The organism is Streptomyces sp. TLI_185 (genome assembly GCF_003814765.1).
In the GTDB taxonomy this organism is placed as follows: Bacteria; Actinomycetota; Actinomycetes; order Streptomycetales; family Streptomycetaceae; genus Streptomyces.
Genome location: NZ_RKRB01000001.1, coordinates 3,428,277 through 3,541,450, shown reverse-complemented (window position 1 = coordinate 3,541,450; position 113,174 = coordinate 3,428,277). Strand labels below are relative to the sequence as shown.

Genomic DNA, 113,174 nt, shown 5'->3' with positions numbered 1-113,174 from the left:
ACATCGCGTCCGTCGAACGTGTCCGCGGAACCGACGTCGAGAACGTCTCCGAGCTCCTCGAGCGCCCTGACGTCTCGGTGCACTTCGAGGAACTCGGCGCGGCCGTCGTCGAGGTACGGCCCGAGCAGCGTCATGCGCTGGTGACCACGGCGGAGAGGGAGTCGTCGATCATCGCGGCGGAGCCGGAGCGCAAGGTGTACGCCTTCCCGGTCACCGCCCCGACGCAGGCGCCGACCGAGTTCTATCCGGCCTACCGCAGTGACGAGGACGTGGTCGGCCGCCACTCCAGGGCCGAGATGGCCGCCGCCCAGGGCCCGGCCTGGGACGAGCAGAGCTGCACCTGGGGCCTGCAGGCGATCCGGGCCCACCTGTCCCAGCTGACCGGGCGCGACGTGAAGATCGCCGTGCTGGACACCGGCATGGACACCGACCATCCGGACTTCGCCGGCCGCATCGAGGCCACGGCCTCGTTCGTCCCCGGCGAGCCCGTCAAGGACGGCCACGGCCACGGCACGCACTGCATCGGCACCGCCGCAGGCCCTGCCCACCCCCAGCAGGGACCCCGCTACGGCGTGGCCTGCGAGGCCCGCATCCTCGCGGGGAAGGTGCTCAACAACCAGGGCACCGGCACCGACGGCCAGATCCTGGCGGGCATGGCCTGGGCCGTGGCCCACGGCGCGAAGGTGATCTCCATGTCGCTGGGCGCGCCGGTCCAGCCGGGTGAGCTCTTCCCGCAGACCTACGAGAAGCTGGCCCAGCGTGCGCTGGAACGCGGGACGGTGATCGTCGCCGCCGCGGGCAACGACAGCCACCGGCCCACGGAGGTCAGGCCCGTCGGCCGGCCGGCCAACTGTCCCTCCATCCTCGCGGTGGGCGCGCTGGACAAGGCGATCAGGACGCCGTTCTTCTCCAACGGCGCCATCAACGGGCAGGGCGGGGAGGTCAACATCGCCGCACCCGGCTGGCAGGTGTTCTCGGCCAAGCCCGGCGGCGGGCAGCAGGAGATGAGCGGTACCAGCATGGCCACCCCGCACGTGGCGGGTGTCCTGGCACTGCTCGCCCAGGCGAACCCCAACGCCTCCGCGAAGGAGCTGTGGAACGCCCTGCAGGCCGGGGCCTACCCGCTGATGCAGCCGAGCAAGGACATCGGCGCGGGCCTCCTCCAGGCCCCGTGACCGAGTCGTCCCACTCCGCTCCGGTCGGGGTCGTCCTCGCGGTCGACCCCGACCGGTTCGCGGAGGTCGTCGCGGCCCTGCGGCGGGCCGGTCTCACGGTCACGGGCGAGCAGCCGATCCTCGGCACACTCTCCGGAACCGTCGCGGAGGACCGGATCCCCGCCCTGGAAGCGGTCGACGGCGTGGACGCCGTCGACCGGGAACTCACCATCCAGCTCCCGCCTCCTGACGAGCCGATCCAGTGATCCCCCGGATCAGGCCGTCGCCCCGCTGTCCACCACCAGGTCCGTGCCCACCACCGAGGCCGCGTCGTCCGAGGCCAGGTACAGGACGGCGGCGGCCACCTCCCCAGTCGCCGAGAGGCGGCCGAGGGGGAGGGCGGCCCGCACCCGTTCGGCGCGGTCCGCCTCCGTCTCGCCGGGGCGCAGTGACATGGGTGTGTCGGTCGCGCCGGGGCTGACCACGTTGATGCGGACGCCGTCACGGATGTGGTCCAGGGCGGCGCCCCTGCTGAGCGCGGCGACGGCGGCCTTGGAGGCGGCGTACGCGGCGGCCCCCGGGATGCGGGTGTGCGCACCGAGGTTGGAGGCGACGTTCACGATCGCGCCGCCGGACGGCTGGCTGCGCATCTGGCGGATCTGGGCCCTGAGGGCCAGGAACGTGCCGGTGACGTTGATGTCGAGCTGGGTGTGCCAGTCGGCCTCCGGCAGTTCGGCCAGCGGGCCGCCGCCCCGGAGCACGCCCGCGTTGTTGACCGCCACGTCGAGCGAGCCGAAGGCTTCGACGGCCGCCTCCACCAGCGCCTGGTTGTCGGCGGCTGCGGACACGTCGGCGGTGACCGCCAGTGCCTTGCCGCCCCGGTCCTCGATCAGGCGGACCGTCTCGTCGAGCGGTTCCCTTCGGCGTCCTGCCACGACGACCCGGGCACCCTCCGCCGCGAACGCGAGCGCGATCGCCCGTCCTATGCCGGAGCCCGCGCCCGTGACCAGGGCGGTCCGGTCCGAGAAGCGGCTGCCGGTGGTGTGAGTGGTGGTGGTCATGATCTCCCCTGTTCTTGACCGATCGGTTCAGTATGTGGGCGTGGAAAACGCCCCTCGGAGGGAGGGGCGTTCCCGGAGTCTCAGTCGAGCAGGGCCAGCGCCTGCTCCGCCGCGTCCCGGACCCTGGCCGGGTCGGCGGACGCCTTGCCGACCACCCGCAGGCCCTGCAGCAGCACCAGCAGCATGCGGGCGAGGGTGAGCGGATCGCGGCCGGCGGGCAGTTCGCCCTGGGCCTGCGCGCGGACCAGGGCCGAGTGCAGCACGGTTTCGAGATGGTCCCAGTTGCGCTCCACGCGCCGGGCGGCCGCCGGGTCGTGCGGGGCGAGTTCGCTCGCCGTGTTGGTGACCAGGCAGCCGTTCAGGCGCAGTTGCTCGTCGGCCGCCTCGGTGGCGTAGCGCCGTACGAGTGCTCGTACGGCGGGCAGGGCCGGTCCCGGCTGGGACAGCTCCCGCACGATCGGCGGGAGCCCGGCCCGGTCATAGCGCTCCAGCGCTTTCAGATACAGCTCGTGCTTGCTGCCGAAGGTCGCGTAGATGCTGGCGCGGCCGATGCCCAGGTGGTCCACCAGCTCGGACATCGACGTCGCCTCGTAGCCGCGCCGCCAGAACAGCTCCAGGGCCGACTGCAGCGCGGCGTCGGGATCGAACTCCTTGGTCCTGGCCACGTGGTGCAGCCTAGATCCAACGAGAACGGTCGGTCAAGAAATCCCGGGCGGGAGCCTACGCCGCCCGCACCTCGTAGGTCGCGATCCGCACCGACTCGTCGTCCAGGCACTGCCCCGACAGCAGGTCGAACCGCTGCTTCAGCAGGGGCGAGGCGACGAACGGGCGGCCCTGGTGGGTACCGGTCAGGCCGCGGGAGAGGACCGCCGCGCCGCCGAAGGGGTCACGGTTGTCGACGGCGTACAGCTCGCCGTTGCGGTCGCGGAACAGGGCGGCCTGGCGGCCGTCGGGCAGGAGCGCGGCCACTCCGCGGCCGGGGACCAACTGGTTCAGTTCGCAGACCGCGAACCAGTCGTTCCCCAGCTGCAGTTCGACCTTCAGGTCGGTGGTCTCGGGTGCCAGGGTCATCGCTGGGCGCTTCCTTCCAGGAGGTCTTCAGAGGGGCGCATGCCGATGGACAGCAACGGCAGGTCGGGCTTGATCTGGTCGCGTTCCGGGACGAAGCCGACGACCGGGTCGGGGGTGTCGGGCGCGTTCACGAAGGACACGAACCGGGCGAGCTTCTCCGGGTTGTTGATGGTGGTCGCCCACTCGTCGGCGTAGTTCGCCACGTGGTCCGCCATCAGGGACTCCAGCTCCTCGCAGATGCCGAGGGAGTCCTCCACCACCACCTCGCGTACGTGGTCCAGGCCGCCGGGGATGCGCTCCAGCCAGGTCGAGGTGCGCTCCAGGCGGTCGGCGGTGCGGATGTAGAACATCAGGAACCGGTCGATCAGGCGGACCAGTTCGGCGTCGGAAAGGTCCTGCGCGAGCAGGTCCGCGTGGCGCGGGGTGGCGCCGCCGTTGCCGCCGACGTACAGGTTCCAGCCGCCCGCGGTGGCGATCACGCCGAAGTCCTTCGACTGGGCCTCGGCGCACTCGCGGGCGCACCCGGAGACCGCCGACTTGAGCTTGTGCGGCGACCTCAGGCCCCGGTAGCGCAGCTCCAGGTCGATCGCCATGCGGACGGAGTCCTGGACGCCGTAGCGGCACCAGGTCTGGCCCACGCAGGACTTGACGGTGCGCAGGGCCTTTCCGTAGGCGTGGCCGGACTCGAAGCCCGCGTCCACCAACCGGGCCCAGATCAGCGGGAGTTGCTCGACGCGCGCGCCGAACATGTCGATCCGCTGGCCACCGGTGATCTTCGTGTAGAGGCCGAAGTCGCGGGCGATCTCGCCGATCACGATGAGGCCCTCGGGGGTGATCTCACCGCCGGGGATCCGCGGGACGACCGAGTACGAGCCGTTCTTCTGCAGGTTGGCGAGGAAGTGGTCGTTGCTGTCCTGCAGGGAGGCCTGCTCGCCGTCCAGGACGTAGCCGCTCGCGCCGATCGTCGGGGCGAGGGAGGCGATGATCGAGGCGACCGCCGGCTTGCAGATCTCGCAGCCGTCGCCGCCCTTGGCCCCGTCGCGGCCGTAGCGGTCCAGCAGGTCCTGGTAGGTGTTGATGCGCAGGGCGAGGACGATCTCGTAGAGCTCCTCGCGGGTCTGCGAGAAGCAGCCGCACAGGCCCTTGTCGACCTCGACGCCGGACGCCTCCAGCTCGGCCGTGACCAGCTGGCCCAGCACCTTGACGCAACTGCCGCAGGTCGTACCGGCCTTGGTGCACTTCTTCACCTCGGGCACGGTGGTGCAGTTGTGCTCGGTGACGGCGCCGCGGATCGTGCCCTTGCGGACGTTGTTGCAGGAGCAGATGATCGCGTCGTCCGGCAGCGCGGTCGGGCCGAGCTGGACCGACTCCCCGGCGCCGGCGGGCAGCACCAGCGACTCGGGCGAGACCGGCGGGACGGAGCCGGTGAAGGCCTTCAGCGTGCCGTACGCCTCCGCGTCGCCGACCAGGATGCCGCCGAGCAGCGTGCCGTCGCGGCCGATGACCAGCTTCTTGTACAGGCCCGCGCGGGAGTCGGAGTAGACGACGTCGAGACAGTCCTCGGTGGCGCCGTGCGCGTCGCCGAAGGACGCCACGTCCACGCCGAGCAGCTTCAGCTTGGTGGAGAGGTCGGCGCCGGTGAACTCCGCCTCGTCCTGGGCGATCGTCGCGGCGGCCGTCTCGGCCTGCTCGTAACCGGGGGCGACCAGGCCGTACACCCGGCCGTCGGAGGCCAGCGCGCACTCGCCGATCGCGAAGACGTGGGGGTCGGAGACGGTACGGCACTGCTCGTCGACGGTGATGCCGCCGCGCTCGCCGACCGTGAGGCCGCAGTCGCGGGCCAGCTGGTCGCGGGGGCGGACACCGGCGCTGAACACCACCAGGTCGGTGGCGAGTTCGGAGCCGTCGGAGAGCTTCATGCCGGTGACGGCACCGTCCTCGCCGACGACGATCTCCTGGGTGCCGACGCCCGTGTGGACGGTCAGGCCCATCTCCTCGATGGTGCGCAGGAGGGCCGCGCCGCCGCCCTCGTCGACCTGGACGGGCATCAGACGCGGCGCGAACTCCACGATGTGGGAGGTGAGCCCGAGGCCCTTCAGCGCGCCCGCGGCCTCAAGTCCGAGCAGACCGCCGCCGACCACCGCACCGGTCGTCGCCTTCGTCTTCGCGTACTCCTCGATCGCGAGGAGGTCCTCGATCGTGCGGTAGACGAAGCAGCCCTCGGCGTCCTTGTTCGGGACCGGCGGCACGAAGGGGAAGGAACCGGTGGCCAGGACGAGGGTGTCGTACTCGAAGACCTTGCCGGACTTCGCCGTGACCTTCTTCGCCTCGCGGTCGACGGTCTCCGCCGGGTCGCCGACGTACAGCTCGATGCCGTGGTCGTTGATGAACTCCATGTCGGTCATGGAGAGCTCCTCGGGCGTCTTGCCCGAGAAGTACGAGGTGAGCGCTACGCGATCGTACGCGGGACGCGGCTCCTCGCACAGCACGACCACGCGGTGCGTGGCGGTCAGGCCGCGCTCGGCGAGCGCTTCGAGGAAGCGCTGGCCGACCATGCCGTGGCCGACGAGCACGATCGTGGGGGTGCCGGTGGACATCAGGAGCCTCCATCGTTGGTGAGCAGGTGGAGCAGAGGGGCACCGTCGGCGGGGAGCGGCTCTGCCCCCTCCCAGGCGCGGGCGAGTGCGCCGACGGTGCCCAGTTCGCCGACGAGGACCCCGCCGACCAGGCGGTCGTCGCGGACGACGACCTTGCGGTAGGTGCCACGGGTGGCGTCGGCCAGCTGGACGACGTCGTCGCCGGGCCGGGCCTCCGTCTCACCGAACGCGGCGAGGTCGAAGGGGGAGTCGTGCCCGGCGAGCGTGAGCCGGGTCAGCGCACGGGTGCCGGTGTAGCGGGCGCTCGTGCGGCCGGACAGCAACTCGGCCAGGACTTCCGCCTGTTCGAGCGCCGGGGTGGCGAGCCCGTAGACCTCGCCGTCGTGCTGGACGCAGTCGCCGATGGCCCGGATGTGCGGGTCGGAGGTGCGGAGCTCGTCGTCGACGACGATCCCCTTGCGCACGTCGAGACCGGCGATCTGGGCGAGGCCGACGCGCGGGTGCACCCCGCAGGCCAGCACCACCAGGTCCGCGTCGAGGGCGTACCCGTCGTGCATCTCCACCGAGCGGACCGCACCGCCCACGCAGCGCACGTCGCGCACCCGGCACTCCGTGTGGATCTCGACGCCGAGGTCCTTCAGGTGCCGGTGTACGAGCTTCGAGGCGCTCGGGTCGAGCTGGCGCTCCATGAGCCGCTCGCCCTGCTGGGCGAGGACTACCTGCGCGCCGCGCCGGGCGAGCGCGCGGGCCGCGGAGACCCCGAGGAGCCCGCCGCCGATGACGACCGCCTTCACGCCCGGCCGTACGGCCTTCGACAGCCCCAGGCAGTCGTCCATGGTCCGGAACGCGTGCACGCCCTCGGGCAGCACGTGGTCCGGGGTTCTGTGGCTTCCCGGGGGACGACCCCCGGACCCCCGGCCGGAAGACCGGGTCGGCTGCTCAGCCCGGTGGGCAGAGGCGAGGTATGCGTCCCTGAACAGGCCGCGCAGGGGCGGGAGCACCGGGTTCGAGCCGGTGGCCAGGACCAGCGTGTCGTATGCGATCTTCGAGCCGTCCGCGCACTCGACGGTCCGCTCGGCGCGGTCGATGCCGGTGACCCGGGCGCGGGTCAGCTCCGCGGGCGCGGGCAGCGCGATCACCTCGGGGCTGTACCGTCCGGCCAGCACTTCGGCGAGAAGCACCCTGTTGTACGGGCGGTGCTCCTCCTCGCCGATCAGTGTCACGGGCGTGCCGAGCTCACCGAGCCGCCGGGCGAGACGGACGCCCGCGAGGCCGGCGCCGATCACCACCACACGCGTATTCGAGGTCATGCCTAGGAGCGTGCGATGCCGGTGTTACCCGGCAGCATCACATCTGTTTCCCGCGGGGAACGCTGCCCTCAGCAGCGGCCCGCCGAGGGTGTGAGGGTTCGGAGTGCACGTGGGGGGTGTGGTGTGAGGTGGGGGCGGGAGAGGGGCGTGCGGGGGGCATCGCACCCCCGGAATTACGTGGACGGCGCATGTATCCGGTCCATAGGGTCGCGATCATGCTCGACATATCGCTGACCATGCTCGCCGTGCTGTGCCTCGCCGCCCTGGCGGCCGGCTGGATCGACGCGGTGGTCGGCGGCGGCGGGCTGCTTCTCCTCCCGGTGCTCCTGCTGGGCCTGCCGGCGAGCACCCCGGCCGCCTGTGCCCTCGGCACCAACAAGGCGGTCGCCATCGTCGGCACGTCGGGCGCGGCCGTGACCTACGCCCGTAAGGCCCCCGTGGATGTCCGCCTGGCCGTACGCGTCGGTCTTGCGGCCCTCGCCGGCTCCTCCGCCGGTGCCTTCTTCGCGGCCGGCATGAGCACGGACGTACTCAAGCCGCTGATCATGGTCGTCCTTCTCGCGGTCGCCGCCTTCGTCATCCTGCGCCCCGCCTTCGGCACGGCCCCCGCAACCGGCCCCGCCACCCACCGCCAGATCCTCGCCGCGATCGGCCTCGCGGGCCTCGGCATCGGCTTCTACGACGGCCTCATCGGCCCCGGCACCGGCACGTTTCTCGTCCTCGCCCTCACCGCCGTCCTCCACCTCGACCTGGTGACCGCCTCCGCCACCGCGAAGATCGTCAACTGCTGCACCAACGCGGGCGCCCTCGCGACGTTCGCCTGGCAGGGCACGGTGCTGTGGCAACTGGCGGCTCTGATGGCCGTGTTCAACCTGGCGGGCGGCACGCTGGGCGCGCGGACGGCACTGAAACAGGGCAGCGGGTTCGTGCGGGTCGTGCTGCTGACGGTGGTGTTCGGGCTGGTGGCGAATCTTGCATACGAGCAGTGGCTCGCCTGAAAACCACTGGGGACCGCTCGGCGGGTTCCTCTACGGTGACCCGATGGCGACCCAGGTGATCGTGCTCAACGGCGGCTCCAGCTCCGGCAAGTCGGGGATCGTGCGGTGTCTGCAGGCGGTGCTGCCGGAGCCGTGGCTGGTCTTTGCGATCGACGGGCTGGTCGAGTCGATGCCCGCGTCGATGCAGGCCGCGCTCGTCTCACCGGACGGCGGGGTGACCGTGGGGCCGGAGTTCCGGAAGCTGCAGGACGCCTGGAGGGAGGGCGTCGCGGCAACCGTGCGCGCGGGCGCCCCGGTCATCGTCGACGACGTGTTCCTCGGCGGCGGGGAATCGCAGGAGGGGTGGCGGAAGACCCTGGTCGGCCTGGACGTCCTGTGGGTCGGCGTGCGCTGCGAGGCCGCGGTCGCCGCGGGCCGGGAGATCGCGCGGGGCGACCGGGTGCGCGGGATGGCGCAGCAGCAGGCGGAGCTGGTCCACCGGGGTGTGGAGTACGACGTGGAGGTGGACACCACGCACATGGAGTCGTTGCAGTGCGCGCGGACCATCGCGGGGGCGGTCATCGGCGGAACCCGGCAGCCGTACTGAGCGCTCCGTGGCTGTGCAGGTTTGGGGCTGTGCCCGTTTGGGGCGCCGCCGCGGCCTGTAGCGCTGACGTCGATACAGCCCCGCCCCTCTCAGTGGCTTTCGACGAGGTGCGCGAACACGACCACGTTCCCCTCATAGCCGGTCGACCGCGAATACCCCCCGCCGCAAGTGATCACCCGCAGCTCGGGCCGGTCCGCCGCGCCGTACACCTTCTCGTCGGGGAAGTGCTCGGCGTCGTACACCTCGACCGCGTCCGCCGAGAAGAGCGCCGTGCTGCCGTCCCGCCGGTCCACCTCGATGCGGCTTCCCTTCTTCAGGGCGCCGAGGTCGTAGAAGACGGCGGGACCGTCGGCGTTGTCGACATGGCCCGCGACGACGGCGGTCCCCTTCTCCCCGGGGGTGGTGCCTGCCTCGTACCAGCCCGCGAGGTTCCTCTTCGCGGCGGGCGGCACGTCGAGGCTGCCGGACGGGGTGAGCGCGAGGCCCATGAGGGGGGCGTCCACATGGATCGACGGGATGCGGATGCGGTCCGGCGGGGAGGGCGGCAGCGCGGGCGCGCCGCGCGGTTCGCCGCCGTGGCCGGTGTGGGCCGCCTGCGCGGCGGACGGCTGCGGCGGGGCATGCGTCCCGGCGCCGCCACCGAGCAGCCACGCGCCGGAACACAGCGCGACCACGGTGACGGTCCCTATCGCGCCGTTGCTGACTCTGCGCACGCGAGCCTCCTACCTGACTCGAGCGGTCGTACCCGGCCCCCTCCGAGCCGCGAGGGGCGTCGGACCCGGAGGGGGAGGGACATGCGGTACCGGCGGACGGACAGCGGAGGGTGCCCGTCAGATCCCGTCGCCTCTCGCCCGGCGATGCAGGAGCCAGGTACCGCCCGCGGCGGCAACGGCGAGAGCCGCCACGCCGGCCGCGGTCTGCACGGGATCGGGGCCCAGGGCGCCGCCGACCCCCGTCTTCACACTTCCGCGGGGCTCCTGTCCGCGGGGCGCGGTCAGGGTCACCACCAGGTCGCCCGTGACCTGGCGGTCGCCCTCGGCGCACTTCGCGACGATCTCGTACGTCCCCGGCTGCGCGCTCGGCGGTACCCGGAACTGCCCCACCGCCTCGCCGTCGTGCGCGCTCGGCGCCAGGGTGAAGACACCGGCCCCCACCGCTCCGGCGTCGCCCGTCGCCGTACCCTCCGTGCCGCACTCCGCGGTGTTCACGGTGATCTGGGTGCCCGGGACGGCCTGGGAGGGGAACACCTCCAGGCCGCCGCCGTCGTCGTCATCGGCATACGCGGGCGCGGCCACGAAGCCCGCGGCTGCGACGGCGAGGGCGGTACCGGTCAGCAGACGGGCGGTACGTCGCATCGATGCTCCTCCGAGCTCTCTTCGGTGTCCCCTGCCCTTCCGAGGTAAGTGGCAGCTGCGCGAGCCCGCTTCCTGAAGGTCTGTCAGAAATGCGGTGAATGGGTGTCAGATCCCTGCGCGGCGCGGTCGCTCGGGCGGACTTTCAGCAGGTCACCGGCGTATGACGGAGGCGTGGCGGAACAGCACCCGATGGGCGCAGGGCGCGCGTGTGAACGGGTGACCCCGGTGATCGCGGCGCGCACGCGACCTCAAAGAAGGCTGTGCTTGACCTCAAGAAAGGTTGAGGTACGAGGCTGGGGCGCATGCAGATCACAGATGCGCCCCTCGAAGCAGAAGCCCCTCTCGCCGTGACCCTCGTCGTCGGCAGCAACCGCCACGGCCGTTTCGGCCCTGTCGTCGCCGACTGGCTCCTGGACCGTATGCGCGACCGCGACGACCTGCTCCCCGAGGTCGTCGACGTGGCCGACGCGGACCTGCCCACGACCTTCGCCCCGACCTCCGAGGCGATGGCGGCACGCTCCTCGGTCACGCCGAAACTCGCGGCCGCGGACGCCTTCGTCGTCCTCACCCCCGAGTACAACCACTCCTACCCGGCCGGCCTCAAGAACCTCATCGACTGGCACTTCACCGAATGGCAGGCCAAGCCCGTCGCCCTCGCCTCCTACGGCGGCGTCTCGGGCGGCCTGCGCGCGGTCGAACACCTCCGCCAGGTCTTCGCCGAACTCCACGCGGTCACACTCCGCGACACGGTGTCCTTCCACAACGCGGGCGCGTCCTTCGACGAGGGACGACTCAAGGATCCGTCGGGCCCGGAGGCGGCGGCGAAGGTGATGCTGGATCAGCTGGTGTGGTGGGGGAGGGGGTTGCGGGAGGCACGGGAGAAGCGGCCGTACGGGCGGTAGGCGTGCCTGGGGCGGCCGGCCGCCCCAGGCACGCCTACCGCCCGTACGGCCGCCCCGATCCGATGACCGAGGCGGCCGCCCGTGCGCACACCATCACCATCAGTTCACGTTGACGGCACTCCAGGCCGCCGCCACCGCGTTGTACTCCGTACTCCCCGCCCCGTACAGATCCTTCGCCGCGTTCAAGGCCGCCGTACGCGCCCCGGCGTAGTTCGTCGAGGACGTCATGTAGACCGTCAGCGCCCGGTACCAGATCTGCCCCAGCTTCTCCCGCCCGATCCCCGTCACCGTTTTCCCGTTGGACGTCGGGGAGTTGTAGCTGACGCCGTTGATCGTCTTCGCGCCGCTGCCCTCCGCCAGGAGGTAGGCGAAGTGGTTGGCGACGCCCGAGGAGTAGTGGACGTCGAGATTGCCCACCGACGAGCTCCAGTAGTCGGCCGACTTGCCGTCCTTGGAGGGCTTGTCCATGTAGCGCAGGGCGGCTTGGCCGAATCCCGGCCGGACGATCTTCTCGCCGATCAGGTAGTCCCCGGGATCCGACGGGTTGTTGGCGTACCACTCCACCAGCGTGCCGAGGATGTCGGACGTCGCCTCGTTGAGGCCGCCGGACTCGCCCGAGTACGTCAGGGCCGCGGTCTTGGAGGTGACGCCGTGCGTCATCTCGTGGCCGGCCACGTCCAGGCCGACCAGCGGGCCGAGGTTCGTGCCGTCACCGTCGCCGTACGTCATGCAGAAGCAACTGTCGTCCCAGAAGGCGTTGTTGTACTTGTTGCCGTAGTGGACGCGGTTGTACGAGCCCTTGCCGTCGTTCGCGATGCCGTTGCGGCCGAAGGATTTCTTGTAGAAGTCCCAGGTCATGTTGGTGCCGTACTGGGCGTCCACGGCGGCGGAGGCGCGGTCGGCGTCCGTCCCCGTCCCCCAGTGGTTGTCCGTGTCCGTGAACACGGTCGACGGGGCGCGGCTGACGCAGATGCTGGTCAGGAAGCACAGGTCCGTCTGGTTCGACGCGTCACCCGTGTACGTGCCGCCGCGCGTCGCGTCCTTGAGCTGGTAGGCCGATCCCGACAGCGTCGTCTCCAGCGGGACCGTGCCGCTGTACAGCGACTTGCCGTCGCCCGTCGCCGTCTCGATGTCGTCCCATGCGTCGATCTGCGAGCCGGTCCTGGCGTCCGTGAGGACGGTGCGGGAGACCGGGTTGCCCAGGGAGTCCTTGGCCGCGACGTTCGTCCGCCACGCCAGTTTCGGCGTTCCGTGCAGGGCGTCGACGACCAGCTCCGGCCTGGCGGTCAGCTTCTTCAGTGTCTCGCCGAGATTGACCGCGCGCAGGGCGTTCGCCGCGAGGTCGGCGGCCTTTGGGGCCGATATGGAGGGGACGATCGAGGCGAGGGATATCTTGCTCCGCGTCGCCCGGTTCGCGCTGCGGTACGTTCCGTCCGAGGCCAGATGGACCACGAAGTCTCCGCCGAGCACCGGGAGTTGACGGTACGTCCGGTCGTAGCGCACATGCTGCGTGCCGTCGTTGTCGACGATCACGTCCCGCACCTTCGTGCCCTCGTCGGAGGTGAGCCCGAGGCTCGCGGCGTGCGCCAGGAGCGCCGATGCCGCGTTCGCGATCGCGCCCGCCCTGGTCGGTTGTTCGTCGGCCACGGCGGCGGGGGAGAGGGCCGCAGCCAGCAGGCTGGCGGTGGTGGCGGCCACGCCGAGAGCGGCGAGACGACGGGAACCTCGGACGTCGATACGTATCCGGCTCATCGATCTCCTCGAGAAGGCGCCAACGGGCGCGTGGGGGCGCGCCAAGAGACGCGTGGGGGCGGCGCAGGTGTTGACGAAGATTTAAGGGGCCTTGACACAGGAGGTCCATAGCGCGTACCGGGAGGTATGGGAGGGGGTGTGTGAGGAGAGAGAATCGTTTTTGTGAGACTCCCGTTTTTCGTCTACGGCACCCTCCTCCGCGGCGAGGTCAATCACGACCTGTTCCTGCGCGGTTGCAGAGGGGCTGAGGAGCCGGCGCGGCTGAACGGCGCGGTCCTGTACGACGGGCCCGGCTATCCCTACGCCGTCGAGGAGCGCGGCGGGGTGGTGTACGGCGAGCTCGTGACCGCACCGCCCGAGGAGTACGAGGAGTTGCTCGTCAGCCTCGACCGGCTGGAGGAGTACGCCCCGGGCGATCCGCGCAACCTCTACGAGCGCGTCGAGCGCGAGGTCATCCGCGACGGCGGGGACACGGCCGTACGCGCCTGGGTGTATGTGGCGGCTCCTGCCGTCGCCGCACGCCTGCGTGCCCGCGGGAAGCTGATCGAGAGCGGGGACTGGCGGGTCAGGTGAGCATCTCCAGCCGCACCGCACACGCCTTGAACTCCGGCATCCGTGAAGTCGGGTCGAGGGCAGGGTTGGTGAGGGTGTTGGCGCGGCCCTCGCCAGGCCAGTGGAAGGGCATGAAGACCGTGTCCGGGCGGATCGAGGTGGTGATGCGGGCCGGTGCGACGGCCCGTCCCCGGCGGGACACAACCGCCACCGGGTCGCCCTCCGCCGCCCCGAGCCGCGCCGCCAGCCGCGGGTGCAGCTCCACGAACGGCCCCGGCGCCGCGGCGTTCAGCTCGTCCACGCGGCGGGTCTGGGCGCCGGACTGGTACTGGGCGACGACCCGGCCGGTGGTCAGCAGCACCGGGTACTCGTCGTCCGGTTCCTCGGCGGACGCCCGGTGCGAGACGGGGACGAAGCGGGCCCGGCCGTCCGGGGTGGCGAAACGGTCGAGGAACAGGCGGGGGGTGCCGGGGTGGGCGCCCGCGGAGACGCCCTGGGCTGCGGTGTCCTCGCCGGGTGCGTCCAGGGAGGCGTCCTCGCCGTCCTCCACGTCCGCCGGGCACGGCCAGAACACCCCGTTCTCCTCCGCCAGCCTGCGGTAGGTGATCCCCGAGTAGTCGGCCGGCCCGCCCGCGCTGGCCCGCCGCAGTTCCTCGAAGACCTCCTCCGCGTCCGTCGGGAAGCCCTTCTCCACGCCGAGCCGGTCGGCCAGTTCGTGCATGACCTCCAGGTCGCTGCGGACACCGTCGGGAGCAGTGATCGCGCGCCTCCGCAGCAGCACCCTGCCCTCCAGGTTGGTCGTCGTACCGGTCTCCTCCGCCCACTGGGTGACGGGCAGCACGACGTCCGCCAGTGCCGCCGTCTCCGACAGCACGACATCGCAGACGGCCAGGAAGTCGAGCGACTTGATGCGTTCCTCGATGTGCGCGGCACGCGGCGCCGAGACGACCGGGTTGGACCCCATCAGCAGCAGGGACTTGATGTCCCCTCCCAGGGCGTCCAGCAGCTCGTACGCACTGCGCCCGGGCCCGGGAAGCGAGTCCGGGTCCACGCCCCAGACCTCGGCCACATGCCGCCGCGCCGCCGGGTCGTCCAGCTTGCGGTAGCCGGGCAACTGGTCGGCCTTCTGGCCGTGTTCGCGCCCGCCCTGTCCGTTGCCCTGCCCGGTCAGACAGCCGTACCCGGACAGCGGGCGGCCCGCACGGCCGGTCGCCAGGCACAGGTTGATCCATGCGCCGACCGTGTCGGTGCCCTTGGACTGCTGCTCGGGGCCACGCGCGGTCAGCACCATCGCGTTCTCCGGCTCGCAGAACAGCCGCACAGTTTCGCGCAGTTGGGGAACGGACACCCCCGTGATCCGTTCCACGTACTCCGGCCAGTGCGCCATCGCCGCCGCCCGGGCGTCCTCCCAGCCGGCCGTGCGCTCCTGGACGTACGCCTCGTCGACCCGCCCCTCGGCCACCACCAGGTGCAGCAGACCGAGCGCCAGTGCGAGATCCGTACCGGGCCTCGGTGCCAGATGCAGGTCGGCCTGCTCGGCGGTCTTCGTGCGGCGCGGGTCGACGACGATCAGTGTGCCGCCGTTCTCCTTCAGCTCGTTGAAGAACCGCAGCGACGGCGGCATGGTCTCCGCGAGGTTCGACCCGACCAGGATCACGCAGCCCGTCCTCGGGATGTCCTCCAGCGGGAACGGCAGCCCCCGGTCCAGGCCGAACGCCTTGGTGCCGGCCGCCGCGGCCGACGACATGCAGAACCGCCCGTTGTAGTCGATCTGCGAAGTGCCGAGCACCACCCGGGCGAACTTGCCGAGCGTGTACGCCTTCTCGTTCGTCAGGCCGCCGCCGCCGAAGACGCCGACCGCGTCCGGGCCATGTTCCGTACGCGTCCGGCGCAGTTCCTCGGCGATCCGGTCCAGCGCCTCGTCCCAGGTGGCGGGCACCAGAGTGCCCTCGGAGCGCACCAACGGGGAGGTCAGGCGCACCCGTGACGAGAGCACCGCGGGCGCCGTACGCCCCTTGCCGCACAGCGCACCCCGGTTCACCGGGAAGTCCGCGCGCTCGCTCACCTCGACCGTGCCGTCCGGCGCGGGCGTCAGGTTCATCCCGCACTGCAGGGCGCAGTACGGGCAGTGCGTGGGCGTGGCGGAGATCTGCATGCCACTCAGCGTGCTTCGGCTGTGTTACATGCGGGACGGCTCCTTGTTACGCGGGCGGCACGGCGACCTCCCGGCCGGGCAGGGATGGCGGTGAGGCGCCCTTCACCGGGCGTCGGCCAGCGCCTTCGCGACCCCCTCCTCCTTCGGCCCGAGGAACCGCGGGTCCGGGTGGAACACGGCATCCAGGGCCGCCTTGCCGGCCGCGAAGATCTCGCGGGTACCCCCGTAGTACCAGGTCACGTCATGCTTGGCGTCGACCCCGATGCCGTACGAGTCGACACCCGCCGCCTCGCACAGGGCGACCGCCCGCCGGATGTGGAAGCCCTGGCTGATGAGCACGGCCCTGTCGACGCCGAAGATCTTCTTGGCGCGGACGCAGGAGTCCCAGGTGTCGAAGCCCGCGTAGTCGCTGACGACCCGCCCGTCCGGGACGCCGTGCTTCTTCAGATACGTGCGCATGGCGTCGGGCTCGTCGTAGTCCTTGCGGCTGTTGTCGCCGGTGACGAGGACGACCTCGACACGGCCCTCGCGGTACAGCTCGGCGGCCGTTTTCAGACGGTTCGCGAGGTACGGGGAGGGCTCGCCGTTCCACAGGCCTGCACCAAAGACGACGGCGACCTCGGTGCGGGGTGCGTCGGCGGTCGTACGCAGCCGGTCGCCCGTCGTGACGTACAACCAGGTCACCGGCAGCAGCGCCAGCACACACCCGGCCATCACGGCCTGCACCAGCCTCCGCTGCCCGGCACGCGTGCGTGGCAGGCGCGGTCTGCGCAGCTCGGGTCGGCGCATCGGACGGTCCCCTCCCAGGTCGGCTGTTCGACATTCAGGGACGCGATGTCGGGCCTCCCGGTTCACCGACAATACGTGACCAGTTTCACTTCGGGCGATGAAGCTGCAGGTCACGCGGCCTCACACACCCCCTGCACCCCACCGTGAACCGCCGGAAAACACCCGTCATTCCTGTGCAATGGGGCGGCAACGTCCCGCCGCCACCATCGGTCCATGACGCCGTCGAACCCTCCTCGCGACGAGTCCTTGACCGCCCACCTCGACAGTACGGCGCACCTCATGAACCGGATCAGCAGCCAGCTCGCCAGCCAGCTCAGCCTCGTCTCCCTGAACGGCAGACGGCGCCCCGGCCCTCCCGCGCTCGTCGTCGTCGCGCACGGCAGCCGCGACCCGCGCGCCCTGAGCACCGTCCGTACGCTCCTGGACCGCGTCCGCGAGCAGCGCCCGGGCCTGCCGGTCCACCTGGGCCACATCGAGCTGAACGACCCGCTGCTCCCCGACACCCTCGCCACTCTCGGCACCCGCGAGGCCGTCCTCGTCCCCCTCCTCCTCAGCCGCGGCTACCACATCAAGCGGGACATCCCCGAGATGGCCGCCGAGTCGCAGGTACGCGCGCGCGTGGCCGGCGCCCTCGGCCCGCACCCCCTCCTGGTGGAGACCCTGCACGCCCGCCTCGTCGAGGCCGGCTGGCACACCCGCATGGACGAGGCCACCCGCCGTACCAGCGCGGTCGTCCTCGCCGCGGCAGGCTCCCGCGACCCGGAGTCGAAGATCGACACCAACCGCACGGCCCAGCTGCTCGCGGAACGCCTCGGCGTCCCCGTGGTCCCCGCCTACGCCACCACAGCCGCCCCCACGGTCCCGGACGCCATCCGCGCCCTGACGGCGAGCGGCCGACACCGGGTCGCAGTGGCTTCGTACTTCACAGCCCCGGGCCGCTTCGCCACGGAGTCCGCAGAGGCGGCACCTTGGATCGCCTCTGCCCCCCTGGGTACACACCCCGCGATGGCACAACTGATCCTTCACCGCTACGACCAGGCACTGGCGACCCCGGTCACGACGGAACCGGCGTTGGCTTCGGCTTAGGACCGCAGGGCGACTGCAGGTCTTCAGGGGGCGCGGGGCTGTATCGATGTGCGGCTCCGCCGCGTGGGCGCGACAAGCCACGACGAACCCGCACCCGCAAGACATCAGAACCCGGCAGACGAGTAGGCACACCCCAATTGTCACTGCCTGCGCTTACTGTCGAGACATGTCGTACGACGCGCAGTCAACAGAACGCTGGGCCCCCGAACCCGACAAACGCCCCGGCCGCACAGCCTTCCAACGCGACCGCGCCCGCATCCTGCACAGCTCAGCGCTCCGCCGCCTGGCAGGCAAAACCCAGGTCGTCACCCCAGGAACCCGCAGCCAAGTATGGGACGCCAGTCCCAGAACCCGCCTCACCCACTCCCTGGAGTGCGCCCAGGTCGGCCGCGAACTGGGCGCTGCCCTCGGCTGCGACCCCGACCTCGTGGAAGCAGCCTGCCTCTCCCACGACCTCGGCCACCCCCCGTTCGGCCACAACGGCGAACAGGCCCTGAACGAATTCGCCGAGGACTGCGGCGGCTTCGAGGGCAACGCACAGTCCCTGAGACTCCTCACCCGCATCGAGCCCAAACGCTTCACCCCGGAGGGCTCCGTGGGCCTCAACCTCACCCGGGCCGCCCTGGACGCCGCGACCAAATACCCCTGGCCCCGAGGCGCCCACCCCACCGACCCGGCCTCCCCCAAGTTCGGCGTCTACGAGGACGACCGCCCCGTCTTCGACTGGGTCCGCAAGGACGCCCCGGGCACCCGCACCACCTTCGAGGCCCAGGTCATGGACTGGTCCGACGACGTGGCGTACTCGGTGCACGACGTCGAGGACGGCCTGCACGCCGGCCACATCGACCCCAACTGCCTGCACGCGGAGCCCGAACGCCAGGCGGTCTTCGCGGTCGCCGTCGGACGCTACGTCCCTGCCGGCACCGACCCGGCCGAACTCGCCGCCGCCCTGGACCGCCTCCAGGACCAGGAGTGGTGGCCGCACGGCTACGACGGCTCCGCGGTCGCCCAGGCCCGCCTCAAGGACGCCACCAGCCAGCTCATCGGCCGCTTCTGCCTCGCTGCCGAGACCGCCACACGCGCGGCGTACGGCACCGGCCGCCTCACCCGCTACGACGCCGAACTCGTCGTACCGCACGAGACGCGGCTGGAATGCGCGGTCCTCAAGGCCGTCGCCGACCGATACGTCATGCAGCGCGCCGAGCAGGAGCTGCTGAGGGCCGACCAGCGGATCGTGGTCGCCGAGCTCGCCGAGGCGCTCACCGCCCGCGCCCCGGACGGCCTGGACCCCCAGTTCCGTGCCCTGTTCGACCAGGCAGGCGACGACCGCGCCCGCAAGCGGGTGATCGTCGACCAGATCGCCTCCCTCACCGACGCCTCGGCCCGTTCGCTTCACGCGCGTCTGACGGGGCATCTGTGAGACTGACGGGACGCCGGGGGCGCCGAACGAGCCCGAATGTGACCCTCCGTGGCCTGATCGGGCCACTCCCTCTTCCCCCATCACGCTCCGTGCGGGACGCTCGCATGTGGCGGTGCTGCATTTTCCCGGAGGCTGTGACATGAGCGGCTTCGCCGCGGGCCCCCGGACCCCCAGCAGAAGGGCAGGTCTGCCGGGATGACCGGCGCGGACATCGCGAGGCAAACCCGAGTAAGTGTTTTCTGGGGAGCCCCCCAGACCCCCTGGTAGGAGGCATCAAGTGGTCGACGCGGATCAGACATTCGTCATCGTCGGAGGCGGTCTCGCCGGCGCGAAAGCGGCCGAGACGCTCCGAGCGGAGGGCTTCACCGGCCGCGTGATACTGATCTGCGACGAGCGCGACCACCCGTACGAGCGCCCTCCCCTCTCCAAGGGCTATCTGCTCGGCAAGGAGGAGCGCGACAGCGTCTTCGTCCACGAGCCGGCCTGGTATGCGCAGAACGACATCGAGCTGCACCTCGGCGAGACCGTCGACGCCATCGACCGCGAGGCGAAGACGGTCCGCTTCGGCGAGGACGGCACGCTTGTCCGTTACGACAAGCTCCTGCTGGCGACGGGCGCGGAACCGCGCCGCCTCGACATCCCGGGGACCGACCTGGCCGGCGTCCACCACCTGCGCCGCCTCGCGCACGCCGAGCGGCTCAAGCACGTACTGACCGCCCTCGGCCGGGACAACGGGCACATCGTGATCGCCGGCGCCGGCTGGATCGGTCTGGAGGTCGCGGCGGCGGCCCGCGAGTACGGCGCCGAGGTCACCGTCGTCGAGCATGGCCAGACCCCGCTGCACGCGGTCCTCGGCCCCGAGCTCGGCAACCTCTTCGCCGAGCTGCACCGCGAGCACGGCGTCCGCTTCCACTTCGGCGCGCAGCTGACGGAGATCGTCGGCCAGGACGGCATGGTCCTCGCGGCCCGCACCGACGACGGCGAGGAGCACCCCGCGCACGACGTCCTCGCGGCGATCGGCGCGGCCCCCCGCATCGGCCTCGCGGAAGCGGCCGGCCTGGAGATCGCCGACCGTGCACACGGCGCCGGCGTCGTGGTCGACGAGCACCTGCGCACCTCCGACCCCGACATCTACGCGGCCGGCGATGTGGCGTCCTTCCCGCATGCCCTCTTCGGCACCCACCTCCGCGTCGAACACTGGGCCAATGCCCTCAACGGCGGCCCGGCTGCGGCGCGCGCGATGCTCGGCCGGGACGTCACCTACGACCGTGTGCCCTATTTCTTCTCCGACCAGTACGACTTGGGGATGGAGTACAGCGGGTGGGCGCCCGCGGGCTCCTACGACGAAGTGGTGATCCGAGGAGACGCGGGCAAGCGTCAGTTCATCTCCTTCTGGATCAAGGAGGGCCGGGTGCTGGCAGGGATGAACGTGAACGTGTGGGACGTCACAGACCCCATCCAGAAACTGATCCGCTCGAAGACACAGGTGAACACGGAGGCCCTGGCGGACCCGCACGTCGCTCTTGAGAGCCTGATCGCCTAGTCATCTGCCTGGTTCAGCCGTCTCGCGTGGGCGACCAGCCGCCCCAGAGGTGTCAGTCCGGCACCGTAGAATTCACGCGTGGCAGGACGGATCAACGACGAGGACGTGAAGGCGGTACGGGACGCGGTCCCGATCGACGCCGTGGTGTCCGAGTACCTCCAGCTGCGCAACGCGGGCGGGGGCAACCTCAAGGGCCTCTGTCCGTTCCATGACGAGAAGTCGCCGTCCTTCCAGGTCAGCCCGAGCAAGGGACTCTTCCACTGCTTCGGCTGCCAGGAGGGCGGCGACACCATCACATTCGTGATGAAGGTCGACCACCTCTCCTTCTCCGAGGCGGTCGAGCGCCTGGCCGGCCAGGCCGGCATCACCCTCCGCTACGAGGAGGGCGGCTACAACCCCACCCACCAGCGCGGCGAGCGCATCCGTCTGGTCGAGGCCCACAAGATCGCCGCGCAGTGGTACGCCGAACAGCTCGCGACCGGCCCGGAGGCCGACACCGGCCGCAAGTTCCTCGCCGAGCGCGGCTTCGACCAGTCCGCCGCCGAGCACTTCTCCGTCGGCTACAGCCCCCAGGGCTGGGACCACCTCACCCGTTACCTCCGCGGCAAGGGCTTCACCGACAAGGAGCTCCTGCTCTCCGGCCTCTCTCAGGAGGGCCGCCGCGGCCCCATCGACCGCTTCCGCGGCCGCCTGATGTGGCCGATCCGCGACATCGGCGGAGACGTCGTCGGCTTCGGCGCCCGCAAGCTGTACGAGGCGGACAACGGCCCCAAGTACCTCAACACCCCCGACACGCCGATCTACAAGAAGTCCCAGGTCCTGTACGGCATCGACCTGGCGAAGAAGGACATCGCCAAGGCCAGTCGCGCGGTCGTCGTCGAGGGCTACACCGACGTGATGGCCTGCCACCTGGCCGGCGTCACGACCGCGATCGCGACCTGCGGCACGGCCTTCGGCGGCGACCACATCAAGATCCTCCGTCGGCTGCTGATGGACAACGGCTCGGCCCGTGTGATCTTCACCTTCGACGGCGACGCGGCCGGCCAGAAGGCGGCCCTGCGTGCCTTCGAGGACGACCAGAAGTTCGCCGCCGAGACGTACATCGCCATCGCCCCGGACGGCATGGACCCCTGCGAACTGCGCCTGGCGAAGGGCGACGAGGCGGTCGCGGACCTGGTCGAACCCCGTACGCCACTCTTCGAGTTCGCTCTCCGCCAGATCGTCGTCCGCTACGACCTCGACACCCCGGCGGGCCGGGCCGCCGCCCTGGACGAGGCGGCCCCCATCGTCGCCCGCATCAAGAACAGCGGCGCCCAGCACGAGGTCGCCGTCCAGCTCGCCGGCATGCTCGGCATCCTCGACACCCAGTTCGTGGTCAAGCGGGTGGCCCAGCTGGCTCGTTGGGCCCGCGACCGCGGCGGCAAGGGCCCCGCCCCGGCGCGCGGCCCCCAGTCGTACGAGGCCGCGCCCCGCTCCTCGGGCCCGTCCGGCCCGGCCCTCAACCTCCGCAACCCCGTCTACGCCACCGAACGCGAACTCCTCAAACTCGCCCTGCAGCGCCCCGAGTTGGTCTCCCCGGCCTTCGACGCCTACGGCATCGACGAGTTCACCGCCGCGCCCTACGCCGCCGTACGCCAGGCGATCATGGAGGCGGGCGGCGCGGAGTACGGGGTACAGGACGCGCAGGACTACCTCGTCCGCGTCCGCGAGGCCGCCCCGGACGACACGGTCCGCGCGATGGTCACGGAGCTGGCCGTCGAGGCGATCATGCGCCGCACGGTCGACGAGAACTACGCGGGCGAGCAGCTCGTGACCGTCCGCCGCCGGGCCGTGGAGCGCCGCGTCCGCGACATCCAGATCACCGTCAGGCGCTTGGAAGCAGGCGGCGACCCAGCTCAGTTGGCTGCGGTGAAGAACGAACTCTGGGTGCTCCAACAGTACGACCAGGCACTGAAGGTGCAGGGCCCTGCTGCTCTCTGAGCACATTCGTACGGCGCGGTAACCGCGCGGTCACGGCCCGATTGCAAAAAGTCACCGCACGCCCCTCGTGGCGGCGATGTGTCGTACTCCACACTGGGTCCGGTGCCTGAGTCCTCGGAGCGCGGCCGACCCGTCCCACACGGGTCGCACAACCCCGCGGTTCCGCTCATCGCGTACGGGACGGACAGCGGCGAGGCCGTCGACTCCGCTCCCGAAGCAGCGCTGCCGCACACCTCAGCAGCGATCATCCTGGAGGTCGCCCCCGTGCAGACCCAGACCCTCGCACAGACCGACAACAGCACGGACGGCACGGAGCCGGACGCCGCGACCGACGTTCTCGTCGCGGTCCCCCCGCAGACCCGTGTCGCGCACCACCCCGAGGCGGACCCGGAGGGCCCGCCCGAGCCGGCCGAACCGCCCGCAGAGGCGCTGGACGCCGCGGAGGACCCCGAGCCCGTGGAACCGCCGCGTGCCCGCGCCGCAGACACCGGAGCCCCGTCCTCGGACCTGTTCCGCCAGTACCTGCGCGAGATCGGCCGTATCCCCCTGCTGACCGCGGCCGAGGAGGTCGAACTCGCCCGCCGCGTCGAGGCAGGCCTGTTCGCCGAGGAGAGGCTCAGCACCGCGCCCGACCTGGACAGCCAGCTCGCCCTCGACCTGGACCGCCTCGTCGTGATGGGCCGAATGGCCAAGCGCCGCCTCATCGAGGCGAATCTGCGGCTCGTGGTGTCCGTGGCCAAAAGGTACGTCGGCCGCGGGCTGACCATGCTCGACCTGGTCCAGGAGGGAAACCTGGGCCTGATCAGGGCAGTTGAGAAGTTCGACTACGCCCGCGGGTACAAGTTCTCGACGTACGCGACCTGGTGGATCCGCCAGGCCATGTCCCGGGCCCTCGCCGACCAGGCCCGGACCATACGGGTCCCGGTCCACGTCGTCGAGCTGATCAACCGGGTCGTCCGCGTCCAGCGCCGCATGCTGCAGGAACGCGGCTACGAGCCCACACCGGAAGAGGTCGCCGACCACCTCGACCTGCCCCCCGAGCGGGTCAGCGAGGTCCTCCGCCTGGCCCAGGAACCCGTCTCCCTGCACGCCCCGGTGGGCGAGGAGGACGACGTGGCCCTCGGCGACCTCATCGAGGACGGCGACGCCACCTCGCCGGTGGAGTCGGCGGCGTTCCTGCTCTTGCGCGAACACCTCGAGGCGGTGCTGTCGACGCTCGGCGAGCGCGAGCGCAAGGTGGTCCAGCTCCGCTACGGCCTGGCGGACGGCCGCCCCCGCACGCTGGAGGAGATAGGCCGCATCTTCGGCGTGACCCGGGAACGCATCCGCCAGATCGAGTCGAAGACCCTGAACAAGCTGAGGGACCACGCCTTCGCGGACCAACTGAGGGGCTATCTGGACTGACGCCCGGGGCGCGTGGCCTGCGGGCATGCGTGCCGCCTGGGGTGGCGCCCGTCCCAAAGAGAGCGCCACCCCGCAAGCGCGGGCAAGCACACCCACCCGTCCCCAGGCCCCAGCGCCGGTCACCCGCTCAGTCCACCTCAGCCACCGCCTGCGCGAACTGCGCCTTGTACAACCGCGCATAAGCCCCGTCCGCGGCCAGCAGCTCCGCATGCGCGCCCTGCTCCACGATCGCCCCGTTCTCCATCACCAGAATCGTGTCCGCGTCCCGGATCGTCGACAGCCGGTGCGCGATCACGAACGACGTACGCCCGTCCGCCAGCTTCGCCATCGCCTTCTGGATCAGCACCTCGGTCCGGGTGTCCACCGACGAGGTCGCCTCGTCCAGCACGAGAATCGTCGGGTCGGACAGGAACGCCCGCGCGATGGTGATGAGCTGCTTCTCTCCGGCGCTGACCCCCGTGCCCTCGTCGTCGATCACGGTGTCGTACCCGTCGGGCAGCGTCCGCACGAACCGGTCGGCGTGTGCGGCCCGCGCCGCCTCCTCGATCTCGCCCCGGGTGACGTCCCGGGACGCCCCGTACGCGATGTTCTCCGCGATCGTGCCGCCGAACAGCCAGGTGTCCTGCAGCACCATGCCGATCCCGGCCCGCAGTTCGTCCCGGGACATCGTCGCGATGTCGACGCCGTCGAGAGTGATCCGCCCGCCGGAGACCTCGTAGAACCGCATGAGCAGGTTGACCAGCGTGGTCTTTCCCGCTCCCGTCGGTCCGACGATCGCGACCGTGTGCCCGGGTTCCGCCTTCAGGGACAGGTCCTCGATCAGCGGCTTCTCGGGGTCGTAGCGGAAGGAGATGCTCTCCAGCTCCACCCGCCCCCGCAGCTCCTCGGGCCGCTCGCCGCGCACCGGATCCGCCTCCTGCTCCTCCGCGTCCAGGAGTTCGAAGATCCGCTCCGCCGAGGCGACGCCCGACTGCACCAGGTTCGCCATCGACGCGACCTGCGTCAGCGGCATCGAGAACTGCCGCGAGTACTGGATGAAGGCCTGCACGTCACCGATCGACAGCGCACCGGACGCGACCCGCAGACCGCCGACCACCGCCACCAGCACATAGTTGAGGTTCGACACGAACATCATCAGCGGCTGCATGACCCCGCTGTTGAACTGCGCCCTGAACCCGGCCTCGTACAGCGCGTCGTTCTGCTCGGCGAACTGCTTCGCCGACTCCTCCTGCCGCCCGAACACCTTCACCAGCGTGTGGCCGGTGTACATCTCCTCGATGTGGGCGTTGAGCTTGCCGGTGGAGCGCCACTGCTGCACGAAGTGCGGCTGCGACCGCTTGCCGACGCGCGTGGCGACCACGAACGACAACGGCACGGTCACCAGCGCCACCAGCGCGAGCAGCCACGACACCCAGAACATCATCGCCAGCACACCGATGATCGTCAGCACCGAGTTGATGAGCTGGCCCATCGACTGCTGCAGCGTCTGCCCGATGTTGTCGATGTCGTTGGTCGCCCGGGACAGCACCTCACCGCGCTGCCGCTTGTCGAAGTACGACAGCGGCAGCCGCGACAGCTTCGCCTGCACGTCCTCGCGCAGCCGGTACATGGTCCGGTTCACGGCCCGGTTCACCAGCCGTGTCGCCACCGCCATCAGCAGACCGGCGACGAAGAACGTGCCCAGCGCGAGCAGCAGTACGTCGCCCACCGCGCCGAAGTCGATGCCCTTGCCCGGGGTGAAGTCGGTGCTGCGGAGCATGTCGGCGACCTGGCCCTGCCCCCGCTCCCGCATGGACGCGAGGACCTCGTCCTTCGTGGCCCCGGACGGCATCTGACGCCCGATGATGCCGGCGAACACCAGGTCGGTGGCCTTGCCGAGGATCTTCGGCCCGACCACGTTCAGACCGACGCTCACGACCACGCAGAGCAGCAGCACGCAGATCGTCAGCCGTTCCGGCTTGAACTGGGAGATCAGGCGTTTGCCCGACCCCTTGAAGTCCATCGAACGGCTGTCGGGACCGCCGCCCTGGCCCATCATCCGCGCCATCGGCCCGGCCATCAGGCAGCCTCCGCTTCCGTCAGCTGGGAGAGCACGATCTCCCGGTAGGTCTCGTTGTCCGCCATCAGCTCGTGATGGCGGCCGGTCCCGACGACACGTCCTTCGTCGAGTACGACGATCCGGTCCGCGTCCCGGATGGTCGCCACCCGCTGGGCGACGATCACGACGGTCGCCTCCGCGGTCTCCTGCGCGAGCGCCGCCCGCAGCGCCGCGTCGGTCGCGTAGTCCAGGGCGGAGAAGGAGTCGTCGAAGAGGTAGATCTCGGGGCGTTGCACCAGCGTCCGCGCGATCGCGAGCCGCTGCCGCTGACCCCCCGAGACGTTGGTGCCGCCCTGCGCGATGGGGGAGTCGAGGCCGTTCTCCAGCTGCTCGACGAAGTCCTTGGCCTGCGCCACGTCCAGCGCGTGCCACAGCTCCTCGTCCGTGGCGTCCGGATTGCCGTAGCGCAGATTGGTCGCGACCGTCCCCGCGAACAGGTACGGCTTCTGGGGCACCAGGCCGACCGTCCTGGCGAGCAGCTTCGGGTCGAGCGTCGCGACGTCCGTGCCGTCGACGAGCACCTCGCCGTCGGTCGCGTCGAACAGCCGCGGGACCAGCCCGAGCAGCGTGGACTTGCCGCTGCCGGTCGAGCCGATGACGGCGGTCACCTCGCCGGGCCGCGCCACCATGTCGATGCCCTTGAGCACGGGCTCCTCGGCGCCCGGATAGCGGAACCCGGCACCCCGGATCTCCAGATGCCCGTGCCGGCGCAGCTCCGTGACCGGCGCGACGGGCGGCACCACGCTCGACGAGGTCCCGAGGACCTCCTCGATCCGCTCGGCGCACACCTCCGCACGCGGCACCATCATGAACATGAAGGTGGCCATCATCACGGACATGACGATCTGCATCAGATAGGCGAGGAACGCGGTCAGGTCACCGATCGCCATCCCACCGCTGTCGATGCGATGCGCGCCGAACCACACCACCGCGATCGACGACAGGTTCACCACCGTCATCACGATCGGGAACATCAGCGCGAGCATGTTGCCGGTGGCCAACTGCATCTCGGTGAGATCGGTGTTCGCCTTACGGAAACGATCCTTCTCGTAGTCGTCCCGCACGAACGCCCGGATCACACGGTTGCCGGTGATCTGCTCGCGCAGCACCCGGTTCACCGTGTCGAGCCGCACCTGCATGGCCCGGAACAGCGGCCGCAGCCGCCGTACGATCAGCGTCACGCAGATGCCCAGCGTCGGCACCACGGCGACCAGCACCCCGGACAGCGGCACGTCCAGGCCCAGCGCCAGCACGATCCCGCCCACGCACATGATCGGCGCCGACACCATCAGCGTGAACGTCATCAGGGCCAGCATCTGGACCTGCTGTACGTCGTTGGTCGTACGGGTGATCAGCGAGGGCGCCCCGAAGTGCCCGACCTCCCGCGCCGAGAAGGACTGCACCCGGTCGAACACTGCCGCCCGGACGTCCCGGCCGACCGCGGACGCGGTCTTGGCGCCGTAGTACACGGCACCCGTGTTGCACACGACCTGCGCCAGCGAGATGCCGATCATCAGGGCGCCGAAGGAGAGGATGTAGCCGGTGTCACCCTTCACGACGCCGTTGTCGATGATGTGCGCGTTCAGCGTGGGCAGGTAGAGGGTGGCGCAGGTCTGCAGGAACTGCAGCAGCACCAGCAGGACTATGGGTTTCTTGTAGGGCCTGAGGTAGGTCCGCAGAAGTCGTATGAGCACGCTACGTCTCTCGGAGTCGGCGGCGGGGCGGGCTTGATGCCCCAGGCTCCTATCGTCGGACACTCCACCCGTGTTACCTCAACCGATTAAGCCGACAGCAGTGCTCCTTACCGCCTTATGGGCGGAAAGCGCCGGGGTGTGTCTGTTCCCGGACCGAAACGAACTGCTGCCGTACCGCCTGGCCCACCGCCAGCTCGTCGCCCGGTTCCAGTACGTGTCCGGTCGCGCCCTGCCAGACCGGCGGGTTGCGCGGATCGAGCTGGCCCTGCGAGACCCCGAGCGCCCAGGCGGCCTGCCGGGCGGCACCGATCGCCGCATAGTCCGCGGGCTGCGGCACGACGACCTGCGCCCCGAAGAGCATGGGCGCCGCCGCCTGCACGGCGGGCAGCTCGGCGGCCGCCCCCAGCAGGAAGATCCGCCGCACCTCGACACCCCGTCCGCGCAGCACGTCCAGCGCGTCCGCGAGCCCGCAGAGCATGCCCTCGAACGCGGCCCGCGCCAGATGCTCGGCCTTCATCGACTCCCGCCGCAGCCCCGCCAGTGACCCGGCCGTGTGCGGCAGGTTCGGCGTCCGCTCACCCTCCAGATAGGGCAGGAGTACGAGCCCGTGGGCGCCCGGAGTCGACTTCATCGCCAGCTCGGACAGGCTCTCCAGATCGGGCAGCCCGAGCAGCTCGGCGGTCCCGCGCAGGGTCCGTACGGCGTTCAGCGTGGTGACGACCGGCAGATGCATGCCCGTCGCGTCTGCCAGCGACGTGATCATCCCGGTGCTGTCGACGAGTGCCTCGGGGTGTACGGCCATGACGGACCCGGACGCACCGAGCGACACCACTGCGTCACCGAGCCCGATGCCCAGCCCGAAGGCGGCGGACATGGTCTCCCCGGTCCCGGCGGAGATCAGCAGCCCCTCGGGGGTCGTACCGGCGGCGTCCGCCGGCCCGATCACCTCCGGCAGCATCGCCTGGTGGCCGAGCGCCAGCTCGACGAGATCGGAACGGTAGCTGCCGGTCGCCGCCGACCAGTAGCCGGTGCCGGAGGCGCCGCCCCGGTCGGTGGTCCTCCTGACCGGTCTGCCCAGCAGCTGCCACACCAGCCAGTCGTGGGCCTGCATCAGCATCGCGGTGCGCAGGGCGGCATCGGGTTCGTTCTTGGCGAGCCACCGCAGCTTGGTCACCGGCTGCGCGGCCTGCGGCACACAGCCCACCGCCTGCGCCCAGGCCTCCCGCCCGCCGAGCGCGTCGATCAGATCGGCCGCCGCGACCTGCGCACGCTTGTCGCCGCCGACCATCGCCGGGCGCACGGTGCCGCCCTGTGCGTCCAGTGGCACGACCGCGTTCTGCTGCGCCGACACGCCGATGGCCTGCACGCCTTCGAGGAGCCCGCCGCCGGCCGCTTCGCCGAGGGACAGCAGCCAGGCCTGCGGGTCGACGTCGGCGGGCCGGTCGCCGTCCACCGGATGCGGGGCATACCCCTGCCTGAGCACGGTGCCCGTGTCCGTGTCACAGACGACGATGCGAGTGAAATCGGGTGCACTGTCCAACCCGGCGACTATCCCCATGGCGAAAATTCTATGGGCCCCGCGCCGCAGGGGTGTGTGCGCTTCACCGGGGGCGGGCGCGTCGTGGCAGGTGAGCTGCTACGAGTTGCTCGTGCCCCAGTCGTCCTCCGCTGCGCCGTTGGTGTTGCGCTCCCGCAGGGAGCGGACCCGCTGGGCCACCGAGGCGGGAACGTGGTCCCCGACCTTGTCGCTCACCGCGTGGTACGCCTTGCCGGCGAACTCGCGGCTCTGCTGTGCGGCCGACTCCGCGGTGTTGCGGACGGCCGGGTTCTCCGCGACCTGACGCGCGGACTTCTTCAGCTGCTCGTAGCGCTCGCGACCGGCACGTGTGCCGAGGACGTAACCCAGAGCCAGTCCGACGACGAACGTGAGCTTGTAGCGCATGGCGGAGCCACCCTTCCGTCCTGGGGGAGTACCGATTGGCGGAGCACCCCCCTGCTTGCGCTAATGTATGTGTCGCAGCGAGCGCCCGCCCCCTGGCGAATACCCAGGAAGGCACGTTCGATGCAACGAGGCATTCCTCCGTAGCTCAATTGGCAGAGCAGCCGGCTGTTAACCGGCAGGTTACTGGTTCGAGTCCAGTCGGGGGAGCTCGGTCCTCCGTAGCTCAATTGGCAGAGCAGCCGGCTGTTAACCGGCAGGTTACTGGTTCGAGTCCAGTCGGGGGAGCACAAGAAGAGGACCCCCTTGGGGTCCTTTTTCATGTGGGCGGGAACCGCGCAGGCGGCGGTGCAGTCTCCATGGGCGTGCGAAGTCGACCATCCGAAGCAGGAGATCGTATGAGCGGCTATGCTGCGGCAGACGGCGCGTACAAATGTGCGCGACACGCCGCTATGGGGCGGTAGCTCAGCCGGTTAGAGCAGCGGACTCATAATCCGTCGGCCGTGGGTTCGAGTCCCACCCGCCCCACCTTGCAGGTCTGTGCCCTGCGGAAACGTCTCATCAGGGTTGCGGATTCGGGACTTTGGGTCCCGGGGCTGAATCCGCTGCTCGTGACTTCAAGTCTGTGGTTGGGGGCGTCAGTTCGAATCGCTCTGACCTGTGCTGATGTGATGGCTTGGGCGTTGAGCGCGCCTCCATGGCCGACGTTTTCCAGGGGTTGGACGCCCGATTCTGGACGCTGGCTGGACACGAGGAATCGCAAGTGCCGTGCGTTGGCTCAGGTGATTGCGGGGAAAACGGCCCAGCGCGCCCTTGTCTCATGCCGGGGTGCGTGCGCCGCTGTGAGACGGCGAGGCAGCCGACGAGTCCCATGATCATGGCCGTTCAGTGCAGTGGGGCACCCGGTCAGCGAGGGAGGTCTCGAGGTGACGGGTGAGGACATGGGCGGCCCGGAAGGCGGTCACCGCGCAGGGGTGTCGCAGCGTGGGTCGGGAGGAGAAACCCCTTCGCCTCCCTTGTGCTGGCCCCTGAAGGGCTGCTGCAGTGCCCTGCGGTGATGCCGTAGCGGGGGATGCGGTGAGTGGGGCGAAAACGCGTCTTGTCGGGTATCAGATTCTCTGAGAAAATCAGGTCATGAAGACGATGACCGCTACCGAAGCATCACGGAACTTCGCTTCCGTGCTGGACAGTGCGGAACGCGGGGAAACCATTGTGATCACCCGTGGAGGCAAGCGTCTGGCCGTGCTGACTCCCGCGCCCAAGGCCACGGGACGGGCGGTGAAGGACGCTCTCCTGCGTCATGTCGGCACCCTTGATGACGCCTTCGAGGACGACGTGACGGCCACCCGTGATCTGCTGACGCTGGACGATCCGTGGAGCGACTGATCCTGGACACCGGCGTGCTGATCGCGATCGAGCGCCGGCAGGTCTCCCTCGATCAGGCGCTGGCCGACGACGACGATCCGGCGATCGCCGCCATCACAGCGGCGGAACTGCTCCAGGGGGTGGAACTGGCGGACGACACTAATCGGGTTGCCCGCCAGTCCTTCGTCGACACCGTCCTCGCCACCATCCCGGTCGAGGAGTACACCGTGGAGGTGGCCCGCGCGCACGCGCGGCTGCTCGCGCATGTCCGCAGGGCTGGCCAGCCCCGAGGTGCCCACGACCTGATCATCGCGGCCACCGCGCTGACCACCGCGCGTACCGTGGTCACCTACGACAAGCGAGCCCGCTTCGACGACCTTCCCGGAGTTCGGGTACGTCAGGTGTGACAGGCCGTTGGCAGACGGCCGAGGGTTTCGAGGCCGTTCCGGGCAGCCTCGCGAGGGCCCCCGCGCCGGTGGATCGCCGGTAGCCCGTCCACTCTCCGCGTTCCCGACCCTCGGGCCGGGCCGGTGTCTCCTCCTCCGCCGACGTCCTCGTTGACCGTCTCTGACTTCGTGGGGAAAACGGCTTTGTCGGAGACCGATGGGAGAAGGCCACCGGTCTCCGGCGCGGTGCTCTACGGAACCTGTCGCGCCGACCCGGCGCTGCTCGCGGACCGGGCGGCCGAAGCGGTCGCCGACGCTTACCGGCGACTGGCCGCCGAGCCCGTCATCCGTGACGAGGTCGACCGCCGCCTGCGCCTGCTGTACGCCGCGCCGTCGGCGAGCAGTGCCGCTCGAAGAACTCCGGCAGGTTCATGCCGAGTTGCGGCGCATGGTCCAGCAGGTCCCCGACGGTGCTCTGCGTGGCCGGCTGCTCGGCATGGCCAGCCGACTGGCTCAACCTCCGCCACGGCCTCGGTACCGGGCCCGCCCCTGGCACCCCGGGAACGCGACGTCCTGGCGCAGGTGGCACTGGGCTGCAGCAACGCCGAAGCCGGTCGCAAGCTCTCGCTGCGGCCCGAGACGGTCAAGTCGTATCTGCGCAGCGCGCTGCGCAAGCTGGGAGCGCGCGCCCGCTTCGAGGCGGTGGTCGCCCGCACGTCGATAGACGTTGCCTCCTCAGGGTGGGCGTAGTGGCCCCCCGGGCCGATGGGCGCCCAGCCATCGCCCGAGGACCTGCCTCACCGCCACCCGCCCTGGTCGTCCCGCGACCGACCCGTGCGTTTGTCAGGAGCCTGCAGCCACGCTCACGGTCAGATGCCTGTGCAACGAGGCCGGCCGTGCCCCTCTCAGGTGTGGCGCGGGCGAGGCAGCAAGGCGAACGCGCTCTCCGCTATCGAGGTCAGGCGGTCGGGGCCGTGGCCGTACGCGCCCACGACATCGCTCCCGCGGATGATCGTCAGCAGTAGGTACGCGAGGTCGTCGGGATCCGCGTCGGGGTCGATGTCGCCGTTGCGCTGCGCCGCTTGCACGCATTCGGCCACCGCCGCCCGGACCACGGAGAAGCAGTCGTTGGCCAGGCGTTTCACCTCGGGGTCGGAGGCGCCGATCTCCAGGGCCATCTTGGCGGCGAAGCAGGCCGCCCCCGCCCGGTCGGAGGCGGGGGGTACGTCCGCGGCGAGTGGTACCCCGTGGACGGCGCGGAGCAAGTACTGGTGCAGTCGTTCCAGGGCGCCCTCGTCCGGTCCGGCGAGCATCTTGCGCGGACCCTGCGCCAGCCGGGCGAAGTAGCCGGTCATCGCCTGCAGCAGCACGCCGTGCTTGCCGTCGAACGCGGCGTAGAGGCTGCCGCGGCCCAGGCCGGTGGCGGCGCTGATGTCGTCGACGCTCGTGCCGTTGTAGCCCGAGGTGCGGAACTGCCGCTCGGCGGCATGGAGGACGTGGTCGCGGTCAAAGCTTCGTGGTCTCGCCATACAAAGACCGTAAAGCGGACCCACCCTTCTTGACAACTCAGTACAGAACTGCCTAGGTTTCGGACTGTTCAGTAAACAACCGTCCTGAGCTCGCCGGACAGGCTTGGTCCGGGCTTGCAGGACCGGTGCGGACGATGTCGGCCTCAGCGCGGGCGACCCCGCACAGCGCCCGGCGAAGTCATGCCCACAACCGAAGGAACCACCATGCAGACAGTTCCCCGAGTGGCCCTCGTGACGGGCGCCTCCTCCGGGATCGGGCGGGCGGCGGCGCTCGCCCTGGTGGGCGCCGGCTTCGCGGTGGTCGGCACGAGCCGCAACGCGGTGAACGCCGAGCCGCTCGCCGGGGTGACGTTCCTCGATCTCGACGTGGCAAGCGACAAGTCGGTCCGCGCCCTCGTCGGAGAGGTGATCGATCGGTTCGGCCGGATCGACGTCCTGGTCAACAACGCGGGCGTGGGCGCGGTCGGCGCCGGCGAGGAGAGCTCGATCCACCAGGCCACGGAGGTCTTCGATATCAACGTCTTCGGCGTGATGCGGATGGCAAACGCAGTGTTGCCCCTCATGCGTGCCCAGGGCAGTGGCCGCGTGGTCAACGTCTCCTCGGTACTCGGTCTGATCCCGGCCCCCTTCATGGCCGTCTACGCGGCCACCAAGCATGCGGTCGAGGGCTACTCCGAGTCCGTCGATCACGAACTGCGCGAGCACGGCGTCCGGATGCTGCTGGTCGAGCCGGCCTACACCAGCACGAGTTTCGAGGCGAGCAGCATGGCACCCGACTCGCCCCTGCCGGTCTACGCCGCGCAGCGGGAGGTCTCCCGAGACGTGCTGGCCACAGCCGTGCGCAACGCCGACGCCCCGGACGTTGTCGCGAAGGTGATCGTCGCGGCCGCCACCGATTCGAAGCCCAAGCTCCGGTACACCGCCGGCTCGATGGCCAAACGCGTCAGCGTCCTGCGCCGGATCGTGCCCTCGCGCGCCTTCGACAGACAGATCCGCAAGCTCAACCGACTGGCCGGCTGACCCGGCAGTACGGGGCGGCGCCCGAGGAGACGCACATGTCCGAATCAGAGACACCGAAGCCGGCACCAGCATCTCTCGTCCGACCACTCCTGGACGCTGCGCGGACCGTCATCATGACCGTGGACGACGATCCCGGGGTGTCCCGGGCCGTCGCCCGTGACCTGCGGCGGCGCTACGGCGCCTCGTACCGGATCGTGCGCGCGGAGTCCGGCGAGTCCGCGCTGGAGGCGCTGCGGGAGCTGAAGCTGCGCGGTGATCTGGTCGCGGTGATCCTGGCCGACTACCGGATGCCGCAGATGAACGGCATCGAGTTCCTGGAACAGGCCCTGGACGTCTATCCGGGCGCCCGGCGCGTGCTGCTGACCGCGTACGCGGACTCGAACGCGGCGATCGACGCGATCAACGTCGTCGACCTCGACCACTACCTCCTCAAGCCGTGGGACCCGCCGGAGGAGAAGCTCTACCCGGTGCTCGACGACCTGCTCGAGGCGTGGCGGTGCAGTGACTTCCGGCCGATGCCGAGCACCAAGGTGGTCGGGCACCGCTGGTCGGCTCGTTCCTCGGACGTACGGGAGTTCCTGGCTCGCAACCAGGTGCCGTACCGCTGGTACTCCACCGACGAGCCTGAGGGGCAGCGGCTGCTGGCGGCCGCGGGGCAGGACGGGCAGCGGCTGCCGGTGGTGATCACGGCGGACGGTACGGCGCTCGTCGAGCCGGAGGTGCCCGACCTGGCCGCACACGTGGGGCTGGCGACGACACCCACGGCCGACTTCTACGACCTGGTCGTCATCGGCGGCGGCCCGGCCGGGCTCGGCGCGGCCGTGTACGGGGCCTCGGAGGGCCTGCGTACGGTGCTCGTGGAGCGGTCGGCGACCGGCGGGCAGGCCGGGCAGAGTTCACGGATCGAGAACTATCTGGGCTTCCCGGACGGGGTGTCCGGCGGCCAGCTCACCGACCGGGCGCGACGCCAGGCCACGAAGTTCGGCGCCGAGATCCTCTCCGCGCGGGAGGTGACCGGTCTGGAGAGCAGCGGGGCGGCCCGGCTCGTACGGTTCGCGGACGGGTCGCAGATCGCGGCGCACAGCGTGATCCTGGCGACCGGTGTGTCGTACCGGCAGCTGGAGGCGCCGGGTGCCGACGAGTTGTCGGGCCGCGGGGTGTTCTACGGGTCCGCGCTCACCGAGGCCGCCGCCTGCCAGGGCCACGACGTGTACATCGTCGGCGGCGCCAACTCGGCCGGGCAGGCGGCGATGTACCTGTCGCGGGGCGCCAAGTCGGTGACGCTGCTGGTGCGCGGAGCGGACCTCACCGCGTCGATGTCGCACTATCTGATCCAGCAGATCGCCGAGTTGCCGAACATCTTCGTACGGGCCCACACGGTCGTCGAGGCCGCGCACGGCGAAAACCAACTGGAACAGCTGACGTTGCGCGACACGACGAGCGGTCAGACCGAACTGGTCGACGCGCAGTGGCTGTTCGTGTTCATCGGCGCGGCCCCGCTGACCGACTGGCTGGAGGGCACGGTGTCGCGGGACGAGCGCGGGTTCATCCTCGCCGGACCCGACCTGACCGCCGACGGGCGGCCGCCGGTGGGCTGGGAGCTGGACCGGCCGCCGTACCACCTGGAGACCAACATCCCCGGCGTGTTCGTCGCCGGGGACGCGCGCGCGGAGTCCGCCAAGCGGGTCGCGTCCGCCGTCGGAGAGGGAGCCATGGCCGTGATGCTCGTACACCGGTATCTGGAGCAGTCGTGACCGGGCGGCTGATGCCGTGCAGCGCGGCGGAGATCAGTTCGCTGTTTCTGTTCGAGAAGCTCAGCGCCGAGCAGATTGACAGGCTGTGCAGCGCGGGCCGGGTCGAACTGTTCGACCCGGGGTCGGTGTTCGCCGAAGGTGACCCGGCGGCCGACTTCTACGTGATGATCGAGGGCACGCTCGTCATGTCGCGCCGGGTGGGCAGCGACGACATCGAGGTGAGCCGCACGTCCCAGCCAGGGGTGTACGCGGGGGCCGTGATGGCGTTCGTCGGGGAAGGGAAACCGCAGCGGTACATCAACTCGGTGCGGGTGACCGAGCCGACGCGGTTCTTCGTCCTGCCCGCCGAATCGTTCGCGAACGTCATGCACGAGTGGTTTCCGATGGCGGTCCATCTCCTGGAGGGGCTCGCCCTCGGTTCGCAGACCTTTCAGCGGGCCGTCGGGCAGCGCGAACGGCTGCTGGCGCTGGGCTCGTTGTCCGCGGGTCTCACCCATGAGCTCAACAACCCGGCCGCGGCGGCCGTACGGGCCACCTCGTCGCTCAGGGATCGGGTCGCGCACATGCGCAACAAGCTCGGCGTCATCGCCTCGGGCCCCTACCACGGCGACGCCCTCAAGGCCCTGGTCAACCTCCAGGAGCGTACGGCCGAGCGGGTCTCCAAGGCGCCGCCACTGAGCCCGCTCGAAGCGTCCGACCGGGAGGACGAACTCGCCGACTGGCTCGACGACCACGGTGTCCAGAGCGGCTGGCAGATCGCGCCGACCTTCGTACAGGGCGGTCTCGACGTCGACTGGCTGGAGCAGATCGCGACGGCCGTCGACGAGCAGGAAATCCTGCAGAGTGCCATCGAGTGCCTCAACTACACGGTCGAGACCGAGCTGTTGATGTCCGAGATCGAGGACTCCACCACCCGTATCTCGCACCTCGTCGACGCCGCCAAGCAGTACTCGCAGCTGGACCGCGCCCCCTACCAGGTCGCCGATGTCCACGAACTCCTCGACAGCACGCTGCTGATGCTGTCGGGCAAGATCGGTCCCCAGGTCAAGGTCGTGAAGGAGTACGACCGTTCGGTGCCGAGGATTCCGGCCTATCCGGCCGAACTGAACCAGGTGTGGACCAACCTGATCGACAACGCCGTCTTCGCCATCAACAGCGCGGGCGGCGAAGGGACGTTGACCGTACGCACCGCTGTGGTGCACGACCGGCTGCTCGTGGAGTTCCAGGACACCGGACCCGGAGTGCCGCCGGACATCCGGGGCCGGATCTTCGACCCGTTCTTCACCACCAAGCCGGTGGGCGAGGGCACGGGGCTGGGGCTCGACATCTCCTGGCGGATCGTCGTCAACAAGCACCACGGTGACCTGAAAGTCGAGTCCGTACCCGGCGACACCCGCTTCCAGGTGCTGCTTCCCCTCACCGCCACCGACCCTGACATCGAGCCCGACACCGTCTCCGACCCGGCTCAGGAGCCCTCATGACCAAGGACACCGGAATCGAGCGCAGCGGGGGAGACGTCGGCCAGGACGTCGACTCCAGAGCGCAGGCGGCGCTCTCTGAGACAGGACACTTCGGGCGACCGCACCTCTTTGCACCTGATCAACTTCACAGACCAGCGAAATAAGTTGAATGCCAGTATTGCGGCATTCTCCTCGCCGGAGAGGACAGAACCATGGAACGCAACGAGTCTCCCGACGCGACGTACGCGAGAACCTGGAGCAACGGCCGCGGCGAGGTGCGGTTCTTCACCCGGGCCGCCGGCTCGCGGCTGCGCTACTACACCGTGGGCACCGGCCCCGCCCTCGTTCTGATGCACACCGTGCGCGGCCAGCTCGACTACTTCCAGCGGGTGATCCCGCTGTTGTGGGACCACTACACGGTCTACGCGCTGGATCTGCCCGGGATGGGATGGTCCGACATCGTCCCCGGCGCACAGTACGAGGAGCCGCAGCTGCGGGCCGCGGTAGTCGAATTCGTCAGCGGACTGGACCTTCACGACGTCACCCTGTCGGGCGAATCGCTCGGGGGAGCCCTGTCCCTGTCGGCATCGATCGACCTGAAGGACCGGGTCAGCCGGGTCGTGGCGTTCAACAGCTACGACTACCCCCAGGGCGGGGAGCGGGGGAACTGGATCGCCCGCGTCATCATCTCCAGCGTGCGGATGCCCGTGCTGGGCCCCTTCTTCGCCACCCAAGAGCCGCGGCCCGTCTTTCGGGCAATTCTGCAGGGCGGCTACGTCGACAAGACCAAGCTGCCCGAGGACTTCATCACCGAGCTACTGAGGAGCGGCCGCCGCAAGGGCTACGACAAGGTGTCCCGAGGGATCTTCCGCAGCCTCAAGGGATTCGACCGGGCCCGCGAACGCTACCCGCGCGTGTCGGCACCCGTCACCCTTGTTTACAGCGAGAACGACTGGTCCCGGCCCGCCGAACGAGACCGCGTGGCCAACGCGCTGGCGGACGTCCACCGCATCACCGTGCCCCGTACCGGACACTTCTCCGCCTTGGAGCGTCCCGACGAGATGGCGCGGATCCTGCTCGACGCGGCCTGACCTGACCCGGCAGCTGTCGGCACCCGCCGCCCATCCCCGTCAGGACATGAGGAAGTGCCATGACTCAGGCCGTCCCCCACCTCGTCAACCGCCTTGTCATCGACACCGACGACTCCTTCGATGACGTCCGTCGGCGCTACGAATCGCTGGTACCCGCCATCGATTTCGCCGAACTCGTCGAAGTGATCGCAACAGGTGACCTCGCACGGGTGCAGGCATACACCGCAGACCGCACACCCCATTCCTTCGCCGTCTTCTGGACCCTGGACCCGATGCCGGTGATGCGGCTTTCGGGACATCAACACCGCGCCGTCACCTACATGATGGGAAACAACGTCATCGCGGAAACCATGTTCCGGCACGACCCCGGCATCATCCTGTACGCCCCGCTGCGCACCGCGATCTACGAGACCGCCTCCGGCCGCGTGCAGTTCAGCATCGACCAACCGTCGAGCAAATTCGCCAGCTTCGGCGATCCCCGCATTGCCGAGGTCGGAGCACAACTCGACGCCAAAGTCGCTGAACTGCTCCGCCTCATGACACTGCCGGTACCACCGGAGCTGACCACGGCCTGACCCTTGGCACTCCAGCACCGTTTCGCTGTCTGACCTGGTCAGAGGCATCGTCGGGAGTGTGGTGGGCTGGTGGCCCGTCAGGGACGGTCTTGCCGGACCGCCCCTCCGATGAGAGGCATCGCCGCCGGCACAGCCTGCTCGGGTAGGACCGCCCCATTGCTGCGGGGATCCCCCCACAACCGTGCGAGCCCGTTGTCCGAGCACACGGCTCAGGCGAACTGACCTGGGGCGGGGCGCCGAGTTCGGCCATGTCGCCTTCGCTGACGCCGGGCTGAATGACACGCGGTGCAGGGGCTGGCTGCGCTGCGTGACTGACAAGGTCCTCGGAGGCGGCAACGGGCCCGAAGCCGTCGAGCGGTTCGGGCTGCTGCCCGGCGGCATGCTCACCGCATGGCGTCGTGGCGGTGGGTGATGTACGTGAACGCCGCCCTCGCGGCCCCGCCCTGATCGGTGCATTGCTGCTGCCGTTGTGGTGAGCGAGGGTCGACCTGCCATACTTGACAACTTAGTACAGAACCGCTTAGGTTTCTGACTGTTCAGTACACAACGGTCCTGAGCTCACCGGACAGGCTGCGAGCACGCCTGGCGTTGCGATGCCCTCCAGGCCGACAAGGCACGGTCTGATCCTCGCGATCCTGGCGACGGCGTTCATCGACGTACTGGATCTGTACATCACGAACGACCCCAGCAACCGGGGCCGGACTCTTCACAACAGCCCAAGACGGTCGCCGCCCGCATCCTGCGCTTCCTGAACGGCTGCCCCCTCCAACCACCCAGAACTCGAAGGATTGACCGAACCATGACTGATCAGGAAAGGCAGGAGGCCGTGGCTGCGGCGACTCCTCCGTACGCGAGCGACGCTCTGCCCGAGGGGGCCGTCGACGCGGTGGTGATCGGCGGGGGCGCCGCGGGGCTGAACGGTGCACTGATCCTCGCCCGCTCCCGCCGCTCGGTCGTCGTGATCGACAGCGGCTCCCCGCGCAACGCGCCCGCGGAGGCCGTGCACGGCCTCATCGCCCTGGACGGCACCCCGCCGTCCGAGATCCTTCGACGGGGCCGGGAGCAGGTGCGCCAGTACGGCGGACGCGTCGTGTTCGGTGAGGTGGTCTCGGCCGAGTCCGCCGCCCCGTCGGCGGACGGGGACCTGAGGTTCACCGTCACCCTGGCCGACGGCCGCAGCATCACCGCCCGCCGCGTCCTGGTGGCCACCGGCCTGAAGGATGTGCTGCCCGAGGTGCCCGGCCTCGCCGAGCACTGGGGACACAGCGTGGTGCACTGCCCGTACTGCCACGGCTGGGAGGTGCGCGATGAACCCATCGGCATCCTCGCCACCGGCCCGGCCTCCATCGGCCACGCGTATCTGTTCCGCCAGCTGACCGAGGACCTGACCTACTTCACCCACGGCACCGACCTGGACGAGGACAGCCGCGCCCGCTTCGCCGCCCGCGGCATCCGCGTCATCGACACCCCGGTCACCGAGGTCGTCGACGACGCCGACGGTGCCCTCGCCGGAGTGCGCCTGGCCGACGGCCAGGTCGTGGCCCGCCGCGTCCTCGCGGTCGCCCCGCAGATGCAGGCCCGCACCCATGGCCTGGAAGGTCTGGGCCTGCCGGTGCAGGACCTGCCGACGGGCCGCACTTTCGCCTCCGGTATCGACGGCACCACCGAGGTGCCGGGTGTGTGGGTGGCCGGCAACGTCACCGATCCGGTTGCCCAGGTCGGGGCCTCCGCAGCGGCCGGCGCGCTGGCCGGCATCGACATCAACAAGGTGCTGGCCATCGCGGACACCGATGCGGCCCTCCAGGGGATCGGCGAGGGAAGCCGACAAGAGGCCACAGGATGATCTTGAAGCCCGGAGATCTCAGCCCGTCATCCGCTCGCCGCACGGGCAGTCAAGTGATTCCGCTCGTCCGCCCCGTCCCTCTCAGGAGCTACTGATGTCCTTCCTTGTGAACACCCCCGTGGAGAAAAAGACCGGGCCTTACGCGCGGCGCTGGTGGGCGCTGCTCGTGCTGTGCCTGAGCCTGCTGATCACGGTGATGGCGAACACGTCACTGATCGTCGCCGCCCCCGACATGACCACCGACCTGGGCCTGAGCAGTAGTGATCTGCAGTGGGTCGTCGACAGCTACACCGTTCCGTACGCGGCGCTGATGCTGGTGCTGGGCGCGATCGGCGACAAGTACAGCCGGCGCGGCGCGCTGGTGCTGGGTCTGCTGATCTTCGCCGGCGGTTCGGTGATGGGGAGCCTGGTCGACGAGACCTCGCTGGTCATCGTGGCCCGCGCGATCATGGGTGTCGGTGCCGCGGTCGTGATGCCGGCCACGCTGTCCCTGGTGGTCGCGACCTTCCCTCGCAGCGAGCGGGCCAAGGCCATCACCGCCTGGGCCGCGACCTCCGGGGTGGCGGTAGCCGTCGGCCCGCTGGTCTCCGGCTGGCTGCTGGAGGACCACGCCTGGGGCTCGACCTTCCTGATCAACGTGCCGGTCGCCCTCCTCGCCGTGGTCGGCGCGCTCGCCCTGGTACCGCCGTCCAAGGCGGAGGGCATGGGCCGGATCGACTACGTCGGTGGTCTGCTGTCGATCGTCACCGTCGGCTCCCTGATCTACGCCGCCATCGAGGGCCCGCACGCCGGCTGGGGCGTCGGCCCCGTCGTTGCCGCCGTGGTCGCCGGCGTCGGTCTGCTTGCCTTCGTCGCCTGGGAGCTGCGGCACCCGCACCCGATGCTGGACGTCCGAAAGTTCGCGCTGCGGCCCTTCACCGGTTCGATGCTCGCGGTGATGTTCTTCTTCTTCGGTATGTTCGCCGTGCTCTACTACGCGACGCAGTTCCTGCAGTTCGTCCTCGGCTACGGCGCCCTGGACACGGGTCTACGGCTGCTGCCGCTGGGCGGGGCGGTGTTCCTCGGGTCCGCGGTGACCGGGGTGCTCGCCCCGAAGCTGGGGGTGAGGGTGATGGCCGTGACCGGCATGGCCATCGGCACGGCGGGCATGTTCCTGCTCACCCAGATCGACAAAGGGTCGACGTACGGGGACTTCCTGGTGCCGCTGATGATGCTGGGCCTCGCGCTCGGACTGGCCATCTCCCCGGCCACCGACACGATCATGGGCTCCTTCCCCGAGTCCGAGCTGGGCGTCGGCGGCGGTGTCAACGACACCGCGCTGGAGCTGGGCGGGGCGCTGGGCATCGCGGTGCTGGGCTCGCTGCTGGGCACGGCATACCGGGACGAGCTGACCGACCTGGTGGGCAACCGGCTCCCGGCGGAGGCGATGCAGACCGCCAAGGACTCGGTCGGCGCCGGCCTGGCAGTCGCGCAGCGGGTCGCGCAGGATCCCTCCGTCGGGCCCCAGCAGGCCCAGGCCGCCGTGGACGCCGTCCACCAGGCATTCGCCCACGGAGTCGCCCAGACCAGCCTCATCGGCGGGATCATCATGGCCGCCGGAACACTGATCGTCCTCGCGGTCCTGCCGGGCCGGCGCGGGTTCGCGGGGAAGAGCGCCGAGCCGGGGGCCGGGACGGCGGCGAGCGAGGCGGCGACTGTGCGGGAGCACACCGGGTCCCCCCGCTAGATCGCCGGCGGGGCGTCCACCGGATCGACGGGGACGCGCCCGCCCGCCGGAGCGAGTGGCACCGCCTCCGCCGGATCACCCGCCGGGCGCGTCGGCCAGGAGCCCGGCGGCGCGAGACGCGCAGGGCGCGGGCGTGGTCCACGGTCCACGGCCACGGATACCCCTCGGTGCCGGCGCGGGGTATGCGCGGTGGTGGAAGGCGAATCCGCTGCTCGCGCGTCCAAGGCCCATTGCCGAGCTGGAGCGATCGCCTCGGAAGCCGGCTTCACGTGTCCGTCCAGAACGCGTTCTGGACGCAGGTTGGACACAAGGATCGGAAAAGACTGACAAGGGTCGAGAAGGACTGAGCTGCCAAACCGCGTCTGACCTGGGAAAACGGCCAAGATGAGCATTGATCGACAAGGGCCGCCAAGATCCTCGAAGGACTCATAATCCGTCGGCCGTGGGTTCGAGTCCCACCCGCCCCACTGTGCAGGTCCCTGACCTGCGGAAACGTTCCTTTTTGCGTGTCGGAGCGTCAACTTTTCCTGAACGGACTGGATCCGCTGCTCATGGGTTTGGAGTCGGGCGGTGCTCGGGGGACTCCAACCCCTCTGACCTGCGGCTGAGTAGATGATCGAGGGCGTCGCTCGCGAGGAGGAAACGGCCCCGATGGGTTACTCGGCCCTCTCTCGTATGGACCCCCGCGGTGACCGGGGCAAGCCGGGCAGCGGCTGCTTTGCGGGCCGCTCAGGCGCAGGCGCAGCCTGCGCTGATGATCCGGTCGTACGGGGTGGACCTGCTGCGGTGGCAGCGGTTCCTGACGGCCAGGAGTTCTCCAGGGGAGCGACTGTGGCGCGAGGCCGGCCGAGGGGGCTTCATGCAGATCAGCGCCGGTGCCGTTGACGCCAACAGGTGCAACAGGTGTCGTGGTATGGCCAGTTCAGGTGAAGTCTGTGCTGCAGCGGGCCAGGCAGGCCCATTCCGGGTGCGATACGAACGTGTGGCGATCTGTCACAGCGGTTCCTGCACTCATCGGTTGGCCCCCGCGCGGCAGACGGGACCGGGCTGCGGGCCCGTCACCGGTGCTGCGCCACGCCCAGCTCGTCGGTGTACCGGGCGAGGGCGTCCTCGGCTGTGGGGACGGGGCCGAACAGCTGCTCCTGGCGGCGGGGGTCGGCGACGTAGCGGCCGCTGTCGAACCAGCCGAACATCGCGGCCATGTCCTTGACCAGGGGCATGAAGCGGCCGGCGGTGGCTCCCGCGGCGCGGGCGACGGTGGAGGGGACGGCCCACACCTTGATCTTCTTTCCGGCTCGGTTGCCCATCAGGTCGGCCATCTCGCGCATGCTGACCGGACGGTCCCAGCCGATATCGATGCGCTCACCGTTGTCTGCCTCGGCGTCGACGGCGGCAGCCAGGTACGCCGCGAGATCGGAGGTGTGGACGAAGGTCAGCGGGACGGTGGTCTTGCCGATCCACGTCAGGCGGCCCTTGTCGATCGGGTTGCCCGCCATGGTCGCGATCTGGTCGAGGAAGGCTCCCGGGCGCAGTGCGACGAACGGGACGCCGAGCTGTTCGAGCTTGTCCTCGGCGATCTTCTTGTGCCAGAAGTGCGGGACGTGGGGCGTCTGGTCGCTGGTGAGGATGCTGGTCAGGACGAACCGCCGGATGCCGGTGCGGTGGGCGGCCTCGGCGAGGTTGGCATTGCCGACGGTGTCGATGTCGTACGCGTTCTTGCCACCGCGGGTGTAGCCGGCAGCGGTGGTGATGACGGCATCGGCGCCGTTCATGGCGGCGACGAGCGAGCCGAGGTCGAGCATGTCGCCGCGGGCGATCTCGACACCCCGCCTTTCGTGCCTGCTCGCGTCGGTGGTCGGCCGGACCAGGGCGCGGACGCTCTTACCGCGCCCCAGCAGTTCGTCGACGACCTTGCCCCCAAGGGAACCGGTCGCGCCGACGACGAGGACGGGGAGTGTGGTGGCCACGGGAGTCTCACTTTCCATCAGGTCAGGAGTGGGGGGATTAGGTGAGGGGGAATTAGGTGAGCGAGGCAGTGGTGGCCGCGGACGGGGGCGCCGTCGGCCCAGGCCGCTCAGGGGCTGGCCTGTGGTGGGGGGATCCGCGGCGCGGGTCACCGCCGGCCTGCAGGAGCCGGCCGAGGTCCAAGGCGCCCCGAACGCGGGTGATGCGCCCGTCCTCGATGTGCGGCCGGCCGACGACAGGGAAGCGCTCCCCGTCCCTGCGGGGTGTTGCCCTGCCCCGGATGAGTCCCGTCCTGCCTCCACCGGGACAGCTCGCGCTTGCCCCGGATGTCGAGCCCCCGCTCAGCGCCGTTCTCCCTGACATACGGGGGCGAGCGGGGGTACTACCGCCACATCCGCCGGCTCGGCTCACCGGGCTTTTCCGACAGTTGGGGGAGTTACTCGGAATCTTCCCGTGGAACAGCGCGGCCGTTGATCGCGTCTGCGATGGCGTAGGCGGTGCGGACGAAGGACTCTGCCTGCTGCGCCGACAGGTTCTCCGCGGAGGTCTCCTCCAGGGCCCGCCACATGGCTGCCAGGGGCTCGCGCATGGCACGGCCCTTGTCGGTGAGGTGGACGACCATGACGCGCCGGTCGTGTGCGGCCGGCTCGCGCACGAGCAGGCCGGCATCCTGCATGCGGCGTAGGGACTTGGAGACGGTGGAGTGGTCCAGGCCGACGCTTTCGAGCAGTTCGGACTGGGTCTGGCCGTCCCGGTCGAGGAGTTGCATGAGCAGCAGTTCCTGTCCGGGATGCAGGTCCATCTCGCGGAGCATGGCGGCGGCGCGGGCGCGGTGGGCGCGGGCGAGCTGGAAGATCGCGTAACTCATCGGCCCCTCGATGGCCGTAGAGGGGATGCGGTGGGTGGAGGCGGGCATGATGCGGTTCCTCAGACGGTGTGGGTGGGGTAGTCGGTGTAGCCGGCCACTCCGCCGCCGTAGAAGGTCGCCGGGTCGGGGGTGTTCAGCGGCGCGTCAGAGCGTAGCCGCTCGACCAGGTCCGGGTTGGCGAGCGCGAGGGCGCCGACGGAGACAAGGTCGGCCGTGCCGTTGTCGACGTCCTTGGCGCGGGTGGGCAGGTCGGTGCCGGCCCGGTTGAGGATCAGCGTGGTCGGCCACAGCGCGCGCAGGGTGCCCAGCAGCGCCTCGTCCCCCGCGTGCAGCACGTGGAGGTAGGCGAGGCCGAGCGGCCTCAGGGCGCGCAGGAGCGCCGGATACAGCTCGGCGGTGTCGGACTCGGCGATGTCGTTGTAGGGGTTGCCGGGGGAGATACGGATGCCGGTGCGCTCGGCGCCGATCTCGTCGGCCACGGCAGCGGCGACCTCGACGGCGAAGCGGATGCGGTTGTCGATGGAGCCGCCGTAGCGGTCGGTGCGCTGGTTGGTGTTGTCGGCGAGGAACTGGTGCACCAGGTAGCCGTTGGCGCCGTGGATCTCCACGCCGTCGGCGCCCGCCGAGACGGCTGCCGCTGCGGCGCGGCGGAAGTCGTCGACGGTCGCCGCGACCTCCTGCGTCGAGAGAGCACGGGGCACGGGCATCTCCTGGGGCCCGGACGCGGTGAACATCGCGCCCTGCGGCTGGATCGCCGAAGGGGCGACCGGCTGACGGCCGTGCGGGGTGTTGTCGGGGTGGGCGATACGTCCGGTGTGCATCAGCTGGATGACGATCCGGCCGTCGGCCTCGTGCACGGCGTCGGTGACCTTGCGCCACCCGGCGATCTGCTCGTCATTGTGGATGCCGGGGGTGAGGAGGTAGCCCTGGCCGTCGGAGGAGGGCTGGGTGCCCTCGGTGATGATGAGCGCGTGCGAGGCCCGCTGGGCGTAGTACTCGGCGTTCAGCTCGGTCGGTACGCCTTCGGGTGTGGAGCGGTCGCGGGTCATGGGGGCCATGACCAGGCGGTGCGGGAGGGAGATGTCACCGACGGTGGTCGTTGTCCACAGGGCGTTCAGCATGAGGGGTCCTTCGGTTCGGTGATGATCGAAACAGGGGGAAAGGCCGGCGTGATCAGTCGACGGTGAGGACGAGCTTGCCCCGGACATGCCCGGCGTCGCTGACCTGCTGGGCCGTGGCGGCCCGGTCGAGCGGGGAGGCGGTGACGGTGGTGACGATCTTGCCGGTCGCGGCGTCCTGGGCCAGCGCGGCCAGGCCGGCGGCGGAGCGTTCCCGGCCACCGCTGGAGAAGGTGATGCCGAGCTGGTGCGCGCGGAAGTCGGCGATGGTGACGATGCGCTCGGTGCCGCCCCGCAGGGTGATGGAGTCCTCCAGGGCTCCCTTCCCGGCAAGGTCGAACACCGCGTCCACGCCGTCGGGGGCGAGTGCCCGGACCCGCTCGACCAGGCCCTCGCCGTAGAGGGTGGCGGTGGCACCGAGCGAGGTGAGGTAGTCCTGGTTGGCGGGGCCGGCGGTGGCGATGACACGCGCTCCGCGGGCCGTGGCCAGCTGGACCGCCAGGGTGCCGACCGCTCCGGCCGCGCCGTGCATCAGTACGGTCTCCCCGGCGGTGACGCCGAGCAGGTCAAGGACCCGCTCGGCCGTCTCGCCCGCCACCGGCAGCGCTACCGCGTGCTGCCAGTCGAGGCCGGCGGGCTTGGGGACGACGGTGGTGGCCAGCGCGTACTCGGCGTACGAGCCGGTGTCCGACCAGCCCAGCACCTCGTCGCCCACCTTCACGTCCTGCACGCCTTCACCCAGGGCGTCCACCACGCCGGCGAGCTCGCCACCGGGGACGGCGGGGAGCGGCGTGGGGAACGTGGCCTCCATGGCCCCGGAGCGGATCTTGCCGTCCAGCGCGTTCAGCCCGGCCGCCTTGACGCGGACGCGGATCTGCCCGGAGCCGGGCTGCGGGACCTCGATGTCCGCCTCGTGCAGCACTTCCGTGCCGCCGAAACGGTCGAACAGGATGGCTCTCATGACGACTCCTCTCGTGCCACCACCCATTTAGGTGGCTGGACACATAATCAACGTAACAGCAAACATGTGGCTAGCCAAGTATTTGCTGTCGATGTCGAAAAGGATCAGATCCAGAAGAGTGCAGCCAGGTCGACGCCCCTGCTGCCTGCGTCGAGGCGCTCGGCGGCAAGTCGAAGATCGTCGCCGGCTTCGGTGATGAGACCTACGTCCTCGGCGAAGGTCCTGCGGGTCAAGAACACCTGGTGCTTCACCCTCGGTCACGCCACGGCTCACACCCCCGCCGCAGCCGCCCTCTGGGACGAGATCAACACCCACTCCGTCTCTCTCGTGAATCGGGCGCAACGCGAGGGGCTGCTCGCCCCGGACGTCGACCCGGAGTGGACGCGGCAGGCGTACTACGCCCTCCTGGGCGAAGCCATCAACAGGTCCGGCGCGGAGCAGGGCCCTGCCGCACAGGACCCGGACGGACAGGACCTGGATGCACTGGCCACGCTCGTCATCGACACCCTCCTGCATGGCACGGGGCCGCGCGGCTGAGTCGCAGCGGCTCGAACGAAGACGAGCGCCGTTTGCAGGATATGGAGCGCGAGAACGGACAGTTCTTGCTTGTCACGGTCAGGGCCTGGGCAGCATCAGGTCCGGCATCTGCGGGTGCCGCAGGTGCTGCCCGCCGTCGTATGTCACAGGCTGTGACTACGGCGAGAGGAGCCCGGATGCCGCCTCAGGGGCGGGGAAGAGTGTCCAGGAACCTGTGGAGGGACGACGTCATGCTCTCCACGAAGGAGTCACGGGTCCGCTCGGGGACCAGGTCCAGGGACAAGTACGGGTTGAGGTCCTCCAGCTCGACGAGAAGCAGGTCGCCGTCCTCGGTGCGGCAGGCGTCTACGCGCTGGATGCCGTGGTCGAGGGTGTTCCAGTCGATGAAGCGCCGGGCGAAGGCGAGGTCGGCGTCGGTGGGCTCGTAGGGTTCGAGGACCCAGCGCCGTTCGGGGTCGGGGGCGTGGAGGGCGTACTGGAAGGCGTCGTCGACGTAGTAGAAGGACACCTCGTAGCGGAAGTCGACGCGCGGTTGGACGAGGATGTCGCCGTAGGCGAGGTCGTCCAGTTGCCTCCGGGGTACGAAGGTCAGGCCGATGGAGTCCGCGCCTGCCTTCGGCTTGACCGCGTACTGGCCGGCCTCGGGCAGCAGGTGCAGGTCCTCGGGCCCGTCGATGGTGGGGATGACCGGGTATCCGGCAGCGGTCAGATCCAGCAGGTACTGCTTGCCGGCCATGTCGCCCCGGCCGGACAGCGGGTTGTAGATCCGGGTGCCGCGGGCTGTGGCCTGTTCCCGGAAAGCGTCGTACTCCTTCTGGTAGTGCAGTACAGGTCCGCTGTTGCGGACCACGACCCCGTCGAAGGCGTCCATCAGCGCGGCGGCATCCAGCGGGTGGCACAGGGCGATGTCGAAGGCGTCCCGCAGCCGGGAGGTCAGGAAGATGTCCTCGTCGCAGTAGCGCCGCCCCCGGGCCTGGTACGCGAGGTCGGTCACGAACAGAACTTTGCGGCGGTCGGGCATCGCGGATCTCCTCGGGTCGTGCAAGGAATCTACAGGGGCGCGGGTGTGCGACCGGGCTCGGCGTCGGGTGCACAGCGTCCGTGTGCGGCGCGATCCGTAGCTGTCGTCGATCCCGTCGTCTGCCGACAGGCGTCGCACCCATTCAGAAACGTTCTGACTCGCTGGAACGTTCTGATCCCCCGGGCCGCTGTCCGGCCGTTCCCGCCAACGCCGGGGCGCTGGTGCCGTGTTGTGCTGTCGGTGTGCTGTGAAGAGGGGGCCTCAGTGCCGGCATTGCGCGTACCCTCGCGCCCAAGGAGGGCGCCATGGCCGGGCACGCGAAACCGATCAGGATGTGGTGGCTGGTCACGCTGACCGCCGTGACCATGGCGGTCATAGCCGTCGTTCTCGTGCTCCAGGCCGACTCCGGTGAGGCGACCTCGCCCAGGCCGACCGATCCTCCCTCGGCCACCTCGCCCAGGCCGACCGATCCTCCCTCGGCCACCTCGTCCGTCCTCGGGTAGGGCAGTTCTCAGCCCGCTTCTTCGCGCAGCCCGTCGCGCAGGCGGCGCAGGTCGTCGGCGTGGCGGCCCAGGCCGTTGAGGCGCAGGCGGGTGGCCTCGGTGCGGGGGTCGGGGCGGAGCGTGAAGGCCAGGTCGAGGGACTCGCGCAGCATCCAGAGGTCGTAGGCGAGCAGCCGTGCCGCGTGGGCCTGGGCCCGCAGCAGGTCCGGGTCGCTGAGTTCGAGGTCCTGCAGGCGGGTGCGCAGGCGGTGCAGGGTGCTGCTCTGGCGGCTGCACATGCGTGCCGTCTGACGGGAGACGGGACCCGGGTCCCCGCAGGCGGCCACCGCCGCGTCGGCCGGTGTCTGGGCGGCCACCGCCTCGTCCAGGACGGCGACCAGGGCGAGCAACTGGGCCCGGTGCGAGGGGCGGGCGGGGGCCGGACGGTGCTGGAGGCGGCTGAGCGTCCGTGCGGTACGGAGCCACCGGACGGTGCCGGGGGATGTGCGTATGCGCATGGCTCCAGTGTGCGCCGCGGACCTCGGGAGCCGTTCGGTTCGGTCAGTACGGGGCGGCGGTCTTGCGTTCCGGCTCGGTCAGGGGCGGGCCTTGCAGGTGTGGCTTCTTCGGGCCGAAGAGCATGGGGATCAGCATGTCGGGCGAGAAGAGGCGGGTGGCGGGCTTCTCCAGGCTCATGACGTCCAGGAGGGCGCCGAGGGCGCGGGGGCTGCGGGCTCCGGTTGCGACCGCGCGGTCGACGAAGCGGGCGAGGAAGCGCTCCAGAGCGTTCGGGGGAGTGTCCGTGGCGCCGGGGTAGAACGCGTCCTGCCCCACGGCCAGGTCCCAGGCGGCGGCGACCGGGCGAGCCGCGGCGCGCTGGACGCGGCGGGCGGTGCCGGGGGCGGTGAGGGCCGTGGAGCGCAGGACGGTGCGGAGGCTGAGGGCGCACTGGGCGGCGACGGTGAGGCCGTGGCCGTAGACCGGGTTGTATCCGGCGATCGCGTCGCCGAGGACGGTGAAGCCGTCCGGCCAGGGCCGCATCTTCTCGTAGTAGCGGCGGCGGTTGGCGGTGCTGCGGGTGGTGGCGACCTCGCCGAGCGGCTCCGCGTCCTTGATCAGTTCGCCGATGACCGGGTCGCCGAGCGCGAGGGCGAAGTCCGTGAAGGTGTCGGGGTCGGGGCCGGGTTCGCCGCCTCGGGTGCCCGAGAGCGTGACGATCCAGCGGTCGCCCTCGATGGGCACGATGATGCCGCCACGGCCCGGCGCCTTCGCGGCGTTCGCCTGGACGTTGACGAGCGGGAAGCCGCTGTCCGCGGCCGTGCCCGGGGCCCGGTAGAGGCGGGTGGCGTAGGCGACGCCGGCGTTCACCTCGCGTTCGGTGACCTGCGGCAGACCGAGGTCGGTCAGCCAGCGGGGGGCGTGCGAGCCGCGGCCGGAGGCGTCGACCACCAGGTCGGCGGGCAGGGCGAGTTCCTCGTCCCCGGTGCGGACCTGGACGCCGGTGACGCGGTCCTGGTCGCCCTGCAGGGCCAGCGCCGTGGTGTTCTGGCGGAGGGTGATGCGCGCGTCGGCGAGGACGCGGGTGCGTATCACCGCGTCGAGCAGGTCGCGGGAGCACACCAGGTTGCGGTGGTGGGTGGAGGTGAAGCGGCGGAACCAGACCTCGTTCGGGGCCCGGGAGACCATGTCGCCCATGATGTGCACCAGGCGGGCGCCGTTCGCGACGATCTCCGCGGTGAGGCCGGGCAGCAGCTCGTCGAAGGCCTTGACCCCGCCGCTCCACACGAGGTGTGCGTGCCGGGCCTGGGGGACGCCGCGGCGGGGCTCGGGCCCTTCGGGGAGCGTGTCGCGTTCGACGACCGTCACGTCGGCGAACTCGGCGAGGGCGGCGGCGGCGAAGAGGCCGGTGATGCTGCCGCCGATGACCACTGCGTGGGGGCGGCGGGCGGTGGGTCTGTCAGGCATTGGTGATCTTGCTTTCTGTGTGCGGCTCCACCGCGGGGTGCTCCGCTGGGTGTGCGGTGTGTCGTCTGCGGCTGCGTGGGGGCTGGTCGCTCCCCCCCTCTCGACTTCGCTCGAGCGGGGGGACCCCCATCGCGGCGGAGCCGCATATCGATACAGCCCCGCGCCCCTTGGGGCGGCGTAGTTCCCGGGAGATGGACTCGATGTCGGCGGTGATGTGGGTGCTGGTCGCGGCGGTGTCGGGCGTGGGCGGGGATCCCATGCCCCGGGCGGCCAGGGCTGCGCGGACCGTGACCGCGCCTGCCGTCCCACGCGCCCTCGACTCGTCCTGGCCGGCGGCCCGCGCGGCCTCGTAGGTCTGTTGGTGGAGGCCCTGGTCGAAGTACGGGGTGAGCAGGCGCAGCCCGTCGTGGATGTGCTGCCGGCGCTGCATCAGGCGCAGGTCCAGCGGCGCCCAGAAGCCGAGCCGGGCCGGTGCTGCCGACGCACCGAGGACGCGCACCGCCCGCCACAGCGGCCGTAGCCGCCGGTGCTCGCGCTGGTCGCGGATCCACCGCTGCAGGAACGGTCCCACCTGCGGCACCAGGAACCCGAGCGCCACCAGGGCCGCCTCCATGAGCGCGAAGGGCGGGGCGGCGCTCGTGCTGAGGGCGTCCCAGTCGCGGCCCGACCAGCGGGCGCCGACCGCCGTCAGCTTCGCCGCGTCGAAGAGCAGGCCCGAGGCGAAGCCGAGCTGCAGGAGCACGACCCCCGACTTCAGCCAGCGGTTCTCGACCTCCGGGAACCACTTCCACAGCATCGAGGCGGCGACCAGGGACGACACCATGTGCGCGGTCAGGTAGAGCAGGATGTGCTCCCGCATCCACGGGGTCGAGGCGTAGTAGGTGTCCAGGTCGTAGATCCGCGGCTCGGCCGCGTGCGCCGGCAGGAACGTCCCCCACAGGGCGACGACGACACCGGCGTACACCCAGTAGATGCGGCGCATCCTGCGGCGGCGGCGCTCGGACGGCTCCTCCCGCCAGCGGATGATCATCGTCAGACCGGTGGCGCAGAACGCGGTGAGGAACGAATAGGCCCAGGGGGAGGCGATGTTGGGCACGCCCGTCAGCTCGTTGAGGCGCTCGATGTTGACCGGTGTGATGACGACCAGGACGGCCGTGGCCGAGGCCAGCAGCACCGTGGTCGCCCGTACGTCGGGGTCGCGCCAGGCGCGTACGAACGTCGGGAGCTTGACGAGGAGCGCGGTCGCCAGCAGGGCGGTGGGCACGGCATAGGGGATGCGGAAGTGAGGGTCCATCAGGGCTGTCATCAGAGGATGCGTCCGCCGCGGTGGCCCAGCGACAGGTTGATGCGGCCCTCCACGGTGGCCGGTGTCACCGGGCCCTGGGCGTACCGGCCCTTCATCCAGGTGCGGAACTCGCGGGCGAACAGCAGGCCGAAGGTCTCCGCGTCCACCTCGTGGTCGTCGGCGGAGGCGGACCGGGCCGCCACCGTGCGGCAGACCTCGCGGGGGACCTCCTCGGAGGCGAGGACCTGCTGTGCGGCCCGTCCCAGTGCCCCGGGTGGCCGGCCGAGGGCGCGGGCGGCCGCCGGGCCGATGGCGTGGTCGCCGCAGGCGCCCTGCTCCTCGTGCCACAACTCGTGGCCCAGAATGACCAGTTGGGCCTCGGGGACCGTGCTCTCCTCCACCACGATGAGGGAGCGGTCCCCGCAGTCCAGGCGCAGGCCCGACACCGGGATGTCCGGCGGGAACGTCCGGAACAGCAGCTGGATGGGCCGCCCGGCGCGCACGCCCATGGCCCGGCAGAACTCCTCCATCACGGCCCGCGGTTCGGCCGGCCGCGCGATCGACTTCGACGCCTCCCGGCCCAGCCCGGCGAGCAGCGACTTCATCGCCTTGGTGGTCATCGGGCGGTGCCCCCCTCGCCTGCCTGCTGCGGGACGGCCGACCTGATGACACCCTCCATCAGCCGGTCCAGCTGCTCGGGTGTCATCATGCCGTGGCGCGGCAGATCGGTGGCCTTCACTCCGTAACGGTCCATCAGGGCCAGTATGGGGCCCAGATGCTCGGCCCGTCCCTCCAACTCCCGCAGGACGGACAGGAGTACGCGGTCGTACGCGCCGCACGAGCGTACGCGAGGTCCTGATGAGGGCCAGGCCCTGCGCTTCGGCGAGTGCGTCGAGGCGCCGGCCGGAAAACGATCGTTGAACGGTCAGCTGTCACGTGGTTGAACGGTCCAGGTGTTACGCAGAGCGAGAACTGAGCCCTGGGAGGACGATGAGAGGAGGAGTGTCGACAGGTCGACAGAAGGAGGCCCGCCATGGCCAACGACCGATCCGCGACGGCGACGAAGACCCCTCCCTCCCTCACCTTCGGCAAGACGGAACGGGAGGACCATCCCTGGGAGATACAGCTCGTCAAGCACCAGGAACGCACCGAGTCCGCGGAGTTCCGCGCCGCGAAGGACACCGCGAACAAGATCCTCAAGGAGCTGGCGACGACCGAGCGGCCGTACGGGCCGGGGCCGTACGAGATGCACCACGGCGGCAGTCTCTGGGTGAAGACGGACGCCGGCTGGCGGATGTTCCGGGCCCGGGTCGGCATCGAGTGGAGCATGCAGTTCTGCGCCGACCCCGCGAAGGTCGACCGGCTGCGGCAGGAGGCCGCCGACCTCGTCGCCGCCTTCCCCGAGACCCTCCCCGCGCTGGAAGCCCTCGGCTACAAGCGGGCCCGCAAGCTGCTGGAGACCCCGATCACGGACGCCGAAGGAGTCGCGGCCTGGACCGACTCGCTGTTCAACGCGTGCGTGCCGCTGACCCGCGGTGACCACCAGGGGGTCCTGCCCAAGGCGGCCGGGGAGCACCACTACCCCTGGCCGATCAAGGGGGCCGACTACATCCGGTACGACGACTTCAACCTGTGGGTGACCCTGCCCGACGGCACCCACGCCGGCGTCGCCCCCGTGGGTGCCCGCGGCTCCGGCGACGGACGCCTGCGCATCGTCCACGCCCGGCACGGCACACCGGCCGGAGACGTCCTGGCCAAGGCGCAGCGGCGCCGCGTCATGGCCGTACTCCCGGCGGACAGCCCGATGGCCCTCGAGGCGTTCCAGCAGCAGATAACGCCCGGGGCGCGCACCGCGGCCGCCCGGCCGCGCTCCCGCGGCGCGCGCGGCAGCAGCCGCCGGGCCGGTTAGGCGGGCCGTGGTCATGCCGCGCAGGATCGTCGTCTGCCTGGACGGCTCGGGCAACCAGGTGGGCGCCCGCAACCCCACGAACGTGGTCAGGTTCTACGAGATGCTGGAGACGGGCGACCCGTCGAGGCAGCTGCTCTACTACGACCCCGGGGTCGGCACCATGTCGTCCGCCACCGCGCGCGGGCCGCTGGGCCGCGGGCTCTCCCGGCTCGGCGGCCTCGCCTTCGGAACGGGGCTGAGGGCCAACCTCGCCGAGGCGTACACGTACCTCATGCAGCACTGGCAGCCGGGGGACGCGGTGTACGTCTTCGGGTTCAGCCGCGGCGCCTACACGGCCCGTGCACTGGTCGGGATGCTCAACAAGCCGGGGCTGATGCGCCCCGGTGCCGAGAACCTGGTGCCGTACGCCGTGGCGAAGTACGCCTTCAACCAGGACATCGACAAGAGCGAGCAGGAGGTCGCCCGCTTCTCGCACGCCTTCTGCCTGCGCACCGAAGGCGAGCCGCTGTGGGAGCAGGTGAAGCGCAACGACCCCCGGCAGGTCTCGCACCACGCCCTGCCGGTGGCCTACCTGGGCGTCTGGGACACCGTGAAGGCGGCCGGCCTGCTCCGTCTGGGCAATCTGCGCTGGCCGTACACCCACTCCCTGCCCAACGCCGCCCGCATCCGGCACGCCGTGTCCCTCGACGAGCTGCGGCGCCCGTACCGGGAGTTCCTCGTCAAGCCCCGCAGCCCCGGCCCCGACACGGACACGAGCACGGCGGAGGAGGTGTGGTTCGCGGGGGTGCACTGCGATGTCGGCGGCACATTCGACCACGCCCCGGACGCACCCCTGCTCTCCACCATCCCCCTCAAGTGGATCACCGACGGTGTCTGCGACGACCTGGACCTCCGGCCGGGCGCCTACGCGGCGGCGACCGCGGTGACCGAGGCCTTCGCCGACGCCCCCGTCCACCACAACGGCAGAGCGTGGATCCTCGTGGGCAGGCGGGCACGTCCCGTACCTCCCGAGGCGGTACTCCACTGGAGCGTCCGGCTGCGCCGGGAGCGGGATCCCGGCTACCGGCCGGACCTGGCCGGACGCGAGCGCTGGGCCGACCCGGACTGGTTCAAACCCGCTCGGGCATAGGGGGCTAATGGGTTTCTAAGGGTCGTACTCCTCCCGGGGGAGTAGTGAGTTCTGCTCCGGGTCGTGCCGCGGAGGCATGGGAGGTGCCTCCGTGGGAACGATGTGCCGAAGTGGCGCGCGGACCAGGCTGGTTCACGTCAGCCAGCCGGTCCGAGGAGGGCGTCATGAACCGTCAGACCCGCGTCCGTGTCATCCGCAGGCCCGCCACGCCCCGCGACACCACCATCGACCGCAGGACACCTTCGGGCCGGATCCTGCCGTACTGACACCGCACGGGGTCCTGGGTGGAGTGAGAGCCGTCCGTCGGGGTACGCGGACTGACATCCAGGGAGCGGTGGGGCAGGGGAGGCGGTGGTGAGCATGCACGTCGACGGGAGTGGCCGGCAGTGACCCCCGCCGACGGCGCAGGCCCAGCCCCCTTCGTGCACCCCGCCCTCCTCTACGGCGACGAGCACGAGTACCTCGCGGGCACCGTCCCCTTCGTCCGGGACGCCCTCGCGGCCGGTGAGCCCGTCGCCGTGGCCGTGCCCGCGGAGCGCCTCCGGCTGATCCGGGAGGCGATGGGCGAGGACGCCGCTGCCGTGCGGTTCCTGGACATGCGGGAGGCCGGGCGCAACCCCGGCCGGATCATCCCCGCGGTGCTGCGCGCCTTCGCCGACGCCCAGCCGCCCGGCACACACGTGAGCATCATCGGCGAGCCGATCTGGGCCGGCCGCACACCCGCCGAATACCCCGCCTGCGTGCAGCACGAGGCGCTGATCAACGCGGCCTTCCGGGGCCGGAGCGCCACCATCCTGTGCCCGTACGACATCCGGCGCCTCGAACCGCAGGTCGTCGCGGACGCCTGCGCCACCCACCCCACCCTCGTCCGGGCGGGCTCCGGGCGGCACGAGGACAGCGGGGCCTACGCCCCCGCGGACGTCGTGGCCCGGTACAACGAACCGCTGCCGCCCGTACCGGACGTCCCGCCCTCCCTGTCCTTCCGCTTCGACACGGACTCCCTCTCCGAGGCCCGGCACCTCGCCGTCGACGAGGCCGTACGCCTGGGCCTCGCGTCCCCCCGGGTCGAGGACCTGGCGCTGGCCACCGCCGAACTGGCCACCAACAGCGTGGTGCACGGCGGCGGTTCGGGTGCGCTCGGCGTCTGGGCCGAGGGCGGCCACGTGGTGTGCGAGGTGCGCGACAAGGGCCACCTGACCGACCCGCTGGCCGGCCGCCGGCCCGTCCCGCGTGACCAGTACGGCGGCCGTGGGCTCCTCATGGTCAACCTCGTCGCGGACCTGGTGCGCGTGCACACCGGGCCGGGCGGCACCACCGTGCGCTGCTGGTTCGCCCGCTGACCGGCGGCCGGCCCGCTGCGGTGTGCCCGGCGTGTGCAGGTGCGCTCCGCGGGGAGTGCCGCGATGGGGCGTCGATGAGCTGCCGGCCCCTTGTGGCTTGTCGTGTCCCGTGGCGGAGCCGCATATCGGTACAGCCCTGCGCCCCGCCGCGGCGCGGCGGGCACGCCGACAGGGCCATCGGCTTCGTCCTCCGCATCGTCGTAGCGTGAAGGTATGCGCGTGCTGGTCGTCGAGGACGAGGAGCGGTTCGCGGCCGGGCTCAGGGACGGGCTGGAGGCCGAGGGCTTCGCCGTGGACGTCGCGCCCGACGGGGTGGACGGGCTGTGGCTGGCCCGGGAGAACGCCTACGACGCGATCGTCCTCGACATCATGCTGCCGGGCCGCAACGGCTACCGGGTCTGCCGGGCGCTGCGCGGCGAGGGCGACTGGACGCCGATCCTCATGCTCACCGCCAAGGAGGGCGAGTGGGACGAGATCGAGGGCCTCGACACCGGCGCCGACGACTATCTGACCAAACCGGTCTCGTACGGGGTGCTCCTTGCCCGGCTGCGGGCGCTGCTGCGCCGTGAGGCACGGGAGCGGCCCGCCGTGCTCGCCGCCGGTGACCTGCGGCTCGACCCCGCGACCCGCACCGTCACCCGGGCGGGCAGCGGCGTCGAGGTGACCGCGCGGGAGTTCGCGGTCCTGGAGTTCCTGCTGCGCCGGGCCGGCGAGGCGGTCTCCAAGCGGACCATCCTCGACCACGTCTGGGGCGACGACTTCGAGGGCGATCCGAACATCGTCGAGGTGTATGTACGACGGCTGCGCAACAAGGTCGACCGGCCCTTCGGGCGGCGGTCGCTGCGGACGATGCGGGGGCACGGGTATCGGCTGGTGCCCGATGACGGGTGAGCGGCGGCAGCAGCGGCGCCTGCGGGCCGTGCGCGTGCGGGCCACGCTCATCGCCGTGCTGGCCGTGGCGATCGCGCTGGTCGCGGGCGGCACGGCGCTCGTGCTCGGGCTGCGCTCAGAACTCTCGGGCGACGTACGGGACGCGGCGCGGGCCCGGGCGCAGCAGGTGGCCCGGGTGATCGACGCGGGACGCGGGGTGCCCGCCTCCACCGTGACCGATCCCGCCGAGGAGTTCCTGCAGGTCGTGGACGCGACGGGCAAGGTGGTCGCCGCCAGCAGCAACGTCAGGGGACAGCCGGCGCTGGCCCGGCTGAAGCCCGGCGCGAGCGCGTCCGTCCGCACCCCGCTCGACGAGGACCCCTTCCTCGTGGCCGCCGTCGGCGCCCGCGACGACGACCGGGAGCTCGTCGTCCTCGACGGCCGGGCGCCCTCCGGGGTCGCCGAGGCCACCTCGACGGTCACCCGGCTGCTGCTCATCGGCCTGCCCGTACTGCTGGTGCTCGCGGCCGCCGCGACCTGGGCCGCCGTGGGCCTCGCGCTGCGCCGAGTGGCCCGCGCCGAGGCGGCCCAGCGCCGCTTCGTCTCCGACGCCTCGCACGAACTGCGCTCCCCGGTCGCCGCCGTGCGCCAGCACGCCGAGGTCGCCCTCGCCCATCCGGAGCGGGCCGATGCGCAGGCGCTGGCGGGGACGGTGCACGACGAGTCCGTACGCATGCAGCGCCTCGTCGACGACCTGCTGCTGCTCGCCCGCGCCGACGAGGGCGGCGCACCCGCGGCCCCCAGGCGGCCCGTGGACCTCGACGACCTCGTCCTGGAGGAGCTGCGGCGGCTGCGCTCGACGACCGGTCTGCGCGTCGACGGCACCGCGGTGGGCGCGGCACGGGTGGCCGGCGACGAGGACGCGCTGCGCCGCCTGGTGCGCAACCTCGGGGAGAACGCGGCACGTCACGCACGCGCGCGCGTGGCGTTCACGCTGGCCGACCCGGGTGACGGGCGGGTGCGGCTGGTCGTCGAGGACGACGGCCCCGGGATTCCGGCCGCCGACCGGGCCCGGGTCTTCGAGCGGTTCGTACGGCTCGACGAGCCCCGTTCGCGCGGGGCGGGCGGCGCCGGGCTGGGCCTTGCGATCGTCGCCGAGGTGGCGGCGGCGCACGGCGGGAGCGTGCGGGTGGAGGACGGGGCGCGCTTCGTGGTGACCCTGCCGTCGGGGGAGCGGAACTGAACGCTCCGTCAGCTGTGTTCAGCCTCTGTTCAGCGGTGCGGCGGGACGCTGGCCGGCATGAGGAACAAGACCATCTGGCCCGTTCTGGGAGCCGCCGTGCTGCTGGCCGGCGCGTGCTCCCAGAACCAGGCGCACCACGACGACTGCGTCCACGTCGTCGACGAGAGCACCGGGCGGACGGCGGCGTCCTGCCTGCCGCTCGCACCGAGGAGCGACCGGGTCGACCTCGCGCAACCGCACTTCACCCACCCCGGCCGCATCACCAACCCCCTCCACCCCACCTCGAGGGTCACCCAGACGATCTACGGCGGTCAGGAGTCCGGCAAACCCTTCCGCACCGAGGTCACCCTCCTGCCCGGCACGCGGACCATCACCTGGGGCGACCGCACCATCCACGCCGTGACCTCGCAGTACGTCGCCTTCTCGGCCGGCCGTGTCGAAGAGGTCGCCGACGACTGGTACGCCCAGGCCGACGACGGCTCCGTCTGGTACCTCGGCGAGGACGTCTTCAACTACGACCATGGCGTCGTCGCCGACACCGAGGGCACCTGGCAGGCGGGCCGCGGCCACGCCCCCGGCGCGATGATCATGCCCGCGCACCCGCACAAGGGCGACGTCTACCGCACCGAGAACCTCCCCGGCGTCGTCTTCGAGCAGGTCACGGTCAGGGCCGTCGGCAAGACCGTCGACGGGCCGTACGGGAGGATCCGGAACGCGATCACCGTGCACGAGCTGCACATGGACGGCACCACCGAGGACAAGGTCTTCGCCCCCGGGTACGGCGAGTTCTCCACCGGCTCGGCGGGCGGCGACCTGGAGGCGGTGTCGCTCGCCGTACCGACGGACGCGGAGCGGTCGCCCGTCCCGGCGGGGCTGGCCGCGCTCGGCAGGTCGGTCCGCACGGCCCGCACCGACCCCGCACCCGCGACGGTCCGCGCGGTGTACGAGGCCTGGGACGCCTACCGCGCCTCCGAAGCCGTACCGGCGCTCCTGGCGCGGCAGATGACACGCGACCTGGACACCTGGCGCACGGCACCGCAGGACCGCGCGGCAGCCCTGCGGACCGAGCAGAACACGACGGATCTGCTGCTGCGCCACGAGCCGCTGCGGACCGTCGACCGGGCGCGACTGGCTCTGTGGGCACGGCAGTTGGAGATCGACGCACGGGCTCGTGACGCGGGCTCCGTCGCCGGCGACGTGACCAGCCTCGAACTCGTCCGCCAACGGGAGGACACACCCGGGTCGGCAGCTCTCACAGCCGACCTGAAGAAGGCCAGGGAGGCCGCGGACCGCAAGGACACGGCGGCGGCGGGAACGATCGCGCGGCAACTGACCCAGGACATGGCGGCGTTGAGGTGACGGTCGGCCTCCGTCCGGGGCTCAGATGACGGTCGGGCCGAGCACCAGCGGCTCGATCCTGCCCTCCAGCATGTAGCCCAGGCCCTGTACGGCACACACGTCGGGCCGTTCGGCGATGTGCACCGGCATGCCGGTGGCCTGCCGCACCATCTCGTCCAGCCCCGGCAGCAGCGCGCTGCCGCCCACCAGCATGATCCCGCGGTCGACGAGGTCGGCGACCAGATCGGGCGGGCACTCCCGCAGCACCCGGCCGATGACGTCGACCACGGCGGTCAGCGGGGTCTCGATCGCCTCGCGCACGGCGGCGGTGTCGACCTGCACCGAGCGGACGAGACCGGTGACCACGTCCCGCCCCCGGATCACTGTGGACTTCGGACCCTGGGCGGTGAGCCCTATGTCGGAGAGGGCGAGGTGCAGGGGGCGTACGGACTGGCTGGGAAGCATCAACTCGTGCTGGTGGCGCAGGTGTTGGACGATCGCGTGGTCGACGGCGTCCCCGCCGACGGGAATGCGTTCGGAGCTCACGGTCGAGCCGAGCGAGAGCACGGCCACCTGGGTGGTCGCGGTCCCGCAGGCCATGATCATGGTGGCCTCGGGCTGCTGCACGGGCAGCCCGCACCCCACGGCGGCGGCGATGAGCGTGTCGACGAGCTCCACCCGCCGTGCGCCGAGCCCGACGAGCGTCTCGACGGCCGCCCGCCGGGCCAGCGGGTCGGCCTCGTGCGGGGTGCAGGCCGCGGCACGCAGGAAGGGCTTGCGGCGCAGGGCGCGGCGGAGCCTGTCGCCGAGCAGACCCCGGAGCATGCGCTGCGCCATCTCGATGTCGACGACGGTGCCGCCGGACACCGGGCGCACGACGCGGATGTGCGCCGGGGTGCGGCCCCGCATCCGCTCGGCGAAGTCACCCACGGCGATGAGGGCGCCGCTACGGGTGTTCACGGCGGCGACGGACGGTTGGTCGACGACGAGGCCGACGCCCCTGACGTAGACACGGGTCCGGGCCGCCCCCAGGTCGACGGCGAAATGGCAGCGCCGCAACTGCTCCAGACTTGCGGTCATGCAGGGCCCTCCAGAGAAACGCAGACCGTGGGGCCGCCGGGCAGCGGGTCCCACTGGCATCGTGCGGTGCCGGAGGGGGGTGGCGCCTTTTGTGGGGGGCCGGTCGGGGTGCTGCTGAATGGGGGTTCTGCGGTTTATGTTCGATGCGGTGGGGCCCCTGGCTCCTCCCTGTGTGCCGTCAGCCGAACCGAGCACGCCACCGACAGCCCCGGCACCGGCCAGTGACGCAGTACGTCGCGTACGGCGCGCTGGGCCGCCCCGGCGCGGGTGGGCGGGTGGCGGCGGGTGATGCGGCTCGCCTCGTGGGTGAGGTGGGTGAGGAGGCGCTCGGGGAGGTCCCCTGTCGTGTCGCGGACGTAGGCGACCGGGTCATCGACGTGCCAGGACAGTTCGACGGAGGCGATGAAGCCACTGTCTCCGCTGCTCGGCAGTGGGACCTGGTGGGAGGAGTGCCGGGGAGTGAGGTCGACCTCGTAATAGCCCTCGGTCTCCGGGGTCCGGGTGGGGCTCAACGCGCCGCCGGGGAGGACGAAGACGACGTTCCGCGACGTGCCGTGGGGGACGTGGAGTGGCTGTCCGGCGGGCAGGTGGAACGGGCCCGTGACGAGAGGCCGGAAAGAGGAGCCGTCGCGGGTCATACGCGGCAGGTGGGTGAGGCGGTACCAGCCGTCCGCCGGGTCGGAGGCGAGCAGTCGGAACAGGGGAGGCGGGACGTCGGTTTCGTCCAGCTCGGCACGGAGGGCGGTCGACACGGTGATGATGCCGTTCGCGCCCGACATGTCCATGAGGTGTCGGGCCGCCGCCCAGTCGGGTTCCTCGTCCCCCACCGCCACGGCGGCGAAGCCGATTTCCAGCCGGGCGCTGCCCAGTTCGATGATTGTGTACTTCAACTGACGCATGGTGGCGACCAGAAGCGCCCGTGGGGCACCGGCAGCCAGAGACACTCTGTAGCCCTTCTCGCGCCTGCGCAAGTCGTAGGAGTCCCACTCCAGTCCGCTCACCGTGATCAGCCGCAGCACCGCACGGCCCAGCGCAGGGAGGGAGTCCTCGTCCTCGGGGCCGTCGACCAGGTCGTAGAAGGCGACGGCCGCACACCCGGGCGGGACCTCGGCGGGCCCCTCGGGATTGTGGGCGGACTCCTCGTCGGGATACAGCAGCGAGGGCAGCTCCTCCGGACGGAAGCTCCCTTCCGGCGTCTCGTCCGGGGCGAACAGGCCGAAGCTGGTGTTCTGGTCCGGGCCCGGCTCGTACTCCGGCTCCGGTGCGTCCTCGGGGGTCTCGCCGAACTCCTCGCGCAGTTCCCGCCCGAGCAGGAGCAGTTCGGGGTTCGTACCGCCGGAGAGGCGGTACTCCTCGTACACCTCCCGGGCTTCGGCGATACGGCCCTGGCCCTTCAGGGCGATCAGGTAGAGGCGGCGGAAGTCCTCGCGGGACGGATACTCGCGGATCAGTCCGTCGAGGGAGTCGGCGGCTCGCCCGAACTCGGCCAGGTCCAGGTCGAGTTCGGCGCGAGTGCGGAACAGGCCGAGGCGGAGCTGGAGGAGGCGGGTGCGGGCGGCGGCCGCCGCGGGGCCGGGGACGCCGTCCAGGGCGGTGTCGCCGTGCCAGAGGTCCAGGGCTTCGTTCACCCACCTGTGGGCGAGTTCGACGCGACCTGCCGTACGTTCCCTGTCCGCCTCGGCCACCAGTTGCTGGCAGTGGATCACGTCCACGATGTCGGCGCTGGTGTGCACGGCGTACCCGTCGTACAAGGTGGCCAGGACGCCGGGGCCCAGGGCGTTGCGGAGTCTGGAGGCGTAGGTGCCCAGGAGGGCGTCGGCGCGTGCGGGAGGCTTGCGCTCCCAGATGCCTTCGGTGAGCTCGGCGCGGGTCACCTTCCGGCCGTGGTGGAGGAGGAGCATGCACAGCATGGCCTGTTCCTGGGGGGACCCGAGGGCGAGGGGGCGGCCTTCGCCCCGGTCGACGGCGGGTGGACCGAGGAGCGCGTAGCGGAGGCGAGCGTGGGCCGTAGCCAGCGGGGACAGGAGCGTCGGGTTCTGGAGCAGGCCGAGGCCGTCTCGCTGGGCGTCGAGCTCGTCGGCTAGAAGCGCGTCGAGCGCCGACGCGAAATGCGCACGCAGCTGGACCGGCAGGCCCGTGAGGCGATCGGGCGAGACCGGCGTGCCGTCTCCGCGTGGATGGCCCGACGCCAGATGGAACAGCAACTGCCCGAGCGTCCGAAGATCCGCCGAGTATGCGTCCTGCTCCGTCGTCCGCTCCAGTGGGAGCAACGTGAGCTTGGCCGTACCGTCGGGCAGCAGGAGCACCTTTGTCATGTCGAGCCCGATGTGGGCGAAACCAGCCCTGTGGAGCGCGCCGAGGGCCTGGGCCAGTTGCCATGCCAGTGACACGGTCAGCGGCGCCGGCAGACGGTAACCATTCGGTGCCGCAAGGCTGTTCAGAGCGAGGCCGTCCAAGTGCTCCATGACGACGTACGGAACGTCGTCCTCTATGCCGAAGTCGTGGACGGTGACCACGTGGCGTTGGTTCAGGTCCCGCAGCAGCCGCGCGTCCCGCAGGAATGCGTCACGCCGGGCGGGATCCGTGACCGGCTCGTGCAGGCGCAGCACCACCGGGCGGTTCTCCTCGGTGTCATGCGCCTCCCACAGGGACCTGGTCGGCCCGAGCCGCCGCACCACCCGGTAGCGGCCGCCCAGACCCCCAGGGGCCGAGAACTGCGCCCCGCCCTCCCCGCTCAGCTGCCGCACACTCTCCGGACGCACCGTGGCGAACGCCTCGTCGTCCACGGGCGTCGGCGTTCCGCCCGCCGCGGGCGCCGTGGCCCGGAACTCCCCGGGCGCCGCCCCGGCCCGCTCGTCGATCAACCCGCCCACCCGGGCGAGCAGTTCGGCCGTACGCCCTCGTGCCGTGCGGGGCAGGCCGCGCAGCAGCAGGTCGCGTACGCCGGGGCGGAAGGCGTACGAACCGGGCGGGCCGGGGACCGTCGTGAGCATGCCGCTGAGGATCACCTCGGCGAGGTGCTGGGGACGCGGCCGCGGTTCGAGGGCCGCATGGACCAGCCGCATGACCGGCAGGTCGGGGCGGCCGAGGGCGAGATGACCGGCCAGCCGGAAGGCCTCCGGGGAAGCGGTCGCCCGGAACCGGAGCACCAGGTCCTCGGCGGAGAGGCGGGTGACGTCCGTGCGGTCGGCGTCGGCCGGGAGGGGACCGGTGAGGAGGGCGGCCGAGGCGGAGTGTTCCGTGCCTCCCGTTGTCGCGATCAGCGCCGCCCAGTTCGCCAGCCACTCCGGGCCCGGCTCCAGCACCGGGAGGGCGATGGCACCGTCCCCCTCGTGACGGACCGTCGTGTCGTACGGCGTGAAGGTGAGCGCGGCGGTGGGGGCCGCCGGGTGCGGGGCGGACAGCCGTCCGGGTGTCGTCGGCAGGGCGGTGTCCGGCCAGAGGTGCTCGGGCAGCGGCTGTACGACCGCCAGCGGCATCCGCCGGGCCCAGCGGCGCAGCATGCCGTACCAGCGGCTGCCCGCGGTGCCCTCCCTCCATTGTGGGCCCATGCAGTCGCTGACCAGGAGGGTGACCGTGCGGCCGTCGGCGGGGGTATGGGCGGCGTGGTGGCGGATCGTGCCGTCGGGGGCGGCGCGGTGGAGGGCGACCGTGCGGAAGATGCCCGACTGGGCCAGCGCGGTGTGCAGTTCGTGGATCAGGGGGCGCCAGACCGGCATCGTGGGCCCGTCGTCGTAGACCAGGTTCAGGCGCAGCCAGCGTTCCTGGGTGGGGCGCATGACCGGCAGCCACCACTCGGGGGCCGCACCCAGGCGGGCGATGCGGTCGGCGGTGGCCTGCTCGTCCAGTTCGAGGCGTACGGGGGCGTCGATACGGCGTTTGAGCGGGCGCAGGGAGCGTTGCAGGGCCAGGGGGTGGCGCAGCATCGGGGGTGCGGGGGTCAGCAGGGCGGCGTGCGGCTTTGTCGCCGGTCCGGGGCCGGGGAGGTGCAGGGGGACGCGGTGGGATGGCGACGGCGGGGCGGCGGCCGGGTCGCGGTGGTGCGGGCGTGTCGGCGGGGGTGGGGGGTCGGCGGTTTCTGCGGGGTGGGGGTCATGTGCGGGAGGCTCCGGCGCCGCGGGCGCGGCAGGTTCGCCCGCGGGCTCCATGTGGCCGGCCAGCCAGAGGAGTTCGGCGAGTTCGAGCGGGGTCGGGCGGGTGCCGTCGGCCGCCCGGGTCAGTACTTCGGCCAGGCGGGCCAGGGGTTCCGGGGCGCCGGAGGGCTCAGAAGGCATCGCTCTGCGGGGTCTCGCCGAGATAGGGCATGAGCTGCTCCGCCAGCTCGTCGAGGTTCTCGGCGGGCAGGTCGGAGGAACGGGCCAGGTAGATCGCGTTGAGAAGCTGGTCGGTGGCCAGGTCGCCGCCGCCCACCCGGGACAAAAACCGGCCGATCAGCCGCTGCGCGTCCGCGCCGGGCTCCTCGTCGAAGTGGGCGCGGACGATGTCGGCGAGCCGGCTGTCGTCGGGCTGGCGCAGGCGCAGGGTGACGCAGCGGCGCAGGAAGGCGGGCGGGAACTCGCGCTCGCCGTTGCTGGTGAGGACGACGAAGGGGAACGCCTTGCAGCGGACCCGGCCGCGCCGGACTGCGACCCGCTCGTCGGTGCCGTCGACCATCACCTCCGCCTCGGGGGTGCGGCGGGCGGCGCGGACCAGCTCCGGTATCTCGTACTGGCCCTCCTCCAGCACGTTCAGCAGGTCGTTCGGCAGGTCGAGGTCGCTCTTGTCGATCTCGTCGATGAGCAGGGCGCGGGGGCGTGCGTAGGGGAGGAGGGCGGTGCCGAGGGGGCCCAGGCGAAGGTGGTCCTCGATGCCCGTCTCCGGCGTCGTGGTGTGCCGGGCCGCGTACAGGCGGGAGAGCGGGTCGTACTGGTAGAGGGCGTCGTGCAGGGTGCTGCGGCTGGTGATGTTCCAGCGCAGCACCGGGCCGAGGCGCAGCTCGCGGGCGACCGCGTAGACCAGCGAGGACTTGCCCGTGCCGGGCGGTCCGGTGACCAGCAGCGGGCGGCGCAGATACAGGGCCGCGTTGACCAGCTGGACGGTCTGCTCCGTGGCCCGGTACGTCTCGGCGCGATGGGTGCGGTCCGGGGAGGTGGCTGCGTCGTCGCCCGCCGCCGGCAGGTCGAGGACCGGTCCGCCGTCGAAGGCCCGCCAGGGCGGGGGCGGCGGCAGCTCGGTGATGCCGTCGTGCGGCTCGTTGGTGCCGGTGTAGACGGGCCACAGGGGCATGGGACTTCTCTCCGTGGGGGTGGCGGGCGGCTCAGGCGACGGGGGAGTGGAGGCTGGCGGCGGGCTCGGGGAAGCAGCGCGGATCGTCCCAGAGGAGCTGTACGTCCTTCGCCCAGTGCTGCTCCGGGTCCTCGTCCGCATCCGCAGTCAGGCGCAACTCCTTGATATGGAAGGGGAGTTCGGCGGGCGGGATGCCGGCGACGGAGGCGGCGAGCTCGTCGAGGAACGTGGCGCCGGTGCACGGGGCGTCGTGCCGGAAGTCGGCGCAGCCCGTCCGCGGCCACAGCAGCACCGGGACCGGGGTGTTGAGGCCGATCTCGAAGTGGCGCCGCGCGGTGGCGGGCGGGAAGCCGAAGCCGGCCAGCTCGGCGTCGTCGTCGCGCAGCCGCTTGCGCAGCCTCGGCGGATGCTCCGGGGTGCCGCACTCGACGCGGTGCAGCCGCGCCCCCGGACAGGCGTCCAGCTTCTGCCACTTCTTCGCCAGCCGGTGGCGCAGGCCACCGCTGCGGTACCGGGCCCGGTCCACCACGACGAGGGGATAGGCGCAGCCCAGCGGAGTGGAGTCGTCGGCGCCGCACTCCCACTGCGCCACCGGCTCGTTGAGCCACTCGCGGGGCAGGACGAACGTGATCAGCTCGTCCGCGTCCGGGGCGAGCTGGGTGAACGCCTCGTCGATGCGCTTCTGGACGTAGGCCCGTACGGCGGTGCGCGGCAGCCGGTGCGCATCCACGCGCCGCCGCTGTCCGCCACGGAACGCGGAGACCTCCACGGTGACCTGGTCGGCGCCCGCGCCGCTGTGGTCGATCTCGACGAGGATCGGGGACCACGCGGGTGCGGCGGCGACGGCGTCCGGCGCGTCGAGCAGTTCCGCGAGCCGGTCGGCGAGCCGGGTCGCCGCCTCGGGGTCGGGTACTTCCCACTGCACATACCCGGTCGCGTCCCACAGCGAGCCGAACCCGCCCTCGGGCAGCGGAGGCCCGAAAGGGCCCACGGCATCGACGTACAGCCGGTTCGGGTCGCAGTCCGTTCCTTCGGCCACCGCCCGCCGCACCAGTGTGTACAGCCGCTTCATGGCGTCCGGCCGGTGCCCCGGTGCGGGGACCAGCTCGCGCAGCTCGGGCCAGTAGCGGGCCATCACCCGGCTGGGCAGCATCCGGCCCACCCGTACGTCCTTCGCGCCCGCGATGGCCGAGACCATGCCGACCACCCTGCCGTCCCCCAGGGTCACCGCCGCCCCGCTGAACCCGGCGGCGAGCGGCTGTCCGTGCGCCGTGGCGGCCTCCAGCTGCACCCACTCGCCGGCGATCAGCGTGCTCGACACGGCACGGTACTGGGCGAGCGTGCCCTCGTCGTACCCGACCGGGAAGCCGTAGGCCTCCAGCAGCGGCGAGGGAACGCCGTGCTCGGTGCCCGGCGGGGCGAACACGGCCGGGGCCAGCGGCACTTCGCGGTCCAGCTCCAGTACGGCCAGGTCACCCGGGTCGGCCGCGGCGCCCTCCCAGCCGCCGTGCACCGCCACCGTGGCGGACAGCGCGCCGAGCTCCTTGCGCTGTGGGAAAGACACCGTCACATCCGCCGCGCCGCTCTGCCTGACGACATGGGCGCACGTCAGCACCCGCCGAGCGGAGACGAGGAAACCCGCGCCGACCTCGTTCCCGCACTCGATGCGGGCGTGCCAGGCAGCTGTGCTCATGACCGGCCGGAGGCCGCGGGAGCGGGCTGCGGCGGTTCCGGAGCGGGCCGGGCCGGTTCGGAAGCCGGTCGGGCCGGTTCCGGAGCCGGTCGGGACGGTTCCGGTGACCAATGGAGCTTCACCACCAGATGCCCCTCCGCCGCGCCCTTCGCGATGACCGCGCCTGTCTCCGCGCTGAGCTTCACCCCGAACTCGAGCTCCACGGTGTCGGGCCTCAGCGAGCCGTCCCGGAACACCCTGAGCGCCGACTCCGCCGCCGCCCGCACACCGTCCAAGGCGGCTTCGAAGGTCCGCGCGGCCTGGACGGGGCCGCCGCGGCGGGAGACGAGCCGGGCGCCGGTCTCGCTCTCCACGCCCTCCACGACGACCCGGGCACCGTCCTCGGTCCTGAACTCCATCAATCCGTCCATGGTGCCGCTCGCTCCCCCGTGTGCCGTGTGACCTCGCCGAACTTCATTGTTGCCGACGGTGCTTGGCGATGTCCCGGGTTCTGCGGGGCCGGGCTGCCGGTCAGGGCCCGACGATGCCCCGGATCACCCCCAGCTCCACCAGGTCCTGCGGCCGGATCCGCAGTTGGTCGGCCGTCGCTTCGACCTCCTCCGGCGGCCGCTTGAGGATCGCGGCCGCGAGCTCCGGCGCGATCACCGAGAAGTAACTGTCCGGGGTGGCCCAGGTGTTGCCGGCCGCGGCCAGCGCGAGTGCGCCGCCGGAGCCGCCCTCGCCGATGACCAGCGTGGTGACCGGAACGCGGGCGGCCGCCACCGCACCGAACAGCTCCGCGATCGCGGCACCCGCCCCCTGCCGCTCCGCCTCCGCGTCGTTGGCCGCGCCCGGAGTGTCCACCAGGGTCAGCACCGGGATGCCGAGCCGGTCCGCGAGCCGGACCAGGCGGGCGGCGGTGCGGTAGCCCGCCGGGCGGGTGGCGGTGCCGGTCTGGGCGGCGTAGGCGACGGTGCGGCCCGCGTGCTCGCCGAAGCCGCAGAGCATGCCCTCGGTGTCCACGCCGCCGCAGCGGTCGCCGCGGATCGCTACGCGGTGGGTGAAGTACGCGGACAAATACGCTTCTGCGCGCGGACGTTGAGGTGAGCGGGCCTGCTGGACTGCATCCCAGCCGGTGGCGGGCAGCGGCTGCGCCGCGCCGGCGAGCGGGAGCGGGGGCTCCGGCTGGGGTGCCGCGTCTGGTAGTGCCTCGCGGGGGCGTGTGGCGTCTGCGGCGCCGTGGTGGCTGGTCGCGCCCCGCGGCGGAGCCGCATATCGATACAGCCCCGCGCCCCTTTGGGGCGCGTTCCGATCCGTCGGGCCGGACAGCAGTCGGAGCCACAACCCAAGCGTCTCCCGCAACTCCTCCGCTCGTACGACCGCATCCACCGCCCCGGCCGCCACCTGCGCCTCCGCCGTGTACGCCGACGGGTCCGCGTCCGGGGGCCGGACCCGGGAGCCCGCGAAGCCGACCTGGGCGCCGGGCAGGGCGAGGATCACGTCCGCGCCCGCGCCGAGGGTGGCCCAGCCGCCGCCCGTCGTGGGGTCGCGGAGGACGGCGATCTGAGGGAGCCCGGCTTCCCTCGTGAGCGCCGACTGGCGTGCCACACGCTGGAGTTGGGTGAGGGCGAGCATGCCCTCCTGCATACGGCTGCCGCCCGTGGCGACCAGCGGCACGACCGGGAGGCGGTGCGCGCGGGCGTAGTCGTGGGCGGCCTCCAGGCGGTCGCCGGTCCGTTCGCCGAGCGAGCCGCCGAGGAAGCCGAACTCGAAGGCGATCAGCACCGCCTGCGTGCCCGCGACCCGGGCCGTGCCGCACACGACCGACTCCGTCTCGCCGGTGCGTTCGACCGCGCGGGCGCGCGAGGCGTCGTAGCCCTGCCAGGCCAGGGGGCCGTCGGGACGAGAGTCCCTTGCCGGGTAAGGGAGTTCGGTGAAGGTCGAGGCGTCGGTGACCAGCGCGAGAATCTCGCGGGCCGAGAGGCGGGGATCAGGCACGGTGCAGTGCCCGCTTCATGATCTTCCCCATGTCGTTGCGGGGGAGGCTCTCCAGGTAGTGGACCACGCGCGGACGCTTGTGCGGGGCGAGGCGGCCCGCCACATGGTCCGCCAACTCCTCGGCGCCGGGCGGTGATTGGGGATCCGCCGGCACCACCCATGCCACGATCCGCTCGCCCAGATCCGCATCCGGCTCCCCGGTTACCGCCGCCTCCCGTACCCCGGCGTGCTCCAGGAGCGCGTTCTCGATCTCACCGGCCCCGATCTTGTAACCGCCGCTCTTGATCAGGTCGGTGGCCTTGCGGCCGACGATCCGCACATAGCCGTCGGGCTCGCGGACGGCCATGTCGCCCGTCCGGAAGAACCCGTCGGCGGTGAACGCGGCGGCTGTGGCGTCGGGCCGGTTCAGGTACTCCGTGAACAGGTTCGGGCCGCGCACCTGGATCTCGCCGACGGTCTCGCCGTCGTACGACGGGATCGCCGTCCCGTCCTCCTCCACGAGCCGCAGCTCGACACCCGGCAGCGGCACGCCCACCGTGCCCGCGCGCGGCTCGCCGTCCGCCCGCACGCTGGTGTTCATCAGGGTCTCCGTCATGCCGTACCGCTCGATGACCCGCCGCCCGGTCGCGGCCGCGATGCGCTCGTGGTCGTGGACCGGGAGCGCGGCGGACCCCGAGACGAGCAGCCGCGCCCGCCCGAGGGCCTTGGCCAACTCCGGCTCCTCGGACAGGGCCCCGGCGATCCGGTGGTACATCGTCGGCACCCCGAACAGCATGGTCGCGCCCTCGTTCAGCTCGCGCGTCACGCCCTCCGTGCTGAACCGCCCCAGGTGGCGGACGGATCCGCCGCGCCGGAGCGGGCCCAGGATGCCCAGCACAAGGCCGTGCACATGGAACAGCGGCAGCCCGTGCACGAGCACGTCGTCACCGGTCCACTGCCAGGCGTCGGCGAGCGCGTCCAGCGTGGTGGCGATCGCCCGGCGGGGGAGGACGGCACCCTTGGGCGGGCCGGTGGTGCCGGAGGTGTAGACGATCAGGGCGGGGTCCTCGTCGCCGGGGACGGGTGCGGGGGCGGGGGTTCCGGTGTCGGTCACGTCGACGTCGAGGCGCGGCAACTGCCGTACAGTGGAAGGCAGTTCATCGGCCGGAGCCGCGAGCACCACCGACGGCGCACCGTCGGACAGGATGTGCCCGAGCTCCTTCTCACCCGACTTCGGATTGAGGGGTACGGCGGCCGCCCCGGCCCGCAGCGCCGCCACCACGGCCACCGCCGTCTCCAGCGCCGGCGTGGCCCAGATCGCGACCCGTCCGCCGCGCGGCAGCCGGGCCGCCAGGGCACCGGTCGCGGCGGCGAGCTCGGCGTACGTCAGGGACCGGTCGCCGAAGCGCAGAGCCACCTGCTCGCTCGGGCTCTCCAGGGCGGGAAAGAGAGAGGACACGCGATGCACTCCATCCGTAAGGGCAGGAACGACACCACCGTTCCTACACCAGCCACCCCGCCGACGACGATCAGGAGGCCTCCCGCACCACGTCCGCCACCACGCAACTCACGTTGTCCGGGCCCCCGGCCTCGTTCGCCGCGTCCACCAGGGCCCGTACGGCCACGTCCGGGGACCCGGTGGTGAGGAGCTGTCGTATGCGGGCGTCGGGGAGCACGGCGGGCAGTCCGTCGGAGCACAGCAGGTAGCGGTCGCCGGGCGCGGCGTCGTGCAGGCGCAGGTCCGGGGTGCCGGTGCCGAGGGCCTTGAGGAGGAGGGTGCGCTGCGGATGGGCCGTGGCCTCCTCCTCGGTCAGCCGCCCTTCGTCGATCAGCGACTGGACCACCGTGTGGTCGTGGGTGATACGGAACAGCTCCCCGTCGCGCAGCAGGTAGGCACGGGAGTCGCCGATGTGGACGAGGGCGAGGCGGGAGCCTGTCCAGAGCAGGGCGGTGAGGGTCGTGCCGTTGTCGCCGGTGCCGTCCGTCACGTCCCGGACCGCCTCGGTCGCGCCCTGCACGGCGTCCTCCAGGAGGTTGAGGACACTGCCCGCCGGCACCTCCTCCGTGTCCAGGAACCTGAGCGCCTCGACGGCCGCGCTGCTCGCGGGTGCACCGGCCGGCCCGAACCCGTCGGCGACGGCGAGCAGCCGCGTGCCCGCATACGCCGTGTCCTGGTTCGCGGGCCGGACCCGGCCGCGGTCCGAGTGGGCGAAGTACCGCAGTTCCAGCATGGTGGTGTCCTTCCTCGGCTGTTCGGTCAGGTGATCCACGAGGAACGCGGCTAGATCCCGGCGTACCGCCGTCTCGGCCTCCACCCGCGCCCAGTACGCGCGGATCTCCCGGGCGGCGGCCGCCGGTTCGAGAGCGCACACCTCCCGGATCCCGGCCAGCGGCATGCCCAGCCGCCGCAGCCATGCCACCAGCCGGGCCTGCTCCAGCTGCCCGACGGCGTAGTAGCGGTAGCCGGTGTGCGGGTCGACCCGGGCGGGGCGCAGCAGCTCCAGCTCGTCGTAGAGGCGAAGAGCCTTCGGCGAGAGCCGGCAGGCCCGCGCGAAGGCACCGATCGTGAGCATGTCCCTGCGCATCCGGCAGTCCTCCCCGTGTTCCGTCACCGATGCTGGGGCTTCACCGAGGGGGAAGGTCAATCCGGTTGCTTCGGTTGCGGGGGCCCCGGTTAGCCTGCGAAGCGATCCGCCGCCGTTTGACGTACGAACTGGAGTCCGCCGTGCCCCGTGTCGCGCTCGCCACCTACGACCCCGGCGCGCAGCCGAGCAAGGACCGCGACCTGCCCGTGCTGGTGGGCGCGCTGCGGGACGCCGGGGCCGAGGCCGTCGCCGTCCCGTGGGACGACCCCGACACCGACTGGAGCGGCTTCGACCTCGTCGTCATCCGGTCGACCTGGGACTACAGCTGGCGGGCGGAGGAATTCGTGGCGTGGGCGGAGAAGTGCGCTGCGGTCACCCGCCTGGCCAACCCGGCGGAGGTCGTGCGCTGGAACACCGACAAGCGGTACCTCGGGGACCTGACGGAGGCGGGAGTACCCGTCGTCCCCACCCGCTACCTCGCACCCGGCGACGCCCCCGACCTCCCCGACGACCACGAGTACGTCATCAAGCCGACCTCGGGCGCGGGCGCCCGGTACGCCGCCCGCTACACGCCGGACGACCATGACACGGCCGTACGGCACCTCGCGCGCATGCACGCGGAGGGCCTGACCGCGATGGTCCAGCCGTATCTGACCGGCATCGACGTCAGCGGCGAGCGGGCCCTGCAGTTCTTCGGCGGCCGCTTCCTGCACGCCTCCCGGAAGGGCGCCGTACTGGCGCCGGGCACGGCATACGACGCCGCCAAGGTGGCCCACCCGGACCTCGCGCCATGGTCCCCGAGCCCGGCCGAACTCGCCGTTGCGGAGCGGGCGTTGACCGCCGTACCGGATGTGCCCGAGCTGCTGTACGCGCGCGTGGACCTGGTCGACGGGGCGGACGGGGAGCCGCGGCTGATGGAGCTGGAGCTGGTCGAGCCCAATCTGTTTCTTGATCTGCATCCCGGGTCGGTGACGGTGGTCAGGGACGCGATTCTGGCGACGGCGGCCGATCGCTGACCGCCACCCGCTGCAACAACCCCCAGGTGAACTCGGCGGCCACCTCCCGCCGCACCCCCGCCCCGTCCGCTGCCGTGAACGCCAGCCCCCACCGTGTGGGTGCCGTGCCCTCCAGTGGCCGGGCGGGGGCGAAAGCTCGGGCCGCCTCGTCGACCGTGCAGGACCAGGGGGTGAGGTCGTCGAGGGTGCGCAGGGCCGGGCCGGGGGTGCCCGGGGCGCGGACCAGCCATTCGTTCCAGACGGCGCCGTTCGGGGCGAGGAGGACCTCGAAGCGGAGGTCCGGCCAGAGGGGGAGGGGCCAGAGCCAGGCCTCGCAGTCCAGGTCGCCGATCTTGCGGGTGATCACCGACTCGGGCGTGCCGAGGATCGAGCGGTAGCGGGAGGCGGCCGCGCGTGCCCGCGGCGAATGCAGCATCGCCTGCCAGCGTTTGTTGGCCTCTCTCATGTCGGCGATGGAGGCGCCCAGCTCGCGGCGGGCGTCCTCCACCAGGTCCGGGTTGTGGTCGGCCATGCGGCGCAGCAGGACCAGCTGGAAGTCGAGGGGCGTGAAGGGGCGGCTAGCGGGGCGCTTGGCGGGCGGCATGGGAACCATGGTGGCCCACCACGTCGGCGCCCGGACGGCGGCCGTCCGGGAGGAAGAGGACCGAGTTGACGTAGCGCGGGTGCTTGCGGAAGGGCAGCACGCGGCCCAGCAGGCCCTGGGCGACGACGTGCGAGACGGTTGCCTGATGGGCCTCCAAGGGGAACTTCGCGAGCGGCACCCAGGCCGATCCGGGAAGCACCCAGCCGTCGTAGCGGAGCAGGGAGAGGTAGGTGACGACGGGGGCGATCGGCTGGATGCGGGACTCCAGCTCGACGAACAGGGCGGGGCGGTCGCGGGCCAGCAGGCCCGTCGCCCCGCGGAGCACCGCGAGCTCGTTGCCGTCCACGTCGATCTTGATGAAGCCGACGTCCCGCAGGCCGAGTTCGTCGAGGGTCACGCAGGGGACGTGCAGGGCCCGGGCGTGGATGTCGCGGCGGACCAGGGAGGACACGCCCCGGTCGCCCGCGTCGTCCGGAGGCAGCCACAGACGGGCGGTGCCGGGGCGGTCCGAGGCGGCGGCCTGGACGACGCGGACGTTCGGCGGGGCGCCCTCCGTCAAGAGCCGGGCCAGGTGGGGGACCGGTTCGATGGTCACCACCTGGCGGGCGCGGGTGGCCAGGCGCCGGGTCCAGGGGCCGTACCAGCCGCCGACGTCCACGGCGGTGCCGCAGCCGGGCGGGCACAGATCGGCCAGCCGGGCCAGCTCGGGCTCGAAGCGCGGGTAGACCGCCCGGGCGGCGGCGGCGACCAGACGGGTGGGCAGCAACGGGGCCAGCCGGGCGGCCAGGGTGCGGGGCGGAGTCACGGTCACTGGGCCATCCGCTTGAGCAACGCCTCGTGCTCGTCGTCCGACACCTGCTCCCCGGAGGACGGCAGCAGCTGCGGGATGCCGTCGACGATCGGGTAACGGCGGTGCAGGCGCGGGTTGTACAGGGCCTCGGGGGCCGCCGGTCCGTCCGGCCTCACGAGGTGCAGCGGGCCCTTGTCGAGCGGGCACGCCAGGATCCGCAGCAGCGGGTCGTCGGGGTTCATGGAGGGGTCAACTCCTTGGTGGCGATGGGGGGTTGGGGTGGAGCCTGGGGTGCCGGCTGGTCGTGCTTGGGCATGGCCAGCAGGACGGAGACGGCGAGGACGGTGCCCGCCAGGCGCAGGGCGAGCCGCAGCGGGTCGTGCGGGAGCGCCTCGCCGAAGGAGAGGGTGCCGAGTACGGCCGTGTAGAGGCAGGTCACCGTCGTGCACACCGGCACGATCAGCGAGGCCCGGCAGCGCTGCAGCGCGGCCTGCGACATCACCAGACCGAACGCGCCGGTGAAGAGAAGGAGATACGGGTACGGGGACTTGAGCAGGCCGACCACCGCACCGCCCAGCCCGCTCGACGTCAGGTAGCTCGACACGCCCTTGATGGCGAGCGAGCTGACCCCGTACAGCAGGCCGACGGCCACCCCGTACTCCACGCCCGTCGTCGGTGCGCGGTGGCGGTGGCGGGTGCGTCGCTCCGCGGCCCCGTACAGCCACACACCGCCTGCCAGCGACGGCACGCACACCAGCAGGATCAGCTGGTACGGGGCGCTGCGGCTGACCGTGTCCGAGCCCTCCTTGAGGGAGAGCACGACCATCAGCAGCGCGGCGAGGATCGCGCCGAGCGCGTACCGTTCCCGTCCGGTCGTCTCCTCGCCCAGCAGCCGGGCGGAGAGCAGGACGAGGAGCACCAGACCGGAGACGAAGATGCCCTGGGCGGCGGCGATCGGCAGCGTCCGGTACACGACGAGCTGGGCGCCGAAACCGGAGGCGAGGGCGAGGGAACCGCCGATCCACAGCGGGCTGCCCAGCACCAGTCTGAGCAGCCGGGCGGGGTTGCGGATCGTCACCTCGGGGAGCGAGGTGAGCGCCCGTTTCTCCAGGACGAAACCGAGGCTGTACAGGGTGTTCGCCAGCAGGGCCGCGGCCACTCCCCACCACATCGTCCGTGCCCCCTCTACGTCTTTCGGGCGTGCAGGAGAAGGATCGAGGCGAGCGAGGGTCTGGAGCAGGCCAGCCGGTCGAAGGGGCGCAGGGGGCGGGGCACGCCGTGGAAGGGGGCGCCTTTGACGTCCACGACCTCGAAACCGGACGCGGCGACGAACTCCCGTAGCGCACGGGCGGTGTAGAGCCGCAGGTGTCCGACCACCTCCGTGCCGGGCCGTCCGTGGATCGCCCGCAGACTGACCTCGGAGAAGACGGGCTGCACACCGGCCAGCAGCAGGGCACGGTTGTACCAGGCGGCCAGGTTCGGGGTGGAGAGCATCAGGTGGCCGCCCGGGCGCAGGATGCGGCGGATCTCGTCGAGGGCGGCGTCCGGGTCGACCAGGTGCTCGATCACCTCGCTGAACAGCACGGCGTCGGCGGAGGCCGTCTTGAACGGGAGCCCGCCGTCGGTGAGTTCGCCGCGGATGGCGTACGACAGGTGGGTGCGGGCCCGTTTCAGGGCGTCCTGGGACCAGTCGACGCCGATGATGCGGTGGCCGGTCAGGAGGGGGGCCGCGGTGGCGGCCGCGGTGCCGTCGCCGCAGCCGATGTCGAGGATGGTGCGGGGTGTGCCGGTGGCCGCCGGGCCGAGGGCGGCGGCCAGCATGCGGGCCTGGCGGAGGCTGCGGGGGGTGCCGGAGGCGACCGGGACGGCGGGGTCCTCGTAGAAGTCGCGCAGGTCAGGGCGGTGCACGGGGGCGGTGGTCGCGTTCACGGGGTCACCTCCGTGGAGTGCAGATAGTGCTCGAACAGGTCGCGGAGGTGGGCGCCGTCGCCGTGGCTGAGCAGGGCGCGGGACCAGCGCAGGGCGAGGTGGAGGCGGCCCGCCGTGGAGGCGGTGGTGACGGTGAGGCCGCGGGGCATACGGGCCGGCGCCGAGAACCAGACCGCGTGCGCGCGGCCCGCCTCCTCGCCGAAGTCCAGGGGGTACGGGATGCGGCCGATGTTGCTGAGGAGGGTTGTGGATGTCCAGGGTGCCGCGGCCTTGCGGAGGCCGCGGGTGAGGGCGGCTCGCCAGGCTACGGGGGTGACGGGGGCCGTGAGGAGGGCTGCGCCGTGGCCGAGTTGGGGCCGGGGGAGGGATTTCAGGGCGCGTGTGCGGGTTGCCGTGCGGCGCAGTAGCGCGGGCATGGCGGTGGGGTCGTGGGCGGCCAACTCCTCTGGGGAGAAGGGGACTTCGACCAGACGGGTGCCGTTGCCCATGGGCATGGTGGCGTCTCGGGGGCGGTCGTCCACGGGCATGGTGATGCGGAGGGGGCGGGGGTTCGCGCCGTGTTCTCTGTTCCAGTGGGCGATGGTGAGGGCTGTGGTGACCATGAGCTGGTCGTTCACCGTGTAGGGGGAGCCCTTGGGGCGGTGGGGGAGGGCGAGTTCGGTGACGAGCATGCCGTTGCCGGGGGAGGGTTCGGGGGTGCCTTGGGCCACCCTGGCGGGTGGGGACCAGTTGGACGGGGTGTCGACGGGGTCTTGGGGGAGGTCTGGTGTGCGGGTGGGTGGCGCGGCGGGGGAGTTGTCCTGGCCACCGTAGATTTCCGCGGCCGTGGCCAGGACTCGGAGGCAGGCGGGGCCGTCCAGCGCTGTGTGGTTGATGGTCAGGAACAGGACCGTGCCGTGGGCTGTGCCGGAGCTGGTGGGGGTCGCGGTCGCCGGCCCGCGCTCGCGGGGTGCCGCTCTCTTTGGGTCGGGAGCCGCCCCAGCGGGACGATTGCCCGCAGTTACGGCGGCGGCGGTATCGGCGGCGGCGCCCGCAGCTACTTCGGCATTAGCCCCCCCGGCGTCGGCGCCCGTGGCTGCCGTCGTGCCGACCGCGTCTGTTGCCTCGCTGCCCTCCGCAGGTCCTGCGCCCTCCACCACCTCCAGACGTATCGGTGGTGACAAGGTCAGCGGGGGAGCCGTCGTCAGGGCCCGGGTTCGTGCGTCGCGCAACGCGTGGGGACCTGCCCGCAGGAAGGTCACCACCTCTGTGTCCGGCTCTCCCGTCAGTTCCCACTCGTAGCGGCGCCGGTACCAGTGGCCGGAGGCCTCGCGCATCAGGATGCGGGGGTGGCGGCGCAGGGCCTCCGTGAAGGCTGCGCGCAGGAGGTCGCGGTCCAGGGGGCCCGGTAGGTGGACCTCGATGTGCACCGTCTCCGGTTCTTCTTCCTGGAGGCAGTGCCGGGCGACCTCGTCGACGACGGGGAAGGGGATGCGGCCCGGTGGTTGTGCTGCCGGGCCGTCGGCGCGGGCGGGGTGTTCGAGTGCGGTCACGTGGGTTCGTCCCTCCCCCTGTCGGCTTCCGGCCGCTGTGCCTCCTCGGGCGGGGTCGGCCGGAACTTCGGTTTGCGGAACTGGATCCGCGCGGTCGGCGGGTCGGGATCGGGGCCGCCGGGGCCGCGTGCCGAGACGGTCGGTCCGGCGTCGGGGGGCGGGGGCGGTGCGGTCTCGCCCCCAGGCACCGGTCCGGTCGAGCCGCGGTGCCGTTGCGGGAGTGGGCGGGTGGGTGCCTCGGAGCCGGGTACCGGCGGCAGCACCGCCGTCGAGCCCGGTCCTTCGGCGGGCTCCCTTATGCTCACCACGCCCGCGAACAGGCCGATCAGTGCAAGGAGTTGGGCCGTGTGGCCGAAGGCGCCCTCGCCCGCGCCCACGGGCTCCCCGGCCCCTGTGGCCGCCGCGATGCCCGCCCCCGCGAGGGCGACGAACGCGAGCGGCACGAGCAGCGCGTGCCGGCGATACGCCAGCAGTGCCAGCGCGGGCACCAGCAGCGCGAACCATCCGGCGATCAGCACACCCACCACCGTCAGGGCCACCGTGCCGAGCCACAGCCCGGGGAGCGGCGGTACCGGCTGCGGCAGATCGGGGTTGGGTGAGCGGCGGCGCCAGACGACCAGCCCGACAAGGACCGCCAGCCCGACCCCGCCGCCGATCAGCCCGCCCTCGTAGGTCGTCGCGGGCTCGTATGACAGCTTGACGGTGCCGCCCGCCCCGGCCGGGATCCGCCAGCCCTGCTGCCAGCCGTCGAGGCGGACCGGGGTCAGCTCCTTGCCGCCCAGGGTGGCCTTCCAGCCGTCGTTGTAGTTCTCGTACGTCGTCAGATACGTGGCCGCACCGGAGCCGACCGTCACCTCGCGGCGGTCGCCCAGCCAGTCCCGAATCGTCAACTGGCGTTCCACAGTTGTGGGTTCGGTGACGGTGCCGCGGGTCAGGGTCACGTCGGTCAGGGTGAGCGGTCCGGCGTCCCCGGCCTCGACGCGGTGCGTACCGGCTCCCAGCTCCAGTTCGCCGTCGTTACGGCCCCGCTGGCAGAGCGTCACCTCTACCGTCCGGCGCTCCGTCAGGTCCCGTACCGTCCCCTTCGCGCTGGTCTGGTACAGCTTGCCGTCCACCGCCACGTCCGGCCCCTGCCCGCACGGCAGCGAGAAGGTGCGGGAGCTGCTCGGCTGCGGGGTGCGGTACTGGTCGAGCGCCGGGATGTACGCCTCGGTCAGGCCCACCGGGAGCTGAAGGTCCTCGTCGGCGACGGGGTTGTGGAGGGTCAGGGGTGCCGTCTGGGTGATCGTGATGTCCAGGCGGTCGGTGGTGATCGGGTCGAAGCGGACCACGCCGTTCTCGTCGGCGCCGGCGATGGTCGCACCGTCGGGGGAGCTGATGTCCACCTGCGTGGGACGGGTCGACAGGCCGCCCGCGGGTGCCAGCACGATCTCCCCCACCGGCTGTTTGCCGCTCCAGCGCAGATGGATCGTGGGCCGGTCGCCCGCGATCCACGCCGTCGTCAGATCGCCGTCGGTGAGGTTGCGCGCCGACAGGCCCGCGCCGAGGGCCGCCGTGGAGTCGGCGGTGGCGACGATGCGGTTCTGCTGGTCGGGGGCGACCTGGTACAGCAGCTTGTCGAGTTCCGCGCCGTTCACCGGCACGGCGCCCGCCTTCACCTCGTACGTCCCCGCCGTGGCCGTGGTGAAGCGGCGGTGCAGGCCGGCTTCGGTGCCGGTCGCGGAGAGGCCGGTGGGGTCGGCGGTGCGGTGCAGGGAGATGAGGGTGGCGGCGTCGTCGGAGTCGTCCGCGTCCGTGGGCAGCCGGAGGAGGCGGGTCACCTGGACGTGCTGGAGGGAGATCTCGGCGAAGCCCGCCCCCGTCAGACCCGAGCGACGCTCCACCGAGTCGACGATCGTCAGCTTCATCCAACCCGTCGCGCCTGCCGGCGCCTTGATGGTCTGCGTCTGGCCGTTCGGCCGCAGGAAGCTGGTCCGCTCCCCCTTCTCGGTCTCCACCCGCACCTTCGTCGCCGCCGACCGCACGCTCTCCTGCGGCAGCGGGGTCACCTTGAACGAGGACGGCATGTCGTACGAGTCGGTGAAGCCGATCCGCAGCCACTGCCCGTCCGCCGAGCCGGGTGCGCCCTCGGCCCAGGCCGTGTCCGGGTTGCCGTCGAAGGCGTTCACCGGGTCGTACTGCGGGAGGTGGAAGAGCCAGTTGCCGCTGGAGGACGCCGTCACCGAGCGCGCGCCGCGCAGCTGGGCCACCGTCTGGTGGTCGAGCCCCTTGGTCGGCAGGATCTGGTGCGGTTTCTTCCCCGCGTCCTGCACGGCGTCCGGCGCGTTCCGCTCGGAACTGGTGTACGTGTACGAGGTGTTGCCGCTGACCAGCCCGAACCGTGTGTCCGCGCGGCGCAGCCCGTCGCCGACCACCTGGAGCGGCGGGGAGCCGAGCCCGGGGTGGTTGTCGCCGGTCAGCACGGTCGCACGGCCGCGCAGCTCGGAGGCGAGCGGCAGCAGGGCCTCGGGACCGCCGGAGACGACCGCGGTGTCGGAGACGGGCAGCAGGTGCGCCTGCCCCGGTCGCGGCACGCCGTCGCCCGAGGGTTCGTAGATCTCGACCGCCCGCTGCCGCGGATACAACCCCTCGACCTGCAGCGGAGCGTCGTGCGCGATCTTCCCGCCGGTCATGACCGGCCCGAAGCCCGTCACCCGGACGTACCCCGACTGCTCCAGGGTCCGCTTCACGGTCGTGGTCGGTACGGAGCCGATCTGGTCGGGGTCGAGGTCGTTGCGTACGACGACGTAGTAGACGCCTGCCCGGCTCAAGTAGTCGGCAAGCCCCGGGACGTCACTCCCGGAGGCCAGGGCGTCCTCCACCGCGTCCATCGCGCGCCGGTTGCCGGGGGTGCCGAAGGGCACGTAGTCCCGTTGCGCCCAGCGGGACTTGGCGAGGACGTCGAGGGGCTGGTCGATGGGGGAGCCCCAGGTGTAGATGCCGTGCGAGGTGGCCGGGACGACGAGGGCACGGGAGTCCGGGGAGTACTTCTCCAGCCAACTGGCCGTGGTCTTCCAGTACTTGGGAAGCTCCTGGAAAGACCCCGGGTTGAGGATCGAGCCGTTGAGATACGGCCACATCAGACCCGGCAGGATGAGCACCGCAGCGATCAGCGGGACGAACCGGCGCCCGCGCACCGGCCGCGCACCCCGCGGCTCGGCCGCGACCCCCACCACGTGCGCGAGCCCCAGCACCAGCGCCAGCGCCAGTCCCGTCTGGAACTTGTAGATGTTCCGGAAGGGGACGAGTCCGCCGTTCAGCCAGTCCTGCACGACCCCGTGGAAGGGCGCGCCGAACGCGCCGCCGTACCCGGCGAGCAGCACCAGAACCGTGGAGATCACGGTCAGCACCAGCCACCGCCGCTCCGGCATGTCCCGTCTCGCGAGCCCCGCCAGACCGAGCCCGGCAGCGAGCGCCGAACACACGACGACGATCACCGACGCGGCGACCGTCCACCCGGCCGGCAGCCAGGCCTGCCCGAAGTGCAGATACGCGACCCAGTTGCCGGCCCCGCGCAGTGCCTCCGTCGCCGACATGGTGGCCGTCGTGGTCTGCGAAGTCTCCACGTACGGAAGGAAGTTCTCGCCGTAGACACCGAGCATGACCAGCGGTATCCACCACCAGGCGGTCGCCACGATCACCCCCGGCACCCACCAGGCGATCAACTTGCGCTGCCGAGGCCCGGGCGGGCGGGAGAGCAGATACAGCCCGACCGGCAGCAGCGAGGCCAGCGTGGAAGCGCCGTTCACGCCGCCCATGAAGGGGACGATCAGCGCCGAGCGCAGGGCGGCGACCCGGGCGCTGTACCGCTCGTTCGTCAGCGGCAGCAGCACCCAGGGCAGAAAGGCACCGGGCAGCGCGGCCGCCGACGTCGACCCGACGACGATGGTGAAGACGGGCCACAGCGCATACGCGACCCCCGCGAGCAGCCGCGACCCACCGCTCCCCACCCGCAACCGCTCGGCCAGCCGCAGCGCGCCCCAGAAGGCGACGGACACGATCAGCGACAGCCACAGCCGCTCCGCCAGCCACACGGGAAGGCTGATCGCGTGGCACAGCCAGTAGAACGGCAGCATCGGCCACAGATAGCCGGCGTACTGGTCCTGGATGCCGCCGAAGCTGCCCTGGTCGTGCCACAACTGCCCCAGGCCGGAGAAGAAGGCACCCGGGTCGCCCGTCACACCCAGCTTGGTGTCGAAGGTCTGCCGCCCCGGGTGCACCACCAGGAACAGCACCAACATCACGGCCCAGAATCCCACCAGCCAGCGCCGCGACCGCGGGCCCTCCGGCGGACCCGAGGTGGCCGCGGTGGTGTGGACGGCTGCCGGAGGAGGGGCCTGGACCGTGGTCGTCATGGGGGACACCGCCGGAGGATGAGGAGAAGGTTCCAGGTGGCCACCTCACGGATCCCCGGCGCTTTCACGACGGTCTCCGCGAGGAACGGCCAGTAGCGGGAGCGCGCCGAGACGACCGTGACGTCGTCGCGGGCGCGCACCTGCCGCAGGGTGGCGCCGATGTGCACGGCGAAGAGGTTCTCGCCGAGGGTGTGCTTGGCGGGCTTTCCGGTACGCCGCCGATAGCGGGCGCGGGCCCGATCGGCACCGAAGTAGTGCCACGGCGCCCATTCGTGACCGCCCCACGGGGACAGCCAGTTGGTGAACGAGACGTAGATCAGCCCACCGGGCCGGGTGACGCGGGCCAGCTCGCTGAGGAACGTCTGGGGATCGGCGACGTGCTCCAGCACATTGGAGGAGAAGGTCACGTCCGAGACTCCGTCGGACAGCGGCAACAGGTACCCGTCCGCGATCACGGCCCCGTCGGGCGGCTTCTCGCCGAGTTCTTGTACGTCCGGCTCGAAGAGGTAGGCCTGCGCTCCGCGCCGCCGGAACTCCGCGGTGAAGTACCCGCCACCGCCCCCGACGTCCACGACCGTACGACCGTCCACGGGACCGTCGTATGCCTCGACTTGATCAGCGGCGTCGCAGGCGAGTAGTTCGTAGCACGTTTCAGGGTCGTCCTGTTCATGCCGGAAAGCACGGAAAAGGGCAAGGGACCGCCGAAAGGAGGGATCTTTCATGCCGCGGTGCGGGGGAGCGCCCCCATAGGGGCGCGGGGAACGGCGCGACCAGCCACGAACGGCCCGCAGCCCAGACACGGCCTCACCGACGCGGCGCACAGTCCGGCTCACCCCCGCCGGAGGCGTGCCTCACCGCCTCGGCGGCCACCGCACGAAACTGTCTCACCGTCCGATGCCAGCGATAACGAGCCGCCCGATCCCGCGCAGCCTTGCCCATGAGCTCACGGCGGTGCCCGGACAGGGCAAGCGTGCACCAAGCAGCGGCGAACGAGGACTCCCCGTGCGCCAGCACACCGGTCTCCCCGTCCACGACGGAATCACGCAACCCCGGCACATCAAAGGCAATGGTCGGCGTCTCCCGAGTCGCAGCCTCGGTGACGACCAACCCCCACCCCTCCACTGCAGAGGGATGCAGCAACAACCAGGCCGCACACAACAGCCGGTGCTTCTCCGCCTCGGAGACGTGCCCGACGAACTCCACGCCGGGCCCGGCAAGCTGCTCCAGCCGCCCCCGCTCGGGCCCGTCACCGACGATGACCAGCCGGCCGCCGGTCACCGGCCGCACCCGCTCCCAAAGTCTCAGCAGCAGGTCGATCCGCTTGTACTCGACAAGTCTGCCGACGGCCACGAACAGCGGCTCGGCCGACCGGTCGGCGCGCGGACCAGGTTCCTCCACGCCGTTGTGGACGACACGGATACGGTCCCGTTCCACGCCGATCCCCCGGAGGGCATGCGCCGTGGACGGCGAGACCGCGACCAGCAGACTCCGGTGCTGCGCACCGGTCAGCGCCCACTGCTCAAGTCTTCGGCCGATCCGGGCGGCCGGCGTGAGGGGCCCGCCGAACCGCATCTTCCACAGGTCGGAGTGGACGTGGTTGACCAGACACAGGGTGGGGCCGTGGTGCCAGAGGGGTGCGAGGTACGGCATGCCGTTGCAGACCTCGACCAGCAGGTCGGTCTCGCCGACCTGACGGGCGAAGGCGGAACGGGCACGCAGGTAGTGGGCGAACTCGCCGCCGGCCGACACGACCCGGTAGTCCCGGAAGGCCGCGGGACCCCCACAGATCAGGGTCACCTGGTGGCCGAGGTCGGTGAGTCCCTCGGCGAGCCGGTCGACCAGCAGCTCCGAGCCGCCGGCCGCCGGATTGTCGAGATCCCGGTGGGCGAGGAAAACGATTCGGCGCGGTTGTGGGGGGAGCGCCGAAGGGTGCTGCGGAGCCCAGGAGTGCGTGGCGCGATGGGGGTCCCCCCGTTCGAGCGAATTCGAGAATGGGGGAGGGGAAGGCACGTGCTGGGGCATGGGTGCTCCAACTCGTCTCAGGGTGCGGAACTCAGCAGTGGATTTCCGGACTTGCTGTGGGGGGACTGAGCTCTTCATGGGCGGGGGGTGTGGACACGTTGTGCTTGGGTGGGGTTGGACAGTTTTCGCCCAGCCGTTCGCCACGGCTACTCACCGGGGTGACAAATTTCCGCCTTATTAGAACTGACGTCATGTCACAACGTGAGCTAAGCCTGTGAAGTCCGGGGCGTCTCGGGCGAATCGGGACGCTTCCGTCCTCGTACCACCAAAACCGCACCCACCGTCGCCAGTACGAATCCGGCCACAGCGGCGGTAATCGGCAACGTCTGCCCCACCATGCGCAGCTGACCGCTCTCCTTTTTGGCCAGCTTCACCTGGTCCTTCTGCGTGGTGTTGGTGAACGCCAGCTTCCGGCTGTCCAGCAGCACCACGGCGTCCTTCTTGGTGCCCGGCGCCCGCAGGGTGCGCCGGGGGCCGACCTGGGCGTAGAGCACCCGACCGGTGCGCTGGTCGACGACCAGCTCGATGCCGTGGTTGGAGTACCACTCCTCGGCCAGGACCTGCGGTTTGTTCTTCTGGCCGACGATGGTGCCGGGGACCAGCCGCGTCCCGATCTTCGCCGGGGCGACGGTGCCGGTGAAGCGGTAGCCCCGGTACCCCTGGATCTTCTTGGTGCCGGAGTAATGCAAAGTGACGGTCGAACCAAGCGAGTTGTCCCACCACTGGTACGACTTCCGGCGCACGTCGAAGGGGAACTTCAGATACGCGTCGCCCTCGAAGTACGGGTTCTCCTTGCAGCAGTGCACCGGCTGGTTGGTGTGGCGGTTCGTCACCCAGCGGTTGAGGAAGAACTCCAGCGCGTCGTGCGGATCGGCGGCCGGCAGCGACTTGTCCGTGTCGACCGTCGTCGTCACGTCCCACACCGCCCGCCCGCTCTTCTCGCTGTCCGCGACGTTGCCGCGCACCTGCTGGGTGACCGTGATCCGCTTGTCGTGGACTGTCTCGATCTCGTCGGTGTCGAAGTAGCTTCCGGTGCCTCTGTAGACGGCGGTGGTGTCGATGTCGATCGGGTTCACGGCGGCCCGCGGCTCGACGTACCAGGCCAGCATCGGCGCCAGGACCAGCAGAAACGTGCCGAGTCCCAGAAGAATCAGCGAAAGGGGGGAGACTGTACGGCGCATCCGGGCACTCCAGGGGGAGGGATGACGGAGTTCGGGCCGCTCCGGCCCGCGACGCCGGACTGGCGGGAAGACGGGGCCTTGGGCCGGGAACCGTAGGCTGCTCTTGACGGGGTGTCAATGCTTGTCGAGACTGGGGCCGACAGGCAGGGGTGGGGCACCGGGGTGGGACGACCTCCGGACAGAGAGGCTGACCCTGCGATGTCCAGACTGCTCGCTGCCGTGCTCACCGTCGTGGCCGCCGCCGCGCTCGCCGTGGGCGCCGCGCTCGGCATCGTCGCGCTGCTCGATGCGACGCCCGCCCAGCCCAACACCCCATTGATCACGTACGAGCAAGCCGGGCAAGGGAGTTGACCTGTGACGCCCGCTCACTCACCGGCCGTCACCGCCCGCTCGGCCTGGCACGACGTGCCCCGTCTCCAGGTCCGCCGGTTCGCCACCCTCGCCATGGCCGAGGCGCCCGCGCTCGCCGAGGAGATCCTGCGCGAGATCCGCCGCGAGTACCCGCACCTGCCCGTCGTCCTCGACGAGTCGGGCGAGCCGATGGCCCTGGTCGGCATCCGCCGCGCCATCGAGGTCTTCGTCCAGCACCTGGAGCAGTCGGAGGGCCGTCCGACGGTCCCGCCGGGCGTCTTCCAGGAGTTCGGCCGGGGCGAAGGCCTGCACGGCCGCTCGCTCGACTCCCTGCAGGCGATCTACCGGATGGGCGTACGGCTGGCCTGGCGCCGTTTCGCCGAGATCGGCCAGCGCGTCGAGATCCCGCCGCCCGCGATGTACGAGCTCGTCGACGCGGGTTACGAGTACCTGGACGGCCTGGTCGACCAGTCGGTGCGCGGCTATGCGGAGGCGGCGGCGCGGCAGGCCGGGGAGCGGCTGAGGCTCCAGCGGCGGCTGATGGAAATGCTGCTCGCCGAACACCACCGGGGCGACCCGGCGGACGCGCTGACCGAACGGGCCGCCCGGGTCGGCTGGTCGCTGCCGCGCAAGGTCGCGGTGGGCGTGCTGCTGCGCCCGGCCCGCGAGGCGGTGGCGCCGGCCGTGGGGCAGGGTGTGCTGCTCGACATGGAGTACGAGCAGCCCCGCATGGTCGTCCCCGAACCCGACGCGGCCGGCCGCCCCGAACTGCTGCACCGGGCGCTGACCGGCTGGTCCGGGGCGATCGGACCGCCCGTACCGCTTTCCGACGCGGCGAAGTCGCTGCGCTGGGCCGAGGCGGCCGTACACCTGATGGAACGGGGGCTGCTGCCCGCCGGGGACGTCCTGTACTGCACGGAACACACGGAGGCCCTGGTCCTGCTCCAGCCCGAGGAACTGATCGACGACCTGGCGCTGCGCTGCCTGGCCCCCCTCACCCACTGCGGTCCGACGCACGGGCGCCGGCTTGCTGAAACGTTACTGGCGTGGCTGGAGACGCGAGGCGGGGCACCTGAGGTGGCCGCCCGGCTGGGCGTCCACCCCCAGACCGTCCGCTACCGCCTCCGCCAGATCCGCGAGCTGTGGGGCGACGAGATCGACGACCCCGACCGCCGATTCGAGCTGGAACTGGTGCTCAGGGCACAGCGGTTGAGGGGGGTGCTGGGGGAGGTGGGGCGGCGCCAGTGACGACGAACGCCGTCAAGCCGCTCGCGGCGGGCGGTTCGGCGGTCGGTGTCGACGTCGGCCTGGACCACTTGCTGACGCTCTCCACCGGGGAGAAGATCGTCAACCCCCGGCACGAGCGCAAGGACCGGTGCAAGTTGGCGAAGGCACAGCGGGAACTGTCGCGTAAGGCAAGGGGAGAGGGTGCCAACCGGCGCAAGGCCCGGCAAAAGGTCGCGAAGATCCCTGCGCGGATCAGGGACCGCAGGCGGGACCACCTGCACAAGCTGACCACTCGACTCGTGCGCGAAAACCAAACGCTCGTGATCGAGGATCTGACCGTGCGCACCATGGTCAAGAACCGGAGCCTGGCCCGCGCGATCAGCGATGCTGCCTGGGCGGAGTTTCGGGGCCTGCTGGAGTACAAGGCCGCTTGGTACGGGCGGGAAGTGATCGCGGTGGATCGCTTCTTCCCCTCCTCCAAGCTGTGCTCCCACTGCGGCACCCTCCAACCGGAGATGCCGCTGCACGTCCGTATGTGGACGTGTGACAGTTGCGGCACGACCCATGACCGGGACGTGAACGCCGCGAAGAACCTTCTGGCCGCCGGGCTGGCGGTGTCTGTCTGTGGAGCCGGTGTAAGACCCCAACGGAGAACTCCGGGCGGGCAGTCGGCGATGAAGCAGAAGACCCCACGGCGCGAGCCGTAGGAACCTCCCTCGCTCACGAGGGGGAGGATGTCAAGAGGAAGCAGCACTGGCGCCGCGCGCCGCTGCCCGGCGCGAAGGGGTTTGCCGGATCGACGTCACATGGACCGTTGCGCGCGCCACGCTTCGTAATGGTCCAGGACGGTTTCCTCGACGGGCCGGTAGCTGATCCCCAGGTCCCGCACGCTCCGGCTGTTGTCGACGCGGAACCTGATGCCGAGGTGCCCCCGGATGTAGTCCTGGGTGAGCCCGAAGGCGGGCCCCAGGATGCGAACGGGCCAGTGCGGAAGGCGGGTTCGCGGCAACCGCCGATCCCTGGGATACCGCCCCCGAATGATCCGAGCCATCTCATGGAAGGACGTCATCCGCTCGGCCGCGACGATGTAACGCCCGTGCGCGTCAGGTTTCTCGGCGGCGGCGATGTGCGCGTCGGCCACGTCCCGCACGTCCGCCGTGGTGAAGCTGAAGTCGGGGGCGCCGTAGAAGAAGTACCCCTTGAAGAGCTCTTCGAGAAGGAAGAGGCTGCCCGACTCGGAGGCGGGCGTGAGGGAGGGCCCGAGCACCAGCCCCGGGTTGACGGCGACCATGCGCCACCGCGACTGCCCCTTCTCGGCCTCCCAGGCGGCCTGCTCCGCCACGGTCTTGGCGTAGTGGTACGGGTTGTTCTCGACGGTGCTGCTGGTGTTGAAGTACGCCTCGCTCAGGATCCGCCCCTCCATGTCGCGTACGTCCGCGTAGTCGCCGAATATCGCGCCGACGGTGGAGGTGAGGACGAGCCTGCGGACGCTCGGCGTCCGGTCGATGCTCGCGATCACATTGCGGGTACCGACAAGGGCGGGCTCGACCATGTCCCGCTGCCCGTCCTTGATCCTCTCCGGCATGAAGAAGGGCGAGGCCACATGAAAGACGACCTCGCACCCCTTCATGGCCTCGTCGAAGGCCCCGTCGACGAGCAGATCGGCCTCGAACAGCTCGAGCCGACCGGGAAACCGGTCCTGCAACGCCGTCAGGGGCGCCACCTTCGCCCTGTTCGCAACACTGCGCACGGTGGCACGCACCCGGTACCCGCGCTCCAGCAGCCGCCCCACCAGATGACAACCGACGAACCCACTGCCTCCGGTCACCAGCACGTCCACGCGCACTCCGATCTTCGCCCGGTCGGTCGCAACTCCCTTACCCCGTAGGCTCCTTCGATGAAGCCCGCCGCGGGGTCGCGGCGTCCAGGTGGACCACCACCGTCGTGTAGAAGCGCTGCACCGCGTCGTCCACGCTGCGGATGAAGCCGGTTTCTGCGTTGCCGCGGCCGCTGCCCATGCTCTTGAGCAGGGACAGGCGGAAACCGGTGATCCGGGTGGCGGTGTTCTTCGGGAGCATGTCGGCCGGCTCGGGGCGCAGGCGCTCCAGAGTCCCGCGGGGCCCACCCGCCCCGCCTTCGACCAGGGTCTCGACGTGCAGGTCCGCCGGTGCTTCGTCCAGCCGGCGGATCAGCCGCTTGGCCCAGGTCAGCGGGTAGCCCTGGTCCGGTGCCGGGATCTCGACGGACGTGCGCAGCCTGCCGGTCCGCAGGTCGGCGGTGACGGACAGCAGACCCGGCGCACCCTCGACGCGCAGCTCCGCCTGGAGCCGCCCGTCGACGCAGAGCTCGTCCGCCAGTTGGGCCCGGCGAGCCCCAGGATCGGCCCCGCGCTTGGCCCGCTGGGCGGGGAGGACCTTCTGTCCGAGTTCGCCGCCGAGACCGAGACACACCTGGCGGATGAGCCGCTCCCAGCTTTCGACCACCTCCAGCGCCCGCGCGTCACCCTGGCACAGGGTCTCGTCGTCGATTCCGTTGCGCACGGGCACCCAGGCCGAGCCCATGTTCTGGAAGCCGTGGCAGCCGGAGTTCTCGTGCTGCAGATACTGCAGCAGCTGCTGCAGCAGCCAGGCGTGCGCGGCGTTGCCCACGCCCTCGTGCCGGATCAACATCTGTGCCTGGTGGGCGACTTCGGCCCAGGACAGGTGCCGCAGGGCCACCTTGTGCTTGCGCCGCCCGTCGATCTTGACGTCGACGAGCGGGCTGCCCTCCAGGGCGACGTCGTTCGAGAGCGTGATCACGGCCTCGTAGCCACGACGGGCGGCGATGTCCATGTACGCCTGCACCTGTTCGGCCCTGAGAGAGTTGCCGTTGGTCTTCGTCTCGATGAGCGCCGTCCACAGCTTCCCGGCCCGTTCGACGCGGATCACTCCGTCGGGGCGCCGGGGTGTGTCGCCGTGCGGCAGGGAGACCTCGGTGAACGTTTCCATGCGGCCCGCCGGTGCTCCGAACGCGGCCGTGAGCCTCCGGCCGAACTCCGGCACCTGTGCCATCACCGACAACAGCACCGAGGTGGCACGCATCTCGCGGTCCCGGTCGCTCTTGAGCACCGAGACAGGGAAGAGCCGCGCTTCCTTCCAGGACTCGTTCTCCGCCAGGGACTTCCTGGTCTCCCTGGGCAGCGTGACCTTTTTCTTCGCCGTGCGAGGTCGTGGGGCCGGCTTCCTCGGCCCGGCATCGGACTCGCCGCTGGGCCTCCGGGGAGCCGGGATGGCCTCGAGGGCAGTGGTCTGCGCAAGAGCCTCGGCGGGTGCGGCGGGGACCGCCGTCTCCAGGTGCTCCCCGCTTTGCGGTGCTTCCGCCTCGGCCGCGTCGTCGTCGATGTCCACGCCGAAGTCCGTCGCCAGGCCGGCCAGTCCTGCTTCGTAGCCCTGCCCCACGGCCCGGAACTTCCATTCGTCCGCACGCCGGTACAGCTCGCCGAAGATGATCGCGCTCACCGAGTCGGCGTCGTCGATCGTGAAGCGGAGCAGGTGCTCGCCCACGCCGTCGGCCAGCGTCACCCTCACGTCTTCGAGTTCCCCGAACCGGGCACCCTCGTAGCGGCTTGCGGCTACGACGATCCGGTCCACGTCGGCCGGAACCGCGGTCAGGTCGAAGCCGATGCGGTCCTCGTTGCCGTCCGCTGTCGGTGTCTTCCCCAGCAGCTGCACGCTTCCATCGGCGGCCACCGGGTTGTTGTAGAAGTAGAAGTCGGTGTCATTGCGCACCTTGCCGTTCGTGTCCAGCAATAAGACGGACACGTCCGCGTCGCCCTCGCCGCTCGGGCTCACCCAGCCCAGACCGACGATCACCGAACCGACGTTCTCGCTCAGGGCCGCCAGAGACACGTTCGAGCCCTTGACCATTTCATGCATGGAAACCCCCCAATCACACAGCCGGGACGCCGCCGGCCCCTCCCGCCGCGGCTGTCCCGTGCACGACATGATGTGACGTGTCGCACATGGGGGACAGTAGTACCACAGGGACCGTGAGGTGGTCTGCGCAGAACCATTGCCCGGGCAAACGCACTATGCGTAGCCTGTGTTCGTCATGCCGATCGTCTGTTGAAATTTCGAACAGACGCCTAGGGTAAATACCTCAACAACCTCAGACAACAAGGGAGGGGGCCGGTCGTGGGACGCCTTGTACCTGCCGTGACTCGGGCTCTCGACATTCTTGAGCTCTTCCTCGACGGGGACGGGACGCTCTCCGCCCCCGACATCGTGCGCAAGCTGCAGCTGCCGCGCACCACCGTGCACGAGCTGGTCACCACGCTCGCCGCCCGGTCGTACATCGTCCAGGTGCCCGGGCAGCCGGGACGCTACCGGCTCGGTGTGCGTCCGTACCAGCTCGGGAGCCGTTACGCCGAGCAGCTGGACCTCGCGGCCGAGGGGCAGCAGGTTGCCCGGTCCGTTGCCGAGACCTGTGACGAGACGGTGCACGTGGCGATCCTCGAGGGTACCGACGTCATCTACATCGCCAAGGTGGACTCCACCCACGCGGTGCGTATGGTGTCGGCGGCCGGACGGCGGCTGCCGGCGCACTGCACGTCCGTCGGGAAGATGCTGCTGGCCTCCCTTCCGGAGCAGGAGCTCACCGCGCGGATCCCGGACGACGCCGAGCTCGTCCGGATGACTCCCAACAGCATCACCGAGCCGTCCGCGCTGCGCGAGGCCCTGACGCAGATCCGTCAGCGCGGGATCGCGGTCGAGAGCCGTGAGTCCAACCCGGACGTGAGCTGTGTGGCGGCGCCCGTGCGGGACCGTACCGGGCAGGTCGTGGCCGCCCTCTCGATCTCCGTACCCATGATCCGCTGGAGCGACGAGCGCCGCGCGGAGCTGGAACAGCTCGCCGCCAAGGGCGCCGTCGAGCTGTCGGAGCGCCTCGGCCACCGGACCGTCGTATGACGGCGTACGAGGTGGCGGTGCGCGCCGAGGCCACCCTGGGCGAGGGGCCGACCTGGGACGCGGCGGCCGGGCGGCTGATCTGGATCGACATCCTGGGTGCGCGTGTCTACACGTACGACCCGGTGACCGGCCGTCGCACGACCCGCGTCACCGACCAGCACGTGGGCGCGGCCAAGCCGCGGGCCGGCGGCGGGCTGGTGCTCAATCTCCGCGACGGTGTCGGGCTCGTCGACCCCGACGACACCTTCCGCTGGCTGCACCGCGAGGTCGTCCCCGGCCGCCGTGCCAACGACGCCGCCGTAGCCCCCGACGGCTCCCTGTGGGCCGGCACCATGCGCTACGACGAGGCAGCCGGCGGGGGCACGCTGTCCCGGATCACCGGGGACGGTTCGGTCGAGCTCGTCCTCGACGACGTGGCCGTGAGCAACGGCACCGGATGGAGCCCCGACGGCCGCCTGATGTACTACGTCGACTCGCCGACGCGGCAGGTCGACGTCTTCCATCACGAGGACGGCCGGGCCGTGGACCGCCGCCGGTTCGCGCAGATCGAGGACGGCGCCGGCTTCCCCGACGGGCTGACGGTGGACGCCGACGGCTGCGTGTGGGTGGCGCTGTGGGACGGCGGAGCGGTACGCCGCTACACACCCGACGGCGAACTGGACCGCGTGATCGAACTCCCCACGCCCCGCGTGACGGCCTGCGCCTTCGGCGGCCCGGACCTCACGGACCTGTACATCACAACGGCCCGGGTGGGCCTCACAACACCCCACCCGGTGGCGGGCTCCCTGTTGGTGGTCCCGGGCGCGGGAAAGGGCCTTCCGCAGCCGGCGTTCGCGGGCTGACCGAGGCGACGGACGAGACGGGCTCCGTCGACGGACGGGACAGGGCCGACCACCGGCTCGGCTCCCGGCCGCCACCGGACCGGCCGGCCCCCTGCTCAGGCTCACGCCGGATCCGCCCCTGCTCCGGCTCACGCCGGACCCGCCGCCTTGTCGTGGTTCGCCACCGGTCGAGTGGCTCGGCTCCGTCAGGGTGCCGCCTGCACGGGGTGCGGCCCCGGCTCTGCTTGTCCGGGCCGTGGCCCGCTCGGCTCCGGCCCGGTCTCCCGGCCCCTCCGCTCGCCCGATCGACCAGCCCCCTACCGCCGAATCCCCCGCTGATCCCGCGTCGGACGGAGCGGCTGGCCGGCCCTCGTTCCGGCTGGCGTGGGACAGGCTGCCCGGCCCCTGTCCCGGCTGTCGCCGGACCGGCCGGCCCCCTGCTCCGGCTCACGCCGGATCCGCCCCTGCTCCGGCTCACGCCGGACCCGCCGCCTTGTCGTGGTTCGCCACCGGTCGAGTGGCTCGGCTCCGTCAGGGTGCCGCCTGCACGGGGTGCGGCCCCGGCTCTGCTTGTCCGGGCCGTGGCCCGCTCGGCTCCGGCCCGGTCTCCCGGCCCCTCCGCTCGCCCGATCGACCAGCCCCCTACCGCCGAATCCCCCGCTGATCCCGCGCCCCCTCCCGCCCCGCCCGTGCCCGTACCGCTTCCAGGTCCTCGGGGTGGCGGAGGGCGCTGGAGACGGTTCCGATCTCTCGGAGCAGGTCCGTGGTGTCCGGGTCGTGGTGGCCTTCCGGCTCCAGCGACCAGCGGCGGGACTCGACGGCGTCCTGGATGGCCACCGCGGCGGCGAGGGCCTTGGCTCGGGCGGGGGCGTGGCCGAGGGTGAGAGCCGCCTCGTACGTCCGTCTGCGTCCCGCCTCGTCGATGTGGCGGGCCAGCGGGAGCAGGGCGTCGCGGATGAAGGTCTCCCGGCGGATCAGCCGCAGCTCCGGTGTGGCCCGCAGGACGAAGGAGACGCCGCTGCCGTTGACCGTGCGCATCAGCAGGTACAGGGGGCGGAGCCGGCGGTGGGCCAGGCGGACCCGCCACCGCTCGGCCAGGTACTGGCCCGCGTGCGGCAGGATGAAGCCGACCGCGATCAGGATGGCGGAGAGGCAGGCCAGCGGGGGTGCCACGGCGGTGCTCAGCCAGTCCAGGTGGTGGCCCGTCCAGCGAGCCGCCACGGCGGGCAACTTGACCGCGTAGAAGGAGAGTTGGGTCGCGTAGCCGACGCCGAGGAACTTCAGGCCCCAGCGCAGCCACGCGTCGAGCCCGTCGGTGCGCACCCAGTTCCAGATCAGCCCCGAGGTGATCACCGTGGCCACCGCCTGCGCGAGCAGATACAGCAGGATCATCTCGCGCATGTACGGGGTGTTGGCGTAGTACGTGTCCAGGTCCCGGAGCCGCTCCACGGGCGCGTCCGCCAGTGCGAACAGCACCCACAGCGCGGCGATCACCCCGAGGGAACCCGCCACCACCCAGCGCACGGCGCGCACGGTCGACGCCGAGCGGTCGGACAGCCCGTTGCGCCACGCGATGATCAGCAGCAGACACGAGCCGCAGAACGCCGTCAGCAGCGAGTACACCCAGGGCGCCGAGATGTTCGGCACGCCCGTGACCCGGTTGACCCGGGCGATCGTCGACGGCGCCACGAACACGAACACCGCGCAGGCGATGAGGAGTACGCCGCCGACGGCGCGCAGCAGCGGGTCGCTCCAGAGGCGGACGATGGTCGGCAGCTTGATCGCCAGCGCGGCGGTCAGCACACCGGCCGGGATCCACCAGAAGGACGGGTAGAACTCGTTGACGAAACCCGCGGGGGACCACGCCAGTCGGGCGAGGGCTGCCGTCACCGGCCCGTTCCCCCGCGCCCGCGGTAACCGAGGGACCGCTGGACACGGCCGAGCGGGGCGTCGGTGTCCCGCCCGGACAGCAGCGGCCGGAAGGCGGCCGCGAGCCGGTGCCCGAAGTCGTCGGCCTCCGCCTCGTCGGCGACGCGGGATCCGTCGCGCGCGGCCACCGACAAGGCCACGTCGGTCCACCTGCGGCGGTCGGCCAGCGCCGCACCCGCCACATGGTGATGGCTGTGCCCGGCATGCAGATGCCACAACTCGTGGCCGAGGATGACCAGTTGCTGCACGGCCTCGGCCCGCTCCTCGACGATCACCAGATCGAAGTCGGAGAACTCCACCCACAGCCCGGTGACTTCGAGCTCGTCGGGGAACCGCTCGAAGCGCAGCTCCACCGGCCGCCCGCCGCGCAGCACGCCCATCTCCTCGCACAGCGCCCGGCACAGCTCCCGCGCATCGGCCGGCGGGCGGGGTCTGGCCCGCATCGCCGCCCCGAGGCCGTCCGTCAGCTTCCGCATCCCGGAGACCCTCCGCGAGCGCCGCAGCCGCATTCCTCCCCCTCTCGCAGCCGTACAACAGGCCGTCCGAGACTACGCCGTCGTTCAACCACGAACGGCCTCCCTGGCCGGAAAGTCCTGCCCAACCCATTGACTAGCAAGCGCTTCCTATCTACGGTCCCGTTCGAAGTTACGAGCATATTTCGAAATATCGAACAAGTGGAGCGATACGGCAGGGGGCACGGCATGGGACGACCCGAACTGAATCGCAGACAACTTCTGGCCACGGCAGGCGGCCTGGCGGTCGCGGGCAGCTTCGGCTTCGCCGCACTCGGCACCGGCGCGGACGCACTGGCCGCAGGCGCGGACTCCCGGGTGCGCTACTGGAACCTCTTCAGCGGCGGCGACGGCGCCAACATGATCGCGATGCTGGACGCCTTCCGCAGAGAACACCCCGGCATCGCCGTCAAGGACTCCACGCTCCAGTGGGGCAACCCCTTCTACACGAAACTGGCCATGGCCGCCGCCGGCAACCGGGCCCCCGAGCTCGGTGTCATGCACATGGGCCGGGTCCCCGGCTTCTCGCCCGGCCGCCTCCTCGACCCCTGGGACACCGGCCTGCTCGCCAAGTACGGCGTACGGCAGGAGGACTACAACCCCGCCCTGTGGAACCGCGGTGTCATCGACGGCAAGCTCTACGCCCTGCCGCTCGACATCCACGTCCAGCTCTGCTTCTACCGCAGGGACGTGCTGAAGAAGGCCGGCCTGCTCGGCGACGACGGCCTGATGATCCCGGTCACCTCCACCGACGAGTGGTTCGACGTCCTGAAGAAGGCCAAAAAGGTCCAGAAGAAGGGCCTGCAGACCATCGGTCTGTGGACCAACGACCAGAACTTCCAGTGGTGGTTCTTCGTCGCCTTCTACACCCAGCTCGGCGGCCAGTGGTTCAACGACGCCCGCACCCAGGTCCTCTTCGACGCCGACAAGGCCACCCAGGTCCTGGAGTTCCTCCGCAAGCACGTCACCGACGGCTACGTCATCCCGGGCGCCCCGACCGGCGAACAGTTCATCAACGGCGCGCCCTTCACCTGGGAGGGCAACTGGTCCGTGCCGGTCTTCTCCGGCGCAAAGCTGGACTACGGCGCGACCCCGCTGCCGCCCGTCTTCGGCAGGCAGGCAACCCACGCCGAGTCGCACTCCTTCGTGCTGCCGCACCAGTCGGGCCGCGGCGGCGCCACCAACGAGGCCGCGCACGAGCTGGCCGCCTACGTCGTCCGGCACGCCCAGCAGTGGGCGGCCGGCGGCCACATCCCCGCCTACCGGCCGACGCTCTCCACGGCCGCGTACAAGAAGCTCACCCCGCAGAACGAGTACGTGAGCGCCATGAACCACCAGGCCACCGAGCCGAAGGTGTGGTTCGCGGGCTCCACCGGCGTCCTCGCCCAGGACCTCGGCCCGATGGTCGTCTCCTCGACGATGGGCTCCGCGGGGCCGGCCGCCGTCGCACAGCGCATGAAGAAAGAGCTCGCCAGGCTTCTCGCCTCGAAGAACCCGATGGACGGCAGGACCGCCGCGCAGGGAGGTGCGGTCGCATGACGACCAGCGCTCAGACCGTCCTGGCGCCCGCGCGCGCCAGGACCGCCACCGCGACCGCGACCGTACGCCGCAAGCAGGGCTTCCAGCACGGGGGCTGGTTCATCGCCCCGTTCCTGGCGCTCTTCGTGCTCTTCGTGATCTGGCCGCTGCTGCGCGGCATCTACCTCAGCCTCACCGACGCCAACATCTCCGGTGAGGGCGCGAGCTTCATCGGCCTGGACAACTACCGCGAGGCCCTGCACGACCAGCTGATGTGGGACGCGCTCGGCCACAGCGCCTACTTCACCCTGCTCGTCGTGCCCTGCATCACGGTCCTCGCCTTCCTGCTCGCGATGCTCGCGCACAACATCGAGCGCGGAAAGTGGCTGTGGCGGCTGTGCTTCTTCGTGCCGTTCCTGCTGCCGTCGACCGTCGCGGGCAACCTTTTCCAGTGGCTGTTCACCCAGGGCATCGGCATGTTCAACCACACCCTCGGGATCGACACGCCCTGGCTGACCGACAAGTCGTACGCCATGCTCGCCATCGTCATCGAGACCCTGTGGTGGACGGTCGGCTTCTCCTTCCTGCTCTACCTCGCGGCCCTCCAGGGCATCCCCGACCACCTCTACGAGGCCGCCAAGCTGGACGGCGCGAACGCCTGGCACCGCATGGTCCACATCACGCTGCCGATGCTCCGCAACATCACCGGCCTGGTGATCGCGCTCCAGGTCCTCGCCTCGCTCCAGCTCTTCGACCAGGCCGTCGTGATGATGGACTTCGGCCCCGGACCGGAGCTCAGCACCCGCTCCTTCGTCCAGTACACCCTCGAACAGGGCTTCACCAGCTACCGCGTGGGCTACGCCTCCGCGATGTCCGTCATCTTCTTCGTGATCATCGCAGTCGTCGCCCTGGCGCGGATGTGGCTGCTGCGCAACCGTGAGGAGAGCGGCCGATGACCACAGCCGAGCCGACCGTACGCACCGCGACGAACGTACGCACCGCGACGGCCGTACGCCCCAGGTCCCGCAAGCCCTGGACGCCCGGCCAGATCGTCCTCACGCTGCTCGGTGTCGCCGTCTCCGCCGTGTTCGTGGCGCCGATCGCGGCAGCCCTGTTCACCTCGCTCAAGTCCGAGGCCGAGGCCGCCGAGATCCCGCCGCACTGGCTGCCGAAGGTCTGGACGGCCCAGGCGTGGAAGGCCCTCTGGTCCACCGGCAACATCACCAACTGGTTCGTCAACTCGCTGGTCGTCTCGGTCTGTGTGACGACCGTCGTGCTGGTGGTGAGCGCCCTCGCCGGATACGGCTTCGCCCGCACCGAGTTCCGCGGCAAGGGCGTCCTCATGGGCATCGTGATGTCGGGTCTGATGATCTCCCCCGCCGTCCTCGGCGTCCCCCTGTTCACCACGGTCCAGCAGATGGGGATGGTCGACACCTACTGGGGCATGATCCTGCCCCAGTGCGCGCCCGCCGCGATGGTCTACATCCTCTACAAGTTCTTCCAGGGCATCCCGCGCGAACTGGAGGAAGCGGCCTTCATCGACGGCGCCGGCCGCTGGCGCGTCTTCTTCACCATCGTCGTCCCGCTCGCCCGCCCCTCGCTCGCGGCGGTGGGCATCTTCACCTTCATCGCGTCCTGGAACAACTTCCTCTGGCCCTACATGGTGACCAACAACCCCGACCTGATGACCATGCCGAACGGCATCGCGACCGTCATGAACTCCTACGGCATCCAGTGGGCCCAGCTCATGGCCGGCGGCCTCATGGCGGGCCTGCCGCTGATCGTCGTCTTCGTCTTCTTCCAGCGCCAGATCGTGGCGGGCGTCGCACACACGGGATTGGCGGGACAGTGAGAGCACACAGAGCACTGACGGCCCTGGTTGCGGCCCTCCTGGCCGTCCTCCCCAACACGGCGCAGGCAGCGGAGAGTTACCCCGACCCGCTCCCCCTCACCGGCCAGCAGATCATCCACGACCCGACCGTCATCCGCCTCAAGTCCGGCGGCTACGCGGCCTATTCGACGGGCGGCATCATCGGCGCCCGCCTGTCGAAGGACCTGCGCCACTGGGACGACGCGGGCAACGCCTTCGCCGAGCCGCCGAGCTGGTGGTACGAGTACAACAACACCGGCGACCCCTGGGCCCCGGACATCTCCCGCCGTGACGGCCACTACTGGCTCTACTACGCGGTCTCCTCCTGGGGCACCAACCACTCCGCGATCGGAGTCGCCACCTCCCCGTCCGGCCTCCCCGGCACCTGGACCGACCATGGCAAGGCGTTCACCTCCGAGACCACGGACACCTGGAACGCCATCGATCCGGCGATCGTGAGGGCGCACGGCAGACTGTGGATGGCCTTCGGCTCCTACTGGACCGGCATTCGCATGGTCGAACTGAACCCCAAGACCGGCAAAGCAGTCGAGGGAGCCACGGTCCAGCACCTGGCGACCCGCCCGGACGCCCCGTACGCCGTCGAGGGCGCGTACATCGTCAAGCACGGCCGCTACTACTACCTCTTCGCGTCGTACGACGCCTGCTGTCAGGGTGTGAACTCCACGTACAAGATCAGAGTGGGCCGCTCGACGCAGGTGACCGGCCCGTACGCCGACAGCACAGGCAAACCGATGCTGGAGGGCGGCGGCGATCTGCTGCTGGCCGGCCACGGCCGCTATATCGGCCCAGGCGGAGAATCAGTCTTCCGTGATCACGGCAAGGACTGGCTGGCGTACCACTACTACGACGCTAACGACAACGGCACCCCCGAGCTGGGGCTCAACCGCCTCAGCTGGACAAGAGACGGCTGGCCCAAGGTCACCTAAGGGGCGCGGGGAACTGCGCGACCAGCCCCCACGCACCCGCACCGAGAAACGCACCGAAAGGACCCCATGAGCACCGCCCGCTTCACCCTGGACCCCGCCTTCACCATCGGCGAAGTCAACCCCCGTCTCTTCGGCTCCTTCGTAGAGCACCTCGGTCGCTGCGTCTACACGGGCATCTTCGAGCCAGGGCACCCCACGGCAGACGAGGCCGGCCTCCGTACCGACGTTCTGGACCTGGTCCGCGAACTGGGCGTCACCGCCATCCGCTACCCCGGAGGCAACTTCGTCTCGGGCTACAAGTGGGAGGACTCGGTAGGGTCCGCTCAAGACCGACCTCGCCGTCTCGACCTCGCTTGGCGCTCGACGGAGTCGAACCGCTTCGGCCTCTCCGAGTACATCGCCTTCCTGAAGAAGATCGGCCCCCAGGCCGAGCCCATGATGGCCCTCAACCTCGGCACCCGGGGCGTCGCCGAGGCCCTCGAACTCCAGGAGTACGCCAACCACCCCGCCGGCACGGCCCTGTCCGACCTCCGTGCCGCGCACGGCGACAAGGACCCCTTCGGCATCAAGCTCTGGTGCCTGGGCAACGAGATGGACGGCCCCTGGCAGACCGGTCACAAGACCGCCCAGGAGTACGGCCGGACCGCCGCCGAGACCGCCCGCGCGATGCGCCAGATGGACCCGGCGGTCGAACTCGTCGCCTGCGGCTCGTCCAGCCAGTCCATGCCGACCTTCGCCTCCTGGGAGGCGACGGTCCTGGAGGAGACGTACGACCTCGTCGACTACATCTCCCTGCACGCCTACTACCAGCCCGAGGACGGTGACGTCGACTCCTTCCTGGCCTCCGCCGTCGACATGGAGTCCTTCATAGAGAACGTGGTCGCCACCGCCGACCACATCGGCGCGAAGCTGAAGTCGAAGAAGAAGATCAACCTCTCCTTCGACGAGTGGAACGTCTGGTACATCTCGGAGTGGCACGAGATCGAGAACTCCGGTGCGCGGGACTGGGCGGAGGCCCCCCGCCTCCTTGAGGACAACTACAGCGTCCTGGACGCCGTCGTCTTCGGCTCCCTCCTCATCGCGCTGCTCCGGCACGCGGACCGCGTCACCGTCGCCTGTCTCGCCCAGCTCGTCAACGTGATCGCCCCGATCATGACCGAACCCGGCGGCCCGGCCTGGCGCCAGACCACCTTCTTCCCCTTCGCGCAGGCCTCGCAGTACGGCCGCGGCCAGGTCCTCGACGTCCGGGTCGACTCACCGACGTACGAGACGAAGAAGTACGGCGAGACGGACCTCCTGCACGCCACCGCCGTGCGCGCGGAGGACGGCACCGTCACCGTCTTCGCCGTCAACCGCAGCCGCACCGAGGCGCTGCCCCTCGAAGTGGCCCTGAACGGCCTGGACCTGACGGAGGTCGTCGAGCACAGCGCCCTCGCCGACGCCGACCCGGACGCCCGCAACACCCTCGACGACCCCGAGCGGGTCGCCCCGCACACGGTCGAGGGCACCGCCCTGCGGGACGGCACCCTCACCGCCGCACTCGAACCGCTGTCCTGGAACGTGATCAGGCTCGCCTAGCCGGCCGACCGGCCGGGGGAGGCCACCGGTTCCACCGGTACTCCTCCGGCCGCCGCGCCCAGCAGCGTCAGCCGTACGTCCGACGGTCCCGACGGTGTGGTCCCGTCGGACAGGACGGCCAGGGCGAGGGTGTTGGAGCCACGCGTGCGCAGGATCCCGTTCGGGAGCGCGAAGGTGTGCTGTGGCCCCACGTCGTTGATGTACTGGCCCATGTTCCAGCCGTTCAGGAAGATCTGGACGCGGTAGGCGCGGGCCGGGTCGTCGTCGAGGACCAGCCCGACGGAGGCGTCGGTGCCGGCGTCGACCGCGAGCCGGAAGGACGTCCGGTACCAGGTCACCCCCTGCCGCCGGTCCGCCCGCGGCAGCTGCACCGGCTCCCAGCCACCGTCGCCGTACCCGGGCAGATGCCAGCCGTTGCGCTCCCCGTACAGCCCGCCGTTGTTCTGCGGCCCGCGCACGGGGTCCGGTGCCGCCTCGCCCTGCAGCCGCCAGCTCACCTGCGGGGCCGCCCCCGCGAAGGTGACCGCCGTCAGCCCGCGCGCCACCTTGTGCGTGTCCTGGGCCTTGCCGTCCTGGTCGTGCTGCATACGGCGGACGAGGACCGACAGCACGTGCGGCTCGTCCGTGCGCAGCGCCTCCGGTACGGAGAAGACGGCCGTGGCCGCCCAACTCCCCTTCCTGACCGTCTTGTTGTCCGGCACCGGCATCCGGTGCGTGCCCAGCGGCCGCCCGTCCAGCCATGCCATCAGCAGCCCCTGCGTGCCCGTGCTGTAGGCCAGCGACACGGACTCGGCGCCGGTGGCGTCGGTGAAGCGCCCGCGGTACCAGACGTCGCCGTAGTGGAAGGAGTAGTCGTCGGCGAAGAGGACCGGCTGTCCGGCGGGGACCGGTGTGGTGCTGTGCGTGGTCGTCTTGTCGGCGGGCGTCCAGGACGAGTCGTCGAAGCCGGGCGCCGACTCGGGGTTCTCCGTCTTCCGCAGCCAGCCGCTGCCGAGCGCGGGCAGTGCGACCGCCCCGACACCGGCCAGCGGCTGCGCGCCGCGCAGGCTGCCGGAGGAGGTCGTGTGGGCCTTCAACTCCCTGCCGTTCCAGGTGAGTTCTTGGATGCCGCGTGGTCCCCACACCTCCAGGTCCGCCGCTTCGACGGTGTCCCCGGTCAGCCGGACCGCCGTTCCGTCGACGGCCGCGGTCCGCAGCAGGGCGGGCCCGTACACGAGAACCGGGCCGGACGGGGTGTCGTGCGGCCACAGTCGTACGGAGGTCTCGTCGTCGGCGAGGAGCAGGAGGAGAGGGGTGGAGGTTCCGCCGTCGCTCACCAACACCTGGGTGAGACCGTCCAGCTGGGACTCGACGTGCAGCAGTCCGTCCGCGTACGCATGCTCGGCCTCGCCTTCCAGCACGGTGACCGTCGGCCGGCTCGCGCACTCCAGTGCGGTCACCGTCTCCTCTCCCGACCGCCCGGTGAGCACGGCGATCTGCTGTCGTCCGGCGGTGAGGGCCAGCATGGGCTGGGCGTTGGAGTAGCGCAGCTTCCGGCGGCCCAGCCTGATCCCGGCGGCCAGCAGCCGCGCGTCCTGCGCCGGGACGGCCACGGGGACGGGGAGTTCGGCGCCGTGCAGCGGAAGTTCGGTGGCGACCGGCGCCTCGCCGTCGTTGCGCAGGACGTAGACGTGGGCGCCGGTGTCGGGGTTGGCCAGGTGGTACACCTTCAGCCCGTCCGCCGCCGCGTCCGCCTCGACGTCCGCCGCGCGGTCCAGTTTGGCGAAGTCGGGGAAGTGCCGCAGCAGATGCCCGAACTGGTGCATCGGGATCAGCTTGGCGGTCGGCTGCCGGCCCTCGTCGATGGCCGCCCCGTAGTCGTACGACGTGTAGACGACCGGCGCGGGCAGCCAGCCCCACGAGGTGCCGCCGAAGGTCATGTAGACGCTGTGCAGGGTGATGCCGTTGGCGAGGTTGGTGAGGTAGAAGCGCCGCTCGTACGCCGCGTCCCGCAGCCGCCGCGACTCCGCGTACCCCTTCCCCTCGAACCAGGCGCCGCCCCACGGATCGAACCAGCCACCCCCGAACTCCGGTACGAAGCCAGGGGTTTGGGGGCTGGCGGTCGCGCCGCCCTTGACCCCGCCGGCCCCGAAGTGTCCCCAGTCGGGCGGGGCGAGGGTCGGCGACGGATAGCCGTCGAAGCCGTACAGCCAGCGGCCCTTCTCGCCGCCCGTGTCGAAGGAGCCGGGGATCCAGTACCCGTTCCTGCCCTTGTCGTTGTGGAAGAGCGGTACGTCGATGCCGTCGGACCGGACCTTCCGGTACAGGTGGGCCATGTAGTCACGGCCGGTCGGCTCGTTGACGTACGCGTCGTACTCGTTCTCGATCTGGTAGAGCAGGACCGTCCCGCCGCCCCTGGTGTACAGGTGGCGGGCGACGATGGCGTTCACCCGGGTCAGCCACTCGTCGACGTACGACAGGTAGGCCGGGTCGGCGGTCCGGGCCCGGCCCTCGGTGGCCGTCAGCCAGCCGGGGAAGCCGCCGCCGTCGATCTCGGCGTTGATGTAGGGGCCGGGGCGCAGGATGACGTACAGGCCGGTCTCGCTCGCCATCCGCAGGAACAGGTCCAGGTCGCGGATGCCGGTGAAGTCGTAGTGCCCCGGAGCGGGGGAGTGGTAGTTCCACGACACATAGATGCTGACCGTGTTGTAGCCGTGGGCGCGCATCTTCTGCAGGATGTCGCGCCACAGGGACGGGCTCGGCAGTCGGAAGGGGTGCATCTCGCCGGACCAGACGACCAGCCGTCTGCCGTCGACGATCAGCGAGTAGCGGTCGAAGCCGATCGTGTGCTGCCGCCCGTCCGCGCCCGGTGTGCCGGGCGGCGGGCCCGTCGGGGCGGTCTGGGCGGCGTAGGCGCAGGTCATTGCCCCGCTGCCGCCCAACGCCAGGCCGAGGGCCGTGGTGCCGGCGAGGGCGTTGAAGGTACGTCTGCTGAGCCCCAAGGGAGCCTCCCGTCGGGCCGTCCGGTCGGCGGCGCGTGGCGCTACGCGGGATGTGCCGCGATGTGCCGTCTGTCTTCTGCGGATGCGTCGTGGCTGGTCGCGCCCCGCGGCGGAGCCGCATATCGATACCGGCCCGCGCCCCTTTCGGGGCGCGGTCGAACCGGCGGCTTTGCCGAGATCGCTGAGGACATTGTGTACGCCGCACCCAGCACAATGGTCGTATGAGGATCTCGGCACGGGCGGATTACGCGGTACGGGCGGTTCTCGAGCTCGCGGTGCGGGGGGACGACGGGCCGGTGAAGGCGGAGGCCATCGCGGCCACGCAGGAGATCCCGCACAAGTTCCTGGAGGGGATCCTCGGGGATCTGCGGCGCAGCGGCATCGTCGACAGCCGGCGCGGGGGAGGCGGCGGCTACCGGCTGGCCCGCGAGGCCCCGACGATCACGGTCGCGGATGTGATCCGGGCGGTCGACGGCCCGATCGTGTCCGTGCGCGGGGAGCGGCCCACGGGCCTGGAGTACACGGGGTCCGCGCAGCCGCTGCTGCCGCTGTGGATCGCGCTGCGGGCCAACGTCCGCCGCATCCTGGAGGGCGTCACCATCGCGGACATCGCGGCGGACGCCCTGCCGGAGCCGGTACGGGACCTCGCGGCGGAGCCGGCGGCCTGGGAGAACCCGTAGCGGGCAAGCAGGGCCTGCAGCGGGCCGGAAGGTCAGTCGCGCTTGATGCAGTGGGACGTCTGCTTGACGGAGGCGACGGTCCGGGAGAGGTCGATCAGGGCCGCGTCGGTCCGGCTCGAGCCGTCGAAGACGACCTGGGTCGCCGGGTTGCGGCCGTAGGTGACGATCACCTTTCTGGTGTCGGTTGACTGTGCCAGGTCCATGACCCAGTCCACGCCGTCGACCGCGAAACACGGGTCACCGGTGACTCCCGGCGGTATGACGCCGCAGCGCAGCACGATGTCCCGGTCGCCCCAGACGGCGATTCCGGGAAGGCTGCTGTCGCGGCGGGACAGGCCGCCGAGGGACGCCGGGGCGCTGTCGGCGATGCGGTGGCAGTGCGGTGCGCCGGAGAACCTGGCGGGGCGTATGCCGGCGTCGGCGTCGGTGTGGGCGAAGCCGTAGGCGGCGAGGGCGGCGCCGGCGGCGAGGACGGATGCGCCCGCGGCCAGGGTGAGTCGGGCCGGGCGTGGACGTATCGACGGCATGGACAGAACGTTAGGACAGTTGGCCGCTGCCCCCGGAGCCGGGCCCCGCAGGGCCGGGGAGCACAATGATCGTGTGGCGGGCCGCAGTTGGGGCCCGCCGGTGAAAGGGGGAGTGACGTGACTGTCACTTGGCGGGGCGCTGTTTCGTACGCGCTCACCGTCGTTGTCCTGTCCTGGCTGGTCGGAGCCGGTGTGGACCTGGCCTGGCAGGCCGCTCCCGGCGGCAGCGTCGGGGGCTGGGCCGATTTCTGGTGGAAGAACCCGTGGCACGCGGTCTTCGTTTGCGCCGCGACCGTCTCCCTGGTGCTGGCCAGGCGTCTGCTGGCGCCCCTGCCGCGCTGGCGCGTGACGCTGGTCGACGGGTCCGTCTACCTGGCAGCGCTGCTGTTCTGCTCGGGGGTCTGGGCGTGGGCCGAAGGCGAGGTCGCGCCGGCGGACTGGGCGTTCGTCATGGCGATCGTCGCGCTGTACACGCTCCAGCTGCCCGCCGCATGGGTGCTGTGCGTCTGGCGGTCGGGGAGCCTGGAGGTCGTCCTCAGCGAAGCGGGGACGGACGAACTGCACGGGGGACTGGCCGGCCGATGACGAAGACTCGACACATGTGCGTGGTGGCGGCGGCCTGTGCGGCGGTCCTCGCCGGCTGCTCGTCCCCGGCGCCGATCAGTGACGCCAGTCCCGGGGATCCGCTGATCAGGACCTGGAAGGAGGGCGAGCGTCCCGCTGTTCCGGACCTTTCCGGGCCCTCCCTGGAGGGTGGCACGGTCAGCCTGTCCGACTACCGGGGCAAGGTCGTCCTGATCAACGCATGGGCCTCGTACTGCGGCCCCTGCCGGGCGGAGGCGCCCGAGCTCAAGAAGGTCCAGAAGAAGTACGGCGCCCGCGGGCTGCGCATCCTGGGTCTCGACAACGACGCCGGCCGCGGTGCCGGTCTCGCCTTCCAGAAGCAGTACCGGCTGGACTACCCCTCCCTGCACGACCCCTCGGGCAAGCAGCTCCTGAGGCTGCCGCGGGGCGTGGTGACCACACAGGGGCTGCCGTTCACGATCGTCGTCGACTCGTCCGGGAAGGTGGCGGCGGTGCGGATGGGAGCGGTGACGGAAGCACGGCTTGCGAAGATCATCGAGCCGTTGCTGTGATCGCAGTCTTTGCAAAGTTTACCGTTGTACGTAGATGATCTCGCTGGTAGCCTCGAATTCGCTCTGACCAAGCGCTATTTGAATACTGGGGGATCGACTTCGTGAACATGCGAAGCAAAGGAATTTCTGTCGCCATCGCATGCGCCATGACCGGCGCAATAGGCGGTATCGGCGCGAACACGGCATCCGCGGCTCCGGCGGCGACGCATGTGCAGACCCGTGCCGGAGCAGACGAGATCTGCGCCGTCATCGGCATCGGCAGCGGCGCTGCGGGCCTCACCAAGGCGCTGGCCAAGGGCGCTTCGTGGGTGGGGATCGGCGCCAGCATCGGGTGCTATCTGTACACCAAGGCCAAGGAGCAGACGCCTGCGGAGAAGCGGGCGGCCATGATCAAGGCGTACAACGAATACCAGAGAAAGAGTGACCTCAAGAAGCTTGATGCGCTCGGTTACTACTGCCGGAAGAAGAGCAGCGGCGGTGGTGGTGGCGGCGGTGATTTCGCGAACGTCACCCCTGACACCGTCACCCCGAGGATCGGGTGGCGGGATATCAAGATGAAGGGTGTGGTGTACGAATGCACAGCCAACGGGGACTGACCCGCCGCGACCTGAGCGATGGAGAGCGATTCCTGTTCGCCGTGGCGCTGGCCGTGGTGAGCCTGCTGTGGATCACCCAGGACATGGCCGCATGGGCGACGGCGCTGTGCGGCGTCGGTGCCGCCGCAGGAGTGTCGGGAATGCTCTACTTCGGCTGGCGCCACCTCCGGAAGTGACACGTGTACGCCGTCTACCGGCCCGGCCGGTAGGCGGCGTTCTGCGTTCTGTCTCCCGCATGTGAAATCCACGCCTGTGAATGGCTTGAGTTCGACCTGGTCGGTTCGTATGCGCCTCCCTACGATTCGATCGCCTCGCACCTTCACAGGATCCCCACGGTTTCTTCAAAGCGTTCCTGGGGTCGGTCCTTGAGGGGCCGGGGTGTGCCACCCCCCACTCACAGAACCGGAGAAACCATGTCTGGTGGACTCCTGCTGAGCGGCGCCGTCGCCGCTCTGCTCACCGCCGCACTGCCCGCACCGGTCTCGTCGCCCGTCGTCGACAACCCGCCCCCGGACAAGATCGTCATCGACGTGGCGACCGTGAACGGCTCCGGCTGCCCCCAGGGCACGGCGGCCGTCGCCGTCTCCCCCGACAACACGGCCTTCACGGTGACCTACAGCCAGTACCTCGCCCAGGCCGGCGGCAACTCGGACCCCACGTCCTTCCGCAAGAACTGCCAGCTCAACCTGATCGTGCACGTCCCGCAGGGCTTCACCTACGCCATCGCCAGCGCCGACTACCGCGGCTTCCTCTCGCTCCAGCCTGGAGCATCCGCGACGCAGAAGGCCTCGTACTACTTCCAGGGCTCCTCGAACACGGTGCCCAAGACCCATCCGTTCAGCGGCCTGTACAACGACGACTGGCAGGCCACCGACAGCACGGACGTGGCCCAACTGGTCTGGGCGCCCTGCGGAGTTCTCCGCAACTTCAACATCAACACCGAGCTGAGAGTGAACGCGGGAACCGCGAACCCGGGCAAGGTCAGCTTCATGACCATGGACTCGACCGACGGGAACATCAGCACCACGTACCACATGGCGTGGAAGGAGTGCCCGGCAACCTGAGGTGTACGGCCCGTGGGGGTCCGGCGCAGTCTTCGGCCCCCACCGGCCCGCCCCGAACCCGGCGCGTACATTCGCCAACCATGAACACAGAGCTGGTGGTTGCCTCGGTCTCGGGTGGTGTCGCCCTGCTGAGCGCGCTGATCAGTGTGCGTGCGAGCAGGCGGCAGGTGCTGCTCTCGGCCGAGCTGGACCGCCGGGACGTGATGAGCCGGCGTCGCGATCCGTTGCTGTGGGCGGCGTTCGACCTCCAGTCCCGGCTCCACAACATCGTGGAGAGGGGCTTTCTGCCGTTCTGCTACCAGGACGAGACGGGTCGTGATCGCGAGTACGCGCGCCGGAGCACCCTGCATGTCCTGGGCGAGTATCTCGGGCAGGTGGAGATCCTGCGGCGCCGGATCCAGTTCCTGGATCTGGGCAGGCGGCGTCACAACCGTGCGGTCGTGGAGCGGTTCACGGCGATCGCCACCGTGCTCAACGAGGACGGCGGATACGACGACCGGCACTTCCGGATCTTCCGCAGCGACCAGCGGGCGCTCGGCGAGATCATGATCAAGGAGGACGGCGAGTCCTGCCTCGGATACGCCGAGTTCTGCCGGCGGCTCGAGGGCGAACCGGAGTTCGCGGCCTGGTTCCAGCCCCTGCTGGAGAGCCTCGACGAACAGGCCCGCAGCCCTGAACCCCACCGTCGCCTCAGGGACCTTCAACTGGCCCTCGTCGAGCTGATCGACCTGCTCGATCCCAACGGGGACCAGTTCCCCGAAAGACCCAGGGTGCGGTGAGCGGGGTGGCCCGCGCCGGTGCGGGCCACCCCGGTGTGCGGGGACGGGGGACGGGTCAGCTCTGGTCGACGCCGAGCGTCAGGGTGCCGGTGTAACCGGACGAGGTCGAACTCCCCAGGGCGGTGAGGGTCAGCAGCCCGGACGCGGCGCCTCCGCCGTCGTAGACGGAATCCTGGGAGAGGGTGGTCCGGGTGACCGTGTTGGTCGAGTACGGCGAGATCGCGGCGACCTTGGTGGTGACGGCCTCGGCGAGGAAGAGCTGGCCGGTGTGGAGTTCCGTACCGCCGGTGAAGGAGCCGTCGGAGGTCGGCGTGACGCCCGTGTGCACCTTGACGTGGATGTGGATGCAGCGGCCGCGGTACCAACCCGGGTAGATCGTGGTGATGTTGGCGACGCCGGAGGAGTTCGTCAGGACGCCGCCGCGCAGGAAGGCGCCGTCGTCGCTCTCGTTGTGGCCGTTGTTGCCGACGTAGCCGGAGTACTCGCCGAGCGCGTCGCAGTGCCAGATCTCCACCAGCGCGCCCGGGATGACCGCGCAGGCGGAGTTCACGACGGTCAGCGCGAGCTTGAGCGGGACTCCCGGCTTGCTCTGCGTGATGTCGGAACGGACGAGCGCTCCGTCGAGGTAGTAGGGGCCTTCGGTCATCTCCTTGGTGAGCGTGCAGACGGCTGCGGGTTCTGCCGCAGCAGCTGAGGGGGCTTCGGTTGCGGCGGCGGCAACGGCCAGCGTCGCGGCCGTGGCGCCAGTGGCGATCAGTACGGTTCTGCGCCCGATCACGGGCTCCGAGGTGTCTGTCATGGGCACGGCACCGTAGGGAGGGGTTCTGTCGGTGAGCTGTGGGTCGGGCAAAGTGGCGATCCGTCAAGTTCCTTGTCGGCCGGGCCGGGCGACCCGCCGGAGTTCTGCATCCACCACGACGGTCAGGGCGGCGGCGCCCACTACTCGCTCTCGGACGGCGCCTCCGATCTTGGCAAGCCGGCAGACGGCCTCAACGACCACGTGTGGTCGGTCAAGGACATCTCCGGCAGCAGCTGGCGTCGCGGAGTGCTGAAGGCCGTTTCCCGGGCGCCCGTTGCGCGAATTCAGGCAACGGGCACCCGCCTGTGTGTGACCCCATGATTTCTGAGGATGGCAAGCGGCCGGGGACCGCCGAGCATGTGAGGCATGGCGGTACGTATTCACTTCACCGACGACGACCTTGCCCAGATCAGGCTCGCGCAGGCGCCTGACCCCATGTGGGAAGCGCTGCTCAGCATGCACATGTTGCAGACCGACACCGCTTCCCTCGTCTTCGGCAGTTGGAGGAACGCCGTGCGCCGCCAACTGGCCGGACCAACGGGTGAGTTGCTCAGGCTCGCGCCACCCGTCGGCTACTCGGCGGACTTCCTCACGCCGGCGGCGGGCACAGGTGGCCTGGACGCAGGTATCGGTGCCCTGCTGTCCACGCCACGGCAGCGGCTCGGGCACGATCTGGCCGAACTCGCCCATGACGGACGCCGGTTGCCCTCCTGGGCCCGGCTTCTCGCCGATGGCGACAAGGGCGCCGTCACGCACCTCGGAGGCCTGCACCGGCAGTACTTCGGGACCGCGCTGGCGCCCTGGTGGAACCGCGTCCGCACCCGCTTCGACGCCGAACGCGCCGCACACACCCGCCACTTGGCCGACGGCGGCCTCGGCGGACTGCTCAACACCCTGCACCCAGGAATCGCCTGGCACCGGCCGGTCCTGGAGATCACCGGCCTGGGCATCGACCGCGACATCCACCTCGACGGACGCGGACTCCTCGTGCTGCCCTCGTACTTCTGCTGGCGCAGGCCCACGCTGCTCAAGGATCCGACGCTGCCGTGCGTCGTCGTCTACCCCATGGCGCACGAGACCGCGTTGAGCACCGCACCCGGCCTGCGCTCCCTGAACGCCCTCCTCGGCCGCACCCGTGCGGAGATCCTGGAGACGGTGGCCGACGGCGGCGTGACGACGACCGAACTCGCCCACGACACGGGTGTGGCCCCGGCCACCGCCAGTCATCACGTCGGAGTTCTGCGCAAGGCGGGGCTCCTCACCACGCGCCGGGCGGGCAGGGTGGTGCTGCATACGGTCACGCCGTTGGGGCTGGCCCTCCTGGACGGGCGCGCCTAGGGTCCGTCCGGCGGCCCCAGGGGCATCACGGCGTCGAACAGAGGCCACCCGTCCACCTCCACCGTCCCCGTAGCGGGAAACAGCCCCCGGGCCAGACCCTCGTCCAGCAACGCCCTTACAGTGCCGGGCTCATGGAGGTTCAGATACGCCCGGTCCGGCAGGCGTACGGCCGCGCCCTCGTCGAAGTACCCGTCGGCGACGACGCGTTCGCGCCCCGGCCGGAACACCAGACGCAGCCGGGCCCGGCTTCCGTGCCGCCACAGCGTGACGGTGCTGCTGCACCCGGGGTAGCCCCGGGCCCGATCGTGGCGGTGCGCGAAACACCAGCCGTACACGGTGCCGTCCGCCACCATGCGGCGGACCCTGCGCTTGCTCCCCACAGCGGGCCTACTGGACACCTCGGCGCGCGTGGGCGAGGAAGTCGGCCCACGTGGTGGGGGAGAGGGTGAGGTGGGGGCCCTGCTTGTTCTTGGAGTCGCGGATGTGGATGGTGTGGGGGCAGGTGGCGATCTCGACGCAGTCGCCGGAAGCGCTGCTGCTGTAGCTGGACTTGTGCCAGGTCAGCGCGACCTCTACGCAGTCGTCGCCGGATGCACTGCTGTAGCTGCTTTTGAACCAGGCCAGTTCGGACGCGCTCATAGGTCTCCTCGCATGCGCTGCAACAGGCTCACGGAGTCCTTGATGGTGAGAGCCTGTGAACGCATCCTGGCATACCGGTTGTGGAGCACGCTGACCAGTTTCGGGTCGGAGATCAGCAGGCCGCTCTCCTGCCCCTCGCAGTAGGCGAACCATTTGTTCTCCGGGGTCTCCAGGAGTCGCATGGGACCCTGCAGTCCAGCGTGTGATTCCTGCACCAGCGGCATGATCTGGATCTCGACGTTCCGTAGCCTCGCGACCTCCAGCACGTGATCGATGAGTTCGCGCATGACTTCCGTTCCACCTGTGCGCCGTAGGAAGAGCTGCTCTTCGAGGATGAAACTGAACGCTGTGTTCGGGCGTTCCCGCAGCAGCTGTTGTCGTTCAGCTCGTGCGACCCACCTTTCTTCGATCTGTGAGTCGTCCAAGGGTGGCAACTGGTCCGCGGACAAGGCATCCACGTAGGCCTTCGTCTGCAACAAGCCCGGAATCATGCGGCACTCGTACGTGCACAGTGCGATCGCGGTGGTCTCCAGCCGCGCCCACCGCCGGAACCAAGCCGCCAACCCCGGCTGCCGAGCCACCGTGGGCAGCGCCTTCCGCAACGCCCCCGTGTTCCCCAGCACCCCCTCCGCCTGCTCCACGTACGCCGGATCCGGCATCCTCCGGCCCAACTCCACGGACGCC

General features: G+C 70.9%; 101 protein-coding genes, 3 tRNA genes and 1 pseudogene (2 of these 105 cut by a window edge). 52 read left to right on the top strand and 53 right to left on the bottom strand.

What is annotated here, in order from left to right:
- Both EDD92_RS16165 and EDD92_RS16160 read left to right on the top strand, forming a co-directional pair.
- On the top strand, positions 1-1,175 hold the 3' portion of the coding sequence (locus EDD92_RS16165) for a S8 family serine peptidase (RefSeq protein ID WP_123964971.1). 160 nt of this gene lie to the left of the window's left edge; only the last 1,175 of its 1,335 coding nucleotides appear in the window; its start codon lies off the left edge, out of view; the stop codon is at positions 1,173-1,175.
- Positions 1,172-1,420, top strand: coding sequence for a hypothetical protein (locus EDD92_RS16160; protein ID WP_123964970.1), 249 nt, complete (start codon positions 1,172-1,174; stop codon positions 1,418-1,420). The genes EDD92_RS16165 and EDD92_RS16160 overlap by 4 nt, the downstream gene beginning before the upstream one ends.
- A 9-nt stretch (positions 1,421-1,429) precedes the next feature.
- On the opposite strand, the gene EDD92_RS16155 is transcribed toward EDD92_RS16160, so the two are convergent.
- From EDD92_RS16155 to EDD92_RS16135, 5 genes are all read right to left on the bottom strand, one after another.
- Positions 1,430-2,215 carry an SDR family NAD(P)-dependent oxidoreductase gene (locus tag EDD92_RS16155; protein WP_123964969.1) on the bottom strand — a complete coding sequence of 262 codons (786 nt, stop codon included), beginning with the start codon at positions 2,213-2,215 and terminating at the stop codon, positions 1,430-1,432.
- 80 nt (positions 2,216-2,295) lie between these two features.
- A complete protein-coding gene (locus tag EDD92_RS16150; protein WP_123964968.1) occupies positions 2,296-2,880 on the bottom strand; it encodes a TetR/AcrR family transcriptional regulator in 585 nt (194 codons plus the stop codon).
- Between the two features lie 55 nt (positions 2,881-2,935).
- Positions 2,936-3,286, bottom strand: coding sequence for a nitrite reductase small subunit NirD (gene nirD / locus EDD92_RS16145; RefSeq protein ID WP_123964967.1), 351 nt, complete (start codon positions 3,284-3,286; stop codon positions 2,936-2,938).
- Entirely contained in the window at positions 3,283-5,883 is a 2,601-nt protein-coding gene (gene nirB, locus EDD92_RS16140) for a nitrite reductase large subunit NirB (protein ID WP_123964966.1), read from the bottom strand. Before nirB ends, nirD begins: the two co-directional genes overlap by 4 nt.
- Positions 5,883-7,193, bottom strand: coding sequence for an NAD(P)/FAD-dependent oxidoreductase (locus EDD92_RS16135; protein ID WP_123964965.1), 1,311 nt, complete (start codon positions 7,191-7,193; stop codon positions 5,883-5,885). Before EDD92_RS16135 ends, nirB begins: the two co-directional genes overlap by 1 nt.
- A gap of 215 nt (positions 7,194-7,408) precedes the next feature.
- Here EDD92_RS16135 and EDD92_RS16130 point away from each other — a divergent pair, with 215 nt between their 5' ends.
- Positions 7,409-8,191, top strand: a complete 783-nt coding sequence (locus EDD92_RS16130; RefSeq protein WP_123964964.1) for a sulfite exporter TauE/SafE family protein — start codon at positions 7,409-7,411, stop codon at positions 8,189-8,191.
- A gap of 43 nt (positions 8,192-8,234) precedes the next feature.
- Positions 8,235-8,777: a chloramphenicol phosphotransferase CPT gene (gene cpt, locus EDD92_RS16125; protein ID WP_123964963.1), complete on the top strand. Its 543-nt coding sequence runs from the start codon at positions 8,235-8,237 to the stop codon at positions 8,775-8,777.
- 89 nt (positions 8,778-8,866) lie between these two features.
- On the opposite strand, the gene EDD92_RS16120 is transcribed toward cpt, so the two are convergent.
- A complete protein-coding gene (locus tag EDD92_RS16120; RefSeq protein ID WP_123964962.1) occupies positions 8,867-9,490 on the bottom strand; it encodes a class F sortase in 624 nt (207 codons plus the stop codon).
- Between the two features lie 117 nt (positions 9,491-9,607).
- Entirely contained in the window at positions 9,608-10,132 is a 525-nt protein-coding gene (locus EDD92_RS16115) for a hypothetical protein (RefSeq protein WP_123964961.1), read from the bottom strand.
- Between the two features lie 302 nt (positions 10,133-10,434).
- Here EDD92_RS16115 and EDD92_RS16110 point away from each other — a divergent pair, with 302 nt between their 5' ends.
- Entirely contained in the window at positions 10,435-11,034 is a 600-nt protein-coding gene (locus tag EDD92_RS16110; protein WP_123964960.1) for an NADPH-dependent FMN reductase, read from the top strand.
- A 99-nt stretch (positions 11,035-11,133) separates the two neighbouring features.
- On the opposite strand, the gene EDD92_RS16105 is transcribed toward EDD92_RS16110, so the two are convergent.
- A complete protein-coding gene (locus EDD92_RS16105; RefSeq protein WP_123964959.1) occupies positions 11,134-12,786 on the bottom strand; it encodes a M4 family metallopeptidase in 1,653 nt (550 codons plus the stop codon).
- Between the two features lie 162 nt (positions 12,787-12,948).
- Here EDD92_RS16105 and EDD92_RS16100 point away from each other — a divergent pair, with 162 nt between their 5' ends.
- Positions 12,949-13,359 carry a gamma-glutamylcyclotransferase family protein gene (locus tag EDD92_RS16100; RefSeq protein ID WP_123964958.1) on the top strand — a complete coding sequence of 137 codons (411 nt, stop codon included), beginning with the start codon at positions 12,949-12,951 and terminating at the stop codon, positions 13,357-13,359.
- Here EDD92_RS16100 and EDD92_RS16095 read toward each other — a convergent pair.
- Both EDD92_RS16095 and EDD92_RS16090 read right to left on the bottom strand, forming a co-directional pair.
- Positions 13,352-15,493, bottom strand: a complete 2,142-nt coding sequence (locus EDD92_RS16095; RefSeq protein ID WP_123964957.1) for a molybdopterin oxidoreductase family protein — start codon at positions 15,491-15,493, stop codon at positions 13,352-13,354. The genes EDD92_RS16100 and EDD92_RS16095 overlap by 8 nt on opposite strands.
- 102 nt (positions 15,494-15,595) lie before the next feature.
- The gene (locus EDD92_RS16090; protein WP_123964956.1) at positions 15,596-16,282 is read right to left on the bottom strand and encodes a vancomycin high temperature exclusion protein; all 687 of its coding nucleotides are present in this window, start codon (positions 16,280-16,282) and stop codon (positions 15,596-15,598) included.
- A gap of 213 nt (positions 16,283-16,495) precedes the next feature.
- Here EDD92_RS16090 and EDD92_RS16085 point away from each other — a divergent pair, with 213 nt between their 5' ends.
- The 5 genes from EDD92_RS16085 (at position 16,496) to EDD92_RS16065 (ending at position 23,715) form a co-directional block, all read left to right on the top strand.
- Positions 16,496-17,368 (top strand): sirohydrochlorin chelatase, encoded by an 873-nt coding sequence (locus tag EDD92_RS16085; RefSeq protein ID WP_123964955.1) that lies wholly within the window; start codon positions 16,496-16,498, stop codon positions 17,366-17,368.
- A gap of 166 nt (positions 17,369-17,534) precedes the next feature.
- Positions 17,535-18,788, top strand: a complete 1,254-nt coding sequence (locus EDD92_RS16080) for a deoxyguanosinetriphosphate triphosphohydrolase (RefSeq protein ID WP_123964954.1) — start codon at positions 17,535-17,537, stop codon at positions 18,786-18,788.
- Between the two features lie 277 nt (positions 18,789-19,065).
- Complete coding sequence (locus EDD92_RS16075) at positions 19,066-20,331, top strand: NAD(P)/FAD-dependent oxidoreductase (RefSeq protein ID WP_123964953.1); 1,266 nt, start codon at positions 19,066-19,068, stop codon at positions 20,329-20,331.
- 78 nt (positions 20,332-20,409) lie between these two features.
- Complete coding sequence (gene dnaG / locus EDD92_RS16070) at positions 20,410-22,311, top strand: DNA primase (RefSeq protein WP_123964952.1); 1,902 nt, start codon at positions 20,410-20,412, stop codon at positions 22,309-22,311.
- A 102-nt stretch (positions 22,312-22,413) separates the two neighbouring features.
- On the top strand, positions 22,414-23,715 hold the full coding sequence (locus EDD92_RS16065) for an RNA polymerase sigma factor (RefSeq protein ID WP_123964951.1): 1,302 nt from the start codon (positions 22,414-22,416) through the stop codon (positions 23,713-23,715).
- A 127-nt stretch (positions 23,716-23,842) separates the two neighbouring features.
- Here the strand turns inward: EDD92_RS16065 and EDD92_RS16060 are convergent, their stop codons facing one another.
- The 4 genes from EDD92_RS16060 to EDD92_RS16045 form a co-directional block, all read right to left on the bottom strand.
- Positions 23,843-25,774 (bottom strand): ABC transporter ATP-binding protein, encoded by a 1,932-nt coding sequence (locus EDD92_RS16060; RefSeq protein WP_123964950.1) that lies wholly within the window; start codon positions 25,772-25,774, stop codon positions 23,843-23,845.
- A complete protein-coding gene (locus tag EDD92_RS16055; protein ID WP_123964949.1) occupies positions 25,774-27,507 on the bottom strand; it encodes an ABC transporter ATP-binding protein in 1,734 nt (577 codons plus the stop codon). Before EDD92_RS16055 ends, EDD92_RS16060 begins: the two co-directional genes overlap by 1 nt.
- A gap of 115 nt (positions 27,508-27,622) precedes the next feature.
- Positions 27,623-29,065: an FGGY family carbohydrate kinase gene (locus EDD92_RS16050; RefSeq protein WP_123964948.1), complete on the bottom strand. Its 1,443-nt coding sequence runs from the start codon at positions 29,063-29,065 to the stop codon at positions 27,623-27,625.
- A 78-nt stretch (positions 29,066-29,143) separates the two neighbouring features.
- Entirely contained in the window at positions 29,144-29,449 is a 306-nt protein-coding gene (locus EDD92_RS16045) for a hypothetical protein (protein WP_030933809.1), read from the bottom strand.
- 134 nt (positions 29,450-29,583) lie between these two features.
- On the opposite strand from EDD92_RS16045, the gene EDD92_RS16040 reads away from it, so the two are divergent.
- From EDD92_RS16040 to EDD92_RS51125, 6 genes are all read left to right on the top strand, one after another.
- Positions 29,584-29,656, top strand: a tRNA-Asn gene (locus EDD92_RS16040).
- 5 nt (positions 29,657-29,661) lie between these two features.
- Positions 29,662-29,734 (top strand) — tRNA-Asn (locus tag EDD92_RS16035).
- A 166-nt stretch (positions 29,735-29,900) separates the two neighbouring features.
- Positions 29,901-29,974: transfer RNA gene (locus tag EDD92_RS16030), tRNA-Ile, on the top strand.
- 606 nt (positions 29,975-30,580) lie between these two features.
- On the top strand, positions 30,581-30,832 hold the full coding sequence (locus EDD92_RS16025; RefSeq protein ID WP_123964947.1) for a type II toxin-antitoxin system Phd/YefM family antitoxin: 252 nt from the start codon (positions 30,581-30,583) through the stop codon (positions 30,830-30,832).
- On the top strand, positions 30,820-31,218 hold the full coding sequence (locus EDD92_RS16020) for a PIN domain-containing protein (RefSeq protein WP_123964946.1): 399 nt from the start codon (positions 30,820-30,822) through the stop codon (positions 31,216-31,218). Before EDD92_RS16025 ends, EDD92_RS16020 begins: the two co-directional genes overlap by 13 nt.
- Before the next feature lie 123 nt (positions 31,219-31,341).
- Positions 31,342-31,947: a helix-turn-helix transcriptional regulator gene (locus tag EDD92_RS51125; RefSeq protein ID WP_311736767.1), complete on the top strand. Its 606-nt coding sequence runs from the start codon at positions 31,342-31,344 to the stop codon at positions 31,945-31,947.
- Between the two features lie 155 nt (positions 31,948-32,102).
- Here EDD92_RS51125 and EDD92_RS16010 read toward each other — a convergent pair whose 3' ends face one another.
- Positions 32,103-32,726, bottom strand: coding sequence for a TetR/AcrR family transcriptional regulator (locus tag EDD92_RS16010; RefSeq protein WP_185124031.1), 624 nt, complete (start codon positions 32,724-32,726; stop codon positions 32,103-32,105).
- 204 nt (positions 32,727-32,930) lie between these two features.
- Here EDD92_RS16010 and EDD92_RS16005 point away from each other — a divergent pair, with 204 nt between their 5' ends.
- From EDD92_RS16005 to EDD92_RS15975, 7 genes are all read left to right on the top strand, one after another.
- Positions 32,931-33,746 carry an oxidoreductase gene (locus EDD92_RS16005; RefSeq protein ID WP_079662471.1) on the top strand — a complete coding sequence of 272 codons (816 nt, stop codon included), beginning with the start codon at positions 32,931-32,933 and terminating at the stop codon, positions 33,744-33,746.
- A 35-nt stretch (positions 33,747-33,781) separates the two neighbouring features.
- A complete protein-coding gene (locus tag EDD92_RS16000) occupies positions 33,782-35,500 on the top strand; it encodes an FAD-dependent oxidoreductase (protein WP_399183022.1) in 1,719 nt (572 codons plus the stop codon).
- An 11-nt stretch (positions 35,501-35,511) separates the two neighbouring features.
- Positions 35,512-36,981 (top strand): ATP-binding protein, encoded by a 1,470-nt coding sequence (locus EDD92_RS15995; RefSeq protein ID WP_185124415.1) that lies wholly within the window; start codon positions 35,512-35,514, stop codon positions 36,979-36,981.
- Between the two features lie 191 nt (positions 36,982-37,172).
- The gene (locus EDD92_RS15990; protein ID WP_123964943.1) at positions 37,173-38,051 is read left to right on the top strand and encodes an alpha/beta fold hydrolase; all 879 of its coding nucleotides are present in this window, start codon (positions 37,173-37,175) and stop codon (positions 38,049-38,051) included.
- A 59-nt stretch (positions 38,052-38,110) separates the two neighbouring features.
- Complete coding sequence (locus tag EDD92_RS15985) at positions 38,111-38,626, top strand: DUF302 domain-containing protein (protein WP_099937407.1); 516 nt, start codon at positions 38,111-38,113, stop codon at positions 38,624-38,626.
- A gap of 799 nt (positions 38,627-39,425) precedes the next feature.
- A complete protein-coding gene (locus tag EDD92_RS15980; RefSeq protein ID WP_260326544.1) occupies positions 39,426-40,469 on the top strand; it encodes an NAD(P)/FAD-dependent oxidoreductase in 1,044 nt (347 codons plus the stop codon).
- A gap of 94 nt (positions 40,470-40,563) precedes the next feature.
- Entirely contained in the window at positions 40,564-42,195 is a 1,632-nt protein-coding gene (locus EDD92_RS15975; protein WP_123964942.1) for an MFS transporter, read from the top strand.
- A 1,058-nt stretch (positions 42,196-43,253) separates the two neighbouring features.
- Here the strand turns inward: EDD92_RS15975 and EDD92_RS15970 are convergent.
- The 4 genes from EDD92_RS15970 to EDD92_RS15955 form a co-directional block, all read right to left on the bottom strand.
- On the bottom strand, positions 43,254-44,162 hold the full coding sequence (locus EDD92_RS15970; protein ID WP_123964941.1) for an SDR family oxidoreductase: 909 nt from the start codon (positions 44,160-44,162) through the stop codon (positions 43,254-43,256).
- A 434-nt stretch (positions 44,163-44,596) separates the two neighbouring features.
- Positions 44,597-45,076, bottom strand: coding sequence for a MarR family winged helix-turn-helix transcriptional regulator (locus EDD92_RS15965; RefSeq protein WP_123964940.1), 480 nt, complete (start codon positions 45,074-45,076; stop codon positions 44,597-44,599).
- Positions 45,077-45,087: 11 nt separating this feature from the next.
- On the bottom strand, positions 45,088-46,149 hold the full coding sequence (locus EDD92_RS15960) for an alkene reductase (RefSeq protein WP_123964939.1): 1,062 nt from the start codon (positions 46,147-46,149) through the stop codon (positions 45,088-45,090).
- Between the two features lie 52 nt (positions 46,150-46,201).
- Positions 46,202-47,107: an NADP-dependent oxidoreductase gene (locus EDD92_RS15955; RefSeq protein ID WP_123964938.1), complete on the bottom strand. Its 906-nt coding sequence runs from the start codon at positions 47,105-47,107 to the stop codon at positions 46,202-46,204.
- 195 nt (positions 47,108-47,302) lie between these two features.
- Between EDD92_RS15955 and EDD92_RS15950 the strand changes: the two genes are divergently transcribed.
- Positions 47,303-47,644: a hypothetical protein gene (locus EDD92_RS15950; protein ID WP_260326542.1), complete on the top strand. Its 342-nt coding sequence runs from the start codon at positions 47,303-47,305 to the stop codon at positions 47,642-47,644.
- Between the two features lie 184 nt (positions 47,645-47,828).
- On the opposite strand, the gene EDD92_RS15945 is transcribed toward EDD92_RS15950, so the two are convergent.
- Positions 47,829-48,665, bottom strand: a complete 837-nt coding sequence (locus EDD92_RS15945) for a hypothetical protein (protein ID WP_123964937.1) — start codon at positions 48,663-48,665, stop codon at positions 47,829-47,831.
- A gap of 305 nt (positions 48,666-48,970) precedes the next feature.
- Between EDD92_RS15945 and EDD92_RS15940 the strand changes: the two genes are divergently transcribed.
- On the top strand, positions 48,971-49,168 hold the full coding sequence (locus tag EDD92_RS15940; RefSeq protein ID WP_123964936.1) for a hypothetical protein: 198 nt from the start codon (positions 48,971-48,973) through the stop codon (positions 49,166-49,168).
- Between the two features lie 8 nt (positions 49,169-49,176).
- Here EDD92_RS15940 and EDD92_RS15935 read toward each other — a convergent pair whose 3' ends face one another.
- From EDD92_RS15935 to EDD92_RS49840, 5 genes are read right to left on the bottom strand one after another with little or no spacing between them, the layout of a single operon-like run.
- The gene (locus EDD92_RS15935) at positions 49,177-49,665 is read right to left on the bottom strand and encodes a hypothetical protein (protein WP_123964935.1); all 489 of its coding nucleotides are present in this window, start codon (positions 49,663-49,665) and stop codon (positions 49,177-49,179) included.
- Positions 49,666-49,708: 43 nt separating this feature from the next.
- Complete coding sequence (locus tag EDD92_RS15930) at positions 49,709-51,112, bottom strand: NAD(P)/FAD-dependent oxidoreductase (RefSeq protein ID WP_123964934.1); 1,404 nt, start codon at positions 51,110-51,112, stop codon at positions 49,709-49,711.
- Positions 51,105-52,406 (bottom strand): MAB_1171c family putative transporter, encoded by a 1,302-nt coding sequence (locus tag EDD92_RS15920; RefSeq protein ID WP_260327305.1) that lies wholly within the window; start codon positions 52,404-52,406, stop codon positions 51,105-51,107. The genes EDD92_RS15930 and EDD92_RS15920 overlap by 8 nt, the downstream gene beginning before the upstream one ends.
- A gap of 11 nt (positions 52,407-52,417) precedes the next feature.
- Positions 52,418-53,017: a toxin gene (locus tag EDD92_RS15915; RefSeq protein ID WP_123964932.1), complete on the bottom strand. Its 600-nt coding sequence runs from the start codon at positions 53,015-53,017 to the stop codon at positions 52,418-52,420.
- The gene (locus tag EDD92_RS49840) at positions 53,014-53,151 is read right to left on the bottom strand and encodes a hypothetical protein (RefSeq protein WP_185124030.1); all 138 of its coding nucleotides are present in this window, start codon (positions 53,149-53,151) and stop codon (positions 53,014-53,016) included. Before EDD92_RS49840 ends, EDD92_RS15915 begins: the two co-directional genes overlap by 4 nt.
- A 279-nt stretch (positions 53,152-53,430) precedes the next feature.
- Between EDD92_RS49840 and EDD92_RS15910 the strand changes: the two genes are divergently transcribed.
- The 6 genes from EDD92_RS15910 (at position 53,431) to EDD92_RS15885 (ending at position 60,247) form a co-directional block, all read left to right on the top strand.
- Positions 53,431-54,306, top strand: coding sequence for a DUF6424 family protein (locus EDD92_RS15910; protein ID WP_123964931.1), 876 nt, complete (start codon positions 53,431-53,433; stop codon positions 54,304-54,306).
- A gap of 13 nt (positions 54,307-54,319) precedes the next feature.
- Positions 54,320-55,435 carry a DUF2235 domain-containing protein gene (locus tag EDD92_RS15905; RefSeq protein ID WP_123964930.1) on the top strand — a complete coding sequence of 372 codons (1,116 nt, stop codon included), beginning with the start codon at positions 54,320-54,322 and terminating at the stop codon, positions 55,433-55,435.
- Between the two features lie 386 nt (positions 55,436-55,821).
- A complete protein-coding gene (locus EDD92_RS15900; RefSeq protein WP_123964929.1) occupies positions 55,822-56,775 on the top strand; it encodes a sensor histidine kinase in 954 nt (317 codons plus the stop codon).
- Between the two features lie 213 nt (positions 56,776-56,988).
- Positions 56,989-57,666 carry a response regulator transcription factor gene (locus EDD92_RS15895; RefSeq protein ID WP_123964928.1) on the top strand — a complete coding sequence of 226 codons (678 nt, stop codon included), beginning with the start codon at positions 56,989-56,991 and terminating at the stop codon, positions 57,664-57,666.
- Positions 57,656-58,888 carry a cell wall metabolism sensor histidine kinase WalK gene (locus EDD92_RS15890; RefSeq protein ID WP_123964927.1) on the top strand — a complete coding sequence of 411 codons (1,233 nt, stop codon included), beginning with the start codon at positions 57,656-57,658 and terminating at the stop codon, positions 58,886-58,888. Before EDD92_RS15895 ends, EDD92_RS15890 begins: the two co-directional genes overlap by 11 nt.
- A gap of 57 nt (positions 58,889-58,945) precedes the next feature.
- Complete coding sequence (locus tag EDD92_RS15885) at positions 58,946-60,247, top strand: hypothetical protein (RefSeq protein WP_123964926.1); 1,302 nt, start codon at positions 58,946-58,948, stop codon at positions 60,245-60,247.
- Positions 60,248-60,268: 21 nt separating this feature from the next.
- On the opposite strand, the gene EDD92_RS15880 is transcribed toward EDD92_RS15885, so the two are convergent.
- From EDD92_RS15880 to EDD92_RS15845, 8 genes are all read right to left on the bottom strand, one after another.
- The gene (locus EDD92_RS15880; RefSeq protein WP_123964925.1) at positions 60,269-61,306 is read right to left on the bottom strand and encodes a rod shape-determining protein; all 1,038 of its coding nucleotides are present in this window, start codon (positions 61,304-61,306) and stop codon (positions 60,269-60,271) included.
- A gap of 134 nt (positions 61,307-61,440) precedes the next feature.
- Positions 61,441-65,580, bottom strand: coding sequence for an SAV_2336 N-terminal domain-related protein (locus EDD92_RS15875; RefSeq protein ID WP_260326541.1), 4,140 nt, complete (start codon positions 65,578-65,580; stop codon positions 61,441-61,443).
- Positions 65,570-66,571, bottom strand: a complete 1,002-nt coding sequence (locus EDD92_RS15870) for a MoxR family ATPase (protein WP_123964924.1) — start codon at positions 66,569-66,571, stop codon at positions 65,570-65,572. Before EDD92_RS15870 ends, EDD92_RS15875 begins: the two co-directional genes overlap by 11 nt.
- A gap of 31 nt (positions 66,572-66,602) precedes the next feature.
- The gene (locus tag EDD92_RS15865) at positions 66,603-68,264 is read right to left on the bottom strand and encodes a trypsin-like peptidase domain-containing protein (protein ID WP_123964923.1); all 1,662 of its coding nucleotides are present in this window, start codon (positions 68,262-68,264) and stop codon (positions 66,603-66,605) included.
- Positions 68,261-68,674, bottom strand: coding sequence for a CU044_2847 family protein (locus EDD92_RS15860; RefSeq protein WP_123964922.1), 414 nt, complete (start codon positions 68,672-68,674; stop codon positions 68,261-68,263). Before EDD92_RS15860 ends, EDD92_RS15865 begins: the two co-directional genes overlap by 4 nt.
- A 100-nt stretch (positions 68,675-68,774) precedes the next feature.
- A complete protein-coding gene (locus tag EDD92_RS15855) occupies positions 68,775-70,241 on the bottom strand; it encodes a carboxyl transferase domain-containing protein (RefSeq protein ID WP_123964921.1) in 1,467 nt (488 codons plus the stop codon).
- Positions 70,234-71,679 (bottom strand): acyl-CoA synthetase, encoded by a 1,446-nt coding sequence (locus EDD92_RS15850; RefSeq protein ID WP_123964920.1) that lies wholly within the window; start codon positions 71,677-71,679, stop codon positions 70,234-70,236. Before EDD92_RS15850 ends, EDD92_RS15855 begins: the two co-directional genes overlap by 8 nt.
- 70 nt (positions 71,680-71,749) lie before the next feature.
- Entirely contained in the window at positions 71,750-72,805 is a 1,056-nt protein-coding gene (locus EDD92_RS15845; RefSeq protein WP_123964919.1) for a MerR family transcriptional regulator, read from the bottom strand.
- A 140-nt stretch (positions 72,806-72,945) separates the two neighbouring features.
- Between EDD92_RS15845 and EDD92_RS15840 the strand changes: the two genes are divergently transcribed.
- Positions 72,946-73,821 (top strand): RimK family alpha-L-glutamate ligase, encoded by an 876-nt coding sequence (locus EDD92_RS15840; RefSeq protein ID WP_123964918.1) that lies wholly within the window; start codon positions 72,946-72,948, stop codon positions 73,819-73,821.
- On the opposite strand, the gene EDD92_RS15835 is transcribed toward EDD92_RS15840, so the two are convergent.
- The 10 genes from EDD92_RS15835 to EDD92_RS15790 form a co-directional block, all read right to left on the bottom strand.
- A complete protein-coding gene (locus tag EDD92_RS15835; RefSeq protein WP_123964917.1) occupies positions 73,784-74,413 on the bottom strand; it encodes a hypothetical protein in 630 nt (209 codons plus the stop codon). The two genes, EDD92_RS15840 and EDD92_RS15835, sit on opposite strands and share 38 nt — an antisense overlap.
- The gene (locus EDD92_RS15830) at positions 74,379-75,209 is read right to left on the bottom strand and encodes an FkbM family methyltransferase (protein ID WP_123970411.1); all 831 of its coding nucleotides are present in this window, start codon (positions 75,207-75,209) and stop codon (positions 74,379-74,381) included. Before EDD92_RS15830 ends, EDD92_RS15835 begins: the two co-directional genes overlap by 35 nt.
- 2 nt (positions 75,210-75,211) lie before the next feature.
- Positions 75,212-75,436, bottom strand: coding sequence for a Trm112 family protein (locus EDD92_RS15825; RefSeq protein ID WP_123964916.1), 225 nt, complete (start codon positions 75,434-75,436; stop codon positions 75,212-75,214).
- Positions 75,433-76,353 (bottom strand): hypothetical protein, encoded by a 921-nt coding sequence (locus tag EDD92_RS15820; RefSeq protein ID WP_123970410.1) that lies wholly within the window; start codon positions 76,351-76,353, stop codon positions 75,433-75,435. Before EDD92_RS15820 ends, EDD92_RS15825 begins: the two co-directional genes overlap by 4 nt.
- Before the next feature lie 26 nt (positions 76,354-76,379).
- The gene (locus EDD92_RS15815; protein ID WP_123964915.1) at positions 76,380-77,123 is read right to left on the bottom strand and encodes a class I SAM-dependent methyltransferase; all 744 of its coding nucleotides are present in this window, start codon (positions 77,121-77,123) and stop codon (positions 76,380-76,382) included.
- Positions 77,120-78,655 (bottom strand): condensation protein, encoded by a 1,536-nt coding sequence (locus EDD92_RS15810; RefSeq protein WP_123964914.1) that lies wholly within the window; start codon positions 78,653-78,655, stop codon positions 77,120-77,122. Before EDD92_RS15810 ends, EDD92_RS15815 begins: the two co-directional genes overlap by 4 nt.
- Positions 78,652-83,049, bottom strand: coding sequence for an alpha-(1->3)-arabinofuranosyltransferase (locus EDD92_RS15805; protein ID WP_123964913.1), 4,398 nt, complete (start codon positions 83,047-83,049; stop codon positions 78,652-78,654). The genes EDD92_RS15810 and EDD92_RS15805 overlap by 4 nt, the downstream gene beginning before the upstream one ends.
- The gene (locus EDD92_RS15800; protein ID WP_123964912.1) at positions 83,046-83,771 is read right to left on the bottom strand and encodes a class I SAM-dependent methyltransferase; all 726 of its coding nucleotides are present in this window, start codon (positions 83,769-83,771) and stop codon (positions 83,046-83,048) included. The genes EDD92_RS15805 and EDD92_RS15800 overlap by 4 nt, the downstream gene beginning before the upstream one ends.
- An 82-nt stretch (positions 83,772-83,853) precedes the next feature.
- Positions 83,854-85,071 (bottom strand): glycosyltransferase family 4 protein, encoded by a 1,218-nt coding sequence (locus tag EDD92_RS15795; RefSeq protein ID WP_123964911.1) that lies wholly within the window; start codon positions 85,069-85,071, stop codon positions 83,854-83,856.
- Positions 85,072-85,277: 206 nt separating this feature from the next.
- Positions 85,278-86,252 carry a DUF3068 domain-containing protein gene (locus EDD92_RS15790; protein WP_123964910.1) on the bottom strand — a complete coding sequence of 325 codons (975 nt, stop codon included), beginning with the start codon at positions 86,250-86,252 and terminating at the stop codon, positions 85,278-85,280.
- Positions 86,253-86,450: 198 nt separating this feature from the next.
- On the opposite strand from EDD92_RS15790, the gene EDD92_RS49835 reads away from it, so the two are divergent.
- The 3 genes and pseudogenes from EDD92_RS49835 to EDD92_RS15780 all read left to right on the top strand — a co-directional run.
- Positions 86,451-86,603 carry a hypothetical protein gene (locus EDD92_RS49835; RefSeq protein ID WP_185124029.1) on the top strand — a complete coding sequence of 51 codons (153 nt, stop codon included), beginning with the start codon at positions 86,451-86,453 and terminating at the stop codon, positions 86,601-86,603.
- 3 nt (positions 86,604-86,606) lie between these two features.
- Complete coding sequence (locus EDD92_RS15785) at positions 86,607-87,851, top strand: CdaR family transcriptional regulator (RefSeq protein ID WP_123964909.1); 1,245 nt, start codon at positions 86,607-86,609, stop codon at positions 87,849-87,851.
- A gap of 11 nt (positions 87,852-87,862) precedes the next feature.
- A pseudogene (locus EDD92_RS15780) lies at positions 87,863-88,537 on the top strand (RNA-guided endonuclease TnpB family protein); the annotation flags it as partial.
- Positions 88,538-88,632: 95 nt separating this feature from the next.
- On the opposite strand, the gene EDD92_RS15775 reads toward EDD92_RS15780, so the two are convergent.
- Together EDD92_RS15775 and EDD92_RS15770 are read right to left on the bottom strand one after the other, a co-directional pair.
- Positions 88,633-89,670, bottom strand: coding sequence for an NAD-dependent epimerase/dehydratase family protein (locus EDD92_RS15775; RefSeq protein WP_123964908.1), 1,038 nt, complete (start codon positions 89,668-89,670; stop codon positions 88,633-88,635).
- Positions 89,671-89,707: 37 nt separating this feature from the next.
- Positions 89,708-91,744, bottom strand: a complete 2,037-nt coding sequence (locus tag EDD92_RS15770; protein ID WP_123964907.1) for a TerD family protein — start codon at positions 91,742-91,744, stop codon at positions 89,708-89,710.
- Between the two features lie 258 nt (positions 91,745-92,002).
- On the opposite strand from EDD92_RS15770, the gene EDD92_RS15765 reads away from it, so the two are divergent.
- Together EDD92_RS15765 and EDD92_RS15760 are read left to right on the top strand one after the other, a co-directional pair.
- Complete coding sequence (locus tag EDD92_RS15765) at positions 92,003-92,776, top strand: IclR family transcriptional regulator (RefSeq protein WP_123964906.1); 774 nt, start codon at positions 92,003-92,005, stop codon at positions 92,774-92,776.
- On the top strand, positions 92,773-93,618 hold the full coding sequence (locus EDD92_RS15760; RefSeq protein ID WP_123964905.1) for an SMP-30/gluconolactonase/LRE family protein: 846 nt from the start codon (positions 92,773-92,775) through the stop codon (positions 93,616-93,618). Before EDD92_RS15765 ends, EDD92_RS15760 begins: the two co-directional genes overlap by 4 nt.
- Positions 93,619-94,239: 621 nt before the next feature.
- Here the strand turns inward: EDD92_RS15760 and EDD92_RS15755 are convergent.
- Together EDD92_RS15755 and EDD92_RS15750 are read right to left on the bottom strand one after the other, a co-directional pair.
- Complete coding sequence (locus EDD92_RS15755; RefSeq protein WP_123964904.1) at positions 94,240-95,487, bottom strand: MAB_1171c family putative transporter; 1,248 nt, start codon at positions 95,485-95,487, stop codon at positions 94,240-94,242.
- Positions 95,484-96,002, bottom strand: a complete 519-nt coding sequence (locus EDD92_RS15750) for a toxin-antitoxin system, toxin component family protein (protein WP_260326540.1) — start codon at positions 96,000-96,002, stop codon at positions 95,484-95,486. Before EDD92_RS15750 ends, EDD92_RS15755 begins: the two co-directional genes overlap by 4 nt.
- 225 nt (positions 96,003-96,227) lie before the next feature.
- On the opposite strand from EDD92_RS15750, the gene EDD92_RS15745 reads away from it, so the two are divergent.
- The 5 genes from EDD92_RS15745 to EDD92_RS15725 all read left to right on the top strand — a co-directional run bounded on the left by EDD92_RS15745 (position 96,228) and on the right by EDD92_RS15725 (position 101,951).
- A complete protein-coding gene (locus EDD92_RS15745) occupies positions 96,228-97,577 on the top strand; it encodes an extracellular solute-binding protein (RefSeq protein WP_123964902.1) in 1,350 nt (449 codons plus the stop codon).
- Positions 97,574-98,512 (top strand): carbohydrate ABC transporter permease, encoded by a 939-nt coding sequence (locus tag EDD92_RS15740; RefSeq protein WP_123964901.1) that lies wholly within the window; start codon positions 97,574-97,576, stop codon positions 98,510-98,512. The genes EDD92_RS15745 and EDD92_RS15740 overlap by 4 nt, the downstream gene beginning before the upstream one ends.
- The gene (locus EDD92_RS15735) at positions 98,509-99,408 is read left to right on the top strand and encodes a carbohydrate ABC transporter permease (RefSeq protein WP_260326539.1); all 900 of its coding nucleotides are present in this window, start codon (positions 98,509-98,511) and stop codon (positions 99,406-99,408) included. The genes EDD92_RS15740 and EDD92_RS15735 overlap by 4 nt, the downstream gene beginning before the upstream one ends.
- Positions 99,405-100,373, top strand: a complete 969-nt coding sequence (locus tag EDD92_RS15730) for an arabinan endo-1,5-alpha-L-arabinosidase (protein WP_123964900.1) — start codon at positions 99,405-99,407, stop codon at positions 100,371-100,373. Before EDD92_RS15735 ends, EDD92_RS15730 begins: the two co-directional genes overlap by 4 nt.
- Positions 100,374-100,439: 66 nt before the next feature.
- Positions 100,440-101,951, top strand: coding sequence for an alpha-N-arabinofuranosidase (locus EDD92_RS15725; protein ID WP_123964899.1), 1,512 nt, complete (start codon positions 100,440-100,442; stop codon positions 101,949-101,951).
- On the opposite strand, the gene EDD92_RS15720 is transcribed toward EDD92_RS15725, so the two are convergent.
- Positions 101,948-104,932 carry a beta-galactosidase gene (locus EDD92_RS15720; RefSeq protein ID WP_123964898.1) on the bottom strand — a complete coding sequence of 995 codons (2,985 nt, stop codon included), beginning with the start codon at positions 104,930-104,932 and terminating at the stop codon, positions 101,948-101,950. The genes EDD92_RS15725 and EDD92_RS15720 overlap by 4 nt on opposite strands.
- 221 nt (positions 104,933-105,153) lie before the next feature.
- Between EDD92_RS15720 and EDD92_RS15715 the strand changes: the two genes are divergently transcribed.
- Positions 105,154-105,612, top strand: coding sequence for an Rrf2 family transcriptional regulator (locus tag EDD92_RS15715; protein WP_123964897.1), 459 nt, complete (start codon positions 105,154-105,156; stop codon positions 105,610-105,612).
- A gap of 32 nt (positions 105,613-105,644) precedes the next feature.
- On the opposite strand, the gene EDD92_RS15710 is transcribed toward EDD92_RS15715, so the two are convergent.
- Positions 105,645-106,139, bottom strand: a complete 495-nt coding sequence (locus tag EDD92_RS15710; protein WP_123964896.1) for a DUF3515 family protein — start codon at positions 106,137-106,139, stop codon at positions 105,645-105,647.
- Between the two features lie 117 nt (positions 106,140-106,256).
- Here EDD92_RS15710 and EDD92_RS15705 point away from each other — a divergent pair, with 117 nt between their 5' ends.
- The 6 genes from EDD92_RS15705 (at position 106,257) to EDD92_RS15680 (ending at position 109,714) form a co-directional block, all read left to right on the top strand.
- Positions 106,257-106,724, top strand: a complete 468-nt coding sequence (locus tag EDD92_RS15705) for a hypothetical protein (RefSeq protein WP_123964895.1) — start codon at positions 106,257-106,259, stop codon at positions 106,722-106,724.
- The gene (locus tag EDD92_RS15700) at positions 106,721-107,275 is read left to right on the top strand and encodes a TlpA disulfide reductase family protein (protein ID WP_123964894.1); all 555 of its coding nucleotides are present in this window, start codon (positions 106,721-106,723) and stop codon (positions 107,273-107,275) included. Before EDD92_RS15705 ends, EDD92_RS15700 begins: the two co-directional genes overlap by 4 nt.
- A gap of 107 nt (positions 107,276-107,382) precedes the next feature.
- Positions 107,383-107,871, top strand: coding sequence for a hypothetical protein (locus tag EDD92_RS15695; RefSeq protein WP_123970408.1), 489 nt, complete (start codon positions 107,383-107,385; stop codon positions 107,869-107,871).
- On the top strand, positions 107,850-108,047 hold the full coding sequence (locus EDD92_RS15690; protein ID WP_099928681.1) for a hypothetical protein: 198 nt from the start codon (positions 107,850-107,852) through the stop codon (positions 108,045-108,047). Before EDD92_RS15695 ends, EDD92_RS15690 begins: the two co-directional genes overlap by 22 nt.
- Positions 108,048-108,284: 237 nt before the next feature.
- Positions 108,285-108,935: a DUF4360 domain-containing protein gene (locus EDD92_RS15685; protein ID WP_123964893.1), complete on the top strand. Its 651-nt coding sequence runs from the start codon at positions 108,285-108,287 to the stop codon at positions 108,933-108,935.
- 80 nt (positions 108,936-109,015) lie between these two features.
- A complete protein-coding gene (locus EDD92_RS15680) occupies positions 109,016-109,714 on the top strand; it encodes a hypothetical protein (protein WP_123964892.1) in 699 nt (232 codons plus the stop codon).
- Positions 109,715-109,769: 55 nt separating this feature from the next.
- Here EDD92_RS15680 and EDD92_RS15675 read toward each other — a convergent pair whose 3' ends face one another.
- Complete coding sequence (locus tag EDD92_RS15675; protein ID WP_123964891.1) at positions 109,770-110,513, bottom strand: intradiol ring-cleavage dioxygenase; 744 nt, start codon at positions 110,511-110,513, stop codon at positions 109,770-109,772.
- A 72-nt stretch (positions 110,514-110,585) separates the two neighbouring features.
- Between EDD92_RS15675 and EDD92_RS15670 the strand changes: the two genes are divergently transcribed.
- Both EDD92_RS15670 and EDD92_RS15665 read left to right on the top strand, forming a co-directional pair.
- Positions 110,586-110,834, top strand: a complete 249-nt coding sequence (locus EDD92_RS15670; RefSeq protein WP_123964890.1) for a hypothetical protein — start codon at positions 110,586-110,588, stop codon at positions 110,832-110,834.
- Between the two features lie 45 nt (positions 110,835-110,879).
- Entirely contained in the window at positions 110,880-111,851 is a 972-nt protein-coding gene (locus EDD92_RS15665; protein ID WP_123964889.1) for a helix-turn-helix transcriptional regulator, read from the top strand.
- Here the strand turns inward: EDD92_RS15665 and EDD92_RS15660 are convergent.
- The 3 genes in view from EDD92_RS15660 to EDD92_RS15650 are tightly spaced (at most 34 nt apart) and all read right to left on the bottom strand, a layout consistent with a single transcriptional unit that may run on beyond the window.
- Positions 111,848-112,204: a hypothetical protein gene (locus EDD92_RS15660; RefSeq protein WP_260326538.1), complete on the bottom strand. Its 357-nt coding sequence runs from the start codon at positions 112,202-112,204 to the stop codon at positions 111,848-111,850. The two genes, EDD92_RS15665 and EDD92_RS15660, sit on opposite strands and share 4 nt — an antisense overlap.
- A 34-nt stretch (positions 112,205-112,238) precedes the next feature.
- Positions 112,239-112,490, bottom strand: coding sequence for a DUF397 domain-containing protein (locus tag EDD92_RS15655; protein WP_123964887.1), 252 nt, complete (start codon positions 112,488-112,490; stop codon positions 112,239-112,241).
- Positions 112,487-113,174 carry the 3' portion of a helix-turn-helix transcriptional regulator gene (locus EDD92_RS15650; RefSeq protein WP_260327304.1) on the bottom strand. Its footprint extends 98 nt past the window's final position, so 688 of the gene's 786 nt are visible here — the last part of the coding sequence; the start codon falls outside the window, past its right edge — the gene reads right to left on this strand; its stop codon occupies positions 112,487-112,489. The genes EDD92_RS15655 and EDD92_RS15650 overlap by 4 nt, the downstream gene beginning before the upstream one ends.

Coding starts and splice junctions, on each gene's coding strand:
- EDD92_RS16155 (WP_123964969.1), bottom strand. CDS start 2,215: ATGACCACCACCACTCACACCACCGGCAGCCGCTTCTCGGACCGGACC.
- nirD (WP_123964967.1), bottom strand. CDS start 3,286: ATGACCCTGGCACCCGAGACCACCGACCTGAAGGTCGAACTGCAGCTG.
- nirB (WP_123964966.1), bottom strand. CDS start 5,883: ATGTCCACCGGCACCCCCACGATCGTGCTCGTCGGCCACGGCATGGTC.
- EDD92_RS16135 (WP_123964965.1), bottom strand. CDS start 7,193: ATGACCTCGAATACGCGTGTGGTGGTGATCGGCGCCGGCCTCGCGGGC.
- EDD92_RS16130 (WP_123964964.1), top strand. CDS start 7,409: ATGCTCGACATATCGCTGACCATGCTCGCCGTGCTGTGCCTCGCCGCC.
- cpt (WP_123964963.1), top strand. CDS start 8,235: ATGGCGACCCAGGTGATCGTGCTCAACGGCGGCTCCAGCTCCGGCAAG.
- EDD92_RS16115 (WP_123964961.1), bottom strand. CDS start 10,132: ATGCGACGTACCGCCCGTCTGCTGACCGGTACCGCCCTCGCCGTCGCA.
- EDD92_RS16110 (WP_123964960.1), top strand. CDS start 10,435: ATGCAGATCACAGATGCGCCCCTCGAAGCAGAAGCCCCTCTCGCCGTG.
- EDD92_RS16105 (WP_123964959.1), bottom strand. CDS start 12,786: ATGAGCCGGATACGTATCGACGTCCGAGGTTCCCGTCGTCTCGCCGCT.
- EDD92_RS16095 (WP_123964957.1), bottom strand. CDS start 15,493: ATGCAGATCTCCGCCACGCCCACGCACTGCCCGTACTGCGCCCTGCAG.
- EDD92_RS16090 (WP_123964956.1), bottom strand. CDS start 16,282: ATGCGCCGACCCGAGCTGCGCAGACCGCGCCTGCCACGCACGCGTGCC.
- EDD92_RS16085 (WP_123964955.1), top strand. CDS start 16,496: ATGACGCCGTCGAACCCTCCTCGCGACGAGTCCTTGACCGCCCACCTC.
- EDD92_RS16080 (WP_123964954.1), top strand. CDS start 17,535: ATGTCGTACGACGCGCAGTCAACAGAACGCTGGGCCCCCGAACCCGAC.
- EDD92_RS16060 (WP_123964950.1), bottom strand. CDS start 25,774: ATGGCCGGGCCGATGGCGCGGATGATGGGCCAGGGCGGCGGTCCCGAC.
- EDD92_RS16050 (WP_123964948.1), bottom strand. CDS start 29,065: ATGGGGATAGTCGCCGGGTTGGACAGTGCACCCGATTTCACTCGCATC.
- EDD92_RS16045 (WP_030933809.1), bottom strand. CDS start 29,449: ATGCGCTACAAGCTCACGTTCGTCGTCGGACTGGCTCTGGGTTACGTC.
- EDD92_RS16025 (WP_123964947.1), top strand. CDS start 30,581: ATGAAGACGATGACCGCTACCGAAGCATCACGGAACTTCGCTTCCGTG.
- EDD92_RS16010 (WP_185124031.1), bottom strand. CDS start 32,726: ATGGCGAGACCACGAAGCTTTGACCGCGACCACGTCCTCCATGCCGCC.
- EDD92_RS16005 (WP_079662471.1), top strand. CDS start 32,931: ATGCAGACAGTTCCCCGAGTGGCCCTCGTGACGGGCGCCTCCTCCGGG.
- EDD92_RS16000 (WP_399183022.1), top strand. CDS start 33,782: ATGTCCGAATCAGAGACACCGAAGCCGGCACCAGCATCTCTCGTCCGA.
- EDD92_RS15995 (WP_185124415.1), top strand. CDS start 35,512: ATGCCGTGCAGCGCGGCGGAGATCAGTTCGCTGTTTCTGTTCGAGAAG.
- EDD92_RS15990 (WP_123964943.1), top strand. CDS start 37,173: ATGGAACGCAACGAGTCTCCCGACGCGACGTACGCGAGAACCTGGAGC.
- EDD92_RS15985 (WP_099937407.1), top strand. CDS start 38,111: ATGACTCAGGCCGTCCCCCACCTCGTCAACCGCCTTGTCATCGACACC.
- EDD92_RS15980 (WP_260326544.1), top strand. CDS start 39,426: ATGACTGATCAGGAAAGGCAGGAGGCCGTGGCTGCGGCGACTCCTCCG.
- EDD92_RS15975 (WP_123964942.1), top strand. CDS start 40,564: ATGTCCTTCCTTGTGAACACCCCCGTGGAGAAAAAGACCGGGCCTTAC.
- EDD92_RS15965 (WP_123964940.1), bottom strand. CDS start 45,076: ATGCCCGCCTCCACCCACCGCATCCCCTCTACGGCCATCGAGGGGCCG.
- EDD92_RS15960 (WP_123964939.1), bottom strand. CDS start 46,149: ATGCTGAACGCCCTGTGGACAACGACCACCGTCGGTGACATCTCCCTC.
- EDD92_RS15955 (WP_123964938.1), bottom strand. CDS start 47,107: ATGAGAGCCATCCTGTTCGACCGTTTCGGCGGCACGGAAGTGCTGCAC.
- EDD92_RS15950 (WP_260326542.1), top strand. CDS start 47,303: ATGAGACCTACGTCCTCGGCGAAGGTCCTGCGGGTCAAGAACACCTGG.
- EDD92_RS15945 (WP_123964937.1), bottom strand. CDS start 48,665: ATGCCCGACCGCCGCAAAGTTCTGTTCGTGACCGACCTCGCGTACCAG.
- EDD92_RS15940 (WP_123964936.1), top strand. CDS start 48,971: ATGGCCGGGCACGCGAAACCGATCAGGATGTGGTGGCTGGTCACGCTG.
- EDD92_RS15935 (WP_123964935.1), bottom strand. CDS start 49,665: ATGCGCATACGCACATCCCCCGGCACCGTCCGGTGGCTCCGTACCGCA.
- EDD92_RS15930 (WP_123964934.1), bottom strand. CDS start 51,112: ATGCCTGACAGACCCACCGCCCGCCGCCCCCACGCAGTGGTCATCGGC.
- EDD92_RS15920 (WP_260327305.1), bottom strand. CDS start 52,406: ATGGACCCTCACTTCCGCATCCCCTATGCCGTGCCCACCGCCCTGCTG.
- EDD92_RS15915 (WP_123964932.1), bottom strand. CDS start 53,017: ATGACCACCAAGGCGATGAAGTCGCTGCTCGCCGGGCTGGGCCGGGAG.
- EDD92_RS49840 (WP_185124030.1), bottom strand. CDS start 53,151: ATGGACCGTTACGGAGTGAAGGCCACCGATCTGCCGCGCCACGGCATG.
- EDD92_RS15910 (WP_123964931.1), top strand. CDS start 53,431: ATGGCCAACGACCGATCCGCGACGGCGACGAAGACCCCTCCCTCCCTC.
- EDD92_RS15905 (WP_123964930.1), top strand. CDS start 54,320: ATGCCGCGCAGGATCGTCGTCTGCCTGGACGGCTCGGGCAACCAGGTG.
- EDD92_RS15895 (WP_123964928.1), top strand. CDS start 56,989: ATGCGCGTGCTGGTCGTCGAGGACGAGGAGCGGTTCGCGGCCGGGCTC.
- EDD92_RS15890 (WP_123964927.1), top strand. CDS start 57,656: ATGACGGGTGAGCGGCGGCAGCAGCGGCGCCTGCGGGCCGTGCGCGTG.
- EDD92_RS15885 (WP_123964926.1), top strand. CDS start 58,946: ATGAGGAACAAGACCATCTGGCCCGTTCTGGGAGCCGCCGTGCTGCTG.
- EDD92_RS15880 (WP_123964925.1), bottom strand. CDS start 61,306: ATGACCGCAAGTCTGGAGCAGTTGCGGCGCTGCCATTTCGCCGTCGAC.
- EDD92_RS15875 (WP_260326541.1), bottom strand. CDS start 65,580: ATGCCTTCTGAGCCCTCCGGCGCCCCGGAACCCCTGGCCCGCCTGGCC.
- EDD92_RS15870 (WP_123964924.1), bottom strand. CDS start 66,571: ATGCCCCTGTGGCCCGTCTACACCGGCACCAACGAGCCGCACGACGGC.
- EDD92_RS15865 (WP_123964923.1), bottom strand. CDS start 68,264: ATGAGCACAGCTGCCTGGCACGCCCGCATCGAGTGCGGGAACGAGGTC.
- EDD92_RS15860 (WP_123964922.1), bottom strand. CDS start 68,674: ATGGACGGATTGATGGAGTTCAGGACCGAGGACGGTGCCCGGGTCGTC.
- EDD92_RS15845 (WP_123964919.1), bottom strand. CDS start 72,805: ATGCGCAGGGACATGCTCACGATCGGTGCCTTCGCGCGGGCCTGCCGG.
- EDD92_RS15835 (WP_123964917.1), bottom strand. CDS start 74,413: ATGGTTCCCATGCCGCCCGCCAAGCGCCCCGCTAGCCGCCCCTTCACG.
- EDD92_RS15825 (WP_123964916.1), bottom strand. CDS start 75,436: ATGAACCCCGACGACCCGCTGCTGCGGATCCTGGCGTGCCCGCTCGAC.
- EDD92_RS15805 (WP_123964913.1), bottom strand. CDS start 83,049: ATGACGACCACGGTCCAGGCCCCTCCTCCGGCAGCCGTCCACACCACC.
- EDD92_RS15800 (WP_123964912.1), bottom strand. CDS start 83,771: ATGAAAGATCCCTCCTTTCGGCGGTCCCTTGCCCTTTTCCGTGCTTTC.
- EDD92_RS15795 (WP_123964911.1), bottom strand. CDS start 85,071: ATGCCCCAGCACGTGCCTTCCCCTCCCCCATTCTCGAATTCGCTCGAA.
- EDD92_RS15790 (WP_123964910.1), bottom strand. CDS start 86,252: ATGCGCCGTACAGTCTCCCCCCTTTCGCTGATTCTTCTGGGACTCGGC.
- EDD92_RS49835 (WP_185124029.1), top strand. CDS start 86,451: ATGTCCAGACTGCTCGCTGCCGTGCTCACCGTCGTGGCCGCCGCCGCG.
- EDD92_RS15770 (WP_123964907.1), bottom strand. CDS start 91,744: ATGCATGAAATGGTCAAGGGCTCGAACGTGTCTCTGGCGGCCCTGAGC.
- EDD92_RS15760 (WP_123964905.1), top strand. CDS start 92,773: ATGACGGCGTACGAGGTGGCGGTGCGCGCCGAGGCCACCCTGGGCGAG.
- EDD92_RS15750 (WP_260326540.1), bottom strand. CDS start 96,002: ATGCGGAAGCTGACGGACGGCCTCGGGGCGGCGATGCGGGCCAGACCC.
- EDD92_RS15745 (WP_123964902.1), top strand. CDS start 96,228: ATGGGACGACCCGAACTGAATCGCAGACAACTTCTGGCCACGGCAGGC.
- EDD92_RS15740 (WP_123964901.1), top strand. CDS start 97,574: ATGACGACCAGCGCTCAGACCGTCCTGGCGCCCGCGCGCGCCAGGACC.
- EDD92_RS15735 (WP_260326539.1), top strand. CDS start 98,509: ATGACCACAGCCGAGCCGACCGTACGCACCGCGACGAACGTACGCACC.
- EDD92_RS15725 (WP_123964899.1), top strand. CDS start 100,440: ATGAGCACCGCCCGCTTCACCCTGGACCCCGCCTTCACCATCGGCGAA.
- EDD92_RS15715 (WP_123964897.1), top strand. CDS start 105,154: ATGAGGATCTCGGCACGGGCGGATTACGCGGTACGGGCGGTTCTCGAG.
- EDD92_RS15710 (WP_123964896.1), bottom strand. CDS start 106,139: ATGCCGTCGATACGTCCACGCCCGGCCCGACTCACCCTGGCCGCGGGC.
- EDD92_RS15700 (WP_123964894.1), top strand. CDS start 106,721: ATGACGAAGACTCGACACATGTGCGTGGTGGCGGCGGCCTGTGCGGCG.
- EDD92_RS15695 (WP_123970408.1), top strand. CDS start 107,383: ATGCGAAGCAAAGGAATTTCTGTCGCCATCGCATGCGCCATGACCGGC.
- EDD92_RS15690 (WP_099928681.1), top strand. CDS start 107,850: ATGCACAGCCAACGGGGACTGACCCGCCGCGACCTGAGCGATGGAGAG.
- EDD92_RS15685 (WP_123964893.1), top strand. CDS start 108,285: ATGTCTGGTGGACTCCTGCTGAGCGGCGCCGTCGCCGCTCTGCTCACC.
- EDD92_RS15680 (WP_123964892.1), top strand. CDS start 109,016: ATGAACACAGAGCTGGTGGTTGCCTCGGTCTCGGGTGGTGTCGCCCTG.
- EDD92_RS15675 (WP_123964891.1), bottom strand. CDS start 110,513: ATGACAGACACCTCGGAGCCCGTGATCGGGCGCAGAACCGTACTGATC.
- EDD92_RS15665 (WP_123964889.1), top strand. CDS start 110,880: ATGGCGGTACGTATTCACTTCACCGACGACGACCTTGCCCAGATCAGG.
- EDD92_RS15660 (WP_260326538.1), bottom strand. CDS start 112,204: ATGGTGGCGGACGGCACCGTGTACGGCTGGTGTTTCGCGCACCGCCAC.
- EDD92_RS15655 (WP_123964887.1), bottom strand. CDS start 112,490: ATGAGCGCGTCCGAACTGGCCTGGTTCAAAAGCAGCTACAGCAGTGCA.